The 115,343-nt window shown below is 72.9% G+C and carries 80 protein-coding genes and 3 pseudogenes (2 of these 83 cut by a window edge); 52 read left to right on the top strand and 31 right to left on the bottom strand.

The features are described 5' to 3' along the window. The 6 genes from ACGFRB_RS21930 to ACGFRB_RS21905 all read left to right on the top strand — a co-directional run. A protein-coding gene (locus tag ACGFRB_RS21930) for a protoporphyrinogen/coproporphyrinogen oxidase (protein WP_393245125.1) crosses the window boundary here: on the top strand, positions 1-229 show its final stretch. It extends 1,187 nt beyond the left edge of the window; 229 of the gene's 1,416 nt are visible here — the last part of the coding sequence; its start codon lies off the left edge, out of view; it ends in the stop codon at positions 227-229. After that, the gene (locus tag ACGFRB_RS21925) at positions 216-1,802 is read left to right on the top strand and encodes a class I adenylate-forming enzyme family protein (RefSeq protein WP_393245123.1); all 1,587 of its coding nucleotides are present in this window, start codon (positions 216-218) and stop codon (positions 1,800-1,802) included. The genes ACGFRB_RS21930 and ACGFRB_RS21925 overlap by 14 nt, the downstream gene beginning before the upstream one ends. A 98-nt stretch (positions 1,803-1,900) precedes the next feature. Further along, positions 1,901-2,812, top strand: a complete 912-nt coding sequence (locus ACGFRB_RS21920; protein WP_393245121.1) for a class I SAM-dependent methyltransferase — start codon at positions 1,901-1,903, stop codon at positions 2,810-2,812. Next, the gene (locus ACGFRB_RS21915) at positions 2,809-4,623 is read left to right on the top strand and encodes a CoA transferase (protein WP_393245119.1); all 1,815 of its coding nucleotides are present in this window, start codon (positions 2,809-2,811) and stop codon (positions 4,621-4,623) included. Before ACGFRB_RS21920 ends, ACGFRB_RS21915 begins: the two co-directional genes overlap by 4 nt. Next, positions 4,620-6,290, top strand: coding sequence for a class I adenylate-forming enzyme family protein (locus ACGFRB_RS21910; protein WP_393245118.1), 1,671 nt, complete (start codon positions 4,620-4,622; stop codon positions 6,288-6,290). Before ACGFRB_RS21915 ends, ACGFRB_RS21910 begins: the two co-directional genes overlap by 4 nt. A 187-nt stretch (positions 6,291-6,477) precedes the next feature. Next, positions 6,478-7,665 (top strand): cytochrome P450, encoded by a 1,188-nt coding sequence (locus ACGFRB_RS21905; RefSeq protein ID WP_393245116.1) that lies wholly within the window; start codon positions 6,478-6,480, stop codon positions 7,663-7,665. A gap of 64 nt (positions 7,666-7,729) precedes the next feature. Here ACGFRB_RS21905 and ACGFRB_RS21900 read toward each other — a convergent pair whose 3' ends face one another. Next, entirely contained in the window at positions 7,730-8,734 is a 1,005-nt protein-coding gene (locus tag ACGFRB_RS21900) for a Gfo/Idh/MocA family oxidoreductase (RefSeq protein ID WP_393245114.1), read from the bottom strand. Positions 8,735-9,369: 635 nt separating this feature from the next. On the opposite strand from ACGFRB_RS21900, the gene ACGFRB_RS21895 reads away from it, so the two are divergent. The 5 genes from ACGFRB_RS21895 to ACGFRB_RS21875 all read left to right on the top strand — a co-directional run bounded on the left by ACGFRB_RS21895 (position 9,370) and on the right by ACGFRB_RS21875 (position 14,160). Further along, a complete protein-coding gene (locus ACGFRB_RS21895) occupies positions 9,370-10,389 on the top strand; it encodes a sugar ABC transporter substrate-binding protein (protein WP_363006029.1) in 1,020 nt (339 codons plus the stop codon). Beyond that, positions 10,386-11,444 (top strand): ABC transporter permease, encoded by a 1,059-nt coding sequence (locus tag ACGFRB_RS21890; protein ID WP_393245112.1) that lies wholly within the window; start codon positions 10,386-10,388, stop codon positions 11,442-11,444. Before ACGFRB_RS21895 ends, ACGFRB_RS21890 begins: the two co-directional genes overlap by 4 nt. Further along, the gene (locus ACGFRB_RS21885; RefSeq protein WP_393245110.1) at positions 11,441-12,280 is read left to right on the top strand and encodes an ATP-binding cassette domain-containing protein; all 840 of its coding nucleotides are present in this window, start codon (positions 11,441-11,443) and stop codon (positions 12,278-12,280) included. Before ACGFRB_RS21890 ends, ACGFRB_RS21885 begins: the two co-directional genes overlap by 4 nt. Before the next feature lie 36 nt (positions 12,281-12,316). After that, the gene (locus tag ACGFRB_RS21880) at positions 12,317-13,489 is read left to right on the top strand and encodes an ROK family glucokinase (protein WP_363006033.1); all 1,173 of its coding nucleotides are present in this window, start codon (positions 12,317-12,319) and stop codon (positions 13,487-13,489) included. A 161-nt stretch (positions 13,490-13,650) separates the two neighbouring features. Then, on the top strand, positions 13,651-14,160 hold the full coding sequence (locus ACGFRB_RS21875; protein ID WP_393245108.1) for a hypothetical protein: 510 nt from the start codon (positions 13,651-13,653) through the stop codon (positions 14,158-14,160). A 37-nt stretch (positions 14,161-14,197) separates the two neighbouring features. Here ACGFRB_RS21875 and ACGFRB_RS21870 read toward each other — a convergent pair whose 3' ends face one another. Then, a complete protein-coding gene (locus tag ACGFRB_RS21870; RefSeq protein WP_393245106.1) occupies positions 14,198-14,905 on the bottom strand; it encodes a TetR/AcrR family transcriptional regulator in 708 nt (235 codons plus the stop codon). Between the two features lie 145 nt (positions 14,906-15,050). Here ACGFRB_RS21870 and ACGFRB_RS21865 point away from each other — a divergent pair, with 145 nt between their 5' ends. After that, entirely contained in the window at positions 15,051-15,884 is an 834-nt protein-coding gene (locus tag ACGFRB_RS21865; RefSeq protein WP_393245104.1) for an SDR family NAD(P)-dependent oxidoreductase, read from the top strand. A 146-nt stretch (positions 15,885-16,030) separates the two neighbouring features. Here ACGFRB_RS21865 and ACGFRB_RS21860 read toward each other — a convergent pair whose 3' ends face one another. The 10 genes from ACGFRB_RS21860 to ACGFRB_RS21815 form a co-directional block, all read right to left on the bottom strand. Beyond that, positions 16,031-16,897: a class I SAM-dependent methyltransferase gene (locus ACGFRB_RS21860; RefSeq protein WP_393245102.1), complete on the bottom strand. Its 867-nt coding sequence runs from the start codon at positions 16,895-16,897 to the stop codon at positions 16,031-16,033. Then, a complete protein-coding gene (locus ACGFRB_RS21855; RefSeq protein ID WP_393245100.1) occupies positions 16,885-17,760 on the bottom strand; it encodes an alpha/beta fold hydrolase in 876 nt (291 codons plus the stop codon). The genes ACGFRB_RS21860 and ACGFRB_RS21855 overlap by 13 nt, the downstream gene beginning before the upstream one ends. Next, complete coding sequence (locus ACGFRB_RS21850) at positions 17,757-18,416, bottom strand: LysR substrate-binding domain-containing protein (protein WP_393245098.1); 660 nt, start codon at positions 18,414-18,416, stop codon at positions 17,757-17,759. The genes ACGFRB_RS21855 and ACGFRB_RS21850 overlap by 4 nt, the downstream gene beginning before the upstream one ends. Positions 18,417-18,422: 6 nt before the next feature. After that, positions 18,423-19,205: a DUF6182 family protein gene (locus ACGFRB_RS21845; RefSeq protein WP_393245096.1), complete on the bottom strand. Its 783-nt coding sequence runs from the start codon at positions 19,203-19,205 to the stop codon at positions 18,423-18,425. Beyond that, complete coding sequence (locus tag ACGFRB_RS21840; RefSeq protein ID WP_393245094.1) at positions 19,202-20,347, bottom strand: hypothetical protein; 1,146 nt, start codon at positions 20,345-20,347, stop codon at positions 19,202-19,204. The genes ACGFRB_RS21845 and ACGFRB_RS21840 overlap by 4 nt, the downstream gene beginning before the upstream one ends. Before the next feature lie 3 nt (positions 20,348-20,350). After that, the gene (locus ACGFRB_RS21835; protein WP_393245092.1) at positions 20,351-21,874 is read right to left on the bottom strand and encodes an NAD(P)/FAD-dependent oxidoreductase; all 1,524 of its coding nucleotides are present in this window, start codon (positions 21,872-21,874) and stop codon (positions 20,351-20,353) included. Then, the gene (locus ACGFRB_RS21830; protein ID WP_393245090.1) at positions 21,871-22,749 is read right to left on the bottom strand and encodes an SAM-dependent methyltransferase; all 879 of its coding nucleotides are present in this window, start codon (positions 22,747-22,749) and stop codon (positions 21,871-21,873) included. The genes ACGFRB_RS21835 and ACGFRB_RS21830 overlap by 4 nt, the downstream gene beginning before the upstream one ends. A gap of 134 nt (positions 22,750-22,883) precedes the next feature. After that, complete coding sequence (locus ACGFRB_RS21825; protein WP_393245088.1) at positions 22,884-24,641, bottom strand: GH3 auxin-responsive promoter family protein; 1,758 nt, start codon at positions 24,639-24,641, stop codon at positions 22,884-22,886. Continuing rightward, complete coding sequence (locus ACGFRB_RS21820) at positions 24,638-25,279, bottom strand: hypothetical protein (protein ID WP_363006057.1); 642 nt, start codon at positions 25,277-25,279, stop codon at positions 24,638-24,640. Before ACGFRB_RS21820 ends, ACGFRB_RS21825 begins: the two co-directional genes overlap by 4 nt. Then, positions 25,276-25,560: a hypothetical protein gene (locus tag ACGFRB_RS21815; RefSeq protein WP_393245086.1), complete on the bottom strand. Its 285-nt coding sequence runs from the start codon at positions 25,558-25,560 to the stop codon at positions 25,276-25,278. Before ACGFRB_RS21815 ends, ACGFRB_RS21820 begins: the two co-directional genes overlap by 4 nt. Positions 25,561-26,107: 547 nt before the next feature. Between ACGFRB_RS21815 and ACGFRB_RS21810 the strand changes: the two genes are divergently transcribed. The 9 genes from ACGFRB_RS21810 (at position 26,108) to ACGFRB_RS21770 (ending at position 34,233) form a co-directional block, all read left to right on the top strand. Next, positions 26,108-27,430, top strand: a complete 1,323-nt coding sequence (locus ACGFRB_RS21810; protein ID WP_393245084.1) for an alpha/beta fold hydrolase — start codon at positions 26,108-26,110, stop codon at positions 27,428-27,430. Between the two features lie 9 nt (positions 27,431-27,439). Then, positions 27,440-28,072 carry an MBL fold metallo-hydrolase gene (locus ACGFRB_RS21805; protein WP_393245082.1) on the top strand — a complete coding sequence of 211 codons (633 nt, stop codon included), beginning with the start codon at positions 27,440-27,442 and terminating at the stop codon, positions 28,070-28,072. Between the two features lie 103 nt (positions 28,073-28,175). Then, positions 28,176-28,955 carry an exodeoxyribonuclease III gene (locus ACGFRB_RS21800; RefSeq protein WP_363006063.1) on the top strand — a complete coding sequence of 260 codons (780 nt, stop codon included), beginning with the start codon at positions 28,176-28,178 and terminating at the stop codon, positions 28,953-28,955. Between the two features lie 203 nt (positions 28,956-29,158). Further along, on the top strand, positions 29,159-29,596 hold the full coding sequence (locus tag ACGFRB_RS21795) for a DUF6278 family protein (RefSeq protein ID WP_363006065.1): 438 nt from the start codon (positions 29,159-29,161) through the stop codon (positions 29,594-29,596). 323 nt (positions 29,597-29,919) lie between these two features. Then, positions 29,920-30,666, top strand: coding sequence for an amino acid ABC transporter ATP-binding protein (locus tag ACGFRB_RS21790; RefSeq protein ID WP_361235717.1), 747 nt, complete (start codon positions 29,920-29,922; stop codon positions 30,664-30,666). A gap of 14 nt (positions 30,667-30,680) precedes the next feature. After that, positions 30,681-31,598, top strand: coding sequence for a glutamate ABC transporter substrate-binding protein (locus tag ACGFRB_RS21785; protein ID WP_393245079.1), 918 nt, complete (start codon positions 30,681-30,683; stop codon positions 31,596-31,598). A 19-nt stretch (positions 31,599-31,617) separates the two neighbouring features. Continuing rightward, a complete protein-coding gene (locus ACGFRB_RS21780; protein ID WP_363006069.1) occupies positions 31,618-32,262 on the top strand; it encodes an amino acid ABC transporter permease in 645 nt (214 codons plus the stop codon). Further along, the gene (locus ACGFRB_RS21775) at positions 32,259-33,119 is read left to right on the top strand and encodes an amino acid ABC transporter permease (protein ID WP_363006071.1); all 861 of its coding nucleotides are present in this window, start codon (positions 32,259-32,261) and stop codon (positions 33,117-33,119) included. Before ACGFRB_RS21780 ends, ACGFRB_RS21775 begins: the two co-directional genes overlap by 4 nt. A 550-nt stretch (positions 33,120-33,669) precedes the next feature. Continuing rightward, positions 33,670-34,233: a GNAT family N-acetyltransferase gene (locus ACGFRB_RS21770; protein ID WP_363006073.1), complete on the top strand. Its 564-nt coding sequence runs from the start codon at positions 33,670-33,672 to the stop codon at positions 34,231-34,233. A 98-nt stretch (positions 34,234-34,331) separates the two neighbouring features. Here ACGFRB_RS21770 and ACGFRB_RS21765 read toward each other — a convergent pair whose 3' ends face one another. Beyond that, positions 34,332-35,072, bottom strand: a complete 741-nt coding sequence (locus ACGFRB_RS21765) for a translation initiation factor IF-2 (protein ID WP_393245077.1) — start codon at positions 35,070-35,072, stop codon at positions 34,332-34,334. A gap of 270 nt (positions 35,073-35,342) precedes the next feature. Between ACGFRB_RS21765 and ACGFRB_RS21760 the strand changes: the two genes are divergently transcribed. Next, positions 35,343-36,617: a cytochrome P450 gene (locus tag ACGFRB_RS21760; RefSeq protein ID WP_393245290.1), complete on the top strand. Its 1,275-nt coding sequence runs from the start codon at positions 35,343-35,345 to the stop codon at positions 36,615-36,617. 201 nt (positions 36,618-36,818) lie between these two features. Next, the gene (locus ACGFRB_RS21755; protein WP_393245075.1) at positions 36,819-37,529 is read left to right on the top strand and encodes an HAD family hydrolase; all 711 of its coding nucleotides are present in this window, start codon (positions 36,819-36,821) and stop codon (positions 37,527-37,529) included. A gap of 46 nt (positions 37,530-37,575) precedes the next feature. Here the strand turns inward: ACGFRB_RS21755 and ACGFRB_RS21750 are convergent, their stop codons facing one another. Next, the gene (locus ACGFRB_RS21750) at positions 37,576-38,337 is read right to left on the bottom strand and encodes a hypothetical protein (RefSeq protein ID WP_393245074.1); all 762 of its coding nucleotides are present in this window, start codon (positions 38,335-38,337) and stop codon (positions 37,576-37,578) included. A gap of 184 nt (positions 38,338-38,521) precedes the next feature. Here ACGFRB_RS21750 and ggt point away from each other — a divergent pair, with 184 nt between their 5' ends. Further along, positions 38,522-40,369, top strand: a complete 1,848-nt coding sequence (gene ggt / locus ACGFRB_RS21745) for a gamma-glutamyltransferase (protein ID WP_393245072.1) — start codon at positions 38,522-38,524, stop codon at positions 40,367-40,369. A gap of 113 nt (positions 40,370-40,482) precedes the next feature. Here the strand turns inward: ggt and map are convergent, their stop codons facing one another. Then, positions 40,483-41,250: a type I methionyl aminopeptidase gene (gene map / locus ACGFRB_RS21740; RefSeq protein WP_393245070.1), complete on the bottom strand. Its 768-nt coding sequence runs from the start codon at positions 41,248-41,250 to the stop codon at positions 40,483-40,485. A gap of 33 nt (positions 41,251-41,283) precedes the next feature. On the opposite strand from map, the gene ACGFRB_RS21735 reads away from it, so the two are divergent. Further along, positions 41,284-41,565: a helix-turn-helix transcriptional regulator gene (locus ACGFRB_RS21735; RefSeq protein WP_361235747.1), complete on the top strand. Its 282-nt coding sequence runs from the start codon at positions 41,284-41,286 to the stop codon at positions 41,563-41,565. Between the two features lie 179 nt (positions 41,566-41,744). After that, on the top strand, positions 41,745-42,350 hold the full coding sequence (locus tag ACGFRB_RS21730; RefSeq protein WP_393245068.1) for a hypothetical protein: 606 nt from the start codon (positions 41,745-41,747) through the stop codon (positions 42,348-42,350). Between the two features lie 89 nt (positions 42,351-42,439). Here the strand turns inward: ACGFRB_RS21730 and ACGFRB_RS21725 are convergent, their stop codons facing one another. Continuing rightward, complete coding sequence (locus tag ACGFRB_RS21725) at positions 42,440-43,117, bottom strand: NAD(P)-dependent oxidoreductase (RefSeq protein WP_393245066.1); 678 nt, start codon at positions 43,115-43,117, stop codon at positions 42,440-42,442. A 68-nt stretch (positions 43,118-43,185) separates the two neighbouring features. Here ACGFRB_RS21725 and ACGFRB_RS21720 point away from each other — a divergent pair, with 68 nt between their 5' ends. From ACGFRB_RS21720 to ACGFRB_RS21675, 10 genes and pseudogenes are all read left to right on the top strand, one after another. Further along, complete coding sequence (locus ACGFRB_RS21720; protein WP_363006091.1) at positions 43,186-43,590, top strand: helix-turn-helix domain-containing protein; 405 nt, start codon at positions 43,186-43,188, stop codon at positions 43,588-43,590. A gap of 295 nt (positions 43,591-43,885) precedes the next feature. Then, positions 43,886-44,029, top strand: a complete 144-nt coding sequence (locus tag ACGFRB_RS21715; protein ID WP_393245064.1) for a hypothetical protein — start codon at positions 43,886-43,888, stop codon at positions 44,027-44,029. Positions 44,030-44,088: 59 nt separating this feature from the next. After that, positions 44,089-46,632 (top strand): class IV lanthionine synthetase LanL, encoded by a 2,544-nt coding sequence (gene lanL, locus ACGFRB_RS21710; RefSeq protein ID WP_393245062.1) that lies wholly within the window; start codon positions 44,089-44,091, stop codon positions 46,630-46,632. 180 nt (positions 46,633-46,812) lie between these two features. Then, positions 46,813-48,057: an alginate lyase family protein gene (locus ACGFRB_RS21705; protein WP_393245060.1), complete on the top strand. Its 1,245-nt coding sequence runs from the start codon at positions 46,813-46,815 to the stop codon at positions 48,055-48,057. Between the two features lie 308 nt (positions 48,058-48,365). Beyond that, entirely contained in the window at positions 48,366-49,208 is an 843-nt protein-coding gene (locus ACGFRB_RS21700; protein ID WP_393245058.1) for a nitrilase-related carbon-nitrogen hydrolase, read from the top strand. After that, complete coding sequence (locus ACGFRB_RS21695) at positions 49,205-50,485, top strand: aspartate aminotransferase family protein (protein WP_393245056.1); 1,281 nt, start codon at positions 49,205-49,207, stop codon at positions 50,483-50,485. Before ACGFRB_RS21700 ends, ACGFRB_RS21695 begins: the two co-directional genes overlap by 4 nt. A gap of 202 nt (positions 50,486-50,687) precedes the next feature. After that, positions 50,688-52,076, top strand: coding sequence for a dihydropyrimidinase (gene hydA / locus ACGFRB_RS21690; protein ID WP_393245054.1), 1,389 nt, complete (start codon positions 50,688-50,690; stop codon positions 52,074-52,076). 124 nt (positions 52,077-52,200) lie between these two features. Beyond that, positions 52,201-52,776, top strand: coding sequence for a DUF6461 domain-containing protein (locus ACGFRB_RS21685; protein WP_393245052.1), 576 nt, complete (start codon positions 52,201-52,203; stop codon positions 52,774-52,776). 511 nt (positions 52,777-53,287) lie between these two features. Then, positions 53,288-53,434, top strand: a pseudogene (locus ACGFRB_RS21680) (dihydropyrimidinase); the annotation flags it as partial. Between the two features lie 10 nt (positions 53,435-53,444). After that, positions 53,445-54,449, top strand: a pseudogene (locus ACGFRB_RS21675) (TIGR03842 family LLM class F420-dependent oxidoreductase); the annotation flags it as partial. Between the two features lie 9 nt (positions 54,450-54,458). On the opposite strand, the gene ACGFRB_RS21670 reads toward ACGFRB_RS21675, so the two are convergent. The 3 genes from ACGFRB_RS21670 to ACGFRB_RS21660 form a co-directional block, all read right to left on the bottom strand. Beyond that, positions 54,459-55,985, bottom strand: coding sequence for an RICIN domain-containing protein (locus ACGFRB_RS21670; protein WP_393245050.1), 1,527 nt, complete (start codon positions 55,983-55,985; stop codon positions 54,459-54,461). Positions 55,986-56,015: 30 nt separating this feature from the next. After that, complete coding sequence (locus ACGFRB_RS21665; protein WP_393245048.1) at positions 56,016-56,525, bottom strand: hypothetical protein; 510 nt, start codon at positions 56,523-56,525, stop codon at positions 56,016-56,018. A 64-nt stretch (positions 56,526-56,589) separates the two neighbouring features. Continuing rightward, positions 56,590-57,690 (bottom strand): hypothetical protein, encoded by a 1,101-nt coding sequence (locus ACGFRB_RS21660; protein WP_393245047.1) that lies wholly within the window; start codon positions 57,688-57,690, stop codon positions 56,590-56,592. Positions 57,691-58,138: 448 nt separating this feature from the next. On the opposite strand from ACGFRB_RS21660, the gene ACGFRB_RS21655 reads away from it, so the two are divergent. The 3 genes from ACGFRB_RS21655 to ACGFRB_RS21645 all read left to right on the top strand — a co-directional run bounded on the left by ACGFRB_RS21655 (position 58,139) and on the right by ACGFRB_RS21645 (position 62,519). Beyond that, the gene (locus ACGFRB_RS21655; protein WP_363006112.1) at positions 58,139-58,858 is read left to right on the top strand and encodes a hypothetical protein; all 720 of its coding nucleotides are present in this window, start codon (positions 58,139-58,141) and stop codon (positions 58,856-58,858) included. A gap of 88 nt (positions 58,859-58,946) precedes the next feature. Then, a complete protein-coding gene (locus ACGFRB_RS21650) occupies positions 58,947-60,821 on the top strand; it encodes an FG-GAP-like repeat-containing protein (protein ID WP_393245045.1) in 1,875 nt (624 codons plus the stop codon). A gap of 1,053 nt (positions 60,822-61,874) precedes the next feature. Then, positions 61,875-62,519, top strand: a complete 645-nt coding sequence (locus tag ACGFRB_RS21645) for a PAS domain-containing protein (protein ID WP_393245043.1) — start codon at positions 61,875-61,877, stop codon at positions 62,517-62,519. A 254-nt stretch (positions 62,520-62,773) separates the two neighbouring features. Here ACGFRB_RS21645 and ACGFRB_RS21640 read toward each other — a convergent pair whose 3' ends face one another. Together ACGFRB_RS21640 and ACGFRB_RS21635 are read right to left on the bottom strand one after the other, a co-directional pair. After that, the gene (locus ACGFRB_RS21640; RefSeq protein WP_361232148.1) at positions 62,774-63,292 is read right to left on the bottom strand and encodes an RNA polymerase sigma factor; all 519 of its coding nucleotides are present in this window, start codon (positions 63,290-63,292) and stop codon (positions 62,774-62,776) included. Positions 63,293-63,338: 46 nt separating this feature from the next. Further along, entirely contained in the window at positions 63,339-64,643 is a 1,305-nt protein-coding gene (locus tag ACGFRB_RS21635; RefSeq protein ID WP_393245041.1) for a condensation domain-containing protein, read from the bottom strand. A 424-nt stretch (positions 64,644-65,067) separates the two neighbouring features. Here ACGFRB_RS21635 and ACGFRB_RS21630 point away from each other — a divergent pair, with 424 nt between their 5' ends. Both ACGFRB_RS21630 and ACGFRB_RS21625 read left to right on the top strand, forming a co-directional pair. Continuing rightward, the gene (locus ACGFRB_RS21630) at positions 65,068-73,770 is read left to right on the top strand and encodes an amino acid adenylation domain-containing protein (RefSeq protein WP_393245039.1); all 8,703 of its coding nucleotides are present in this window, start codon (positions 65,068-65,070) and stop codon (positions 73,768-73,770) included. Then, entirely contained in the window at positions 73,763-77,653 is a 3,891-nt protein-coding gene (locus ACGFRB_RS21625) for a type I polyketide synthase (protein WP_393245037.1), read from the top strand. Before ACGFRB_RS21630 ends, ACGFRB_RS21625 begins: the two co-directional genes overlap by 8 nt. A gap of 212 nt (positions 77,654-77,865) precedes the next feature. Here ACGFRB_RS21625 and ACGFRB_RS21620 read toward each other — a convergent pair whose 3' ends face one another. Genes ACGFRB_RS21620 through ACGFRB_RS21610 form a run of 3 tightly spaced genes read right to left on the bottom strand, consistent with a single transcriptional unit; the run spans position 77,866 to position 80,299 of the window. Continuing rightward, a complete protein-coding gene (locus ACGFRB_RS21620; protein ID WP_393245035.1) occupies positions 77,866-78,561 on the bottom strand; it encodes an enterobactin synthetase in 696 nt (231 codons plus the stop codon). 5 nt (positions 78,562-78,566) lie between these two features. After that, the gene (locus ACGFRB_RS21615) at positions 78,567-80,045 is read right to left on the bottom strand and encodes a class I adenylate-forming enzyme family protein (protein WP_393245033.1); all 1,479 of its coding nucleotides are present in this window, start codon (positions 80,043-80,045) and stop codon (positions 78,567-78,569) included. Continuing rightward, a complete protein-coding gene (locus ACGFRB_RS21610) occupies positions 80,045-80,299 on the bottom strand; it encodes an acyl carrier protein (protein ID WP_363006128.1) in 255 nt (84 codons plus the stop codon). The genes ACGFRB_RS21615 and ACGFRB_RS21610 overlap by 1 nt, the downstream gene beginning before the upstream one ends. 417 nt (positions 80,300-80,716) lie before the next feature. Between ACGFRB_RS21610 and paaA the strand changes: the two genes are divergently transcribed. From paaA to ACGFRB_RS21565, 9 genes are all read left to right on the top strand, one after another. After that, on the top strand, positions 80,717-81,805 hold the full coding sequence (paaA, locus tag ACGFRB_RS21605) for a 1,2-phenylacetyl-CoA epoxidase subunit PaaA (protein WP_393245288.1): 1,089 nt from the start codon (positions 80,717-80,719) through the stop codon (positions 81,803-81,805). Then, positions 81,802-82,119, top strand: a complete 318-nt coding sequence (locus ACGFRB_RS21600) for a 1,2-phenylacetyl-CoA epoxidase subunit B (protein ID WP_363006130.1) — start codon at positions 81,802-81,804, stop codon at positions 82,117-82,119. The genes paaA and ACGFRB_RS21600 overlap by 4 nt, the downstream gene beginning before the upstream one ends. Continuing rightward, on the top strand, positions 82,109-82,906 hold the full coding sequence (gene paaC / locus ACGFRB_RS21595) for a 1,2-phenylacetyl-CoA epoxidase subunit PaaC (RefSeq protein ID WP_393245031.1): 798 nt from the start codon (positions 82,109-82,111) through the stop codon (positions 82,904-82,906). The genes ACGFRB_RS21600 and paaC overlap by 11 nt, the downstream gene beginning before the upstream one ends. Continuing rightward, entirely contained in the window at positions 82,903-83,403 is a 501-nt protein-coding gene (paaD, locus tag ACGFRB_RS21590; protein ID WP_393245029.1) for a 1,2-phenylacetyl-CoA epoxidase subunit PaaD, read from the top strand. The genes paaC and paaD overlap by 4 nt, the downstream gene beginning before the upstream one ends. Before the next feature lie 8 nt (positions 83,404-83,411). Further along, entirely contained in the window at positions 83,412-84,518 is a 1,107-nt protein-coding gene (locus tag ACGFRB_RS21585; protein WP_393245027.1) for a 2Fe-2S iron-sulfur cluster-binding protein, read from the top strand. A 94-nt stretch (positions 84,519-84,612) separates the two neighbouring features. Beyond that, positions 84,613-85,389 (top strand): SDR family oxidoreductase, encoded by a 777-nt coding sequence (locus tag ACGFRB_RS21580; RefSeq protein ID WP_393245025.1) that lies wholly within the window; start codon positions 84,613-84,615, stop codon positions 85,387-85,389. Positions 85,390-85,444: 55 nt separating this feature from the next. Continuing rightward, on the top strand, positions 85,445-86,293 hold the full coding sequence (locus ACGFRB_RS21575; RefSeq protein ID WP_393245286.1) for a tryptophan 2,3-dioxygenase: 849 nt from the start codon (positions 85,445-85,447) through the stop codon (positions 86,291-86,293). Continuing rightward, the gene (locus ACGFRB_RS21570; RefSeq protein ID WP_393245023.1) at positions 86,283-87,194 is read left to right on the top strand and encodes an alpha/beta hydrolase family protein; all 912 of its coding nucleotides are present in this window, start codon (positions 86,283-86,285) and stop codon (positions 87,192-87,194) included. Before ACGFRB_RS21575 ends, ACGFRB_RS21570 begins: the two co-directional genes overlap by 11 nt. Positions 87,195-88,142: 948 nt before the next feature. Beyond that, on the top strand, positions 88,143-89,651 hold the full coding sequence (locus ACGFRB_RS21565) for a SulP family inorganic anion transporter (RefSeq protein WP_393245022.1): 1,509 nt from the start codon (positions 88,143-88,145) through the stop codon (positions 89,649-89,651). 291 nt (positions 89,652-89,942) lie between these two features. On the opposite strand, the gene ACGFRB_RS21560 is transcribed toward ACGFRB_RS21565, so the two are convergent. Continuing rightward, entirely contained in the window at positions 89,943-98,306 is an 8,364-nt protein-coding gene (locus ACGFRB_RS21560; RefSeq protein ID WP_393245020.1) for a type I polyketide synthase, read from the bottom strand. A gap of 243 nt (positions 98,307-98,549) precedes the next feature. Between ACGFRB_RS21560 and ACGFRB_RS21555 the strand changes: the two genes are divergently transcribed. Then, a complete protein-coding gene (locus tag ACGFRB_RS21555; RefSeq protein WP_363006148.1) occupies positions 98,550-99,134 on the top strand; it encodes an SUKH-4 family immunity protein in 585 nt (194 codons plus the stop codon). Between the two features lie 154 nt (positions 99,135-99,288). Here ACGFRB_RS21555 and rbsD read toward each other — a convergent pair whose 3' ends face one another. The 6 genes and pseudogenes from rbsD to ACGFRB_RS21525 form a co-directional block, all read right to left on the bottom strand. After that, on the bottom strand, positions 99,289-99,678 hold the full coding sequence (gene rbsD / locus ACGFRB_RS21550; protein ID WP_363006150.1) for a D-ribose pyranase: 390 nt from the start codon (positions 99,676-99,678) through the stop codon (positions 99,289-99,291). Then, positions 99,675-100,586 carry a ribokinase gene (locus ACGFRB_RS21545; RefSeq protein WP_393245018.1) on the bottom strand — a complete coding sequence of 304 codons (912 nt, stop codon included), beginning with the start codon at positions 100,584-100,586 and terminating at the stop codon, positions 99,675-99,677. Before ACGFRB_RS21545 ends, rbsD begins: the two co-directional genes overlap by 4 nt. Before the next feature lie 162 nt (positions 100,587-100,748). Next, a pseudogene (locus ACGFRB_RS21540) lies at positions 100,749-102,817 on the bottom strand (substrate-binding domain-containing protein). Continuing rightward, on the bottom strand, positions 102,807-104,345 hold the full coding sequence (locus ACGFRB_RS21535; protein WP_393245016.1) for a sugar ABC transporter ATP-binding protein: 1,539 nt from the start codon (positions 104,343-104,345) through the stop codon (positions 102,807-102,809). Before ACGFRB_RS21535 ends, ACGFRB_RS21540 begins: the two are co-directional and overlap by 11 nt. Beyond that, positions 104,342-105,400, bottom strand: coding sequence for a LacI family DNA-binding transcriptional regulator (locus tag ACGFRB_RS21530; protein WP_393245014.1), 1,059 nt, complete (start codon positions 105,398-105,400; stop codon positions 104,342-104,344). The genes ACGFRB_RS21535 and ACGFRB_RS21530 overlap by 4 nt, the downstream gene beginning before the upstream one ends. A gap of 280 nt (positions 105,401-105,680) precedes the next feature. Further along, positions 105,681-107,294, bottom strand: a complete 1,614-nt coding sequence (locus ACGFRB_RS21525; protein ID WP_393245013.1) for an amidase family protein — start codon at positions 107,292-107,294, stop codon at positions 105,681-105,683. Between the two features lie 411 nt (positions 107,295-107,705). Here ACGFRB_RS21525 and ACGFRB_RS21520 point away from each other — a divergent pair, with 411 nt between their 5' ends. After that, positions 107,706-115,343 carry the 5' portion of a hypothetical protein gene (locus tag ACGFRB_RS21520; protein WP_393245011.1) on the top strand. The gene runs 1,968 nt beyond the window's last position, so the window shows 7,638 of its 9,606 coding nt (coding positions 1-7,638); the start codon lies at positions 107,706-107,708; its stop codon lies beyond the right edge, outside the window.

Genomic DNA, 115,343 nt, shown 5'->3' with positions numbered 1-115,343 from the left:
CCGCCACGGCCTGCCCGAGGCGACCCCTAAGGCGCTGCGCACCCGCGCCCCCTTCCTCGCGCGCCCGGTACGCGCCGTCGAGTACGCCGGTGACTGGGTGATGCTGCGACCCGCCTCCGAAGGCGCCGTGCGCTCCGGCGCGCTGGCCGCCGCCCGCGTCCTCGCCCGGCTGGCCGATCGCGGCACGCCCGCCCCCCACCCGACGGAGGAGATCCGTGCGACCGCATGACATGGGCACCCTGTTCGACGAGGCGGCGGCCCACGGCGCCCCCACCGTCGTCCACCTGGACCGCCCCTTCGACATCGCCCCCGACGCCGGCGCGCTCTGGACCGTCCCGGAACTCGCCGCCCTGGTCCGGGCCACCGCCGCCCGCCTCGCCGACGCGGGCGTCGGCCCCGGCGACCGGGTGGCGATCGTCAAGGACAACCACTGGGACTACGACCTGCTCGCCTGCGCCGCGATCCGGCTCGGGGCCGTCCCCGCGCAACTGTCCGCCGCGCTCGACGCCGAGGACCTGACGACCCTGCTCGACCGGCTGCGGCCCGCCGCGCTGGTGACCACGGCGGGGATCCTGGCCCGGCTCGGCCGGGACCCGGAGATCCCGATCCGTGTCACCGTGGACGCCCCCGCCCCCGGAACGGCCGTTCACCTCGCCGAACTGGACCCGGCCGGACCGTGCCCGCCGGTACGGCGCCACGACGACGAACCCCTCGTCGTCCACCACACCTCCGGCACCACCGGCGTCCCCAAACTGGTGGTGCACTCCACCCGCACCCTCGTCCACGAACTGGCCCGCTTCGAGGCGGTGCGCTACCCGGTCATCGGCGTCCGCGCCGACGACGTCCTCGCCAACGCCAGCGCTTACGCCCACGGGCGTACCTTCTGCTGGACGGCGGTCGTGATGTCCGCCGCGCCCGCCCGGATCACGGTGCTGACCGGCGACGCCCCGGACACGGCCGACCCGCTGCTGCGCGCCCACCCGCCGACCGTCGTCGAGGCGACGCCCGCCGGCTTCGTACGGCTGCGGCCCCTCACCACCCGCCTGGACAACCCGTTCCGCCGGGTCCGGCTCTACATCAGCACGTACGACGCCGTGCACCCGCCCGTCCTGCGCTCCTATCTGACGGCCAGCCGGCACTCCCGGCCGCTGTGGATGCAGGGCTGGGGACAGACCGAGACCGGGCCGCTGACCTTCCGCTTCCACACCCGGCGGTCCGCGCTCCTCCCGGAGGCCAGGACCGACGCCCGGCTCCTCGGCCGCCCGGTGCCGGGCCGGACCGGGCTGCGCGTGGTGCACCCCGACACCCTGCGCCCGGTGCCCCGGGGCCGCACCGGCCTGCTTCTCGTCCGCACGAAGGCGCTCGCGCTCGGATACGTGGGGGAGCGGCCGCGCTGGGACGCCAAGCGCATCGGCGACTGGTGGGCCACCGGCGACCTGGGCATCCACCACCGCGACGGAAGCGTCAGCGTCCTGGACCGCGAGGCCGACAGCCTGCCCGGACTGCCCGACGTGAGCTGTCTGCGCACCGAGGACGTCCTGGAGGCGCGGCTGCCCGAGGCCCTGGAGTGCGTCGTCGTCGGCGCCCCGGACGGCGCCCCGCGGCCCTTCGTGGTCACCGCCGACGGCCGTCTCGACCCGGACGCGTGGGCCCGGGCCGTGCGCGGGCTGCCCTCGCTCGGCGAACCCGTCGTCGTCACCTGGGACGAGGTGCCCCGCACCGGTACGGGCAAGGTCCGGCGCGCGGTGCTGGCCGAGCGGCTCATCGGCAAGGCGGTCACCGGCACGGGACGCTGGACCTGAGCGCCGGTGGTCCGCCCGCCCCGGGCGGCCTTCCCCCGGCATGCATACGTGTCACGAGCAGCGAGCAGAGAGAGTCGTACGTGTCCCAGCCGTCCCCCGTGCCTGTCGTAGCCGCCGTAGCCGAGTGGCCCGGCGCACCTGTTCAGCCCGGTGTGCCCGGCGCGCCTGGCGTATCCGCCGCCGTCCCCGCTCCCCGGCGGGTCTTCGGCAACGGCACCGCGCACAGCCGTGACCAGCAGCGCTGTCTGGCCGCCGCCTACGACCCGGTGACCCTGCCCCGGCTGGCCGCCGCCGGGGCGGGGCCGGGCTGGCACTGTCTGGAGATCGGGGCGGGCGGCGGCGGGATCGCGCGGTGGCTGGCGGAGCGGGTGACGCCGGGCGGCGGCTCGGTGCTCGCCACGGACATCGACCCGCGTGACCTGGCGCCCGGGCCCGGGCTGCGGGTCGCCGCCCTCGACGTGGCCCGCGATCCGCTGCCGGACTCGGCCTACGACCTGGTGGTGGGCCGGCTGGTGCTCCAGCATGTGCCGAGCCGTGACGCCGTGCTGCGCAAGCTGGTACGGGCCCTCAAGCCGGGCGGGCTGCTCCAGATCGACGAGATCGACGCCTCGTACGAGCCGCCGCTGCTGACCCCGGACCCGGCGGCGGAGGAGTTGTACGTGCGGTTCCTGGCGGCCAAGACGGCGGCGATGCGGGCGGCGGGCGGCGACCCGCACTGGGGACGGCGGGTGCCGGCGGCGATGCGGGCGGCCGGGCTGACCGGGATCGACGTCCATCTCGCCATCGGGGTCCGGCACGCCGAAGACCCGGGCCTGGGGCTCCAGTTGAACCACACCCGCAATCTCCGGGGCCGGCTGGTGGCGCAGGGGATGACCGAGGAAGAACTGGAGCGGGTGGGAGAGCTGATGCGGGATCCGTCCTTCCGCGCCGCCTCCAGCGTCTTCTACTCGGTGCAGGGGCGCCGGCCGGACCGTGAGGGGGGCCGGCCGGACCGTGAGGGGGGCCGGTGACCGTGACGACCGGGCGACCGGGCCGAGGGGAGCGGCGGGACGGAGGCGAGGGGCCGGGCGGAGAAGAGCCGCCCGCGGTCGCCGCCAAAATCGCCGAACTCCTGCTGCGGCACGCGGCGGAGGCGCTGCCGAAGGGCACTTCCCAGGGAACCTTCCGTATCGACTGGGCGGGACCGGTGGACACGGAGCTGCCGGACGAGCGCGCCGTCCAGGCCGCCTGTGGACTCCAGCACGTCCATGGCCGGGCCACCGGCGGACCCGTTCCGCTCGCCGTCGACTACGCGTCGGTCGTGGCCGGGGTGCTCGCCGCCCTGGGCGCCACTGCCGTGGGCGTCGGGCGGGCGCGGGGACTGCGACTGCGCGAGGCGCGGACATCGGTGGCCCAGGGTGCGCTGCTCGCGATCAGTCAGTATCTCGCGGCGGCAACGGCCCGCGAGGGTGGGGAAGTCGAGCCTCCTGTCCCGGAAGTCGGGGATTCCGGCGGCTACTTGGGTCTGGCGACCCTGGTCTCCTTAGACGGTCACCGCATTGAGATCGAGACCCTCGACCCGGAGGCGTGGCGGGAGTTCTGGACCCGGCTCGCGGTGCCACCCGCGCTCTCCGGCCGAGGCTGGCTGCCCTTCCAGCAGCGGTTCGCCACCGCCGTCTGCCCGCTCCCCGAGGTGTTGCGGCAGGCCGCGCGCCGCCACGCGCTCGCGGAGTTGCGGGAAGCCGCGTACGACACCGGCGTCAGTCTCCTCGTGGTGTCCTCCGACCCGCTCTCGACCGTGAACCCGGCGCCCTGGCGGCTCACCCCAGGGCCGGGACAGGGGCAGGACACGGCGACAGGCGTGGAGCCGTGGGGCTTCGGCCCCCCGGCGGCCCGCCCACCGGGCGAACCCCTCCTGCCGCTCGCCGGGCTGCGCGTCGTGGAGTCGACCCGCCGGGTGCAGGGGCCGCTCGCCGGGCACGTGCTCGGGATGCTGGGCGCCGAGGTCGTCCGGATCGAGCCGCCGGGCGGCGACCCGATGCGCTGGCTCCCGCCGCTGGCGGGGGACTGCTCGGCCCGGTTCCTGGCGCTCAACGCCGGCAAGCGGGTCGTGGAGGCCGACCTCACCACGGCGCGGGGCCGGGCCGCCGCGCGCGAACTGGCCTGCGACGCCGATGTGTTCCTGCACAACTGGGCGCCGGGGAAGGCCGCCCGCCACGGTCTGGACGCCGCCGATCTGCTGCCCGCGCGCCCCGCTCTCGTACACGCCTGGGCCTCCGGCTTCGGCGACACCTTCGGCGACCGGCCCACCCCCGTGGGAACCGACTACCTCGCGCAGGTGTACACCGGTCTCGCCGCAGCCGTACGCCCGGCCGGCGAACCCCCGGCCCCCTCCCTGATGACCCTCACCGACATGCTCGGCGGACTGGTCAGCGCCCAGGCCGTGGTGACCGCCCTGGCCCGGCGCGCGGCGACCGGGCGCGGCAGCGGTGTCGAGTCCTCCCTGGTATCGGCGGGCGCGCTGATCCCGCGCCCGGCGCGGCGGGTCGAATGGGCCGCGCTGGACCGGCCGTTGCCCACCGCGGACGGCCATCTGTCCCTCGGTCCGCGCGCCCGCCGGAACCCCGAGGCGGTGCACCGGGTTCTGGCGGGCGGCGGTGACACACGGAGCCGTACCACCGAGGACTGGCGGGAGCGGCTGGCCGGGGCCGGACTGACCGCGACCCCCGTCCTGACCGACCTGGCCGGACTGGCCCGCGACCCGGCGTTCAAGGCGGCCGTCGCGCCACCGGACCCGGCCGCCCCGTACGCCCGCCCTCACTCTCCCTGGACGTTCGCATGACCCTCACCACCACCGCCACCGTCGCCCCGCCCGCGCTCGGCCAGAGGGTGTGGACCTCGCGTGCCGGAGTGCCCTTTCCCGACCTCGTCCCGCGAGAGCTGCGCCGGTCCTGGGTGGCGCGGGGCCTGTGCCCGGACGCCGACCTGTACACCCTCTTCGCCGCCCGGGTCGCCGAACACCCGGACCGCCAGGCACTGGTGGACGCCGGGGGAGTGCTCACGTACGCAGAACTCGACGCCGAAGTGCGGCGTACCGCCGCCGAGTTCGAGCGGGTGGGACTGGCGGCGGGCGATGTGATCGCGCTGCGGCTGCCCAACGGCCGCGACGCGGTCGCCGCCGAACTCGCCGTGTACGCCCTGGGGGCGGTGGCCCTCCCGCTTCCGCCCGGCGACGACCGCGACCTGCGGGCCCTGCTCGCCCGGTCCCGGGCGCGCGGCGTCGTCCTGCGCACGGCCCGGGAAGCGGACCCCGCCCTGGGCCTGCCCCACCTGCGCACCGTGTGCGTCCCCGAGCCGGGACCGCGCTCCCCGGCGCCGTACGGCACCGGGCAGCCGCCCCGGCGGCCGGTCGACCCGTACGGCCCCGCCCGCATCCTGGTCTCCTCCGGCTCCGAGGCCGAACCGAAGATGGTCGCCTACAGCCATCACGCCATGGCGGGCGGCCGGGCCCGCTACGTCCGCGCGCTCCAACAGGACCCGGACCGTGCCGGGTCGCCGCCCCGGCATCTGGTGCTCGTACCGCTGGCGTCCTCCTTCGGCTCCCTCGGCACGCCCGTCACCCTCGCCGTGCTCGGAGGCACACTGATCACCCAGCCGGCGTTCGACGCCGAGGACGCCCTGCGGCTGATCGCCGTCCACCGCCCCACCCACCTCTTCGCGGTACCGACGATGCTGCGCCGCCTCACGGACCTCCCGCGCCGCAGCGACGAGGACACCTCGTCGCTGCGGACGGTCGTCTCCAGCGGCGCGGCGCTGCCCGAGGCGGTCGCCCAGGCCTGCCGGGAGCGGTTCGACCGGCCTGTGGTGACCGTCTACGGCTCCTCGGACGGCGTCAACTGCCATACGGCGGGCGAGATCAGGCCGACGGGACCCAGTGTCGGCACCCCGGACCCGACGGTCGCCCGGATCCGGCTCACCGGCCCCGAGGGCCAGATCGAGGCGCGGGGCCCCATGACTCCGATGTGCTACGTCAACGCGCCCGAACTGGACGCCCGTTACCGCACCCCCGACGGCGGCTGGGTGCGGACCGGCGACTTCGGCCGGCTGGACGAGCACGGCCGGCTGCACGTCCTCGGGCGCCTCAAGCGGATCGTGGTGCGCGGCGGTCTCAACATCAGTCTCGCCGAGGTGGAGAACGAACTCGCCACCCATCCCGCCGTGGCCGAGGCGGCCTGCGTCCCCGTCCCCGACCCGGACCTGGGCGAGCGCCTGTGCGCCTGCCTCCGCCCGGCGCCCGGCGCGCGGACGCCCACACTGCCCGAGCTCGCCGCCCATCTCCTCGGCCGGGGCCTGTCCCGCCGCAAACTCCCCGAACTTCTGCTTCCTGTCGAAGAGATGCCCCTCGGCCCGACGGGAAAGATCTGCCACCGCACCCTGACGGAGGCGGCGGTGGCGATGGCGGCGCCCTCGGCCGGGGGCCGCGATCAGGAGGGCAGCGGACAGGCGTAGGAGCGCTTCCGGCCGATGGTCGTCGTCCCCGGGTGAGCGCCGACCGCCGTCCGGCCCACTGCGCGGCGGCGCGGCCCCTTCGCTCCGGGCGCACGCCTGCGGATCGCCGCCTGTCCGGAACTCGCCATATTCGCCTGCCTCCAGGCAATTCCGAAGACAGTCAAGGCCCTTGAAATAGAGTGGAGCCATGCCGATCAAGCCGATCATCGATCTGCGGGAGTACGGCCAGGAGTTCACCGCGAACCCGCACCCTTACTACACCGCGCTCCGAGAATCCGGTCCGGTCCACCAGGTCGTCAGCCCCGAAGGAATGCCCGGCTGGCTGATCGTCGGTTACGAGGAGGCCCGAGCCGCCCTCGCCGATCAGCGGTTCGTCAAGGACGGCAGCGCCGCCGGCTTCGTCCCGCCGAGAGTCGAGATCGTCGGGCCCAGCCTGCTCGGCGTCGACCCGCCCGACCACTCCCGGCTGCGCAAGCTCGTCGCGAGAGAGTTCACCGCCCGCCGCGTCGAGGCGCTGCGGCCGCGCGTCCAGCGGCTGACCGACGCCTTCCTCGACGCGATGGCCCCCGCCGGGCGGGCCGATCTCGTCGACGCCTTCTCGTTCCCGCTGCCCATCACCGTCATCTGCGAACTCCTCGGCGTGCCCGCCGAGGACCGCGACTCGTTTCGCGTGTGGTCGAACGAACTCGTCGCCCCCAGTGGGGCCATGACCGAGGAGGAGGCCGCCGAGGGTTTCGCCGCCTACTTCGACGCGCTCATCGAGGACAAGCGGGCCGCGGGCCCGGGCGAGGACCTGATGTCCGCGCTCGTCGCCACCCGCGCCGAGGACGGCGACCGGCTCTCGATTCCCGAACTGCGCGGGCTCGCGCAGCTGCTGATCATCGCGGGACACGAGACCACCGTCAATCTCATCACCAACACGGTGCGGCTGCTGCTCACCCACCCCGGGCAACTGAAAGCGGTGCGCGAGGACTTCACACTGATCCCCGGTGTCCTGGAGGAAGTCCTGCGCCACGACGGCCCGGTGGAGACGGCCACGTACCGTTTCTCCGCCGAGGACGTCGAGATCGGCGGAACGGTCGTGCCCGCCCACTCCCTCGTCATCGTCGGCCTCGCCGCGGCCGACCGGGACCCCGGCCGCTTCCCCGACCCCGCGGCCTTCGACATCCACCGCGACACCCAGGGGCACCTCGGGTTCGGCCACGGTATCCACTTCTGTCTGGGCGCCCCGCTCGCCCGGCTGGAGGGCGAGATCGCCGTCCGGTCGCTGCTGGAGCGCTTCCCCAAACTGGCGCTCGACCCCGAGTCGCCCCCGCTGGACTGGATGCCGGGGATCCTGATCCGCGGCCCCCGTCACCTGCCCGTCGTCTGGTGATCCCACCCCGGCCGCCACGGCTCCCACCGCGGCGGCCGGGCCGGGGACGGCCCGAAGGCGAGGCTCAGCCCGCCGGGATCTCCGCGACCCGCACCGGGCGGCGCTCCCGGTGTGAGAGCACGCACGCCTCCGCGATCCGCAGCGCCACCAGCGCCTCGCCCCCGTCGCACGGGTTGCCCCGCTCCCCGCGCACCAGGGCGACGAACGCGTCCAGCTCCGCCTCGTAGGCCGGGCCGAACCGCTCCAGGAACCCGGGCCACGGCTTCCCGGGCGCCGCCGGCCCCGCCTGCTCCAGCGACTCCAGCGGGGTCCGCTCGTCAAGCCCCACCGCCAGTGAGGTCCGCTCGCCGGCCAGCTCCATCCGTACGTCGTATCCCGCGCCGTTCGACCGGGTCGCCGTCGCCGACACCAGCGTGCCGTCGTCCAGGGTGAGCAGCGCCGCCGCCGTGTCCACGTCACCGGCCTCGCGGAACATCGCGGGGCCCGCGTCCGACCCCGTCGCGTACACCTCCACGACCTCCCGGCCGGTCACCCAGCGCACGATGTCGAAGTCGTGCACCATGCAGTCCCGGAACAGCCCGCCCGACAGGGGCAGGTACGCGGCCGGTGGCGGCGCCGGATCGGAGGTCACCGCCCGTACGGTGTGCAGCCGGCCGAGCCGCCCCGCCGCGACGGCCTCGTGTGCCGCCCGGTATCCGGCGTCGAAGCGCCGCATGAAGCCCAGCTGCAGCTCGGTTCCGGCTGCTGCCACCGCCTTCAGCGCGTCGAGCGTCCGGGGTACGTCGAGCGCGATCGGTTTCTCGCAGAACGCGGGCAGCCCGGCCGCCGCGGCCCGCCCGATCAGCTCCGCGTGCGCCGCCGTCGCCGACGTGATCACCACCGCGTCCAGCGGATGCCCGAACAGCGCGTCGACCGACGGCGCCGCCTCGGCCCCGAGCGCGCCCGCCACCCCGGCGGCCCGCTTTGGATCGGCGTCCGCGAGGACCAGTGCTCCGACCCGCGGATGCCGCGCCAGCGCCGCGGCGTGGAAGGCGCCGATCCGTCCCGTTCCGATCAGTCCGATCCGCATGGCCCCAAGGTGGTGTGGATCACCCCGGGTGTCAAGGAAATGCCCGGGCATATGGCAGGACAGCGGGTCGAAGAGGGGTGAATCGCTCCTCCGGTCGCCCGCTCCCGGTCCGCTCCCGGCCGTCCTGTGCGCCCCCAAACCGCCCGTCATGTCCGACACCCGTCCGGCCCAGGACCGGGGCATGCGGGCCCCGCGTCTTCCCGTACTCCGCCCCCGGGGCTAACCTTCCCGACCGTGTCCCCGCCAGGCCCGCATCCGCCGCCCGGGCCGCCCGGTCCGTGCGAGGACCCCGGCGGTCCGCCCTCGTGGCGGCTCCCGCGTACTGCCGGGTACTCCGTTCGCCGTGGCGCGTGTCACACCGGGCCCGGTGTCCCTGTCCGCCGTATCCGGGCGGCCGGTGCTCCACCCGTACGTGCCGTGCCCGCCGTCCCCTGGGGTACGTCCCCGGTTTTCCCCCGGCATTCCCGGCGGCGTCCCCGGGAACGGCTCGCCATGGGCGACCCTGGATGAGCGCCGCCCCGGCACGGCCGAAGGGGGTCGCCCGGGACACCCGCAGGGCCCCGCTGAAGATCAGCGCGACCCCCATGACCGATACTTCAATGCACGCAGAAGGACACAAAGGAGGGCACGGCTTCGTGACCAGGGTTCGTACAGGAGGGGTACGCGCGGCCGTCGGCGCCGTGCTCGCGGTGGCGCTGACCGCCGCGCTCGCAGGCTGCAGCAGCACCGGCGGCAAGCGAGCGGAGGACGCCCGCAAGGCGGCCGCGGCCCAGGGGCGGGCGGCCGTGAACACCCCCCGGTGGACCTTCGCCATGGTCACCCACTCGGGCGATGGCGACACCTTCTGGGACATCGTCCAGAACGGCGCCAAGCAGGCCGCCGTCAAGGACAACATCAACTTCCTCTACGCGCATAGCGACGAGGCCCAGCAGCAGGCCCAGCTCATCGACTCGTACGTGGCCAAGAAGGTCGACGGCCTCATCGTCACCCTCGCCAAGCCCGACGCGATGAAGACCGCCGTGGAGAAGGCCGTCAAGGCCGGCATCCCGGTGATCACGGTGAACTCCGGAGCCGAGGCGTCCAAGGCGTTCGGCGCGCTCACCCACATCGGCCAGGACGAGACCGTGGCCGGCGAGGCCGTCGGCGAGGAGCTGGACAAGCGGGGCCGCAAGAAGGCCCTGTGCGTCCTGCACGAGCAGGGCAACGTCGGCCACGAGCAGCGCTGCGCCGGTGCCGCGAAGACCTTCGACGGCCGGATGCAGAACCTGTACGTCGACGGCACCAACATGCCCGACGTCCAGGCCTCCATCCTCGCCAAGCTCCAGTCCGACCCGTCCATCGACGCCGTCGTGACGCTCGGCGCGCCGTTCGCCGACGCCGCCGTCCAGGCGAAGAAGACCGCCGGCAGCAAGGCCGAGGTCGACACCTTCGACCTCAACGCCAAGGTCGCCGCCGCCCTCGAATCCGGCACCCTCGGCTTCGCCGTCGACCAGCAGCCCTACCTCCAGGGCTACGAGGCCGTCGACCTGCTGTGGCTGTACAAGTACAACGCCAACGTCCTCGGCGGCGGCAAGCCGGTCCTCACCGGCCCGCAGATCATCACCAAGGAGCAGGCCCCGGCGCTCATGGACTACACCCAGCGGGGTACCCGATGAACGCCGCCGCGCCACCCGAGCCCGCCGGAGCCGACCACGTCGACGAGCGGCTGCTGCGCACCTCGCCCCTGAAGAAGCTGCTGGCCCGCCCCGAGCTGGGCTCGGTCGTCGGCGCGATCGCCGTCTTCGTCTTCTTCTCGGTGGTCGCCGACAGCTTCCTGCGCGCCACCAGCCTCGGCACCGTGCTGTACGCGGCGTCCACCATCGGCATCATGGCCGTCCCGGTGGCGCTGCTGATGATCGGCGGCGAGTTCGACCTGTCGGCCGGTGTCCTCGTGACCACCTCGGCGCTGGTCTCCTCGATGTTCAGCTACCAGATGACCGCGAACGTCTGGGTGGGCATCGGCGTCTCGCTGCTCGTCACCCTCGCCATCGGCGCGTTCAACGGCTTCATGCTGACCCGTACGAAGCTGCCGAGCTTCATCATCACGCTCGGCACCTTCCTCATGCTGACCGGACTGAACCTCGGCCTCACCAAGCTGATCAGCGGCACCGTCTCCACCAAGTCGATCGCCGACATGGAGGGCTTCTCCTCCGCGAGCAAGGTCTTCGCCTCCCACGTCACGGTCGGCGGCGTCGAGCTGCGCGTCACCATCCTGTGGTGGTTCGTCCTGGTCGCGCTCGCCACCTGGATCCTGCTGCGCACCCGCTTCGGCAACTGGATCTTCGCGGTCGGCGGCGGCGCCGACGCCGCCCGCGCGGTCGGCGTCCCGGTCTTCAAGACCAAGATCGGCCTCTACATGGGCGTGGCCTTCTGCGCCTGGATCTCCGGCCAACACCTGCTGATGTCGTTCGACGTCGTCCAGTCCGGCGAGGGCGTCGGAAACGAGCTGATCTACATCATCGCGGCCGTCATCGGCGGCTGTCTGATCACCGGCGGCTACGGCTCCGCGATCGGCTCCGCCGTCGGCGCGTTCATCTTCGGCATGACCAGCAAGGGCATCGTGTACGCGGAGTGGAACCCGGACTGGTTCAAGTTCTTCCTCGGCGCCATGCTGCTGCTCGCGACCCTGCTCAATGCCTGGATCCGCAAGCGCGTGGAGGCCACCAAGTGACGACGACCCCGACTCCCGAGGCGCCCGGCGGGGCCGGGGCCACCGGCGCCCCGCTCGTCGAGCTCGACTCGGTCAGCAAGTACTACGGCAACATCCGCGCCCTCGAAGGGGTGTCCCTGGAGGTGAACGCGGGGGAGATCTCCTGCGTCCTCGGCGACAACGGCGCCGGCAAGTCCACCCTGATCAAGATCGTCGCCGGGCTGCACCGGCACGACGCCGGGACCTTCCGCATCGAGGGCGAGGAGGTCACCCTCGTCAACCCGCGCGACGCCCTCGACCGGGGGATCGCCACGGTCTACCAGGACCTCGCCGTCGTCCCGCTGATGCCGGTCTGGCGCAACTTCTTCCTCGGCTCCGAGCCCACCCGGGGCGCGGGCCCCTTCAAGCGACTCGACGTGGCGCTGATGCGCGAGACCACCCGTACCGCCCTGCTGCGCATGGGCATCGACCTGCGGGACGTCGACCAGCCCATCGGCACCCTCTCCGGCGGCGAACGCCAGTGCGTGGCCATCGCCCGGGCCGTCCACTTCGGCGCCAAGGTCCTCGTCCTCGACGAGCCGACCGCCGCGCTCGGTGTGAAGCAGTCCGGTGTGGTCCTGAAGTATGTGGCCGCCGCACGTGACCAGGGTCTCGGCGTGGTCCTGATCACCCACAACCCGCACCACGCCTACCTCGTCGGCGACCGGTTCGTCCTGCTCAAGCGCGGCGCCATGGCGGGCAGCCACACCAAGGGCTCCATCACCCTGGACGAGTTGACCCGCCAGATGGCGGGCGGCACCGAGCTGGAGGACCTGCGGCACGAACTGGAGCGGCCGTCCGGCCCTTCCGGATCCTGACGCGAGCCGACCACCCCACCTGGCAGAATCGACCCGATGAGTACCTACCGTGACCTCACCCACCGGGGCACCGCCCGCGGCACCGTCCTGCGGACCGTGGGCACCCGGGAACGGCGCTCTCATCTGACGGCGCCCCGGGTGCCGACCGTCGGCATCGACATCGGCGGTACGAAGGTGATGGCCGGCGTCGTCGACGCGGACGGCAACATCCTGGAGAAGCTCCGCACCGAGACGCCGGACAAGTCCAAGAGCCCCAAGGTCGTCGAGGACACCATCGTCGAGCTGGTCCTGGACCTCTCCGACCGGCACGACGTGCACGCCGTCGGCATCGGCGCGGCCGGCTGGGTCGACGCCGAGCGCTCCACGGTGCTGTTCGCCCCGCACCTCGCCTGGCGCAACGAACCGCTGCGCGACGCCCTCCAGGACCGGCTCGCCGTCCCCGTCATGGTGGACAACGACGCCAACACCGCCGCCTGGGCCGAGTGGCGCTTCGGCGCCGGGCGCGGCGAGGACCACCTCGTCATGATCACGCTCGGCACCGGCATCGGCGGCGCGATCCTGGAGGACGGCCAGGTCAAGCGCGGCAAGTACGGAGTCGCCGGCGAATTCGGGCATATGCAGGTCGTCCCCGGCGGCCACCGCTGCCCCTGCGGCAACCGAGGCTGCTGGGAGCAGTACAGCTCCGGCAACGCCCTGGTCCGCGAGGCCCGCGAGCTCGCCGCCGCCGACTCCCCGGTCGCGCACGAGATCATCGAACGGGTCAAGGGCCACGTCCCCGACATCACCGGCCCGCTCATCACCGAGCTGGCCCGCGAGGGCGACGCCATGTGCGTCGAACTGCTCCAGGACATCGGCCAGTGGCTCGGCGTCGGCCTCGCCAACCTCGCCGCCGCCCTCGACCCGTCCTGCTTCGTCATCGGCGGCGGTGTCTCGGCCGCCGACGACCTGCTCATCGCCCCCGCCCGGGACGCCTTCCGCCGCCATCTCACCGGCCGCGGCTACCGCCCCGAGGCCCGGATCGCCCGTGCCCAGCTCGGCCCCGAGGCGGGCATGGTCGGCGCCGCCGACCTCGCCCGGCTGGTCGCCCGCCGCTTCCGCCGCGCCAACCGGCGCCGGGTGGAGCGCTACGAGCGGTACGGGCGCTACACCCAGGCCCTGCGCGGCGGCCCGGCCGCCGACCGCGCCACCACCGAGGACCCGCGTTCATGACCGCCGCCCGGCAGTCCCCGGGGTCCCGGCAGCGGACCACCGTGCCCCACCAGGCGTCGTCCTCGTCGCCGCCCCGGACCCCGGCCTCCGCGCCGGCGGTCCGGCCCCCGGCGAACGGACGGCTTCCGGAGGATGGACGGCTTCCGGAGGACCGGCGGCATATGCTCCGCCGCCGCTTCCTCACCCTGCTCACCATCGTCCTGCTCATCGGCATCCCGGCCGGGTATCTGGTGATCTCGGCGAACCAGAGCCGCGACAGCGGCATCGACAAGGAACGCGAGTCCTCGCCGGTCGGCCTCCAGGACAACTGGCCCTCCCAGATGAAGCGCCGTGTCTTCGAGGTCCCGATCCCGTCGGAGGCCTGGAGCGTCGCCTACTACGAGACCAGCAACTGGAAGACCAGCCGGCTGTACGTCCAGTTCACGACCACGGCGGGCGGCCTGGACACCTATCTGGCCGACAGCGGCGGCAGCCGCGCCGGGCTCAAGCCCGGCCGGGTCAGCGTGAGCGGACGGGACTCGGACATCGTCGGCTGGAACTTCGTACCGACCCAGCGCTGGGCCGGTGCCTCGATCGCCAATGAGGGGCCCCGCCCCACCCGCGACATCACGGTGGACCTCACGGACCCGGCGTTCCCGCGCGTCTACGTGGTCTCGACGACCTCGCCCTGACCGGCGGAGCGCCGCTCGCGGGGCGAGCGTCGGCGGGTCAGCCGGACTCCGAAGGCCCCCAAGCCCCCGAAACCTCCGAAGTCTCCGGAAGGGCGGACGCCGGTGCGGCGGGCGCCCGCGGGCCGTCGACGGGGTCCGTGGACCCGAGGAGCAGGGCCGCCACCTGGTCGAAGTAGGGCGTGATGTCCTCGACGCAGGACCGGGACAGCGCCGGGGTGTGGGCGATGGACCGGCTCACGTTGATCCCCACCAGCAGCGCGGTCAGCAGCTCGGCGCGCAGTTCGCGGTCGGGCGCGTCGACCAGCTGTTCCAGATGGCGCGCGTACGTCTCGCTCAGCTGCTCGTTGAGCCGCTCCCGGCACTCAGGGCGGCCCGAGGACACGAGCAGGGTGGTGAGCGGATGACCGGCGCCCGCGCCCGGCTCGGCCTGCCGCATGGCGGCGTGCAACAGCCGGGTCGGTACGTCCTTCGGGGTGGGCTCGGCCCCGGCGTCGGGCGTCTCGGTCTCCAGGCGCGAGGCTTCCTCGAAGAGCCGTTCCTTGGAGCCGAAGTAGCGGAAGATCAGCGTCGCGTCGACGCCCGCGTCCCGCGCGATGTCCCGCACGCTCGTGGCGTCGTAGCCCGCGAGGGCGAACCGGGCGCGGGCGGCCGCGAGCAGGGCGGCGCGAGTGGCGGCCCGGTCGCGCTTGCGCGGCTGGACGGGCTGAGTCACCGTCACCTCCGAGTTGTCATCGATCGTTGACATCCTAGCCCGGGACTCCTAGCGTCAGCCATGTCATCAACCGATGACTTGCCGTGGGCACGATGGACGCACGCGTGCGCCCACGGCTTCCCCGGTTTCCCCTGCTCCCAGGGGAAACCGGACGAGGACGAGAGCGAGGACCAGGACCATGGCCAAGATCGTGGTGATCACGGGCGGCACCGACGGAATCGGGCGAGGGCTCGCCCTCGACCGGCTGGAGCGCGGAGACCGGGTGGTCGTGCTCGGCCGCGGCGAGGAGAAGGGGCGCGCGTTACTCCGGGAGGCAGCCGATCGCGGCGCCGGCGACCGGGCCCGATTCCTCCGTGCCGATCTCGGCCTGGTCTCCGAGAACCGCAGGGTGATCGAGGAGATCACCGCCGCGCACCCCGCCGTCGACGCGCTCGTGCTGTGCGCCCGCTACTTCCGCTCCGAACGCCACGAGACGGCCGAGGGGTACGAGAACACCTTCGCGCTCGAATATCTGAGCCGCTATCTGCTCGGCCACGGGCTGAGCGACGCCCTGGAGAAGGCCGAGGCGCCCGTCATCGTCAACGTGGCCGGGCCCGGCGTCCAGAAGCCCGGCATCGCCTGGCACGACCTGCACGCCCGCCGGGACTACAGCGGGATCACCGTCCAGATGCGGGCCGGGACCGCCAACGACCTGCTCGCCGTCGACTACGCGGCCCGTCGCGGGGCCACCGGCCGGACTCGCTACGCCCTGGTCAATCCCGGTCTCACCGCCACCGGCTTCGCCGGCGCGTACGACCCGGCCACCCGGCGGCAGGTCGAGGCCATGAAGCGGGCGGGCAAGCCGGTCGCCCGGGCCGTCGCCCCGATCAGCGCCCTGCTCGACGCGCCGCCCGCCGAGGCGCTCAGCGCCTTCGCCGAGGGCAGTCGTATCCCGGTCGACCATCCCGTCCTCTTCAACAGGGCGGACGCGACCCGGCTCGCGCGGGTCACCGAGGAACTCCTCGGCGCCTGAGCCGCCCGGCTACGGGCGGACGGCCCCGGCGGACGGACCCGCCTCGCCGGTCACCCGGCGGCCGCCCCGCCCGCCTGGCCGGTCACCCGGCGGCCGCCCCGCCCGCCTGGCCGGTCACCCGGCGGCCGCCCCGCCCGCCTCGCCGGTCACCCGGCGGCCGGACCGCCCGGCACCACGCCGACGGCGACGGTGTTCCCCTCGCTGACGTATCCGCGCGGATCGAGCAGCGGATGCCCCGGGGCCTCCGGGTCGAGCAGCAAGGACCAGTCGCCGTCCATGCCGAGTTCGACCGCCTGCCCGGCGAGCCGGGCGCAGGCCTCCCCGTAGAAGCGGCGGACCGCGGGCGTCATCGGCGCGCGGTGCTCGATCAGGATCGTCCGGTCGCGTACGTCGGTCAGACCGGCGTCGGCCAGCCGGCCGGGTAGGTCGCGGGCGCGCAGCAACTGCCGTGCGTAACCGGGGGAGAGCGCGGCCCGCCGGAAGAAGTCCGTGAGCAGGAACGGATCGCCGGGGCGTACGGAGGTCAGGGAGGCGTCCAGATCCTTGACCGCCACCAGGCCGCCCGGCCGGACCACCCGCCGCAACTCCGCCAGAGCCGCGTCCAGTTGTCCGTCGTCCAGGTACTGAGTGGTGTTGGAACACCAGACGGCGTCGAACGAGTCGTCGGGATAGGGGAGTTCGAGAAGGTCGCCTTGGCGCACGTCGACCTGGGCGGCCGTCTCCGACTCCGCCGCGCGCCGCCGCGCCACTTCGACGTTCTCCGCCGCCAGATCGATCGCCGAGACCTGTCCCCGGTCGCCGACGAGCTCGGCGAGCCAGGGCAGGAACGCGCCGGTGCCGCATCCCGCGTCCAGCACCCGCCACCCCGGCCGCACGCCGACTTCCTCCAGGGCCTGGCGGTACTGCGGGGCGCAGGCGGCGAAGTGGGCGTCGACGATCTCCTCGTGTGTGAAGCCGAGTCCCGTGGACGTGGTGTACCCCCACGCCTGGTGCTGCTCCTTCAGCATGCCCATGCCCCTTCCTCGGACCGGCCCCGCGAGGCGGTCCGGCCGGTCTCCGTGATGTCCTCGTACATCTGGTGCGCCCCGGCCGTGTCCGGCCCGGGGGCCGGCACCGCCCCGTCGACGCGGTCGATCAGTGCGGCGATCAACTCCGCGGCGGCCTCCGGTCGTTCCAGCGGCAGCAGATGTCCCGCGTCCGCCACCACCACCGGGTCCCCGGCGCCGAGGGCCGCCGCGGTCTCCCGCGATTCCGCGAGGTCGACCAGGCCGTCCTCCGCGCCCGCGACGACCACCGCCGGCACGCCGACCGGGGCCGCCGGCCGCTCGTCGGGCCGCGCCGCGATCGCGCGCTGCGCCCACGCCACGGCGGCCGGATCCGCCCCGCGGACCGTGTCGAGGAGCGAGGCCACGAGCCCGGGGCGGGTGGCGCGCGTGGTCGCACCCACCAGCAGGGGGGTGGTGGCGGCGATCAGGCTCTCGCGCAGGTCCGCACGGACGATCCGCTCGGCGAACGCGAGACGGCCCGCGGCGGTCTCCGGTGAGTCGGCGGCCGCGCGCGTGTTGAACAGGGCCAGGGCGCTCACCCGGTGCGGGTGACGGCGCAGCGCCGCCAGTGCCACGTACCCGCCCATCGAGCAACCGGCCAGCACGGCCCGTTCGATGCCCTCGCGGTCCAGGGTGCGTACGACGTCGTCCGCCACGGTGTCGAGGGAGGGCGGCTCCTCGCCCAGCGGGGTTCCGCCGAAGCCGCGCTGGTCGAACGGGAGGACCCGCCGGCCGCGCGCGGTGAGCGCGGCGGCGCACTCCCGCCACATGCCGGAGTCGAGCGCCAGCGCGTGCAGCAGGACCACGGCCGTGCCGTCGGGGCGGCTCATGCGGCGACCTCCCGCTCCACGCGGTCGAGGAACTCCCGCAGAGCAGGGGCTTGTTCCGCCCGGCGCAGCCAGGCAAGCCGGACCGGGGCGGGCGCCAGGTCGTGCACCGGGACGACCTCGATCCCGGGCAGCCCGGCCGCCGCGAGGGATTGGAACGAGAGATGGACGGCGTCGCCGCCGCGCAGGATCCGGGCCATCTCCTCCGGCGTCGTCATCGGGTGCACCCGTCGGATCGGCCGTCCGGCGGGAGTCGTCCGGGGCACGACCTCGTCCCATACGGAGGCGGGGAACGCGCCGGGGCGTGCGAAGCCGTCGTACGCGGCGACCTCCTCGACCGACACCGATTCCCGTCCGGCGAGCGGATGGCCCGAGCGGACGATCACCGCGCGCCCGTCCTCGGCCACCGGAGCGCTGAACTCCAGGTCGTCGGGCTCGCTGGGGACGTACTTCACCAGCATCACGTCGATCTCGCCCGCACGCAGTCCGGTGAACGGCTCGCGTACGTCGTACGGAATGAAGACGGTGCCGGCGGGATCCAGCCGGGCGGCGGCGAGCAGCTCCGCGGCGAGCTGGTAGGAGCCGTGCACACCGAAGCGCAGCGGCGCCGCCACGGAAGCGGAAGCAGTAGGGGGAGCGGGAGCGGGGGAAGGGGGCATGGGGGGTCAGCACTCCTCGGTGAGTCCGGCGAACGCCTGAAGCTCGTCCGGCCGGTGGACATCGGTGTCGACGCGCAACGCCGCGAAGCGCTCGCGCAGCCCCGAGAGGCGGGGCACAGGACGCAGGGTGAGCCGGTCGCCGGGCCCGATCAGCCCGTCGAGGACGGCCTCGGCGACCAGGTGGTGGAGCTGGACGACGGCGGCCTGGAGGGTGACGCCGGCGGTCGCGAGGTACAGCTCCCGGTGGACCGGGCGGCGCGCCGTGTGCCCGTCGCCCGGGACCGTGACGCTCGCCCCGCAGGCGGCGGCCGGCGGGCGGGAACCCTCGAAGCCGCGCAACAGCAGCCGCAGACCCGTGAGTTCGGACGCGGGTGCGGGGCCGAGCCACGCGGTGGACCCGTCGGCGGCCGCGTGGTCGAAGCGGAACCGCCCGGCCAGGTTGGCCGGACTGCCGGCCAGATGGAGGGTGCGGGTGAACGTCCGGCGCCAGGCGTCCCGGCGTTCGTCATTCACCGTCAGCGCGAAGGCACATGTTTCCCGCAGCCAGTCGGGCAGGGAGAAGCGGTTGATCACGCAGACCGCGGCCACCGGGTCCGGGTCCTCGTGGGCGGTCAGCAGCTCCCGGGCCCGGACCAGCCCGGCGGGCGAGGTCAGATCGGCGCGCGCGGCGAGGTCCGGCCGGAACGCCGCGAACCGGTGGGCCGCCGACTCCAGCAGCAGGTCCGGCGACAGTACGTCCGGCGACAGTACGTCCGGCGACCGTACGTCCGCCGGCCGTCGGCCGGTCACAGGTACACCGCCGTGAGCAGCTTCGGATCGGGAGCCGGCCGGCCGCGCCCCAGCAGGGAGGAGGTCAGCCGGTAAGGATCCACGTAGAGGTGGTCGCGCCGGTGCCGGCCGACGGCCTCCGCCAGTGGCCCGGCGGAGCCGCCGTCCCGCGCCGCCGCCCCGTCCAGGAGACGCTCGGCGCGTCCCATGGCGTGGTGCAGCAGGTCCTTGCGGAACGACTGTTTCTCGCCGGGGCCGAGACCGGCGATGAAGTAGAGCCGCATCCCGAGCCGCAGCGCGGACGGCGAGTGACCGGGCTCGGCGGCGTCGAGCAGCGCGCCGGCGGTGTGCCCCTGCCAGCCGCCGTGGCGCGCGGAGAGGATCCGGCCGTCCACCGGCACCCGGCCGATCGGGACCCGTCGCACCGCCGTCCCGCCGGCCGTGAACACCCGCTCCAGGAGCCGGTAGTCGGGATCCAGCTCACGGTCGTACAACAACACCACCTCGTCGAAGTCCGGTGCCAGCGGCAGCAGTTCACGAAGCGCGCAGGCCAGGTAGTTGGGCCGTCCGTCGGAGGTGACGATCCGGCGCAGCGGCAGCCCGTACCGGGTAGCGTCCAGATAGACCGGACCTCCGGCGCTGCGCTGGTCGATGCCGAGCCCGGCGGCGCACAGCCGCTCCACCATCTCGTCGAGTCCGAACCGGGGAGGCTGATGGCGCTCCAGCCCCGGATCGCGCAGACCCAGTCGCGCGTACTCCTCGGCCCACAGGGCGAGCACCCGGGCGGAGGCGGGATGGACCCAGCCCTGCTCGACCGCGTCCGCGTACGGACGCAGGGCCTCGGCCGAGGGCCGCTCGCCGGCCGCGCGGTAGCCGACGTACAGCTCCCCGACCTGTTCGGCCGACAACTCGGCGTAGTCCGTGTCGCCTTGGGTGCGGTCGACGAACTCCCAGAAGCCGAGCGTCTGTTCCGTGCGATGGTAGGACGTCGGGCTGTAGCGGAAGGTGACGTCGGCCACCGCGGCGGTGGCGCGGGACATCGCGTCCGCCCACAGCAGGCCCTTGAGGTGACTGGGGGTCAGCGGCTTGGACGGGGTGATGGTGACGGGTGCCACCAGGACCCGCCGACGTCCCGTCGTGTGCTGCTCCGGATCGAGTGCCATGGCCTAGGCCACCTTCGTCTCGGACACGGCCGCCAGCAGCCGGGCGCGGCTCGGCGGGGCCGGCGCCGCCGGGGGAGCGGACGGCGGGGGAGCGGTACGGACCCGGTCGCGGAGGTCCGGGGTGTCGAACAGGACGTCGGGGGTGTCCAGGCCCATCAGCATCCGCTGGAGCCCGCGCCATACCCTGCCGTCCACCAGCGCGGCGGCCGCCACCTGTTCGATCGAGGGCCGGCCCGGGGGCGTGGCCGGGACCGGAGCGGTGCCGGTGGGCGCGGTGCGGGCAGGCGTGGCCCGGCCGGGCGTGGATCGCTGCCCGTCGAAGGTGTCCGACGCGGCGGCCCGCCAGTGGGCGATCCGTGCCGGCGCGTCGGCGGCGGCGTACTCGTACCAGGGCCGCAGCAGCCGGTCCGCCAGGGCCCGGGCCGCTCCGCTCCCCGACTCGCCCGGCCGGGGCCCGGCGTCGAGGAGGTCGGCGAGGGCGAAGGCGTGCGCGAGCGCCAGCGACAGCCCCCGGCCGAAGATCGGGTCCGTGACACAGGCCGCGTCGCCCACCGGGAACAGGCCGGCCGGGCCGGAGCCCGGGGTGCCGTCCGGCAGTCCGCGCAGGATGTTCGGGGGATGGGCCATCGTGCGGACCGGGCCGAGGTGGGTGGCCACGCCAGGCTCCATCCAGGGCCCCAGATACGGCGAGATCCGCGCCGCCGCCGCGAAGCCGCGGCCGTGCCGCAGGCCCGCCGTCGGCCGGTCGCCGGTGGGCACGCCGAGCGAGACGGAGAAGATCCCGCCGTCCGCCGGATGCAGGACGGCCGCGTAGTGCGGCCAGATGCCGCCCGCCGCGTTGCCCCGGTTCAGGAAGCCGGGAAGCCCGGACACATCGGTGGGCGCGGGCCCGCGCAGCCGGAAGAAGCGGCTGAACACCCGGATCCCGCTCGGCTCGACGAGGTCGGGGGCGAGCGGGAACCCGGCCGCCGCGAGCCAGTTCCGGTGCGCGGCACGGCGGCCCGTCGCGTCCACGACGGTCTCGGCGGCGATCCGCTCCCCGTCGGCCGTCACCACCCCGGCCACCGCCCGTCCGCCGGGGGCGAGGACGAGCTCTTGGACCTTGACCCCGTACCGCAGGCGGACGTGGGGCAGGGCGCGCACGGCACGTTGCAACACGAGTTCGAGGGTGGTGCGGCGCACACCGAGCGCGCGCAGCTCCGGGTCCGCCGCCGCCCCGGCCGAGCGCACCAGCGTCGGCGGGGCCGCGGCGGCCAGCCGCAGCGGCAGCGCGCCCTCGGCCCGGACCTCGTCGAGGAGCCGGGGGGCCCGCCGGGCCAGCACCCGCACGCCGAGCGAGTTGAGGATGTGGGGCTGGCGGAGCTGGGGGACGAGCGGCTGCCGCCAGTCGTCGGCGGCCTTGCCGGGCGGCCCCTCGGGCGGCGGCGGGCCCGGCTCCAGGACGATCACCCGGTGGCCCCGCTCGCCCAGCGCGAGGGCGGCGGCGAGACCGGCGAACCCGCCTCCCGCGATGACGGCCGTGGTCATGACTGGCCGGCCCCGGTGGCGCGGCGGCCCGTCACGAAGAAGACCCGGCGCACATCCTTGATCTCCCGGTCCAAAACGGCATCGGGCCACCGTCCGAAGTCCGCCTCGGGCTCGCCCGGTTGTACGGCGCGGACGTCGAAGCCGTGCCCGGCGAAGAGCTGCTCCGGCTCGTCGTCGCCGTATACCCAGGGGCAGCCCCAGCCCTCGAACACATCGAGCAGACCGCGCATATGAGGAAGCGTCAGGGCGGCCGAGTTGACGATGTCGGCGGCGATCCGGCTGCCGGGCGCCATCAGGGCCGCCACCCGGTCCAGCATGCGGTGGGTGTCCGCTTCGGGTATGTAGTAGAGGAGCCCCTCAAGGAGCCAGGTGGAGGGCAGCGAGGGGTCGTACCCCGCCGCGATCAGACGCTGTTCCCAGTCTGCGGCGGTGAGGTCGACGGCGACCGTGCGGTGGTCCACCCGGGGACTCACCCCCTCCAGCCGCTCGGACTTGAAGGCGAGGACGGCGGGCCGGTCCACCTCGAAGTAGCGGATGTGCTCCGGCCACGGCAGACGGTACGCGCGCGAGTCCATGCCCGCGGGCGCGAGGACGATCTGGGTCATCTGCCCGTCGGCGGCGGCCCGTTGCAGATAGTCGTCGAAGAACCGGGTGCGGATCGCGTTGTAGTCGGGCGTGCTCGGCAGGCTGCGCGGCCGGTCCGCCGGGAAGGTGGCCGCGCGGACCTCGGCGAGCAGCTTCGGTCCGATGTCGCCGACCAGGCGCTCGGCGTACGGGTCGGAGTAGAGCCGGTCCTCGCGCAGGGTCTCGGCGGACCGGAGCGCTGCGGTGAGCAGGGCCGTACGTTCCACCGGGTTCAACGAGGTGGTGGTCATCGGGGGTTCTCCTGTTCGGGGGAGGGGTGGGGCAGGGCTGCCGAGTCGGTGGCGGGGCCGGCCGGGCCGAGCGGACCGAGCGGACCGAGCGGACCGAGCGGCCGGGCCAGGCGGAGTGGTCGGTACGCCCGGGGTCAGCCGGCCGGTCCGGTCAGCCGGCGCCAGAGCGCCTCGTCCTGCCGGAAGAGCCGGTCCTTCACCTGGGTCGGCCGGATGCCCGAGGCCACCGCGGTGTGCCAGTCCCGGTCGAACGCGCCGGGGTCGAGCAGTTGGGTGACGAGCGGTCCGAGACGACGCTCGGCGCGAGCCGACCGGTAGCCCGCGGACTCCCGCGTCAGGGCCTCGTCGAGCCGCGCGGAGAACCGGTCCAGTTCACCGGGCAGCCAGGCGGCGCGGGGAGCGATGGCGAAGCGGTAGCGGAGCGTCCCTTCCGGATCCTCCTCGACGCGGCAGGCCGCGTTGCGCAGCGCGAGACCGCCGGCGGTCAGCGCCGCTTCGAGGGCGCGGATCACCTGCGCGTCGCGCAGCCGCTCGCCGGCCGCGTCCGAGCGGGTGCCCCGGCCCGCGTAGGCGACCCGGGGGACCCCGCCGACCGAGTCGACCACCCGCACCACGTCGCCCACGGTGTACCGGTAGAAGCCGCCGACGTGGCTGAAGACGACGTGGTAGTCCGCTCCCGCCTCCAACTCCTCGGGCAACAGGGTGCGCACGTCCGGGGTCAGGTCCTCGTCGGCCGGGACGAATTCGTACACCGAAGCCGTCGGCACCAGACTGCCCGCCGAGCCGTGCCGGTCCAGGGCCACGGCGACCGGTCCCTCGGAGGCGGCGACCGGCGCCGGAAGGGCCTGTACACCCACCCCGAACTCCTCGCGCAGGCCCGGCAGATAGAGCCGCGCCATGCCGGTCGTCCAGGCGAACAGCGCCTCGATCCGGGGCCACACATGGGCCGGTCGGATGGTCCCGAAGTAGTCGGCGATCCTTTCCAGTTCGGCCGCCCGCGCCGGATCGGGCGAACCGAACCGCCGCCCGCCGACCGTACCGTCCCCGATCTCCTTGACGATCCGAGGCCACCAGAGGCCGAGCTGGTGCGGCACCGCCGCGACCATCGCCGGGTTGATGCCGACCAGCGCGCGCAGATCGCTCTGCACGGCCATGCGCAGCCGCAGATACATCTTCTCGGTGTGATCGCCGGGCGCCACCTCGACCGGCAGCGTCGCCCAGGGGGCGCCACTGCCCACCTCCGCCGCCAGCGGCTCGCCGAACCGGGTGCCGAAGTCGACCTGGCTCGCCCCCACATGGGGACTGCCGTCGGCGGTCAGCGGCGGCGCGGACAGCGGATCGTGCTTGAGGTTGAGTACGGCGTCGGGCCGCCGCAGCACCTCCGGCACCTGCTCGACCAGACCGGCCCACGCGGCGAAGTAGAAGGGCAGGAAGGTGGTCCGCATGAAGCGGGCCGTCACCGGGATCTTCTTGTGGTCCCCGGTGCTGCCACTGCTGGTGAAGTAGACGAGGGGCGCGTCGGCGGTGAGCAGGTTCGGCTCGCCCGCGGCCGTCCGCTCGATCAGTGGCCGGTGGGCCGCGTAGTCCTGGACGGGCACCGCGGACCGGAAGTCGGCGAGGGTGCGGATCCGTCCGAAGCCGTGCTCGCGGCCGAACACGGTGCCGGAGTTGAAGTCGAGCAGATCGGCGAGGACCCGGTCCTGGTGCCGGCGGAAGCCCGCGAGCGAGGCGGTCAGCCGGGCGTGCTCGGCCAGGACCCGGGCGCGGTAGCGCGCTCCGTGCCCGGGGTCGGCCCAGCCGCCGGGCGAGGGCGCGGACGTGGACGCGGGCTCAGCTGTGGGCGCCGACGCGGCCGTGGGGTCGGGCGCTGTCGCGGCCGATGCGGGGGTCATCGGGACACCGCCTGGAGGACGGCGGCCGCCGCCCGGTCGGGCGAGGAGGGCTGGTCGATCAAGGTCACCGGCACGTGACGCACCTCTTCGAGGAGTAGTTTCCGCAGGGTGTGGTGGTAGCTCTCGAAGGAGAACCACTCGGGCTCGTCGCCCGGGTACTCGAACGGGTTGAGCAGCCGTCCGCCGCGACTGCGCCGCCACGCCGTCGCGGGCGCGACGTCGAGGAAGACCACTCCGGCGGGCTGGGGGAAGGAACGCCACCAGGTGAACAGGGGGTGGTCGTCGCCCCCGAAGATCCGGCACTTGGCCAGGGTCTTGTAGTAGTAGGAGTCGACCAGGACCGGAACTCCCGGCGGCTGCGCGGCGATCAGGTCCCGCAGGTGCACCACGGCCGTCTGGAGCACGCTGGTCAGGAAGTCGCGCGAGTACGCCCCGGCGCCGAGCCCCGGCAGCACCTCGCGCACCACGCCGCGGCGCAACTCCGAGACGAACGCGTGCTCCGCGCCGGTGAACCGGCTGTCCGTGGACAACAGACGCCATTCGGGACGCAGTTCGGCGACCCGCTTCATGGCGGTGGACTTGCCCGCCCCGTCGGGGCCGAGCAGGACGTGGAACCTCGGCCCGGGTGCGCCCGTCATGACGCACCGTCCGGTGTCGCCGGCGGTTCTCCCGCGCCGGGGGAGGAGGCGGGAGTGGGACCGGACGGTCCGGGTACGGAGTGGGTCCCGAGGCCGTAGCGGCGCCGGCCGCCGGGGCGGCGCGCGGCCGGCTTCACCACGGTGCGGTGGAGGAGCCAGGCCAGGCCGAGCACCGAACCCGGGTGGCGGGTGTCGGAGCCGAGCCGCGGATCGCGCAGCGCCGCGAGGACGTCGGTCGGCCGGACGGCCGCCCGGAGGCGGTCGGCGCCCTGCGGGGTCATGCGGATGACGGGTCCGACCGGTGGCCGTGACCCCGCGGTGGGCGGCGGCGGCCCCGGGGGCCGGGAAGCTGCGGATAAGGGGGGAACAGGAGCTTCTGATTCGGTGGCTGACATCAGGATGGACCTCCGGACGTAGGGCCTGATCCCAAAGGCAGGCCCTAGCGGCACACACAGCCGTTCGCGATCTGCTGTGTCACGAACGGTTCGTGACGCTAACCGGGAGTCACCGGCCGGGGCGAGCGAAGTTGACGCCGCTTGGTCGACTTCGCCAACTTTCGACAATTCGTTTTCTTTACGCAGCGCAATCCGTTTCGAACGGTTCGCTGGGCGGTACGCGGAAGCCCGGGGGAGGCCGCAGGGGAGGCCGAGCGGAGGGAGAGCGGAGGAAAGGCTGAGCGCTTCCCCAAGTGCCCGACCCGGGCACCCTGTAGATGAGAGGTGAAGCCGCTGCGCGGATCCTTCACGAACTCACCACAACTTCGGACGGCTCGCACAGGGCTCCCCCTGGGGCATGTAGGAAACCGTGAGATGTGAGACCGTGCAGGGCGTGAGCGAGACACCGACGAACACCCTGCAATACCGTGTCGACGGGCGAGAGGACGCACCGGTCCTCGTCCTGGGGCCCTCCCTCGGCACCACCTGGCACATGTGGGACCGCCAGATCCCGGAACTCACCCGCGACTGGCGGGTCGTCCGGTTCGACCTGCCCGGCCACGGCGGCGCACCCGCCCAGCCCGCTAGCTCCGTCGCGGAACTCGGCGACCGGCTGCTCGCGACCCTCGACGAACTGGGCGTCCAGCGCTTCGGCTACGCCGGCTGCTCGCTCGGCGGCGCCATCGGCATCGACCTCGCGCTGCGCGCCCCGCACCGGGTCGCCTCCCTCGTGCTGGTCGCGGCCTCGCCCCGGTTCGGCAGCGCCGACGAGTTCCGCCAGCGCGCCGTGATGATCCGGGCCAACGGACTGGAGCCGATGGCCCGTACCGCGCCCGAGCAGTGGTTCACCCCGGCCTTCGCCGCCGGGCAGCCCGCCATCGTCGACTGGGCCGTGCAGATGGTCCGTACCACCGACCCCGGCTGTTACATCGCCGCCTGCGAGGCGCTCGCCGTCTTCGACGTCCGCGACGCCCTGGGCCGGATCGGGATCCCCGCCCTCGTCCTGGTCGGCTCCGAGGACGCGATCACCGGCCCCGCCGAGGCCCGCACCCTCGTCGCCGGCATACAGGACGCCCGTCTCGCCGTGGTCCCCGGCGCGTCCCATCTGGCCCCTGTCGAGCAGCCTTCCGCCGTCACCGAACTGCTCACCGGCCACTTCGCCCCGCTCGGCGGCCAGGACCCGTTCGGCGGCCCGGCCGCGGCGCCCGGCCCGCTCGCCGCCCAGGGCCCGCAGGACCCGCAGAACCCGCCGGTCCCGCAGGTGCCGCAGACGTCCGCACCCGTCGTACCGGTCGGCGAGATCGCCCCGGCGACCCTGGCCGAGGGCGACCCGGCGGCTCGTCCCGACGCCTACGAGCGCGGGCTCAAACTGCGCCGCGAGGTGCTCGGTGACGCCCATGTCGACGAGACCCTCGCCGACCCCTTCGCCGCCGACTTCCAGACCCTGGCGACCCGCTACGCCTGGGGCGAGGTGTGGAGCCGCGACGGGCTCGACCGCCGTACCCGCAGCGCCGTGACCCTCGCCGCGCTGATCGCCGGCGGACACCACGACTCCCTCGCCGACCACACCCGGGCCGCCCTGCGCAGCGGGCTGACGGCCGGTGAGCTGCGCGAGATCCTGCTCCAGACCGCCGTCTACTGCGGGCTGCCCGCCGCCGAGAGCGCGCTGCGTGTCGTCGGCCGGGTGATCGAGGAGGACACCACACCGCACGCGTAGGCTGCGGCCGTGAAACTGACGAAGAACACGCACGCCTGCGTCCGCCTGGAGAAGGACGGGCGGGCGCTCGTCATCGACCCGGGGATGTTCACCGAGGAGGACGCCGCGCTCGGCGCCGACGCCCTCCTCGTCACCCACGAGCACCCGGACCACTTCGACGAGGGGCGGCTGCGGGCGGCCCTGGAGGCCAACCCGGCCGCCGAGGTGTGGACGCTGCGCAGCGTCGCGGAGCAGCTCACGGCCGCCTTCCCCGGCCGGGTGCACACCGTCGGCCACGGCGACGCCTTCACGGTCGCCGGCTTCGACGTCCAGGTGCACGGCGAACTGCACGCCGTGATCCATCCGGACCTCCCCCGGGTCACGAATGTCGGCTTCCTCGTCGACGGCTCCGTTTTCCACCCCGGCGACGCGCTCACGGTGCCGGACCGGCCGGTGGAGACCCTGTTCCTGCCGGTCATGGCCCCGTGGAACAAGATCTCCGAGGTGATCGACTACGTCCGGGAGGTACGGCCCACGCGCGCGTACGACGTCCACGACGCGCTGCTGACGGACCTGGCCCGCCCGATCTACGACCACCAGATCGGCGCCCTCGGGGGCACCGACCACCAGCGCCTCGCCCCGGGCGAGTCGGCGCGGATCTGAGTCCTGGGTCCGGGGAGGGCGTACGCCAGAGGACACGGCCCGGGGACACGGTCCGGGGCCGCGAGGCACCGGACTGTCGGACCCCCGAAGTAGGGTGGCGGACATGCGCATCGCCACCTGGAACGTCAACTCGATCACCGCGCGGCTGCCCCGGCTGCTGGCCTGGCTGGAGAGCAGCGGCACCGACGTGCTGTGCGTCCAGGAGACCAAGTGCACCGCCGAGCAGTTCCCCGCCGAGGAGCTGCGGCAGCTGGGCTACGAGTCCGTGGTCAACGCCACCGGCCGGTGGAACGGGGTCGCCCTGGTCTCCCGGGTCGGCCTCGCGGACGTGGTCACCGGTCTGCCCGGCGGTCCCGACTACGGCGGCGTGCAGGAGCCCCGGGCCATCTCCGCGACCTGCGGTCCGGTCCGCTTGTGGTCGGTGTACGTGCCGAACGGCCGCGAGGTGGCCCACGAGCACTACGCGTACAAGCTGCGGTGGCTCCAGGCTCTGAAGGACGCCGTCGCGGACGACGCGGCCGGGGAGCGCCCCTTCGCGGTGCTCGGGGACTACAACATCGCGCCGGCCGACGACGACGTCTGGGATCTCGCCGCCTTCGACGGTGCCACCCATGTCACGGAGCCCGAGCGGGCCGCGCTCGCCGCGCTGCGCGAGACCGGTCTGGGCGACGTGGTGCCGCGCCCGCTGAAGTACGACCACCCGTACACGTACTGGGACTACCGCCAGCTGTGCTTCCCGAAGAACAAGGGCATGCGCATCGACCTGGTCTACGGCAACAAGCCGTTCGCGGACGCCGTCAAGGACAGCTACGTCGACCGCGAGGAGCGCAAGGGCAAGGGCGCCTCGGACCACGCCCCGGTGGTCGTCGACCTCGACATGTGACGGGTCCGGCCGCGACCGGGCGCGGCCGGTCGGTTCCGCGGCGCTCGCACGGGGCTCGCACGGGGCTGATGGGCGGTGGGCGGCGTACCCACCCGGCGCCCGGCCTCGGCGCCCTGGCGCCTGCCACCCGGCCCCGGGGTCGCGTGCCAGGAGCTCGCGCGCGCCGGGTGGTGCCCGGCCGGAGGCGGTGGGACGCTGCGCGGATGAACATCCCCTTCCTGGACAAGTGGCGCGCCCGTCACCAGGCCGAACGGTCCCCGCTCGGCACGTTCTTCGACCGGGATCCGAAGGGGGCGGCCGAGCTGCTGGCCGAGTGCGAGCTGCTGCGCGCCCGCGCGGAGACGGCCGGGGTACGGCTCGACGACACGCCCCGCTCGCTGGGCGCGCTCGACCAGCTTCCGCCGCGCTGGCGCGACGACCCCGAGGAGCTGCCCTGGATCGGCAACGACGCGGGCCTCTACCTCGGCACCGTCCTCGTCCGCACCGTCCCCGGCGCGGCCTGGCGGTTGCGCCCGGACGGCCAGCCGGTGGTCCGGCTCGCCTCGGGCCGGGAGTGCGACGTGGTCGCGGCCGGGCTCGACTGGGCCACGACCGGAACCCCGGAGCTGTTCCAGGTGTACGCCGAGGCCGCCGAGCGCTGAGGAGCCGGCGCCCGGCCCGGGGCGCCCCGGCTCACCCCGCCCCGGCTCCGACCCGCGTACCGGACGGCCGCACCCGCCCCGCGGCCCCGTCGCGCCCGGAACCCCGCCGAGGGCGCAGCCCCGAGCCGGCCCCGCCCCGCCCCACGCCTGCCTCGGCTCCGCCCTGATGCGGCCCGGCCGGGCCCCGGCAGTAAGCCTCAGCACCCTTTTGGGTAAATACGGCTTATGGACCTTTCGTGCGTGTCGCCTGTGAAGTCCTATTTCGTCCCGGATAGCTTGCGCTGACTCGAGAGCAGCTGGAACTCACAGGGGCAGGGCACCACATGGCCGTCGTCGATCCGCTGATCGAACTGCGGGGCGTCAACAAACACTTCGGTACGTTGCACGTTCTGCAGGACATCAATCTCACCGTCGGCCGGGGCGAGGTGGTCGTCGTCATCGGCCCCTCGGGTTCCGGCAAATCGACGCTCTGCCGGGCGATGAACCGCCTGGAGTCCGTGGAATCGGGCGAGATCCTCATCGACGGTGAGCCGCTCCCCGAGGAAGGCAGGGAACTCGCCCGGCTGCGCGCCGAGGTCGGCATGGTCTTCCAGTCGTTCAACCTCTTCGCGCACAAGACCGTCCTCGCCAATGTCTCCCTCGCGCAGACCAAGGTCCGGGGGCGCAAGAAGGACGAGGCCGACCGGCGCTCCCGGGAGCTTCTCGAACGGGTCGGGCTCGCCGCCCACGCCGAGAAGTACCCGGCCCAGCTGTCCGGCGGCCAGCAGCAGCGCGTGGCCATCGCCCGCGCCCTCGCGATGGACCCCAAGGCACTCCTCTTCGACGAGCCGACCTCCGCTCTCGACCCCGAGATGATCAACGAGGTCCTGGAGGTCATGCGGCAGCTCGCCCGCGACGGCATGACCATGGTCGTCGTCACGCACGAGATGGGCTTCGCCCGTTCCGCCGCCAACCGGGTCGTCTTCATGGCCGACGGCCGGATCATCGAGGACCGCACGCCCGAGGAGTTCTTCACCGCGCCCAACAGCGAGCGGGCCCGGGACTTCCTCTCCAAGATCCTCAAGCACTGACCGGAGCGGGAGCCATGCTGCGTACGACACGAACCCTGGCCGCGCTCGCCCTCCTGCTGGCCGCGGCGCTCGCCGCCGGCGGCTGCGGCCGGGAGGGCAGCCCGCCCGTCAAGGGCCCCGCGCCCGGCCAGCTGCCCGTCTACCACGTGCAGACGAACTTCAGCCTGCCCGACTCGCCGACCTGGAACCGGGCCAAGCGCCGCGGACACCTGATCGTCGGCGCCAAGGAGGACCAGCCCTACCTGGGCGAGAAGGACCCGGCGACGGGGGTCTACTCCGGCTTCGACATCGAGATCGCCCGGATGATGTCCGCCTCCCTCGGCTTCGACCCGGCCGGCATCGACTTCCGCACCATCGCCTCCGCCAACCGGGAGACGGCCCTGCAGAACGGTCAGATCGACTACTACGTCGGCACCTACACGATCAACGCCAACCGCAAGAAGCTCGTCGGCTTCGCCGGGCCCTACTTCATGGCCGGCCAGTCACTGCTCGTACGCACCGACGAGAACGACATCCACGGGCCCGAGGGCCTCGCCGGCCGCCGCGTCTGCTCGGCCACCGGGTCCACCCCGTACCAGCGGATCAAGGCCGACTATCCGAAGGCCCAACTCGTGGGCTACGACACCTACTCCATCTGTGTCGACAACCTGCTGACCTACCAGGTCGCCGTCGTCACCACCGACGACGCCATCCTCATGGGCTTCGCCGCCAAGGCGCCCGACGAGCTCAAGCTCGTCGGCAAGCCGTTCTCCAAGGAGCCGTACGGCATCGGCGTCCCGCGCCCGGACAACGCGCTGCGGTTCGCCCTCGACGACGCCATCGTCGCCCACCAGAAGAACGGCGACTGGAAGAAGGCGTTCGAGGCGACCCTGGGGCTGTCCGGGGTGCCCGCACCGACGCCGCCGCCCGTCGACCGCTACCCGGCGACCTGAGGAAGGAGCACCCCCTCCCATGGACGTCCTGACCAACAACTTCTCGACCTTCGCCGAAGGCTTCCTCGGAACGGTCGAACTCACCGTCTACGCCGGTCTGCTGGCCCTGGTCCTCGGCTTCCTCATGGCGGGATTCCGGGTCGCCCCGGTCGGCGCCCTGCGGACCTGCGGCACCGTCTGGGTCAACGTGCTGCGCAATACCCCGCTCACCCTGCTCTTCTTCGCGGTGGTGCTCGGCCTGCCCCGCTTCGGAGTCGTGCTGCCCTTCACCCTGTTCGCGGTCCTCGCGCTCGGCTGCTACACCTCCGCGTTCATCTGCGAGGCGCTGCGCTCCGGCATCAACACCGTGCCGCTCGGCCAGGGCGAGGCCGCCCGCAGCCTCGGCATGACCTTCACCCAGACCCTCGGCACCGTCGTGCTGCCGCAGGCGTTTCGCAGCGTCATCCCGCCGATCGGATCCAACCTGATCGCCCTCGCCAAGAACTCCGCCATCGCCGGGGCGTTCAGCGTCACCGAACTCCTCGGCACCTACAAGACCCTGAGCGAGCTGGGCTACAACATCGTCTGGACCTTCGTCTGGATCGCCGTCGGCTACCTCATCATCACCCTCGCCATCAGCGCGCTCTTCCACTTCCTGGAGAAGCGCTATGGAGTCGCCCGATGACCACCGCCTCCTCCGCGCTCTACGACATCCCGGGGCCGCGCACCCGTCGCAGGCACCGCGCCATCGGGGTGGTCGCGACTGTCGTGATCCTCGCCCTGATCGGCTGGATCATCTATCTGCTGTTCGACACCGGACAGTTCACCACCACCAAGTGGACTCCCTTCATCTACAAGGGAATTCAGGAACTGTTGCTGCGGGGGCTCGGGAACACGCTGAAGGCGTTCGCGTACGCCTCGGTGCTCTCGCTCCTGCTCGGCGGCATCCTCGGCGTCGGGCGGCTGTCCGAGCACCGGGCCTTTCGGTGGATCAGCACCCTGTTCGTCGAGTTCTTCCGGGCCATGCCCGTCCTTGTGATGATCTTCTTCATCTTCGTGGCGCTCAAGGTCCAGCCGCTGCCCGCCCTCGTCGCCGGACTGACCCTCTACAACGGGTCCGTGCTCGCCGAGGTGTTCCGCACCGGCATCGGCGCGGTGGCCCGCGGCCAGGGAGAGGCGGCGTACGCGCTCGGCATGCGCAAGACGCAGGTGATGACCCATGTCCTGGCGCCACAGGCGATCCGGGCCATGATGCCCGCCATCATCAGCCAGCTGGTGGTGGCGCTCAAGGACACCTCGCTCGGCTTCCTCATCACCTACGAGGAGTTCCTGCACGCGGGCAAGCTGATCGCCTCCAACCTCGACTACGACCTGCCGTTCATTCCCGTCGTGATGGTGATCGCGCCGATCTACATCGGCATGTGCATGCTGCTGTCCTGGCTCGCCACCTGGGTGGCCAAGCGGGAACGCCGCAGCCCCCGGACCCGGGACGCCGACATCGCCCCCGCGGCCCCGCCCCTGCTGATCGAACAGCGCGACTAGCCCGACCGGCCGACCGGCCCGACCCGTGCGACCGGCCCGCCCGGTCGCACCGGTGCGGCCGGCTCGGCAGGCGCGTCCCGGCACGCGAATCCGGTACGCGATTCCTCCGGGAGTCCGTACGGCCGCGCGAAGCCCCGCACGGGCCCTGCCCGCCCGGCAGCAGCCGATGACCACTCCGCCCCCGGCGGTCCGATACCAGCCGGTCGGCCGCCAGGGAGGAGAAGGTCAGCTGCGCGCCGGTCGGGTTGTGCCCGCCTCACGGCGGGTCGGCGGGTGGCCAGCCACTCGCCGGCCCGCCGTGAGGCCCGACCCGCCGTGAGGCCCGGCCCGCCGTGAGGCCCGGCCCGCCGTGAGGCCCGACCCGCCGTGAGGCCCGACCCGCCGTGAGGCCCGTCCGCCGTGAGGCGGCCCGTCCGTCCGGGGCGGGAAACCCGGTTGTGCGGCCGGTGGTGAGCGGCCTAGAACGGGGCGACCGCCCACGACGAATCGCGGGGTGCTCCGCTCTGGTCGGCTCGCCCGGTTCGGTGGGGCGCCTCGGGGAAGACCACGAATGACGATCGCGCTCTCGCTGCCCCTCGGTACCGAACGGCTCCAGCTGCGCCGCTTCACCCCGGACGACTTCGACGACCTGTACGCCTATCAGTCTCTCCCCGATGGCGCCCGCTTCCTCTACCGGCCACCGCTCACCCCCGAGCAGTGCGTGAGCGGCCTGGCGCGGCGCGTGGCCGGATCGGCGTGGACCGAGGACGGCGACGACCTCGTGTTCGCCGTCTGTCCGTCCGGCGGGACGAAGGTCGTCGGGGAGATCGTCCTGAAGCTCGCGAGCGCTCGGTCGCGCCAGGTGGAGATCGGCTGGATGGTCCACCCGGAATACGGCGGCCGGGGGTACGCCACCGAGGCGGCCCGTACGGTCGCCGGCCTGGCCTTCGCCGAGCTGGGCGCCCACCGGCTCTTCGCCCGCCTCGACGCGCTCAACACCGCTTCGGTCCGGGTGTGCGAGCGCCTCGGCATGCGCCGGGAGGCGCACCTGGTCGAGAACGACCTGGACGGCGAGCGCTGGGGGAGCGAGTACGTGTACGCGATGCTCGCCCGCGAGTGGAAGCCGCAGGCGTAGGCATCCTTCGACGCCCGGTCGGTGCGATGGCGGGTCGGTACGGCTGAGGGCCCGTGCGACGCCGGGTCGGTACGGCTGCGGGGCGGTGCGACGCCCGGTCAGTGCGGCGGCGGCGCCGGGTGCAGGGCGCTATGGGCCGAGCAGCCGCCCTCGCCGTACATCCGCTGGATACGGGCCGGCACCCACACCTCGGTGGTGCCGGGGGCGACCCGGGCGAGCACGCACTCCTGCGGGTCGTAGTGGTTGCCGTCGACCGACAAGTCGACGCCGACCTGGCCGTTCTCCTCCGCCACTTCGGTGTGGACCGCCGGATCCAGGTGCAAGGTGGCGAGCGCGCGGCGCACCTCGGCCTCGTCGGCCCGGCCGTCCTTCGGCACGCGGGGGAGCGCGGCCTCGAGCTCCTGGTCATCCGGCAGCCGGGGCGGCGCGGGGGGCGGGGCGAAGGCCAGGGGAGGACCGTCCGGGCAGTCGACGCCGCGCGGAACCTCGCCCCACTCCGTCTTCGGCGACACTCGCACCGCGAAACAGCGCCGCAGGGTCACCTGCTCGGGCTGGCTCCACTCGTCGTTCGCGGTGCCGGAGGTACGCAGGATCACCTCGACGCCGTCCGTGTCCCGCGTCGAGGTGCCCGACACCCGGAGGACCTCCACCCCGTCCATGCCGGAAGCGGAGCGTCCGACCTCCTCCGCCGTGCGCGGACGCGGGCCGTAGAGCTCCTTGCCCGCCGCCACGGCCACGTCCCGCGCCGCGTCCGCCGCCTTGTCCTCGGCGGACGGGAACACGGCCCCGCAGCCGACGGTGAGCAGCAAGAGCGGCGCGCACACGAGGAGTCGGCGCATGGTCCATCCTTCCGAAACCGGGCAGGCGGGCGGGCGCTCGCCTGCCCCAACCGGGGTGGTGATCTTACTCAGCCGCTGCCGACGGGCACCCGGGGCACCTGGTGAGGCCGCCGGGTGGCCGCCTTGATCCCGATCCTCATCGGGGGGTCATGGGCGGGTCAAGATCGACGGGTTACGCACGGGTAGTGATTGCCTCGGGGGAGTCCGGGTACCAGCCTGTCTTCCGTGGAGCACACCGCCGACCGGCATCGCAGCACCGAACCCAGCCGCATTCCCACCGCCCCGGACACCCCCGGATTCCCCGGGGTTCCCGATGTCTTCGACCCTCGGATCTACGCCGGGGGAATCCCGCACGACCGCTTCCGCGCCCTGCGCGACCACTACCCGGTCGCCCGGCAGAGCGAGCGCGAGGTCCTCGGCTGGCCCGCCGGGCCGGGCTTCTGGGCCGTGACCCGGCACGCCGACGTCGTCCGGGTCCTGAAGGACGCGGCCGACTTCTCCTCATACCTCGGCGCGACCCAGATCCGTGACCCCGATCCGGCCGATCTGCCGTTCATCCGCCGGATGATGCTCAACCAGGACCCGCCGCACCACGGCCGGCTCCGCAGACTCGTCAGCCGCGCCTTCACCCCCGCGCGGATCGACCGCTTCGCCGTGACCGCACGGCAGCGCGCCCGTGAACTGCTGCTCCAGGCACGGGAATCGGGAGGGGAGCAAGGCCGCGAGTTCGATGTCGTCCGCGCCGTCACCGACGACTACGCGCTGCTCAACCTCACCGATCTGCTCGGCGTGCCCGCGAGCGACCGGGGCCTGCTCCTCGCCTGGACCGAGCGGGTCATCGCCTACCAGGACCCGGACGAGCCGCCCGTGCTCGACGCCGAAGGCCGGCCGGTGAACCCGAGATCGCCCGCCATGCTCGCCGAGATGTTCGACTACGCGCGCGAACTCGCCGCCCACAAGCGGGCCCACCCCGCCGACGACATCATCAGCGCCCTCGCCGCCTCCGAACTGCGCGACGCCGAACTGGAGATGTTCTTCTTCCTGCTCACCGTCGCCGGAAACGACACCGTGCGCAGCGCCGCCCCCGGCGGACTGCTCGCCCTCGCCGGGCACCCCGCCGAGGCCCGTGCCTGGTGGGGCGGGGAGATCGAACCGAACCCGGCCGTCGACGAACTGCTGCGCTTCCACCCGCCCGTGCTGTCCTTCCGGCGGACCGCGACCCGGGACACCGAGCTGTCCGGGGTGCCGATCTCCGCCGGGGACAAGGTCGTCGTCTTCCACGCCTCCGCCAACTATGACGAGCGGGCCTTCCACGACCCCCACCGGCTCGACCTCACCCGCACGCCCAATCCGCACGTCTCCTTCGGTGACGGCCCGCATGTGTGCCTTGGCGCACACTTCGCACGGCTCCAACTCGGGGTGCTGCACGAGGAGATGAGGCGGTCATGGAGCGGCCTGGAGCTCGCCGGACCGCCCCGGCGTCTGGTGTCCAACTTCATCAACGGTGTGAAGTCCCTGCCGGTGCGGGTGGCGTGGCGGGAGTGACGGCGTGCCGCGGGGGCGGGGCCGGTGGGGCGTGAGCACTGCCGGGCCGTTCGTGGGGTGGCGAGTTCGATGGCGCCGGGCCCGTGCTTCTCGGCATACCGGTGGCCCGGTGGCTGGGCATGCGGCAGCGGTGGGGATGCACTGCGTACGCTCTCGGAGTTCTCACCCCGGTCCGTATCTCCCACGCGAAGGAACGACCCCATGGCTTCCGCAGTCCTCTCGCCGCACACCGTGCTCCTCGACTTCGACGGCGTCCTCAGCATGAACGCCTCCGGGCTGTTGCTGCGGGCCCTGCACGAAGGGATCAACCGCCACACGGAACTCCCGGTGGAGGCGACCGCCCTGCAGTTCAAGGCCATCAGTGCCTTTCCCCAGCACGACAGTCTGCGGGCGCTGTTCAGGGGGATCGGCATCGAGCGGCATCTCGACGAGGAGATCGGGATACTGAGATCCAGCCTCACGGTCGACGGCGTCGAAATGGCGCTGAGCGAGGGCGTGGAGGAGTTCTGCGCCGGGCAACGGGCGCGGGGGGTGCGGCTGCGCGTCTTCTCGACGATGGACGCGCGGACCGCGCGCCGAAGCCTTCTGGACGGACTGTTCGATCCCCGGGACTACGTCCCCCTCGGGCACACCTCCAAGGCCGCCCCGGGCACCTACACGGCCCTGCTGGCCACCGAGAACGAGAGCCGGCCGCACCGGTGGACGCTCGTGGACGACTCGCCGCTGGCGCTGCGCGCCGCCAAGATCGCCGGCCTGCGGACGGTCCTGATGCGCGGTGACGTCTTCACCGACGACGACGTACGTCCATTCACCTCGTACATCGACGAAGAGGTCTCGTCATTCGGCGAGTTGGGTGCCCTTCTGGGGACGGGGGAGGTGCCGGGCGACCTCGTTCCGGCGGTGGGCGCCTGACCGCCGGCCCGCGCTCGCCGCGGCCCCCGTCCACGGCCTGGCGGCGTCACGTTCCCGCAGGCGCGGTCGACGTCCCGGACGCGGCGGGGGAGCCGGGCGCGGGAGGCGTGAGCGCCTGCCGGGTCACGTCCGCGACCAACTCGACCACATCGGGCCCGTACGCCTGCGAGTTGACCACCTTCAGCAGCAGCACGAAGCTGCCGTCGCGGTGTCGGCGGGTCAACCGCTCGTGGTGCCGGGCCAGATAGCGCGTGGCGGCCTGATTGTCGATGGCCCGCTGCCCGCAGAAGAGGAAGACCGGTCGTGCGCCCTCTCCGGCCCGGAGCCGGGCCAGCAGCACGTACTCGGTGACGCCCCGCTCCATCCGGTAGAGATCCGTTCCGATGTGTATCTCGCCCCGCCTGTCCGCGGGTTCGGCGGACGTACGCATCGTCAGGCCCGGCATCAGTGAGCCGAGATGCGCGGCCATCCGGCGGTTGGAGCCGGGACCGCCGACGCAGAACTCCGTGCGGTCCCCGAAGCCCATCTGGGCCAGATCGTGCTGCACGATCCGCGCGTGCGCCCCGCATTCCTTGACGAGCGCGGCGAGTTCGAGCAGCGCCGACACGTCGTACCGGTGCACCGCCCCCTCGCTGCCCGCCTCCCGGTTGACCACGAGAAGGCACTCGGAATGGCTCGGGAGCCCGAAGAAGGCCTGTTTGCGGCCCAGTCGGCGGCGCTGGAGAAACATCCGGGCGAGCCAGCCGATCGAGCCACTGACGCCAGTGGCCAGAACCCCGAGCACGACATTGCGCAGGTCTTCGTTCATGGGCGGCATGCTAGGGGCTGTCAGGCCGGCCTTGGTCAGGGGCGTGACCCATCGGACAACCCTCGGTCCGTGTCACACGGGTGCGGCCAGGCGGGTGACACACGAGACCGGGCGGCGGCGGTCCTGACGGCGGGCCGGAACGGAAGTACGCTGCGCGGACGGTCGTCGACTGGAGGTACACACGATGTCCCGGAAGCGCCGATCCACCGCCCGTTCCGTATCACTCCTCGCCGTCGCCGCGACGGTCCTCTCCGTGGCGGCAGCCGCCCCGTCCGCCCTGGTCGCACCGGCCACGGCGGCGCCCCCGTCCGCCCCGGCGCCCGCCGGCCCACCCGCCAAGGTCCCCGTCGCCACCGGCTGGGGCGGAGCCGTCGCCAGCGTCGACGCGGACGCCTCCGCCGCCGGCGTCGAGGTGCTGCGCAAAGGCGGCAACGCCGTCGACGCCGCCGTCGCCGTGGCCGCCGCCCTCGGTGTGACCGAGCCGTACTCGGCCGGTATCGGAGGCGGTGGCTACTTCGTCTACTACGACGCCAAGTCCCGTACAGTGCACACCATCGACGGCCGCGAGACCGCACCCGCCTCCGCCGACGCGAACCTCTTCGTGGAGAACGGCAAGGCCATCCCCTTCGATGAGGGCATGACCAGCGGGCGCAGCGTCGGCACCCCCGGCACCCCGGCCACCTGGCGGACAGCGCTGGACAGTTGGGGCAGCAAGCCGCTGCGCAAGCTCCTCGAACCGGCCGAGCGGCTCGCCCGCGACGGCTTCACCGTCGACGACACCTTCCGCTCCCAGACCGCCGGCAACGAGGGACGCTTCCGTGACTTCCCGGCCACCGCCGAACTCTTCCTGCCCGGCGGGAAGTTGCCGGTCGTGGGCAGCACCTTCAAGAACCCCGACCTGGCCCGTACGTACGACAAGCTCGGCCGCGAAGGCGTCGGCGCGCTCTACAAGGGCCCGCTCGCCCGCGACATCGTGAACACCGTCCAGCACCCGCCCGTCCGCCCCGGCGCCACCCGGGTCGTCCGCTCCGGCGACCTGACCGAGAAGGACCTCGCCGGATACGGGACGATCCGCCGGAAGCCCACCAAGGTCTCCTATCGGGGCCTCGACGTCTACGGCATGGCCCCGTCCTCCTCCGGCGGCACCAGCGTCGGCGAAGCCCTCAACATCCTTGGGACGACCGACCTTTCACGCGCCTCCGACGTCCGGTACCTGCACCGCTTCATCGAGGCCAGCCGGATCGCCTTCGCCGACCGGGGCCGCTGGGTCGGCGACCCGGCCTTCGAGGACGTACCCGTCCAGGGCCTGCTGTCGCGGCGGTTCGCCGACGCGCGCGCCTGTCTGATCCGTGACGACGCCGTGCTCACCAGCCCGCTCGCTCCCGGCGACCCGCGCCACCCGGCCCCCTGCGCCACCGGCGGGAAGGCCGCGCCCACCACGTACGAGGGCGAGAACACCACCCACCTCACGGTCGCCGACAAGTGGGGCGACATCGTCTCCTACACCCTCACCATCGAGTCCACCGGCGGCAGCGCCCTCACCGTCCCCGGGCGCGGCTTCCTGCTCAACAACGAGCTGACCGACTTCTCCTTCACCCCGGCCGACCCCGCCGTCCACGACCCCAACCTGCCCGGCCCCGGCAAGCGCCCGCGCTCCTCGATCTCCCCGACGATCGTGCTCGACAAGAGCGGACGGCCGGTGCTCGCGCTCGGCTCCCCGGGCGGCGCCACCATCATCACCACCGTCCTGCAGACCCTCACCGGCGTTCTCGACCGGGGGCTTCCCCTCGTCGACGCCATCGCCGCACCGCGTGCCAGCCAGCGCAACCAGACCACCACGGAACTCGAACCGGCCCTGTGGAACAGCCCGTTGCGCGCCGAACTCGAAGCGCTCGGGCACGGCTTCCGGCAGAACCCGGAGATCGGCGCCGCGACCGGCGTCCAGCGGCTGCCCGACGGACGCTGGCTGGCCGCGGCCGAGACGGTGCGGCGGGGCGGCGGCTCGGCGATGGTCGTCCACCCGGCGCCCTGACGGGAGCCCCGCGAGGTGCCCCGAAGGGCGATCGGAAGAGCGACGCGAAGAGCGACCCGAAGAGCGACCCCAAGCGATCCGAACGGCGATCCGAAGCGATCCGAACGGCGCGATCAGAGTGCGGTGAGGACGCGCGGGCCGTCGTCCGTGATCGCCACGGTGTGCTCGACATGCGCCGCGCGCGAACCGTCGATCGTCCGGATGGTCCAGCCGTCGCGCCCCGTGTAGTGGTGGTCGTGGCCGCCGCCGGTCAGCATCGGCTCGATCGCGATCACCATCCCGTGCCGCAGCGGCACGCCCCGGCCCGGACGTCCCTCGTTGGGGACGTCCGGGCCCTCGTGCATCGTGCGGCCGACCCCGTGGCCGCCGAGCCCGTCCGGCAGGCCGTAACCGGCCCGCCGGCAGACCCGGCCGACCGCGTGCCCGATGTCGCCGATCCGGTTGCCGACCACGGCCGCCGCGATACCGGCCTCCAGCGCCTCGTACGCCGTGTCGATCAGCCGGGTGTCCTCGGTCCGGGCCTGGCCGACGGTGAAGCTCACCGCCGCGTCCCCGACCCAGCCGTCCAGCGACGCGCCGCAGTCCACGCTCAGCAGATCGCCGTCGGCGAGCCGGGCGTCGTCCGGTACGCCGTGCACGATCGCGTCGTTCACCGACAGGCAGGCCGCGGCGGGGTAGGGCACCGGTGCCCAGGCCGGCCGGTAGTTCAAGAACGGCGAGGTCGCCCCCGCCTCGGTCAGTATCCGCCGTACCACGCCGTCGAGTTCGATGAGCGGAACGCCGGGCGCCGCCTCGGCCCGTACGGCCTCCAGGACGCGGGCGACCACCCGGCCGGCCTCGCGCATCGCCTTCAGATTCGCGTCGGTCTTGATCTCCATCATGCCAATTACTATACCGGTATTAGAATGGGTGGCATGGTGCGTACCCCCCTGACCCCCGAAGAGCGCGAACGCGGCGAGCGGCTCGGCCTGCTGCTGCGCGTGGCACGCGGCCGTCGCTCGATGGCCGAGATCGCCGCCGCGGCGGGACTCTCCGCCGAGACCCTCCGCAAGATCGAGACCGGCCGGGCCCCGACCCCGGCCTTCTTCACCGTCGCGGCTCTCGCCGGCGTCCTCGATCTGTCCTTGGACGTGCTGGTGGAGCACTGCGTCCTCCCGGCGGAGGGCGCGGAGGGACCGGAGGCCGCCGCGGCCTGACGGCGGCGGGGAGGCGGGGCGGCCGGGCGGTGACGGCCGGGCAGCCATCTCGGGCCACCCGCCGCCTGGGCCCACCCGCCACCCGCCAACCGGGCCAGGCTTCCGGTCGGTCCGGCATGGCGCCGGTCCGACGGTACGGCGTGCCCGGATGCTGGGAGCCGGACCAGGCAGGAGGCACCGTGGACGACCGCCGCAGTCAGCGACCCCCGGCACCGGCATCCGCCCCCGCGAGCACCCAGGCAGTGGCCGGTCAGCCCGGAGTCATCGGGATCGCCCTCGCCGCCGTGCTCTCGGCCTCGCTCGCGCAGGGATCCTGGCAGTGGTTCGCCCTGTACATCGGGGTGACACTGCTCGCGATCGTCGTCGCCTTCTTCCGGCTGCCGGTCTGGGCGCCCGGCCTGCGCTCCGGGTACGTCGTGAACCTGGTGGCGTTCTCGCTGGTCGTCGGCCTGTGCGTGGCGCTCGCCCTCGCGCCCATGATGCAGCGCTGGGCCTGGCTGTTCCCGATGCCCGGCACCCGTGACCGGTGCGAGGCGGTCGGCGCCTACGCACGGCTGGAGGCCGAGGCGGCGCTGGGGAGCCTGGCGCACGGCGCCGGTGGTGCCCTGGCCTACGCCCAGGAGACCCAGGCGCATGCGGCCGTCGCGGACTGTCTGTCCGCCACGACGACCTTGTGGCTGCCGGTGTACGCGGCCGGGGCCGCCCTCCTGGTGGGACTGACCCTGTGGGCCCTGGGGTGGGCCCGGTCCCGTAGCCGAGGGGCCGCGAACCCTCGTCCGAGCTGAGGCCCGTCCGCTCTGAGGCGGGCTCGCTCCGAAGCCGGCGTCCACTCCGAAGCCGCCCCGGCAGCACCGGCACCGGCACCGCCCCGGCCTCAGTCCCGGGACGCCACCGCCAGCTGCACCCGGTGGTGACGCGCCCCGACGGCCTCGTCCACGATCGCGCGGGCCAGATCGGCGTGGGCGATGCGCCCCGCGCCGTCGAGAACCGTGCCCACCGCCGACCAGTAGCCGCCCGTCACCGGCGCCCCGGGGTTCAGATCCATCGGCGGCACCACCATCAGCCAGTCCAGCTCCGGTCCGGCCTCGGCCGCCAGCAGCTCGAACTCCGCCACGTGCCCCTGCGAGAACGCCCGGTACTCCTCAGGGAATTCGGGCACGTCCATCACCCGTACCCCCGGCGCGGTCTCCAGCGTGGTGGCGATGCCCACGACCACCAGCCGGCCGACCCCGCCCTTCGGCAGGCCCGCGACCAGCGCCCGCGCCGCCGCCGTGTAGTGACCGACCGAGGAGACGTCGAGCCGGACGGTCGCGTTCACCGCCGCCGTGTGACCGGGGGCGAGGGCGGCCACCGCGTCGGGATCGGTCACGTCGCCCTGGACCAGCCGGACCGAATTCCCTTGCAGATCCCGGTACTTCGCCGGGTCGCGGACCACCGCCGTCACCCCGAGGCCGCGGGCCGTCGCCTCCGCGACCACGGCCCGCCCGACCCGTCCGCCGGCGCCGAAGACAAGAAGGGAACCAGCCGTGTCGTTCTTCGTGTTCGTCGTCATGCCGGGACAGTAGGACGGAGGGGCACGGTTACTTCAACGATACCGAGCCAGGCCCTACGCTCGAAGGCGTGACCGAGTCCGACATCCGCGGTGCGAGCCCGCTGCCGAGCGATCTGTTCCACGACCCCGCCTGCTCCGGGGTCGCCCGTCCGGTCGTGATCGGGGGCAAGTGGACCGCCGTCGTGCTGCGTTGCCTCGAGGACGGCCGGTCGCGCCGCTTCACCGAGCTGCGCGTCCCGCTGCACTGGATCACCCCGAAGGTCCTCACGGAGACCCTGCGCGCCATGGAGCGTGACGGATTCGTCTCCCGGACCGTCCACGACGAGCACCCGCCCCGGGTCGAGTACGCACTCACCGGGCTCGGCCGCTCCCTGCTCGACCCCCTCGACGCCGCCTGCTCCTGGGCCCGCGCGCACGGGAACGCGATCACCGAGGCGCGCGACAGCTACGACACGGCGGCCGACGCCCACTAGCGGTGCCCGGCGGATCACGGCAGCCGGGTCCGTGACGCCCGGCACGGCGCCTGGCCGCGCTGCCGAATTGTCTGAATGGCTCCGCTATGAAGACACTCCGGCGCCTTGCCGTCCGCCGTGGCGGCGGTCTGGCTTCGGCTTCGTCGGCGAACCGTCGGACGATGCCTGAGCGAACTCGAAATCGAAGATCGAACACCCATTGCCGAGAGGACTCCCATCTGGTTTTCTTGGTGGCTACCTGGCCTCCCGTCGGGGAGTGTTTCAGTAACTCACTGTCAAGAAGAAAGGATTCTTCATGTCCACGCTTCTTCTGGAGATGACCCCGCGCGTTGCCGGTTCCACCGAGGTGGAGCCGGCCGTCGAGTTCGAGAGCCGCTGGGAGAGCGACTCGGCCGACTGCCCGGTGACGACCAACCTGAGCTACTCCTACACCTGCTGATTCTCCAGGTCGGCGCGGCATAGGCGGACCGCGGTCCACTCGGATCCGGAGAGGCGGGAATGGAAAAGTCAGGTTCTTCGGACTGGGTGAATCGGGTCGTCAGGAAGTATGTGGGCGCCGACTGTTCGGTGACACAGGGCTCCGTCTGGCTGGCCGTCCGGCCAGACGGAGTGGTGTTGCCGGAACACGGATGGAAGCTGCACGTGTCCTCGCGCGCGGCCGATTTTCCCGAGCTGGTGGAAAGGCTGCTTCCGCTTTTGGCGGCCGAAGGCTGTTCATTCAAGCTGGCGTGCTCGCAGCGGGCGCTCCACGCGTTGAATGACGGTCACACGGCTCCGGCGAGTGTGGGGAAAGCTTTTACCATCTATCCCGATCCGCGACGGGTTCGTGAGTTCGGGTTGCGGCTCGCCGAGGAACTGCGGGGGCATCAAGGGCCGCGAATCCTCAGCGATCGAAGAGTGCTGGCGAAGTCCCCGGTCTATTACCGGTACGGGTCTTTCACCGCCCGGCGCGGTTCGCACGCGTCCGGTGCCCCGGCGACGAAGATCATCGGACCCGCCGGCGAGGAGTTCGACACGCTCGCCGGGCTCAGCTACCAACAGCCGTCGTGGGTCGAGGACCCGTTCTCCGACGCGGGCGCGGACGCCGGTCGTGACAGGGACGCCACCCTGCTCGACGGACGCTACCGTCTGGTCGTCGGGATTCGCGAGGCCGCCCAGGGCAACACCTACCGTGCGATCGACGAACGCCGGGGCGGCCGTCGTGTGGTCGTCAAGCAGGCGCGTGCCCTGGTCGCCGAGGCCGCCGGCCACAACGACAGCCGCGTACGGCTGCGCAACGAGCGTCGCGTCCTTGGGGTTCTCGACGGAGTCGCGGGTGTGCCGCGGTTCATCGACCACTTCCAGTACGGTGACGACGAGTTCCTCATCACCAGCGACTGCGGCCCCCTCACCCTTGCCGAAGACGTACGGCGCAACGGCCCGTACATGCCGGGCACGGGCACACAAGGCCGCGGTCTTGAGCGGTTGGCGAAGGAACTGGCTCGTATTCTCGTCGCGGTGCACGAGCGCGGTGTCGTCATGCGGGATCTGTCCTCCACCAACGTTGTGATCGGCGACGACGGTGGCGCCGGCATCATCGACTTCGGTCTTTCCTTCCATGAAGGACTGCACCTGCCCGGGTGGACGCCGGGTTACGCGCCCGCGCGGCAGCGGCGTGACGAGCCGCCACGCGACACCGACGATCTCTTCGCCCTCGGCATGACCTTGCTGTTCGCGGCGAGTAATCTGCAGCCGGTCAGTGTGGGTGATGATCCGGAGCTGCCGCGTTTGCGCGCGCTTCAGACGATTTCCCGGTACCACGCGCCGTCCGGGACCATGTCCGCCATCGCGGACCTGCTCGGTGACGAGGAGCGGGCCCGCGCCGCGGTACGGCGGATCGCCTCGGGCGACAGTGGTCGGCCGGCACTCCTGTCGCTGCCGTCGGCACCCGTGGTCACCGCGGAACTGGCCGCCGAGGTGACGGACAACCTGGTGGGTGATCTGCTCGGTCAGCTGGACAAGGTGCTGCAGGCCGCGAAGGACACGCAGGCCGCCCACGACGTGAGCGTCTACACCGGCAGTGCGGGCATCGGCCTGGAGCTGCTGCGCCATCGCCAGCGGCCGGCCGTGGAGTCGACGGTGCGGGAGCTGGCGGCTTTCACCGCGCGCGTCGCCTCGCGGATGAGCCTGCGACCCGCTCTGTTCTCCGGTGTGACCGGAGTGGACATGTTTCTCACCGAAGCGGCCGGGAGCGGCATGAGCGTCGCGGGGTGGCATGGCCGGAGTCTGCCGCCGCCGGAGTGGAGCGGTGAGACGTTCGACCTGAACGACGGGACCGCGGGTGTCGGCATGGGGCATCTGTACTTCCACCGTGTTCACGGCGATCCGGCGGATCTGGAGGTGGCGCGGAGCTGCGCGCGGGCGGTGTTGTCGCAGCAGCCGCTCGGCCCCCTTCCCCTGCCGGGCGAGGCCGATGTCACGGCCGGGCGCGCGCACGGTCTGGCCGGGGTGGTGGAGCTGCTGGTGAGCCTGGCCGGGGAAACCGGCGACGCGTGGGCCCGTGAAGCCGCCGCGGACCGTGTGCGCGCTCTCGCGGAACGCACCCGCAACCTCATCGATCAGGCCAAGGACCCGTCGGCTGAACCGCTGATCGTGTCCTGGTGCCGCGGTCTGCCCGGGCTCGGGCAGACGCTGCTGCACGCGGGTATGGTGCTGGACGACGAGTCCCTTGTCGGCCTCGCCCGTGAGGCGGCCGACGCCTGCGTCGCCCGCATACCGCTGCTGAGCTCGCTCGGCCAATGCTGCGGCGCGGCCGGTGTCGGCGACTACCTGCTGAACCTGGCCGCTGTGGAGCAGTCCGAGCGCTATCGGGACGCGGCCTTCGACCTGGCCACGCATGTACTGCTGCGGAGCGGCGGGCCGCTGTCGCACCCTCGTTGGTTCGCCCCCACCGACACTGCCGACCGCTCGCTTTCCTGGGCGAAGGGACTCGCCGGCATCCTGGCGTTCTTCCGCAGGCTGTCGGACGGTGGCCCCGGGTGCCTCCCGGTCTTCAGGCATTGACCGGCGCCCGGGGCGTGTCTCCAGACGCCCTGGAACAAGGACAACCTCCCTTTGAGGCCTGATCCGCCGGACAGGTCCCAGGGGCCCCGGCAGGGGCCGCCCCGGGCGGCGCCCCCGTACGCCGAACCGGGTGGCCTAGCAGCGGATGCGGGCCCGGGGGCCCGGCGCCACCGTGGACGGGTGAAACCTCGTCGGAAGAACCACCGGCCGTCCCGGCCCGCCCGCCGGATCGCGGCCCTCGCCGCCGTGCTGCTGTCCGCCGCCCTCGCGGGCGGCTGCGGTTTTGGTGCCGGGACGCCGCGGGGCGACGCCCCGCCCGGGACGGCCCCCCAGCACTTCCGGCACCCGGGCGTGGTGGTCGGCGGGGCCCAGCTGGCCGCCGTACGCAAGCACGTCGCCGCCGGTCAGGAGCCGTGGAAGTCGGCGTACGAGAAGATGAGCGCCAGCAAGTACGCGGCGCGCGACTACACCCCGCACCCCGCGAAGGTCGTCGCCTGCGCCTCCAACGCCGGCACCGACGCCTGCGTCGCCGAACGCGAGGACGCCATCGCCGCGTACACCCAGGCCCTCATGTGGTCGGTCTCCGGCGACACCGCGTACGCGCGCGGAGCCGTCGCCATCATGGACGCCTGGTCGGAGCAGGTGAAGGAGCACACACGCGACGACGCCGACCTCCAGACCGCCTGGTCGGGCTCCACCTGGGCGCGCGCCGCCGAGATCGTGCACGCCGGATACCCGGCGTGGCCGGGCCCCCTGGTGCAGCGCTTCAAGTGGATGCTGCGCAAGGCGTATCTGCCCGATGTCACCGCCAAGGTCCCCGACTACAACGGCAATTGGGAACTGGCGATGACCGACGCCACCATGAGCATGGCCGTGTTCCTGGAGGACCGGACGCTCTACGAGGACGCGGTACGGCGCTACCGCGCCCGGGTGCCCGCGTACTTCTACCTGGCCTCCGACGGGGCGCTGCCCAAGCCGCCGCCCGGCGGGAGCGTCAAGTCGGCCGACCAGCTGGCCGCGTACTGGTTCGGGCAGCGCACCTACCGGGACGGGCTCGGGCAGGAGACCTGCCGCAACTTCATGCACATCGGCTACTCGCTGGCCGCCACCGCCCACATCGCCGAGACCGCCTGGCACCAGGGCCTCGACCTCTACCGGGAGGAGGCCGACCGGCTGACGGCCGCCCTGGAGTTCCACGCCCGCTACCAGCTCGGGGCCGCCGCCCCGCGCTGGCTGTGCGGCGGCGCGGTCAAGCGCACCATGGGCCCGGACGTCGAGGTCGCCCTCAATCACTTCCGGGGGCGGATGCACCGCTCCCTGCCGGAGACCGAGAAGCTGGCGGAGCGTCTGCGGCCGGGCGGCACCGACGATCTCTTCGTGGCCTGGGAGACCCTGACGCACGCGGACAACCCGACCCCGGCGTAGCCCCGAGCCCCGAGCCCCGAGCCCCAGCCCTGAGAGTCGAGAGCCCCGGGGGCCGGGCTCCCGGGGTCCGCGAGCCGAGGGGTGAGGTGCGGCGGGAGGGGTGGCGGACGGGCGGGCCGAGCGTGATCGGGATACACCGGACGTGTCGTTACGTGTCCGGCGTGGACCACTCGGGTATGAAACATGATCGACTCCGCTGCTTCTCGGTGGTGGTCTTGCTCCGGGCTGTGACGGGGCTTACGTTCTCCTCCTACGCATCGCGTCTACGTGCGTAGAGGCTCTCTGACGCCGTGCCGAAGGAGCAGCTCATGACCGACGTCGTACGCGCCGCGCTCGTCCAGGCGACCTGGACCGGCGACACCGAATCCATGATCGCCAAGCATGAGGAACACGCCCGCGAGGCGGCCCGGCAGGGGGCGAAGGTCATCGGGTTCCAGGAGGTGTTCAACGCCCCGTACTTCTGCCAGGTGCAGGAACCCGAGCACTACCGCTGGGCCGAGCCCGTGCCCGACGGCCCCACGGTGCGCCGGATGAGCGACCTCGCCCGGGAGACCGGGATGGTGATCGTCGTCCCCGTCTTCGAGATCGAGGACTCCGGCTTCTACTACAACACCGCCGCCGTCATCGACGCCGACGGCAGCTACCTCGGCAAGTACCGCAAGCACCACATCCCGCAGGTCAAGGGATTCTGGGAGAAGTACTACTTCCGCCCCGGAAACGCCGGCTGGCCCGTCTTCGACACCGCCGTCGGCAAGGTCGGCGTCTATATCTGCTACGACCGGCACTTCCCGGAGGGCTGGCGGCAACTCGGCCTGCAAGGAGCCCAGTTGGTCTACAACCCGTCCGCCACCTCGCGCGGTCTGTCCAGCTACCTCTGGCAGCTCGAACAGCCCGCCGCCGCCGTCGCCAACGAGTACTTCGTCGCCGCCATCAACCGGGTCGGCCAGGAGGAGTACGGCGACAACGACTTCTACGGCAGCAGCTACTTCGTCGACCCCCGCGGTCAGTTCGTCGGCGACGTCGCCTCCGACAAGGAGGAGGAACTCGTCGTCCGCGACCTCGACTTCGGCCTCATCGACCAGGTCCGGCAGCAGTGGGCCTTCTACCGGGACCGCCGCCCCGACGCGTACGACGGGCTGGTGAAGCCGTGAGCAGTCTGTACGACCGGCACCGCGCCGTCCTGCCCGAGTGGCTCGCCCTCTACTACCGCGAGCCCATCGAGATCACCCACGGCGAGGGCCGCCACGTCTGGGACGCCGACGGCAACCGCTACCTCGACTTCTTCGGCGGCATCCTCACCACCATGACCGCCCACGCCCTCCCCGAGGTCACCAAGGCCGTCGCCGAACAGGCCGGGCGGATCATCCACTCCTCCACCCTCTACCTCAACCGCCCCATGGTGGAACTGGCCGAACGGATCGCCACCCTCTCCGGCATCCCCGACGCCCGGGTCTTCTTCACCACCTCCGGCACCGAGGCCAACGACACCGCCCTGCTCCTGGCCACCGCGTACCGAGGCTCCAGCCAGCTCCTGGCGATGCGCAACAGCTACCACGGCCGCTCCTTCTCCACCGTGGGCATCACCGGCAACCGCTCCTGGTCGCCCACCGGCCTCTCCCCGCTGCACACCCTGTACGTGCACGGCGGGGTCCGCACCCGGGGCCCGTACGCCCAGTACAGCGACGAGCGGTTCATCGAGGCGTGCGTCGCCGACCTGGAAGACCTGCTCGGCCACACCCGCGACGTCGCCGCGCTCATCGCCGAACCCATCCAGGGCGTCGGCGGGTTCACCTCCCCGCCCGACGGCCTGTACGCCGCCTTCCGTCAAGTCCTGGACCGGCACGGCATCCTGTGGATCTCCGACGAGGTGCAGACCGGCTGGGGCCGCACCGGTGAGAACTTCTGGGGCTGGCAGGCTCACGGTCAGGCCGGGCCGCCCGACATGCTCACCTTCGCCAAGGGCATCGGCAACGGCATGTCCATCGGCGGCGTCGTCGCCCGCGAAGAGATCATGAATTCTCTCGACGCCAACTCCATCTCCACCTTCGGCGGTTCGCCCGTCACCATGGCCGCCGGCCTCGCCAACCTCGGCTACCTCCTCGACCACGACCTCCAGGGCAACGCCCGCCGCGTCGGCGGTCTGCTCATCGAACGCGTCCGGGCCGCGGCGGCGGGCGTCGAGGCCGTACGGGAAGTACGCGGGCGCGGGCTGATGATCGGCGTCGAACTCACCCGGCCGGGCACCGATCTCGCCCACCCCGAGGCCGCCTCCGCCGTCCTGGAGGCCGCCCGCGAGAGCGGGCTCCTCATCGGCAAGGGCGGCGGTCACAACACCAGCACCCTGCGCATCGCGCCGCCGCTCTCGCTCACCGTCGCCGAAGCGGAGGAGGGCGCGGCCATCCTCGAACAGGCCCTGCACGCGCTCTAGTTCGCTGGAAGGGGCGGATCAGGGCCCGGAGCGGCCCTGATCCACTCGCGGCAACGCCCGCCCGCGCCCCGGTCCGAGTCCGGGTACGGGTCCGGGTACGCGGCGGGTCCACGGCAGGTCCGTACCCGCACCCGAAGACGGGGCGCCGGCGCCCGCCGCTCCACGAACGACAACCCGTATCCGACGCGAACGGAGTCATGCTGTGGCACGCACCCTGATCACCGGCGGCCTGGTCGTCACCGCCTCCGACGAAATGCATGTCGACGTCCTGATCGACCAGGGCAAGGTCGTCGCGCTCGCCACTCCTGACAGCCACGGATGGACCGCCGACAGGGTCCTGGACGCCACGGGTATGTACGTGATCCCGGGCGGCGTGGACGCTCACACTCACATGGAGATGCCTTTCGGAGGCACGACGGCCTCCGACTCGTTCGAGACGGGCACCAGGGCCGCGGCGTGGGGCGGAACGACGACCATCATCGACTTCGCCATTCAGTCGAGGGGCGGGTCGCTGCGCGAAGGATTCGACAGCTGGCTGCACAAGGCCGACGGACAGTGCGCCGTCGACTACGCCTTCCACATGATCATGTCCGACGTGAACGAGTCCTCGCTCAAGGAGATGGACACCCTCATCGAGGGCGGTGTGAGCTCGTTCAAGCTCTTCACCGCGTATCCGGGAGTCTTTCTCTCCGATGACGGTCAGATCCTCCGGGCCATGCAACGCGCCGCCGACAACGGCGGCTTGATCATGACCCACGCCGAAAACGGTCTGGCCATCGATGTCCTGGTGGAGCAGGCACTGGCTCGTGGCGAGCGGGATCCTCGCTATCACGGCGAAGTGCGCAAGGCGCTTTTGGAGGCCGAAGCCACCCACCGGGTCATCCGGCTGAGCCAGGTCGCCGGCGCCCCGGTCTATGTCGTCCACGTATCCGCCCAGGAGGCGGTCGCCGAACTGGCGCGTGCGCGGGACGAGGGCCTCCCGGTCTTCGGTGAGACATGCCCGCAGTACCTGTTTTTGTCGACCGACAATCTGGCGGAGCCGGACTTCGAGGGGGCCAAGTACGTCTGCTCGACGCCGTTGCGTCCGAAGGAGCACCAAGCGGCCTTGTGGAGAGGGCTGCGGACGAACGACCTCCAGGTGGTGTCCACGGACCATTGCCCGTTCTGCTTCAAGGGGCAGAAGGACATGGGGATCGGCGACTTCTCCAGGATTCCCAATGGAATGCCCGGCGTGGAGAACCGCATGGACCTCCTCCATCAGGCGGTGGTCGACGGACATGTCTCCCGGACCCGCTGGATCGACATCGCCTGCGCGGCTCCGGCGAAGATGTTCGGCCTGTATCCGCAGAAGGGGACCATCGCACCGGGCGCGGACGCGGACATCGTGATCTACGACCCGGAGGCGGAGCAGGTGATGTCCGCGAAGACGCATCACATGAACGTCGACTACTCGGCGTACGAAGGAAAGCCGGTGAAGGGCAGGGTCCGGACCGTCCTCTCGCGGGGAGTTCCGGTGATCGAAGCCGGCCGGTACGTGGGTCATGCTGGGCACGGGACGTATCTCCCGCGAGGGCTCTCGCAGTTCCTGTGACCGGTCAGGAGCGCGGTCGCCGGGCCGGTCGGCCTCGGGGACGTCATTTCGCGCACGTGTGCGTGCGGTTGTCCGGTAGGGTCACGGCGCACGTGCACGGGTGACCCCAGGGCGGAGATGGCGGATGACCGACGACGGAATGCAGTGGATCCCGGACGCGTTCGAGACGTACTGCCTGATGCTCGTACGGGAACTCACGGTCCCCGAGCTGGTGCGGCGCCTTGGGGCGGACCCCGTCGGCGTGAAGCCGGGCGTGACCGGCCCGGAGGCCTTCTCGCTGGCGATGAACGAGGGGCCGGTCTCCCTCCTCGGCACGAGTCGGGGATGGGCCTTTTCCCTGGAGCACTGGAGCGACCAGGGAGCCGAAGCCGACGTGCTGGCCGAGGTGTCCAGGGGCACCGAGGCGGTCGTGCTGGTCAACAGCGGTATCGGGATGACGCGTTTCCTGCACGCCGTGGACGGTCTGGTGGTGGCCGACTTCGAGCCGGGCGTGCCCGCCACGGACGTGGATTTCTCCAGGGCCGAGCGGCTGGCGCCCTTCGCGGGTGACGCGGACTTCTTCGAGGCGGACGGCTCGCCCGTCCTGGGGGAGGCGGGCGAAGAGCTGTGGATGCTCCGGTTCGCGGAGCGCGTCTTCGAACTGTCCCTGCCCCGCGCGGAATTGGAGCACGGCGCGCTCGCCGCTGTGCTCCTCCCGTGACGGCCGGCCGTACAGGGCAGCGGGGCGGAGCAGTCGATCCGCTCCACCCCGCCTCATTCAGTCCCGGGCCGTACTAACTACGGGTGCGAACCCAGCAGATCTTGGTGAGATCCGTGCACTCTTCGAACCCCGGCGTGCTGCGGGAGTTTCGCCGGACCGAGAGGTCCTGGCCGCTCCGGGCCCGTCTTCGACTCGACGGCCTTCGGTGGAGGGGAAGCGAGACTTTCTCGGCCTATTCAGCCTTCTCAGCCTTCTCGGCCTTCTCGGTTTTCTCGGTATCGAGGTCCGAGTCGCGAGCACGGCGACGGGTTCTGTGCGAAGTGCCGGTGCCCGTTCGAGACCCGGTTCGAGAGGAGCGGACGGCCCACTCCCCTCCCACTCACCGGTACGCAAGGGAAGAAGATCGAGGCGCTCTTCCCAATCCCGGAGAAGAAGTCCAGGATTGTGCCCCCGCGACTCGCGTTCGAGGCGTCGTTGTACGAGGTTCGGCATGGCCGCATGTGGAAAGCTCTACTCGGCGTACGAGGGGAAGACGGCCACCGGCCGGGTGGAGACCGTCCTCTCGCGCGGCGACCCCGTCATCGAGCAGCGGACGTACGCGGGCCGGCCCGGCCACGGCGGTCTCGTCCCCCGCTCCACCCGCCAGTACCTCGACTAGGAGCCGCCCCGTGGACTTCGGACTCGTCCTGCAGACCGACCCGCCCGCCTCGCAGGTCGTCGGCCTGATGCGCCGCGCGGAACGCAACGGCTTCCGCTACGGCTGGACCTTCGACTCCGCCGTGCTGTGGCAGGAACCGTTCGTCATCTACAGCCGGATCCTGGAGCACACCACCAAGCTCCACGTCGGCCCCATGGTGACCAACCCGGGCACCCGTACCTGGGAGGTCACCGCCTCCACCTTCGCCACGCTCAACGACATGTTCGGCAACCGGACCGTCTGCGGCATCGGCCGCGGCGACTCCGCGATGCGCGTCGCCGGCCGCAAGCCGAACACCCTGGCCCGGCTCGGCGAGGCCATGGACGTCATCCGCGACCTCGCCGAGGGGCGGGAGGCGGAGGTGGACGGCAACCCGATCCGCCTGCCGTGGGTCAAGGACGGCAAGCTGCCGATGTGGATGGCGGCGTACGGGCCGAAGGCGCTCGCGCTCGCCGGACAGAAGGCCGACGGGTTCATCCTCCAGCTCGCTGACCCGTTCCTGACCGAGTGGATGGTCAAGGCGGTCCGGCAGGCGGCCGCCGACGCCGGCCGCGACCCGGCCTCGGTCGCCATCTGCGTGGCCGCCCCGGCGTACGTCACCCCCGACGACTCGCCCGAGGCCCTGGCCCACGCCCGCGAGCAGTGCCGCTGGTTCGGCGGCATGGTCGGCAACCACGTCGCCGACCTGGTCGCCCGGTACGGCGAGCACTCCGGTATGGTCCCGGACGAGCTGACCGAGTACATCAAGAACCGTCACGGCTACGACTACAGCCACCACGGCCGCACCGGAAACCCCGACACCGAGTTCGTCCCGGACGAGATCGTCGACCGCTTCTGCCTCCTCGGCCCGGTGGGCGCACACGTCGAGAAGCTGCGGCAACTGCGCGAGCTCGGCGTGGACCAGTTCGCCCTCTACGCCATGCACGACGACCGCGAGGGGACGATCGACGCCTACGGGACGGAGGTCATCCCGGCCTTCCCCGCGTCATTCGGAGAGCAGTTGCCACTGCCGGTCCCGGTGGTCTCCCTCCGCCCGGTGCTGGGTGATCGTCGTGCGGGCGTTGGTGTCGACGCGCAGGAGCAGCCCGCTGTTCCGGTTCACGATCTCGTACACCGGCGGGGAAGCGGTCGCGGAGCTCACCGGGATCAGCCTCCAGTGCTGGTGGTGCGCGTCGTCGCCCGCGTAGGAGCGCTGTGCCACCACCGCCCCGGCCGTCTCGTGCGCGTCGGTGACCTCCAGGACCTTGCCGCTGCGTACGTTCTCGATCGTGTACAGGGTGTCGCCGCCGTCCTCGCCCGCCACGACCAGCCGCCACCGCTGGTGACCCCGCGGGGTGGCGAGCGACTGGTGGATCTCGGCCCCGTCCTTGGTGGACTCGCGCCGCACCGCCATCCGCAGCAGGCTGCGCACATTGGTCCAGGAGACGACCGTGCCCGAGTCGGGCAGTCCGGCCCGCTTCGGCAGTGCGATCCTGCGGACCCGGTGGTTGGCGTGGTCGGCGATGTAGAGGGCGCCGGCGCGGTCGACGGCGATTCCGATCGGCTTGTTCAACTGGGCGGCGGTGGCGGGGCTTTCGTCTCCGCCGAAGCCCGCGGATCCCGTGCCGGCGATGGTGTCGATCTTCCCGTCGGCGGTGATCCGCCGGATCCGGTGGTTGCCGAACTCGGCGATGTAGAGGGTGCCGGCGCTGTCCACCGTCACTCCGAACGGGCCGTCCAACTGGGCGGCGGTGGCGGGGCCGCCGTCGCCGCTGAAGCCCTTGGTGCCGGTACCGGCGACCGTGTCGATCCTCCCGTCGGCGGTGATCCTGCGGACGCGGTGGCTGCCCTCGTCGGCGATGTAGAGGTCGCCCGCGCGGCCCACCTCCAGCCCCCTCGGGGTGCGCAGTTGGGCCGAGACGGCCGGTCCGCCGTCTCCGGCTGAGCCTGCGGTACCGGTCCCCGCGATCGTGCTGATCCTTCCGTCGGGCGTGACTTTGCGGATCCGGCGGTTGTTGTGGTCGGCGATGTAGAGGGTGCCCCGGCCGTCCACGGCCACTCCGTACGGGCCGTCCAGCTGGGCGGCGGTGGCGGGGCCGCCGTCGCCGCTGAAGCCCTTGGTGCCGGTACCGGCGACGGTGCAGATCCGCCCGTCGGTGGTGACCTTGCGGACCTGGTGGTTCTCGGAGTCGGCGATGTAGACGGTGCCCATGCCGTCCACCGCCACCCCGCGGGGCACGTTCAACTGGGCCGAGAGGGCCGGGCCGCAGTCGCCGCTGAAGCCCTTGGTGCCCGTTCCGGCGATGGTGGCGATCTTTCCGTCGGGGGTGATCCGCCGGATCCGGTGGTTGTTGAACTCGGAGACGTAGAGGGTTCCGGTGGCGTCCACCGCGACCTCGTACGGGTTGCGCAACTGAGCCGCGACGGCGGGCCCGTTGTCGCCGCTGAAGCCCGCGACTCCGGTTCCCGCGAAGGTGTTGATCGGAGGGGCGGGGTCCGCGTTCCCCGTGGTCGCCTCGTGGTCGGTGCTCATCGTCGTCCCTTCACCATTGCCGGCTGGCTGCTAGCGGTTGTCGTCGGAGGCGGTCGGCTTGTCGGCGGCCGGCTTCTCGGCGGTGGGCTTCTCCGCGGTCGGCTTGGGCGCCTCGGGGGCCTTGGAGAAGTCGCTCTTCTTCGGCCTGCTCTCCAGGTCCTCGTCCTTCTGGAGACCGTCGTGCTCCGTCACCGTCGAACTCGACTCCCGCATACCGGCGGAGGCCGCCTGGGACACCGAGCCGGGATTGCCCGCGTACTGGGCCTGCGCGCCGGCCGACGTCTGGGTGGCCTGGATGAAGGAGCCGAGGAAGCCCAGGACGGCCCGCGCCTCGGGCGACTGCTCCTGGACGACCTTCGCGCGCGAATTGGCCCCGTGGATCGAGCTGTTGAACAGACTCGCGCTCGTGTCGTCGTACGTGTCGTCGTCGGCGTCCTCGAAGTCGACGCCGGCACCCGGCTGCGGCTTGGTGCCGTCGGTGGTCACCGAGAAGAGCCCCGCGCCCTTGCCCGCGAAGCCGAAGATGTTGTCGAACACCATGGTCGTTTCCCTGCTCGTGGTCGTCGTGGTCGTCGTGGTCGTCGTGACGGTGCCGGCCGCCCGGTCACGGCTTCTTGTGCAGCTCCCGTTCGCTGCCGGTGAGGCCCTCGCCGTCGAACATCGTGTGATGGACCTCCAATGCGGAGACGACCTCGGCCAGCCCCTTCATACGGAAGCCGTTGCCGCCTGCCAGGTCGATGTCGCCGAGGGGCCGGGCGACCACATGGTCGAGGCCGGGGTAGTCGCCCGGCTGCGGGGGAGAGAGCACCGCCACCGGGACGTCGTACTGCACCGCGAGCAGCCCGGAGAAGGTCACCGGGATCTCGTACGAGTACTGCTTGCGGGTGCGTCGCTGCGTGACGATGGTCTCCACCCGGGAACCCGGCGGCACCGTGCCGGAGATCTCGGACTTCGAGGCCCAGCTGGTGGTCAGGGACCCGCCGACGGAGGCCGTGATGCCCAGCATCAACTGGGCGTTGAGCTCCGCGCTGCCGGTGGCGCTGCCCGTGGTCGTGAACGCCCCCGAGGTCGTCACCGAGTTCGACGCGGAGTTCGCCACCGAGTTGGTCACTGCGTTCTCGGCGCCGTTCACGGTGTCCGAGCCGATGTCGTCCTTGCTGTTCTCGTTGCTGACGGAGTTCTGGACCTTGTTCTCCATTCCGTTCTGGAGCTGCGTCCCGAACTGCGTCTGGAGGTCCAGCTGGAGCTGGTTTTGGAGCTGGAGCTGGAGCTCCGCGCTGATGCTGCCGCCGAAGGTGAGCTGGGCCTCCCCCTGGAGCGTCCAGCTGACCTCGTTCGACACGGTGAACTCGACCGCGTCGGTGAAGTTCATCGTGGACGCCTCGCTGCGGTTGGCGTAGGTGCGCGAGGAGAAGGTGTCCGGCGGGGGCTGGTCGACGTTGCGCCGCTCCTCGATCAGCGGCTCCCCGAGGTTCATGTAGGCGAGCCAGCCCAGTTTGAACGCGGATCCCGGGAAGGCGCCGAAACTCGACTTGTTCAAGGAGAACCCGACGGGCTTGTGCCGCACGCCGTAGTCGTCGACGTAGACCAGGTTGGGGTGGTCCAGGATGGACTGCCAATTCTGGTCGATATTGAGTTCTCGTAGATTCCTTTTCGTCAGCGGCTGGCGCTTGGCCCGTTCCAGGTTGTACGCGTTGGAAGGCATTCCCCGTCCTCGACTGATTTCGGCCGAATCGCGCTCGGTGAAGTGGAAGATGAAGCGGAAAGGAGAAGTGGAAAGGTGAAGCGGAAACGGAAGTCCGCGCACGTTCCGACGACCGAAGCTAGCAGTGGCCTCATTGCTCGGGGGGACGACTTCGGGAATCTTGCTCAATCGAGTGAACCGGGTGCCCTGGCCATCCTCAACTCGCGGCGATCCACGCTAGGTTCAGTTGCTGCCAGTCGGCGGTCGGCCGCTGTCCGGCCCTCCTTGCCCGCAGGTGCCGTGAAGTCGAGCGCGACCGCGGGCGAGGACACTCGTCCGTTCGCTCGCCCGTTTCCTGGACCGATGAGGTCAAGGGTGAATCGGCCTGTGATGGCGCTGCGCGAGGGGCCGGTGATTCGAGCGGCCGGCGTGTTGTTCTCCCTATCCAGAAGCAGGTGAGGTTTCCGCGATGTACACCCAGGAACGCACGGCGATGGCGAATTTGGTGGTCGGCGGCCCGGTGGCGGTGAACAGCTACGACAACGCCATCGTGGCGGCGTTGGTCGAGAACCGGCCGGTCATGCTCGTCCACGCCTTCAACGGTGGCTATCTGCGGCCCGCCGATCTGAAGGAGGAGAGCCACGACAAGGGGGTCGAGCTGGCCACCGCGCTCGACCCGGCCACCAAGGAGGCGCAGGGTCACCTCTGGTACATCACCCCCGGCGGCTTCTTCGGGCAGCGACCGCTGTACTTCCTGGAGAGCGCCGCCGGCCAGGTGACCCCCAAGCCCGCCGAGCCGGGAGAAGTCGAGGCCGGCCGCGGCGACGACGGCCTGCCGAAGCCGCGGCGCAGGCGCGTCACGGCCCATCAGGAGGCCCCGAAGAGCACCGCCGACACCGTCCAGGTGGGCCTGCCCGACAAGGTCGGCGACCTGTGGCGCGGGAAGAACGGCTCCCCCGAGGACACCCAGCTCTGGGTCGTCACGGTGACGCCGTGGGGCGGGATCACCTTCGTGCCGATCACCCACCCCGACGCCATCCTCGGGTTCAAGGACCACGCCGTGACGGGCGACAGCGAAGTGCGCCTCACCCACAACTGGGGCGGGGACTTCACCGGGACGGTCATCAACACCTTCTACCCGCGGCTGCCCAACGAGTGGAACGTGCCGTACCACCACGTCTTCACGTGAGCCGCGCCCGGCGCCGCGCCCCGCGTCGCGCCGACCCGGCCCCGAGCATCCCGAGCCCACGCCCGCACCGCCTGGAAGAGGCACCACCATGCCCGTGCCCACGGAAGAACTGAAACTGGAGATCGTCAACGCCGCCACGGGAAAGACGCTCGGCGCCCAGGCGCCACCGGGCGAGGACGGGGCGCTCGTGGTCCGGGACTTCCCCGACGACGGTCCGGCCCCGCAGCAGTGGCGGCTCCTGCCCGTGCCGGGCGGTGAGGAGCCGGACCATCCGGCGTACGTGATCCGTGACGCGGTCGGCGGAACGGCGCTCCACGACCCCGGCGCCGCGGACCGCGGTGTCCACCAGGGGGAGGCCGCCGACGGCGATCCGAGCCGGCAGTGGTTCGTCGTGCCCGTCGAGGGCGAAGCCGGCCTCTTCTTCATCGAGAGCGCGACCGACGGCACCGTTCTCGACCTCGGGGCCGACCCCGGCCCTGACGGCCCCGGCGGGCGCCGCGAGCCCGGCGTGGACGGCACCCGGGTCGTCCTGCGCGAGCACGACGACAGCGCGGAGAGCCAGCGGTGGCGGCTCGTCCCGGCCGAGCCCGAGCGCATCAGCGACCCCGTACTGCGCTGGGCGCCCCTGAGTCACTGGAACGGCCGCCGGTCCTGGCGGCTGGTCCACTCCCCGGCGGTGCGGCCGGCGCCCGGGGCGACGCCCTCGTTCAGCGACATGCTGCTGGTCCTCGAACAGTTCGGAAGCGACGAGCGGGCCGGCGCCTGGCAGGCCGGAGAGGCGACCCCCGGCCCCGGCGGGCAGCCGGGCTGGTGGGCCGGCCCCGGAGCCCGGTTCCTCGCCGACACCACGGGAGACGGGCAGGCGGACATTGTCGGGATCGAGCAGGCGAAGGGAGCCGTGACGTCGCCCAGCAGGGGGGACGGCACCTTCGACGACGAAGAGAGCGTCCTGCACCCGCCCGTACCGTCCGCCGGCCTCGAAGACCTGTGGACCCTCGTGGACACCACCGGCGACGGCAAGCCCGATGTCGTCGTGCTCGCCGCCGACGGTGTCCGGGTGTCCCCCCGGGGGGAGGACGGGACCTTCGCGCCCTCGGGCGCGGAACCGATCCTCAAGGCCTTCGGGCACGGCGCGCAGGGCGGCGCGTGGCAGGCCGCAAAGCATCCCCGTTTTCTCGCCGACCTCACGGGTGACGGCCGGCTCGACGTCGTCGGCTGTCACGACGACGGCGTGTGGGTGTCGCTCCAGGACGAGGGCGGAACGTTCGCGCCGCTCACGGACGAACCGGCGCTCCGGGCGTTCGGCCACGCCGAGAAGGCGGGCGGCTGGCGCGTCGGCACGCACCCGCGCTTCCTCGCCGACACCACGGGTGACGGCCGGCTGGACCTCGTCGGCTGTCACGACGACGGTGTCTGGGTGTCGCTCCAGGACGAGGAAGGAGCGTTCGCGGACCCGCTGTACGTCCTCGACGAGTTCGGGGTCGACCAGGGCTGGACCTCGGCCGGGGAACACCCCCGGTTCCTGCTGGGGACCACGGCCGGCGGAACATCGGACCTCGTCGGCTTCGGCCCCCAGGGTGTCGTCGTCGCACGCGGACGCGGCGACGGCAGGTTCGAGCCCGCGAAGCTCGTCCTGAACGACTTCGGGACCGCCCAGGGGTGGGCCGGCGAGAAGCACCTCCGCTTCCTCGCCGACGTCACCGGTGACGGCAACGTGGACATCATCGGCTTCGGCGACGAGGGCGTCTGGGTGTCCCACAGCCTCGGCGACGGCCGCTTCGAGCAAGCCCGGCTGGTGTGCCGCGGGTTCGGGTACGGCCGGGACGCGGGCAGCTGGCGCGTCGGGCGTCATCCCCGCTTCCTCGCCGACGTCACCGGTGACGGCCGGCTCGACCTCGTCGGCTTCGGCGGCCCGGGCGTGTACGTGGCCCGTAACCTCTTCCGCCGCTTCAGGACCCGATAAGCCCGCGGAGGATCTCCACCGCCACGTCCGCGGAGCACCTCCTCAACGGCGTGGTGAAATGCGGTGGTTACACCCGAACGTACGGCCTGATGTGCGCCCTCCGTCAGGCCGTGCAGGGGCGGGCCGGTAGCGGTCGCCGAGCAACGGCCGCCGCGCGAGAGGGCTTTCCGCGCCCGGCGTCACCTTGAGGGCAGGCCGCCGCATCGGCGCGACGCGCCGCCCGCCGGGCCGTCCCCTCGCCCGGCGGTTCGCGACGTCTCCGGGGCGGAACTCTCAGGCCCGCTTTCGGCGTGAGGCCGATGTGCGCCAGTGGCGCGTTATCAGCTCCGAGGGCAGACAACCGGCGATTCGAGTCAACTCGCCCAAACCGGCGGGTCGGTATGGCCGGATCCGGAAGCATCCCGATCCCGGTCGATGTCGCGACCAAGACGCGGCGGTGTCTCCACGCCGTGTCGCGGTCGCGACGACGGCCCGCTGATGGAGCGGCCGGCGGGGTCGGCGCACGCCGGACTCCAGGCGGTAGAAAGCCAGTTGGGAAGTCGGATCCTGTGGTCCCCGCGGTCCGGTGCGGGTTCCGCTCCCGCCCGTGTCGCCACGGTCGTCCGTCCGTAGGGGAGCGACCGCTCGGACGGTTCGCCCGGTCTGTCGTGGACGTGCGAAACCGTCGCGTGCCCCTGGCCCCGAGGCGGCGCGCGGAACGCGTTCACACCCGGGGTGGCTTGGCAAGGGGCTCCATGGGCATGTCGGCGAGATTTCGTCCTCCATTTGCCGCGCACTCTCCCCGAGGTGACTTTAGGTATGGCCCGGTGCCGGGAACGTGATTGGCCGAAATCGTGCGTTGGTAAAAAGGGTTTGAATACGCCCGGAAAGTGTGACCTTGCCAGGCGGGTTGTCCGGCCTTAGCCTCCGAGGTGCCGACCTGCCGCGATATCGCCCTGGTCGACGGATGGCCACGGGAACGCGGAGGACACGACACCAATGTCCCGAGGCCGTCCGCCGGACTCGGTGCGGTGTGTCGCGACCCTCCACGTACAAAGGGAAAACGGTATTTCCGTGGTGACCACAAGTCTCACCGCCTCATCCACCGCCGGTGTCACGGCTGACGTCGGCGCGACCCGCCGGCGCACCTACACGGCTCACGCGTGTACCAAGGACATGACCATCACCGCGGCGGAAGCCGATTTCGCGGCACGATTCGGCCTGAGCCCGGGGCAGATCTACGGGCGCGCGCTGAGCGACCTGCTCCAGGCGGGCACGCCCGCGCGTCTGCGGCACCGGTTCACCGAACTCTCCGAAGGCCGGGCGGGCTGGTTCACGGAGCGGGTGACCGGTCGGCACGCCGCCGGACGCGTCTTCGCCGCGGACCTGACGGCCATAGCGGTCACCGGCCCCGCCGGGACGGCCGGGCTGGTCCTCCTGCTGCGTCCGTTGGGTGAGGCGGACGTACCCGGCCCACGCGGCCTGACCCTCAGCGCGCTCGACGCGCGCGTGCTGGAGGGGGTGGCGGCCGGAGCGTCGACCGTACAGCTGGCCGGCCGGCTGTATCTGAGCCGCCAGGGCGTCGAGTACCGCGTCGGCCTGCTGCTGCGCCGATTCGACGCGCCCAACCGGCCCGCCCTCGTGGCCCGCGCCCACACCTACGGCCTGTTCGTGCCCGGCCAGTGGCCCCCGCAGGTGCTGCCGGACCTCGTCGAGTAGCCCAGGCGACGGCCGTGGCCGTCGCCGCCGTGGTCGTGGCCGGACCCGGGCCGGCTCGGCCGCGGCCCGTCGGCTCGTACGGCCTCCGGCGCACCGCACCCGTTCCGGCCCGGCGTATCGCTTCTTCCGTCGGGCGCCGGTCGCCGGGCGCCGATCGCACGGCGGAGGTCGTTCTCGTACTCCCGTACGAGAACGACCTCCGGCGCCGCGCGCCCTCAGGCGAACCCTGTGCAGGGCGCCCAGCGCCCCCGGCCTCAGGCCGCCGAAGGCTGCCACGCCTCCCGGAACCGCAGCCGGGCGCGGTGCAGCCGGGACCGTATGGTGCCCACCGGCAGCGACAGGACCCGGGCCATCTCCTCCTCGTTGAGGCCGTAGGCGCGCAGGGTGAGGACCTGCCGGTGGGACGTGGACAGCCGGTCCAGGACATCGCTGATGTGCACGGCGTCCAGCGGGTTCGTCTCCTGCCCCGGCTCGACCCGCTGGTACGGCCCCTCCTCGCCGGCCCGCTTCATGGTGCGTACCGCCTCCCGGACCGTCACCGAACGGACCCAGCCGTAGAACGCGGTCGGCTCGCGCAGGGTGCGCAGACCGCGGTAGACGGCGAGCAGCGCCTCCTGCGTGGCGTCGGCGCCGTCGTCACGGGTGATGGTCCGGCACAACCGGGCGACGTACGGGATGATCCCGGTCAGCAGCTGGTTCATGGCCTGCTCGTCGCCCGCCTGGGCGCGCGGCAGCAGCGTCAGGGGCGTGGGGATGTCGCTGACGTCGTTCATGTCGGCGAAAGGCTCCTTCTGGTGGCCGGTGCGATGCGTGAGCCGCTCAGTCCGCCGGTGCGGGAGCGGGCTCGGCGGCTTCGGTGAACGTGTCGAGCACCGTGCCGACCCCGTCGCGGAAGCCTTGGACGAGCTCCGGGCTGAAGCAGGCGGTGAAGAACGGGAACTCGATGGTGAGCCGTCCGTCGACGGAGATGACGCAGGCCATCACGGGGCTGCGCCCGGCCGCCGGGAAGTAGTTCTCCCGGCCGGGCAGCAGCCGCATGCCGGTGATCTCCAGGCCCTCGGGCAGCCGGGGGCCGGGGAGGACACCCATGTTCGTGGCGATCACGGTCGCCAGCTGCAGGAAGGGGTTGCGGGGGATCTCGGGCGTGATCCGGATCTCCTGGAACGGCTCGTCGCCCGCGAGGAACTCGCCGAGCCGCGCGTGGACGGTGCGGGCCAGCTCGAACGGGTCCGCGTCCGGGGCGACGTCCAGCGTCTGGAGATGGGTGGTGACGGCGGGGATCATCATCAGGGCGGGCGCCGGGGGCGAGAGCCGCGAGCGCAGGTCGACGGGGGAGAGGCAGCCGAGGGTGCGCGGCTCGTCGCCGGGCAGCTGACGGCGCGCCGTGGCCAGCAGGGCCGCGGTGATCAGGGCGTGCACGGACACGCCGGTCGCGCGGGCGGTGCGGCGCAGCCGGTCGGTGCGCTCCGCGTCCAGGGCCAGCAGCGCCGACTCGATCCGGCCCTCGCCCCGGTCCGCGACGGCGGTCGGGTCGTCGATGTCGAAGGGAATCAGCTCCGCCGGGCGCCGGCGTACCTCGTCCGTGCGCCGCAGCAGATAGGCGGCGGTCTTCTCCGGATCGGCCGGGGGCAGCAACGCGCTGATGGACGGCGGATACGCGGTGGCCCGGTCGGCGTCGCCGAGGCGCTCGCCGTGCTCGACCAGCTTCCGGTATCGCTCCCAGACCTCGTTGAGCAGGGCCATCGCGCTGCGCCCGTCGACGATGCTGTGATCCACGGACAGGACGAAGGCGTGTTCCTCACCGTCGGGGGAGTGCACCAGGGTCGCCCGGCTCAGCGGCCCGCCGAAGGGCAGGGATGTGTTCAGCTCCGTGGGGAAGGTGTCCTCGACGGCGCCGGTCCGCACGCTCAGCCGGGGGCGCTCCGCCTCGTCCAGCAGGTGCATCGCGAAGCCCTCGCCATCCGGCACGGTACGGCTCCGCAGCGACGGATGCGCCTCGGTGACGTCGTCGAACACGGTCGACAGCGCCTCGGCGTCGAGGCGCCCGCGCAGGGTGCAGGAGAGCACCGCCCGGCTTCGCTGCCGGACGTACAGCGTCTCCACCGGGCACAACACACGGCGCATCACTCAGGACCTCTTTCCGTCCACATTCCCGAAGACCGCCCCGGCTGACGACGGGTCAATGGGGCGGGTCCGATTCCACGTCCTTTCGAGAGTGCACGGTCGGACCCGTGCGAATCCACCCGGTGCCGCCGCACCCCGGAAACTCTCGTGTTTTCCCTAAAAGTTGTCGTGGATGCCGCTATCCCGGAACCGGCGTTCTTCAGGGAAATACCTGAATTCCGTTCCGGCGGCCCGGCCGGGCTTGACCCCGTGTGACCTGCTGTTCCACCGTGAGGAACGCTGAACCGGCGGCGGGTCCCGACGAGGACCGTGCCCCGGAGTGCGGCCCGTGACGCCGGCCCCGTGGGCCGAGGCCGCTTTCCTGTCAGACCGGCCGCGCTTTCGCCGGCCGGGTCGTAACGGCTTGCCACGTGAGGGTTGTGCTATGTCACTCCGCGAGGAGTCTTTCCCCCAGGACGAACGTCGATCGACTGCCGGAGCCACGCCCGGATCCCAGTCCGGATCCCCGTCCGGAGCCGCGTCCGGATCCGCTGCGGAGTCCGGGTCCGGGGCCGTCTCCGTGCCCCTGTCCGGCGCCCAGGAGGGCCTCTGGTACGCGCAGCGGCTCGCCCCCGGCAGCGCCGCGTACAACACCGCGGAGGCGGTGGAGATCCACGGAGCCCTCGACTCCGGCCTGTTCGAGACGGCGCTGCGCCGCACGGTGGGCGAGGCCGGCACCTTCGGCCTGCGCTTCTTCGACACGGAGGACGGCCCCCGCTGCCGTACGGCAGCGGACGCCGCCGACTGGCCGCTGCACCGGGCCGACGTCAGCGACGCCGCCGACCCGGAGGCCGCCGCCTGGGAACTGATCCGCGCCGACCTCGCGACCCCGGTGGACGCCGACAAGGGACCGCTGTTCGCGCACACCCTGCTCACCCTCGCCACCGACCGGCACATCTGGCTGCTGCGGGCCCATCACATCCTGCTCGACGGCTACAGCTACAAGCTCCTCGGGCGGCGGCTCGCCGAGGTCTACAACGCGCTGGCCGAGGGGCGCGAGCCCGCACCCGGCACCTTCGCCCCGGCCGACCGGCTGCGGACGGAGGAGGCGGCCTACCTCGCCTCCGAGCGGCACGGCCGCGACCGCGACCACTGGAGCCGGCGCATGGCCGGCCTGCCCGAACCGGCCCGCCTCACCCGTCGTACGGCCCCGCCCGGCGTGCCGTTCCTGCGCCGCACCGCCGAGTTGGACGCACCGGACGCCGAGGCGCTGTCCGCCGCGGCCACCCGGCTGGAGGTCACCCGCACCGACCTGGTCACGGCCGCGGTCGCCGCCTATCTGCACCGGATGACCGGCGCGGACGACCTGGTCCTCGGCATGGCCACCATGAGCCGGCTCGGCAGCGCGGCCCTGCGCACCCCCGGCACCGCCTCCGACGTGCTGCCCCTGCGGGTCGCGGCCCAACCCGGCGTCTCCCTCGCGGATTTCGCGCGTGCCGTGGCCGCCGAGCTGGCGGCCCTGCGCCGCCACCAGCAGTACCGGGGCGAGTCCATCCGCCGCGACCTCGGCCTGCTCGGCACCGGACGCCGGCTGTACGGCCCGGTGCTGAACATCGTGCCCTTCACCGAGGAACTGGACTTCCAGGGCGCCACGGCCATCTGGCACCACCTGTCCGGCGGCGCCGTCGACGATCTCCAGATCAGCGTCCGGCCCGGCACCCGCCCCGGCGCGCTCTGGTTCGCCTTCGACGCCAACCCCGGCCTGTACGACGAGGAAGAACTCGCCCTCCACCGCGACCGGTTCATCGAACTGCTGCGGCGGCTGACGCGGGCCGAACCCGCCACCGCGCTCGCCGACCTCGATCTGCTGCTGCCCGGCGAGCACCCGCGCGATCTTCCGGTCCGCGCGTTCCCCGTCACGGACACGCTCACCCGGCTCTTCGAGCGACAGGCGCACGACGGGCCCGCGCGCGTCGCCGTGACGCACGAGGACACCCACCTGACCTACAGTCAACTCAACGAGGAAGCCAACCGGTTGGCCCGCCTGCTCGTGGAGCGCGGCGCCGGACCGGGCCGCGTGGTGGCCCTGGCGCTGCCCCGGGGCCCCCGGCTGCTGCCCGCCCTGCTGGCGGTCCTCAAGACCGGCGCCGCCTACCTCCCGCTGGACCCTGGACACCCGGCCGAGCGACTGCGGCTGGTGACGGCGGACGCGGCACCCGTCCTCGTGGTGACGGAGAGCGGCGCCGTCGGGGACCTCGGCGGCACGGCCCCCGCCGTCCTGCTGGACGACCCCGCCACCGCCGCCGACCTCGCGGCACGCCCGGCCGGCGACCTGACCGACACCGAGCGCGGCGGGCCGACCGGTCCGGCCGACATCGCGTACATCATCCACACCTCCGGCTCCACCGGCCGCCCCAAGGGCGTGCCCGTCCCGCACGCCAACGTGGTCCGGCTGTTCGCCGCCGCCGCGGGCGATGGCGACGGCTTCGACTTCGGCGCCGACGACGTGTGGACCCTCTTCCACTCGTACGCCTTCGACTTCTCCGTGTGGGAGATCTGGGGCGCCCTGCTGCACGGCGGCCGGCTCGTCGTCGTGCCGTACGCCGTCAGCCGCTCCCCGCGGGACTTCCTGCGGCTGCTGGGCGACGAGGGGGTCACCGTCCTCAACCAGACGCCGTCCGCCTTCGAGCAGCTCGTGGACGCCGACGAGGGGACCGGCGCCGGCGCGCTGCGGTACGTCGTGTTCGGCGGGGAGGCGCTGCGCCCCGAGCGGCTGCGCCCGTGGACCGCCCGGTACGGCTTCGACCGGCCGGCCCTGGTGAACATGTACGGCATCACCGAGACCACCGTGCACGTCACCCACCACCGCCTCACCCCGGCCGATCTGGCGGATCCGCGCCGCGGCGCCGTCATCGGCACCCCACTCGCCGACCTGCGGGTCCACCTCCTGGACGCGGCGGGCCGGCCGGTTCCGCCCGGCGCCGTGGGCGAGATGTACGTCGCCGGCGCCGGCGTCGCCGCCGGATACCTGAACCGCTCCGACCTGACCGCCGAGCGGTTCCTGGACGACCCCTACGGGCCCGCCGGCGGCCGGATGTACCGCTCCGGCGACCTGGCCCGCAGGCGCGCCGACGGGAGCCTCGACTACCTCGGCCGCGCCGATCAGCAGGTGCAGCTGCGCGGCTTCCGGATCGAGCCCGGAGAGATCGAGGCCGTCCTCGCCCGGCACCCCGGCGTCTCCCGGGCCGCCGTCGTCGTGCGCCAGGTCCAGGGCGGGGCCCGGCAGCTCGTCGCCTATCTGGTCGCCGACGGTGAACAGGTGCCCACGACCGCCGAGTTGCGCGCGCACGCCGCCGCCCATCTGCCCGACTACATGGTCCCCGCGGCCTGTGTCCCCATGGACACGCTGCCGCTGACCGCCAACGGCAAGCTGGACACCGACGCCCTGCCCCTGCCGGACTTCACCGGGACGGCGGCCGGCGTCAAGCCGACGAGCCCCGAACAGACCCTTGTCTGCGGCCTGTTCGAGGAAGTGCTGAAGCTGCCCCAGGGTGCCGTGGGCATCGACGCCAACTTCTTCGAGCTGGGCGGCGATTCACTGCTCGCCACCCGGCTGCTGGCCCGGCTGCGCCGCGCGTCCGGGGCCGACGTACCCATCACCACCCTGTTCGCGACCCCGACCCCCGCCGCCCTCGCCGGACTCCTCGAAAGCGGCGCCGGCGCCGCGCCCGCCCGGCCCGTCCCGGGCACCCTGCCGCGTCCCGCGCGCGTCCCGCTGTCGTACGCCCAGGAACGCATGTGGTTCCTGAACCGGCTCGACGACTCGGCCGCCACGTACAACATCCCCCTCGTGGTGCCCCTCGGCTCCGCCGTCGACACCGAGGCGCTGCGCGCCGCCCTCGGCGACCTCGCCGACCGGCACGAGAGCCTGCGCACGGTCCTCGCCGACCACGACGGCACGCCGTACCAGCGGATCCGGCCGGCCGGGGAAGCGCGGCCGTCGCTGCGCGTCGTCGACTGCCCCGCCGAGGAGATCGCCGCGAGCCTGGCGACCGCCTCCCGGCACCGCTTCGACCTTGCGGCCGAAAGCCCCCTGGCCGCCTGGCTGTTCACGGCCGGCGAGGAGCGGACCCTGCTGCTCGTCCTGCACCACAGTGCCGCCGACGGCTGGTCCCTGCGCCCGCTGGCCGACGACCTGAACACGGCGTACGCGGCCCGCCGCGCGGGCACCGACCCGGGCTGGGACGCGCTCCCGGTCCAGTACGCCGACTACGCACTCTGGCAGCGCGCCCTGCTCGCCCCCGAACCGGACGGCACCGGTGAGGCCGAACGGCTCACCGCGCACTGGCGGCAGGCACTGGCCGGTGCGCCCGAGGAGTGCACCCTGCCCGGCGACCGCCCCCGCCCGGCGACGGCGCGCGACGGTGCCCATGTCACCGAGCACGTGCCCGCCCCGCTGCACCGGGACCTGACCGGCCTCGCCGAACGCGAGGGCGCCAGCCTGTTCATGGTGCTGCACGCCGCCGTCAGCGCCCTGCTCAGCCGCGCCGGCGCCGGCGAGGACATCGTGCTGGGCGTCCCCGTGGCCGGCCGCCTCGAATCCGGCCTGGACGATCTGATCGGCCTGATCACCAACACGCTGGTGCTGCGCGCCGACACCTCCGGCGACCCCGCCTTCCGCGAGCTGCTGGCCCGCGTCCGGCCGGGCGACCTGGCCGCGCTCGACCACCAGGAACTGCCCTTCGACCGGCTCGTGGACGAACTCAACCCGCCCCGTACGCCCGGCCGGCACCCGCTGTTCCAGGTCATGCTCGCCCTGCAGAACAACGAACCCGCGCTGCTCCGCCTCGACAACACCCCCGTGCCGCTGCGGCCCACCGCCACCGGCACCGCGAAGTTCGACCTGTTCGTCGACGTCCTGGAGCGGCACACCGCCGACGGCACCCCCGACGGCCTGGACCTGCACGTCGAGTACGCCACCGATCTCTACGACCGGTCCACCGCCGAAGAGTTCGCCCGCGCCCTGGGCCGGCTGCTCGCGGCCGTGACCGCGGACCCGGACACCCGGCTCGGACTGCTCCCCGCGCCCGCGCCGCGCCCCTCGGCCGAGGAGCGCCCGTTCGCCGGTGCCGCCCCGGCCGAAGCGGCCCTGATCGAGGCGGCTCTGTCCGTGCCCGGTGTACGGGACGCCGCCGTCCTGCCCCAGGCCGACGGGGGCACGCCCCGGCTGTTCGTGGTGCCGGGCCGCGCGGAGGCCACCGAGGCCGTCGAACGGCTGCTGGAGCGCACCGGCACCACGTCCGTCCGCGTCACCGCCGTCAGCACCCTGGCCCGCACCGGCGACGGCACCCTCGACACGGCCGCCCTCGCCGCCCTGCCGGTGGTCGACCGCACCGCCGCCGCGGACTGGCAGCGGTACCTCGCCCGCGCGGGCGGTGTCTCCTTGGCCGAGGTCACGGTGGAGAACACCCCGGAGGAACTGGACCGCCGGCACGCCGGGACCCAGCGCCGCACCGCGGAGGCGGCGCCCGGGACGGCCGTCCCCCAGGCCGTCTCCCGCCGCCCCGCGCTCAGCGAGGGCCCGGAACTGCCCGAACCCTCCGTCGCCGGCTGGAGCGAAGCCCTCGTCCGGGCCGCCGAACGCGGCCACGGCGAGGTCGTCCACGTCCGCGCCGATGGCAGCGAGACCCGCCGCGACTACGCCTCCCTGATCCCCGAGGCCTCCCGGGTCCTCGCCGGTCTCAGGCGGGCCGGACTGCGCCCCGGCGACCAGGTGATCGTCCAGTGCGACGACAGCGAGGACTTCCTCGCCGTGCTGTGGGGCTGCATCCTCGGCGGCATCGTCGCCGTCCCGCTCACGGTCCCCGCCTCCTACACGACCTCCTCGGCCGCCCTCACCAAGCTGGAGGGCATCTGGCGGATGCTCGGCCGGCCCTGGATCGTCTGCTCGCCCGCGCTGGAGGCGGGCCTGCGCGGCGTCGCCGACCGGCAGAACTGGCCCGGCCTGCGGCTGACCACCGCCGAAGAGCTCCGGGACGCGCCCGAGGACCGCGACTGGTACGCCGCCGAGCCGGACGACCTCATCCTGATGCTGATGACCTCCGGCAGCACCGGCCTTCCGAAGGCCGTCCGGCTGACCCACCGGGGCGTGCTCACCCGGTCCGCCGCCACCGAGGCCATGAACGGACTCGGCGCCGACGACGTCACCCTGAACTGGATCCCGCTCGACCACGTCACCGGCGTCGTCATGTTCCACCTGCGGGACCTCTACCTCGGCTGCCGGCAGATCCACGCGCCGACGTCCTGGATCCTCGCGGACCCGACCCGCTGGATGGAACTCGCCCACCGGCACCGGGTCTCGGTCACCTGGGCGCCCAACTTCGCCTTCGGCCTGCTCGCCGAGGACACCGACCGCTTCCAGGACCGCGACTGGGACCTGAGCCCGATGCGGCTGGTGATGAACGCCGGCGAGGTCGTGGTGGCCGCCGCGGCCCGCGGCTTCCTCCACGCGATGCGGCCCTTCGGGATGCCCCAGGACGTGATGCACCCCGGCTGGGGCATGTCCGAGACCTGCTCCGTGGTCACCGACTCGGTGCTGCCCGCCGAACCGCCGGGCACCGACGAGACGTTCGTCAGCTGCGGCCTGCCCTACCCCGGCTTCGCCATGCGCATCCTGGGCGAGGACGGCACCCTGCTCGCCGAGGGCGACGTCGGCCGGCTCCAGGTCCGGGGCACCTCCGTGACCCGCGGCTACCACGACAACCCGGCCGCCAACGCCGAGGCGTTCACCGACGACGGCTGGTTCGACACCGGCGACCTGGCCTTCCTGCGCGACGGGGAACTGTTCATCACCGGCCGCGCCAAGGACGTCATCATCGTCAACGGCGTCAACCACTACAGCCACGAGATCGAGTCCTGCGTCGAGGAACTGCCCTTTGTCGTCCGCAGCTTCACCGCGGCCTGCGCGGTCCGCTCCGACCCGGCCGCCACCACCGACGAACTCGCCCTGTTCGTCCACCTCGCCGCCGTACCCGACCGCGCCGCCGCACTGCGGGAGATCGCCGGCAAGGTCACCCGCGAGATCGGCGTCAGCCCCGCCTTCCTCGTACCGATCGGCCCCGCCGACATCCCCAAGACCGAGATCGGCAAGATCCAGCGGACCAAGCTGCGCAAGAGCTTCGAGGCGGGCGACTTCGAAGAAGCCGTCCGCGAGGCCCAGTTGCTCATGGGCACCGCCGCCACCCTGCCGGACTGGTTCCTGCGGCCCGAATGGCAGCAGGTCGCGCCACACCGACCGCGCACCCTGCCGGCCGGCCGGCACACGCTCGTCCTGGCCGGCGCCGACACCGGGGCCCACGACCTCGCCGACCGACTGGCCCGGGCTCTGCGCGCCCAGGGCGCCCGCTGCACCGTGGTCACGGACGGCACGTCGTACGCCCGTCTCGACGCCGCCCGCTACGAGATCCGGCCCGCCGACGACGCCGACCACACGGCGCTGCTGCGGGACTTGGACGCCGACGGCCGGCCCGTCGACGCCGTCGTCCACCTCGCCGCGCCCGCCGCCGACGGCGCCGCCCCGGACGACACGAGCGCCCGCACCCTGCTCGCCGCGGCCCGTGCCCTCGGCGCCCGGCCGGCGGACCTGCTGCATGTGACGGCGGGCGCCCAGGCGGTCACCGGCGACGAGTCGCCCTCGCCCGCCGAGGCCATGGCCGGCGCGGTCCTCAAGTCCCTGCGGGAGGAGAGCGCGGGACTGGCTTGCGTCCACCTGGACACCGAGCCGGGCACCGACCCCGTACCGCTCGTCCTGGCGGAAGCCGGACAGCCCCTGGTGGACACCGAGGTGGCCTACCGCGCCGGACGCCGCCATGTGCGCCGACTGGCCGCGCTGCACCGGGATCCGGCCCGCGTGGAGCCGCCCGCCGCCGAGGGCTTCCACCTGATCAGCGGCGGACTGGGCGGCGTCGGCACCGAACTCGCCACCCATCTGCTGCGCACCCCCGGCACCCGGCTGCTGCTCCTCGGCCGCAGCGAACCGGCCTCCGGCGGCCCGCTGCCCGAGACGGACAACGTACGCCGGGTACGCGCCGAGGTGACCGACGAGCAGCAGGTACGCGCGGCCGTCGACGCCGCCACCGAGGCCTGGGGCGTCCCCCTGACCTCGGTCTGGCACCTGGCCGGGACGCTCGTCGAGCGCCCGGCCGCCGATCTGGACGCCGACACCTGGCGGACGGCGCTGGCCGCCAAGGCCCTCGGCGCCTGGACCCTGCACCGGGTCGCCGCCGATCACCCGGTGACCTCGTTCGTCCTGTTCTCCTCGGTCAACGGCTGGTTCGGCGGCGCCATGAACACCGCCTACTCCGCCGCCAACGCCTACCTGGACGGGCTCGCCCGGTACCGCCATGCGCAGGGGCTGCCCGCCCAGAGCCTGGCCTGGAGCATGTGGCGGGAACGCGGCATGAGCAGCGGCTACCAGCTCACCGCCCTCACCGAGGCGCGCGGCTACCGGGTGCTGGACGCCACCGCCGCGCTCCGCTCCCTCGACCTCGCCCGCACCCTGCCCGAACCCCACCTGCTGATCGGTGCCGACCGCACCGCCCCGTGGGTTCGCAGCCACCTCGCCGAACCCGCCCGGGGCGTACGACGGCTGGCCGGCCGCGTCGCCCTGACGGAGGGCGCCGACCTCGGCGCCCTGCACCGCGCGGCGGCCGACGCCGCGGGTGGCACCCCCTGGGTGCTGCGCGCCGCCGGCAGCGCCGAACGGCCGCCCGCCGGCGAGGACCGGCAGCACGACCTGGAGCAGCGGATCGCCGAACTGTGGTGCGGCGTCCTCGGCCGCGACCGGGTCGGCCGCGAGGACAACTTCTTCGACCTGGGCGGCAATTCGCTCCTGCTGGTCAGCGCGCAGAACGCCGTCAACCGGGCGTTCGGCGGCGACGTGACCGTGGTCGACCTGTTCGCCCACCCCACCGTGCGCGATCTGGCCGGCCACCTCGCCGCCCGGATCCCCGCACCGGGGACGGCGGACGACAGCGCGCCCCAGGACCCGCCGAGCGGTCTCGACCGGGCCAAGGAACAAGCGGAACGGCAGCGCGCGGCCCGTGCCCGCCGCTCCCCGCGCAACGGAAAGGGCCGAGGCCATGCGTGAGCACCACGACACACCGGACATCCCCGAGGAGGAGGCACCGGCCGTCGCCGTCATCGGCATGGCCGGGCGGTTCCCCGGCGCCGACGACCTCGACGCCTTCTGGGACAACCTGGCCGCCGGACGTACGTCCGTACGGCCCGTCACCGACGAGGAGTTCCTGGCCGCCGGGGGCGACCCGGGCGACCTGGACGACCCCTCGCTGGTCCGGATGGCCTCCGTCGTCGAGGGCATCGACCGCTTCGACTCCGGCTTCTTCGGCTACACCCCCGCCGAGGCCGCGGTCGTCGACCCCCAGCAGCGCCTGCTCCTGGAGACGGCCTACCAGGCCCTGGAGGACGGCGGCTGCCTCGCGCCCGGCACCGACAACGGCACCTTCGGCGTCTACGCGGGCAGCGGCGACAGCCGCTACTACCCCACCCACATCCACCCCCGGTACACCGGACGGCCCGGGTCCGTCGAGCTGGTGCACGCCGCCACCGCCAACTCGCTGGGCACGCTGGCCACTCGGCTCTCCTACGAACTGGGCTTGACCGGCCCGAGCCTGTCCCTCCAGACGGCCTGCTCCACCGCGCTGGTCGCGGTGCACACCGCCTGTCAGGACCTGCTCGACTACCGTTGCGACACCGCCCTCGCCGGCGCCGTCTCCCTCAACCCCTCGGCGCTGCTCGGCTATCGCCACGTCCCCGGCGGGCCCTTCTCGCCGGACGGCTACTGCCGGGCGTTCTCCGCGGACGCCGCCGGCACCTCCTCCGGGGACGGCGTCGGCGCGCTCGTCCTCAAGCGGCTGGAGGACGCACTGGCCGACGGCGACCGGATCCGGGCCGTCATCCGGGGAAGCGCCGTCAACAACGACGGCCGCCGCAAAGTCGGTTTCAGCGCGCCCAGCGCCGCCGGGCAGACCGAGGTCGTCCTCGCCGCGCAGGCCCAGGCGATGGTCGACGCCGGCACCATCGGCCTCGTCGAGGCGCACGGCACCGCGACCCGCCTCGGCGACCCCATCGAAGTGGCCGCGCTCACCGAGGCGTTCCGGGAATCCACCGACCGGCGCGGCTACTGCGCGCTGGGCTCGGTGAAGACCAACATCGGCCATCTGGGCGCGGCGGCCGGCATCGCCGGGATCATCAAGGCCGTCCTCGCCCTGGAACACCGGCAGATCCCGCCGAACCTGCACTTCGAACGCCCCAACCCGCTCATCGACTTCGCGGCCGGACCCTTCCGCCTCCCCACCCGGCTGGAGGACTGGACGGCCGCCGGCCACCCCCGGCGCGCCGCGGTCAGCGCCTTCGGGATCGGCGGCACCAACGCCCACGTCGTCCTGGAGGAGGCACCCGCCTTTGCCCAGGCCGCCGTTCGGGCGCGTCCCGGCGCCGCCGAGGACACCGGCCGGCTGGTGCTGCCGCTGTCCGCGCGTACCGCCGGAGCCCTGCGCGGCCAGGCCGAGGCCCTGGCCCGGCATCTCGAACGCCGGCCGGAGCTGCGCCTGGACGAGGTGGCCCAGGCGCTGCGCACGAGCCGCCCCGCCCTGCGCCACCGGACGACCGTCACCGCGCTCTCCCGGGACGAGGCCCTGTCGGCGCTGCGCGCCGTCGCCCCCGCCACCCCCGCGGTGCCGGACGAGCCCGTGCGGGTGGCGTTCCTGCTGCCCGGCGGCGGCACCCAGTACCCCGGCATGGGCACGGAGCTGTACCGCGACCAGGCCGTCTACCGCGACACCGTGGACGAGTGCGCCCGTATCCTGCGCCCCGAACTCGGCGTCGACGTCCGCACCACCCTGTTCGAGGGCGCGCCCGCCGATCACACCGCCGACCTCCTCGGTCTGGTCGTCACCGAATACGCCCTCGCCCGCACCCTGATGGCCGCCGGCGTCCGGCCGGACGCGCTGATCGGCCACTCCCTGGGCGAGTACACGGCGGCCTGCCTGGCCGGGGTCGTCGACCTCGCCGACATGCTGCCCCTGGTCGCCACCCGGATGCGGCTGATCAGCGAGGCGGGCGGGGCCACCGTCGGTGTCGCCGCCCCCGTCGAGGACGTACTGCCGCTGCTCGACGACGAGTTGTCGCTGGCGGCGGTGAACGGTCCCGCCGCGTGCACCGTCGCCGGGCACGAGGAGGCCGTCGCCCGCTTCGAGCGCGAACTCACCCGCCGGGACATGCCGTTCCGGCGGCTGCGGATCCCGCTCGCGGCGCACTCGCACGTCCTGGACCCGGTCCTCGCGATCTACGAGAAGCACCTGCGCGGCGTCACCCTGCGCCCGCCCCGCATTCCGTTCGTCACCAACGTCACCGGCACTTGGATCACCGACGAGCAGGCGACGTCCGTCGAGCACTGGCTCGCCCACACCCGCGGCACCGTGCGCTTCGCCGACGGCATCGCCGCCCTGTGGGAACGCGAGCGTCCGGTGCTGGTGGAGGCGGGGCCGGCGGACACCCTCACCAAGCTGGCCGCCGCTCGACTGGCGCCGGACACACCGGTGACCGTCACCAGCATGCGGCACGCCCGGGCCGAAGCCTCGGACGGCTTCGTCTTCGCCGAGGCGCTGGGCCGGCTGTGGAGCGCGGGCGTCGACAGCGTGCTGGTGCCGGTGCCCGGCACGCCCCGGACGGCCCCGCTGCCGCCGTACGCCTTCGAACGGCACCGGCACTGGATCGACGCTCCCGGGGCCCGCGCGACCGGCTCCGGCACCCCGGACCCGGCCGGGGCCGGGCCGGCCACCCTCGCGCCCCGGCCGAGGCTCACCACCGAGCACGTACCGCCCCGCACCGACCGCGAGCGGACGGTCGCCCGGTACTGGGAGGAGATCCTCGGCATCGGCGGAATCGGCGTGCGGGACAACTTCTTCGACCTCGGCGGCGACTCCATGCGTGCCGTCCTGCTGACGGGCCGGCTCCGCCAGGCCGGGGTACTCGACCTGACGGCCGCCACCCTGCTGGCCGCCCCGACCATCGCCGGAGTCCTCACGGCCGCCGACGCGGCCACGGGCGACGGTGGCGACGGCGGGACCGGTGGCGGCGGGGTGTCGAGCGCTCCGAGTGCTCCGAGCGCTCTCGCGCCGCTGCTGCCGCTGCGTGCCGAGGGCGGTGCCACCCCGCTGTTCTGTGTGCACCCCGGCGCCGGTGTCTCCTGGCGCTACACCGGACTGCTGCCCCACCTCGGCGGCGACCAGCCGGTGTACGGCATCCAGGCTGCTGGGCTCGACGGCACCCGGCCGCCCGTGTCCGGCGCCGCGGAGATGGTCGCCTTCTACACCGGCCTGGTCCGTGAGGTGCAGCCGAGCGGTCCCTACCGGCTCCTTGGCTGGTCCTACGGAGGCTTCGTCGCCCACGCGATGGCCCGCGCCCTCCAGGAACAGGGGGAGCGGGTGGAGCTGCTGGCCATGCTGGACGCTCCGCAGCCGTACGGCGACTGGTACGACGACGCGGCAGCCGAACGCCAGGTGGCGGCCCTGCTGATGAGGGTGGCCGGACTGCCGGTGGACGCGCACGCCGAACCGCCCGCCGTGGCCGAGGTCCTGGACCGGATCGACAGCAAGATCGAGGCGGATCCGGACGGTTCGCCCGTCACCCGGGCGCAGGCCGCCGCGATCGCCGACGTCATGCGCAACAACCTGCGGATCGCCCCGCAGTTCGAGCCGGGCCGGTTCGACGGCGACGTGCTGTTCTTCAGCGCGGAGGAAGAGACGGTCGAGGGCGGATCCGGCGACTTCGCGGTCCGGTCCGGCAAGGCGGATGCCTGGCGGCCTCACGTCGGAGGGACGCTGCGCGAACTCGCCGTGCCCTGCGGGCACTACGAGATGACCGAACCCGAGCCGATCGCCCTGATCGGCAAAGTCGTGGCCGAGGCCCTGCGCGGCACCGCGGACACGGGGCGGACCGGAGCCGTATAGCCGGTCGGGGGTGCCCCGACGGTTCAGGGGCACCCGCATGACCAAGCCCGGTCCGCGGAACTTCTGCGGACCGGGCTTGGTCATGCTTGAACTCGGCTGTGTGGGTCAGGAAATGGAGGACTCGCTCCTCCATCGGGAGCGCCGCCGCGCCGGAGCCGGCCGTCTTCCGATCCGGCAGGTCTCTCGGTCTCGCGGTCGGCGTCAGACGCCCGTCAGTCCGTGTCCGGGCCGAGTACCACGCTGAACACCCCTGGTCCGGCGGCGCGTACACGGACCCGCACCGTACGCGGCGTGGCCTCGCGGGCCGAGATCCGCAGCCACCCCGCACCGCCCGCCCCGCCCGCGCCGTCGGCCCACGCCGCACCGTCCGCTCCTGCCCGCAGATCGCGCAGCGTGCTCCCGGGGATCTCGCCCGCCAGGGTCTTCCATGCCGCCTCCTTGGCGGAGAAGAGGGCCGTTACCGGCCAGGCGCGCAGCAGGTGTTCCTCGTCTTCGCGCAGGAACAGCCGGGCCGCTCCGAACGGCAGCGGGCGGAGTTCCAGATCGCAGCCGAGCGGGGTGTCGTGGCCGGGGGCGCGGGCCACCGCGACCGCGACCCCGGCGCTGTGGGAGATCGATGCCGCCCGGCCGGGCGGGAAACACGGCAGCCGGCCCGCGCGGGGAATGTCCCCGCAGTCGAGCCCGACCGCGCGCAGCGCGCGGCGTGCGGCGAGCCGGCCCGCGAGGAACTCGGACCGGCGCCGGCCGGGCATCGGTACGATCGCCGCCGCCTCACCGGGTCCGGCGGGGGCCAGTCGGGGCTCGGTGGCGAGGGCGACGCCCAGACCGAGCCCCACCCCCTCCAACTCCTCCCGCCACACGGCCAGTCGGTCCTCGTCGAAGAGGTGGCCGGTACCCGGTGGGCGCATGACCCTCAGGCCCGCAGCAGCTTCTTGACGATCTTGCCGGCCGGGTTGCGGGGGACGAGCTCGATGAACTCCACCCGACGGGGGCGCTTGTACGGGGCCAGCAACCGCGAGACGTGCCCGAGGAGTTCGAGGGCCTCGGTACCCGGCTCGGCCACCACGTAGGCGAGGGGCACCTCCCCGTAGTCCTCGTCCGGAATCCCGACCACCGCCGCGTCCCGCACCGCCGGGTGGCCGAGCAGGGCGCGCTCGATCTCCGAGGGGTAGACGTTCTGTCCGGCCCGGATGATGAGGTCCTTGGTGCGGTCCACGAGATGGATCCGCCCCGCCTCGTCCAGGAACCCCAGGTCGCCCGTTCTGACCCAGCCGTTCAGGCCGATCTCGCGGGTGGCCTCCGGGTCGTTCCAGTACCCCCGCATCAGGCCGGGCCCGCGCACCACGATCTCGCCGGTCTCGCCGGTCGGCAGCTCCGTGCCGTCCGAGCCCACCGCGCGGGCGGACATCCCGGGGATCACCCGGCCGCAGGGGATGCGCGCCGTGACGTCCCCGGGCTCCGGGTGCTCGTCGGGGCCGAGGGTGACGAACGGGCCGCCGACCTCCGTCATGCCGTACACCTGCCGGAAGCCGCAGCCGAGGCGCCGTACGGCCTCCTCGTACACGTCGAGAGGCATGGGCGCGGCGCCGTAGAGGATCTCCCGGAGCGTGGACGGATCGAGCCGGTCCGCGCCCTTGGACTGGAGCATGAAGCGCAGCATCTGCGGGACCAGCCACATATGGGTCGCCCGGTGTCGTTCCACCGCGGCCAGCGCCCGCTGCGGGGTGAAGCCCGGCATGAGCACGATGGTCGCGCCCGCGGCCATGTAGGTGAGCGACACCACCATGCTGCCGTGGTACAGCGGGCAGCAGTTGACCATCACGATGTCGTCGGTGGGCCGGGCCGACACCAGCCAGCCCAGCGCGATGGCACGGAAGGAGGCACTGTCGACCGTGACGCCCTTGGCCTGCCCGGTGGTCGCCGAGGTGTGCAGCACGGCCACGGGGTCGATGTCGGCCACGACGGGCATGTCCCGCTCGGACGCCATCGTGCCCAGCGTCTCGAAGGCCGGCTTGTCCAGCGCGACCCGGAGTCGCACCGATGGCGGCAACTCCGTGTGACGATCCAGCAGTTCGGACTCGCCGAACACGGCGACCGCCCCGACCCGCGCCACGATGCCCTCGACCTCGGGCACGGTCAGACTGTGGTTCAGCGGCACGAACATCGCGCCGAGCCGGGCGAGCGCGAAGTAGGTCTCCAGGACCTCGATCCGGTCCTTGGAGAGCACGGCGACCCGGTCACCGCGCTCGATTCCCAGCTCCGCCATGCCCAGGGCGAGTTCGAGCGTGCGATCGTGGAACTGCTCCCAGGTGACCGCGCGCCGGTCGTCGACCAGCGCCGTACGCCCGGGAAAGCATTGCCGGTTGCGTTCCAGCAGCTGGGTCGTCCACATCAGACGCCGCCACTCGCACCGGCCGTGGAGCGCTCGGCGACGAACCGCTCGTAGTCGGCGATCGAGTGCAGCCGCTCCATGTCGTCGGCGGTGATCTCCACCCCGGCCCGCTGCTCGACCAGCAGCACGAGCCGGACGAGGTCACCCGAGTCGATGCCGCTCGCGGCGAGGTCGGTGTCGTCGGCGACCCGCTGGACGTCCGCGTACTCCTCCATGCCGGTCAGCTCGACCAGCAGCTCCCTGACGGTGATCATCTGTCGCTCCCTTTCGTTTTGGCGGACCCGCCGCCGGGCGAGGCGCCCGGCCGGTCGCCGGGTCCCCGCGTCCCACGTCTGTCACCCGAACAAGAGGCGCCCGCGCCGGACCGCAATCCCCCCGGCTCCGCGTGACGTTTGTCACGCGCCCATGCCGTGGCCTCGGGGATTGCGGGCCCGCCGCCGTGACTCTTTCCCAGTCACAGGCCGCGCCCGGGATGCCGGGCACGGCGGGCGCCGCACGCGCCCGAGACATGCCGAAGGAGTGATGCCAGTGTCCAGGCGAGGGGTCCGGCCGAAGGACGCGTACGTTCCGGGGCCGGCGGGGACCGGCCGGGGAGGCGCGGCGTGAGCGCGACAGAGTCCCCCGGCCCTACGACCGGCATCGCGACCGGGATCAGGGCAGCGACGGGAACGGTGGCCGGAACCGGAACCGAGACCGGGACCGAGGCCGATCCGCTGGAGCGGTTCGAGGCCTGGGTCGGCGCCGGCGAGGCCGTCGAACCGGGCGACTGGATGCCCGACGGCTACCGCCGCCTGATCCTCCGGCAGCTCGCCCAGCACGCCCACTCCGAGATCATCGGCATGCAGCCGGAGGGCGCCTGGCTCACCCGGGCACCCTCCCTGTACCGCAAGTCCCTGCTGATCGCGAAGGTCCAGGACGAGGCCGGCCACGGCCTGTATCTGTACTCCGCCGCCGAGACCCTGGGCGTGGACCGCGAGGACCTGCTGGACGCGCTGCACACGGGCCGCCAGCGCTTCGCGGCCACGTTCAACCACCCCGCGCTGACCTGGGCGGACACCGGCACCATCGCCTGGCTGACCGACGGCGCCGCCGTCGTCAACCAGGCCCCGATGTGCCGTATCTCGTACGGGCCCTACGCGCGGGCCATGCGGCGCGTCTGCCAGGAGGAGGCCTTCCACGTACGGCAGGGCTTCGACCTGATGCGCGCCCTGTGCGAGGGGACGCCGGAGCAGCGGGAGATGGCCCAGGACGCGGTGAACCGCTGGTGGGTACCGGCCGTCGTGCTGATGTTCGGGCCGCCCGACACCGAGGCGGGCGGCGCCGGCGGGCGGGCCGCGGAGGTCGGCGCCGCGATCTCACGCCGGGCCATGGCCTGGGGTATCAAGCGGCACACCAACGACGAACTGCGCCAGCGCTTCGTCGACGCTTGCGCCCCGCAGGCCGAACGCCTCGGCCTGACCCTGCCGGACCCCGCGATCCGCTGGAACGAGGAGCGCGGCCACTACGACTTCACCCCGGTCGATCGGGACGGCTACCAGCGAGCGCTCGGCGAGAACACCCACTGGGCCCGGCAGCGGGTCGCCCACCGGCGCACCGCGCACGAGGACGGCGCCTGGGTACGGGAGGCCGCCGCCGCGTACGCCGCCCGCACCGAGGACACCGCCGCCGACCGGGACACCACCACCCGGGGCACCGCCCGGACCGAGGGCGCCGGCGAGACCGGCACCCAGGAGAACGACCGCACGGAGGTACACGCATGAGCGGCCCGCAGCCACAGGGCGCCCCGGCGTCCTGGGAGGTCTTCCTGCGCCCCCGGCGCGGCCTGGCCCACCAGCACGTGGGCTCGGTACGCGCCTACGACCCGGACACCGCGCTGCTGCGCGCCCGCGATCTGTTCACCCGCCGCGACGAGCCGCTGTCGCTGTGGGTGGTCCGCTCCGACGGCGTGCACACCGCGTCCCCGGAGGACCGCGACCCGTACTTCGCCAACGCCCGCCACAAGCCGTACCGGTACGCGGAGCACTTCGCGCCGCTCACCACCGAGAAGGGCCCCGAAGGTGACCATGACGAGTGAGCCGGCGGACGTCCGGCTCGACCCCGACCTCGGCCTCGACCCCGATCTCGCCGTCCATCTGCTGCGCCTCGGCGACGACGCCCTCGTCCTCGGACAGCGGCTGTGCCAGTGGATCACCCGGGCCCCCACCATCGAGGAGGACCTGGCGCTGTCCAACATCGCCCTGGACCTCATCGGCCAGGCCCGGCTGCTGCTCACCCACGCCGGACGCCTCGACGGCACCGGTCGCGACGAGGACGCCCTCGCGTACACCCGTACCGGCCGGGAGTTCACCAACACCCTGCTCACCGAGCTGCCCAACGGCGATTTCGCGACCACCATCGCCCGCCAACTCGCCTACACCCACTACGCCGTCGCGTACTACGAGGCCCTGGGCGGCTCCTCGGATCCCGAGCTGGCCGCGTTCGGGCAGCGGGCCGCGAAGGAGGTCGCGTTCCACCGGCTGCACGCCGACACCTGGACCGAACGGCTCGGTCTCGGAACCCCCGAGAGCACCCGCCGGATGCGGCAGGGGCTGGAGGCGGTGTGGCCGTACACGGCGGAACTCTTCGACGAGGACGACGTGACGCGCCGTCTGGCCGCCGCCGGTGCGGCCCCCTCGCCCGCGCTGCTGCGTCCGCGATGGGAGGAGAGCACCGCCCGGGTGATCGCCCGGGCCGGACTCGACGTCCCGGCCCCGCGATGGCAGGGCCGAGGCGGCCGAACGGGCCTGCACACCGAGGAGTTCGCGTCCCTGGTGGCCGAACTCCAGTCGGTGCACCGGCAGTTCCCCGGAGGATCCTGGTGAGCGGCGCGACGGCCCTGGCGGTGGCGGAGGTACGGACGCGGGTGGCGGCCGTACCGGACCCCGAACTGCCCTTCCTCACCCTCGGCGACCTCGGCGTGATCGGCTCCGTCGCCCCCGGCGGCGACGGGCGTATCGAGGTGGAGCTCATGCCCACGTACGTGGGCTGCCCGGCCCTCGCCGCCATGGCGGCCGCGATCCAGGACGTCCTCGCGGACTGCGGCCACCCCGACGGCCGAGTCCGGCAGGTGCTGTCACCGGCGTGGTCCACAGACCGCATCACAGCCGCCGGCCGGGCCGCGCTCGCCGCCCACGGCATCGCCCCGCCGACGCCCGCACGCGGGGACGGACCGGTGCTCGTCCAGCTCGGCGAGGTCCCCTGCCCGCACTGTGGGTCCCGGGCCACCCGGCCGCACAGCGCGTTCGGCCCCTCCCGCTGTCAGTCGATGCTGCGCTGCACCGGCTGCGACGAGCTGTTCCCCCATCTGACCGCGCTGTGAGGACCCGCGTGAACTCCGCCATCTCGACCACCGTCCGCCGGCGCACCGGCTGGCACCGGCTCCCGGTCACCGCCGTCCGGCGCCTCGCCAAGGAAGCCGTCGCCGTCACCCTCGGCATCCCGGACACCCTCCGCGAGACCTTCGCGCACGAGCCCGGCGACCACGTCGTCGTCCGGCACCGCCGCGGCGGCGAGGAACTGCGCCGCAGCTACTCCGTGTGTCCCCCGCTCGAAGACCCCGGCACGCTGCGGCTGGTGATCAAGCAGGGCTCCCCGGACGGCTTCGGCGCGTACGCCCTGACCGGCCTGGCGCCCGGCGACCACCTCGAACTGGCCCCGCCCACCGGCGCCTTCCGGCTTCCCGAGCGGCCCGGTGCCCACCATGTCCTGATCGCGGGCGGCTCCGGCATCGCCCCGCTCTTCGCCATGGCCACGCACGCGCTGCGGACGGACCCGGTCTGCCGGGTCTCCCTCGTCCACTCCGTGCCCACGGCCGAGGACGCCCTGCTCGCCGACGAACTCGCCGTACTCAAGGACGAGTTCGCCGACCGGATCGCCGTGCTGCACGTCCTCACCCGGGAGGACCGCCCGCCCCTGGGCGGCCGGATCGACGCCACCGGCCTGCCGCGGCTGCTCGCCGCCCTGGACGCCCGGCCCGGCCCGGACACCACCTTCGCCCTGTGCGGACCGGCCGGCCTGACCGACCTCGCCCGCACGGTCCTGACGGGCGCGGGGGCCGACCCGGAGCTGGTCCGCTCCGAACTGTTCACCCTGGGCCGGGACGGGAGCGACACCCCGGCGGTCCGGCCCGCGCCCGAGGCGCCACCCGCCGCCGACGGCACCCGGATCACCGCCCTGTACGACGGCCGGCGCCGGGTCGTCACCGCCCGGCCCGAGGACCCGGCCCTGCTCGACACGCTGCTGCGCGACCACCCCGACGTGCCCTACGCCTGCCGCGAGGGGATCTGCGGCAGCTGCCGCGCCAAGGTCCTCGACGGCGAGGTGGCGACCGGCCCCCAGTACGCCCTGGACGCCGGACAACTGGCCGACGGCTACACGCTCGTCTGCCGCGCCACTCCGCTCGGCGCCGAGGTCACCGTCGACTTCGACGCCTGACGGCGTCCGCCGCGCCCGGTACCCACCCCGCGCCCACCCGCCCGGCAGTCACCCGCCCGGCACCCATCCCCACCCCGGAAACAAGGAGAACGTGATGACCACCCCCCTGCGCCACACGGGCAGGACCGCCCTGGTCACCGGCGGAAGCCGCGGTATCGGACGGGCCATCAGCCGTCGGCTGGCCCGCGAGGGTGCTCTGGTGGCCGTCCACTACGGACACGACGCGGAAGCGGCCGAACGCACCGTCAAGGAGGTCGAGTCCGAGGGCGGCCAGGCTTTCCCGGTCCACGCCGAACTGGGCGTGACCGGCGATGCCGACGCCCTCTGGGCCGCCTTCGACCGGGCCCTCGCCGAGCGGGGCACCGAACCCGGCCTGGACATCCTCGTCAACAACGCCGGCATCACCGTCCCCCGCCGGATCGCGGAGGTCACCGAGGCCGACTACGACCGGGTGTTCGCCATCAACACGAAGGCGCCGTTCTTCATCGTCCAGCGCGGCTTGGACCGGCTGCGCGACGGCGGCCGGATCGTGAACATCTCCTCGGTCGCCACCCGCGTCGCCTTCCCGGGGATCGTCTCCTACGCCATGACCAAGGCGGCCTTGGACTACCTCACCCTGACCCTCGCCCAGGAGCTGGGCCCGCGCGGCATCACCGTCAACAGCGTCGCCCCCGGCTACACCGAGACGGAGATCAACCCCACCCTCGCGATCCCGGAAATCCGCGAACGCTACTCGTCGGCCTCGGTGTTCGGCCGGCTGGGCGCTCCCGCGGACATCGCCGACGTCGTGTCCTTCGTGGCGAGCGACGAGGCCCGCTGGGTGACCGGCCAGTGGATCGACACCTCCGGTGGCGTCCACCTCGGCCCGTGAGTCCCGTGCCCGCCCCACCCTGTCGCACCGCCCGTCATCCCAGGAGATCCTCACCATGGACAACGGCACGTCCACACCGCTCCAGCAGGCCCCGGCCGATCTGCCGGCCGGGCCCTGCGGCGGCGCCGGCCCGTACGACGCCTACGTACGCGCCTCCGTCCTCAACAACCTTCAGCGGCCCCTCACCGACGCGCCCGACGAGATGGGATTCCTCGTCAGCACCCAGGTGATGGAGCTGTGGCTCACCCTGATCGTCCACGAGTGGCGCGCCGCGGCCTCGGCCTTCGCCAAGGACGACATCGACTCCGCCGGCGACGCCCTCGTCCGCAGCCGCCGTGCCCTGACCTCTCTCAACTCCACCTGGACCCCGCTGGCTTCTCTCACGCCCGCTCAGTTCAACGGCTTCCGGGCCGCGTTCGGCGCGGCCTCGGGATACCAGTCCGCGATGTACCGGCACTTGGAGTTCCTCCTCGGCGACAAGTCCGAGTCGCTGCTCCGCCTGCACCAGGGCGACCCCGCCGTGCACGAGACGCTCGTCGAGGCATACCACCGGCCGTCCCTGTACGACGAGGTGCTCGGCTACCTGTACCGCAGGGGCCTGCCCGTGCCGGAGCACGTACGGGACCGGGACATGACGGCGCCCTACACGGCCGACCCGGGCGTCGTGGACGTGTGGCGGCGGATCTACGCCGGTCCCCAGCGCGATCCGCTGCTGGCCCTCGGCGAACAGCTCACCGACCTGGCCGAACTGGTCCTGCGCTGGCGCTACGACCACATCATGGTGGTCCGCCGGGCCATGGGCGCCAAGGCGGGCAGCGCCGGTTCTCCCGGCCTCGTCTGGCTCGAACAGCGGGCCACGAAGGCGGTGTTCCCGGAGCTGTGGGAGGTGCGCGGTGGCCTCTAGGGAGATCTCCGACTTCGCGGCGGAGGAGGAGAGGCGGGTCCTGAGCCTGAAGCCGGCCCTCGCGCCGAAGCGCGGCCGCTACGGCGACCACCCGAACCACTCCTACGACCTCTGGCCCGCCGAGTCCGCCGAGTCCGCCGAGTCTGCCGAGTTTGCCGAGTTTGCCGAGTTTGCAGGGCCCGTCGACACCCCCGGTGCCCCGCTGGTGATCCTGCTGCACGGCGGCTACTGGCGCTATGACCGCATGCACCTCACCCCCTTCGCGGCCTACCTCGCCCAGCAGGGCTTCGACGTGCTGCTGCCCGGATTCCGCCGCTCCGGCGGGGCCGGCGGCTACCCGGAGACCTTCGACGACATCGCGCGGATCGTGGACACCCTGCCCGAAGGGCGGCCCTACCTGCTCGCCGGGCACTGCTCCGGCGGCCATCTGGCGCTGTGGTGCGCGGCCCGCGGCCTGCTGCCCGAGGACTCTGTCTGGCACACCCGCACCCTCCCGACGGGTGTGCTGGCGCTCGCCCCGATCACGGACCTCGAAGCGACCCGCCGCGACGACCTCAGTGACGGTGCCGCCGTACAACTTCTGGGTGGCATCGAGGAGTTCGAGCAGCGGATGGCCGAGGTCGACCCCCTCACCCTGCTGCGCGGGGCGGGCACCACGGGCGTACCGACGGTGCTGCTGCACGGCGCCGTGGACGAGGAGGTCCCGCTCACCCAGTTCGCCGACTACGCGGCCGTGCATCAGGACATGAGGACCGTCACGCTGCCTGGCATCGGCCACTACACGCTCATCGAGCCCGGCGCCCCCGGCGCCCGCGCGGTCGCCGACACCCTCTGGGAGATGGCCGCCGCCTTCGGCGCACACCGTCCCGGTGCCGGCGCGGGGACGATCGCGCACGGATGACCGCTTATAGGTGACCGCGTAGAGATGACCGCCACGGCCCGGGAGGGCCGGGCCGCCCGTGTCGATGCCGGGTGCGCCCGTCCTCCCGGGCCGGGTGCGTCACGCTCCTGGGGAGCCCGCGGAATTCAGGGAACTGGGCAGGGACAGCTCAAGGCCAGGGGGGGGCGCGTTCAGGCGCGCGTCGGCGCGTGAGGGTTGCACCGTGCGGCGCGCAGACAGACGCCGCGCGCTGTTTTCGGTGGTGATCGCGTCATCCTGCGGCCGTATCCGGTCGTAAACCACCCCTCCTGATGAATCGCGGCAAGCGAGGGCACGCGATGCTGTTTACTTTGCGATGACCTTCCCTTGACCTCTCGTTTGGGAAGGGTGAGGACAGTGCCTCTCCGGGGGCGCATGCGCTCACCAAGCCGACCGACCGATCGACCGACCTTCCCTCCGCATCGGCTCGCCGAGGATCCCTCTCGGTCCGTCGCCGAAGGCGCCCGCTCGTGTGCGGACGGGGCGCCTCGCCGCCGGATCCGCTTCCCGCCCACCCCGTGCCACGCCGACTCCGGGTCCCGACGACGTGACCCGAAGCGCGCCCCGGCCTGTCGAGGACGCGCGACCCGACCGCCCCACGAGGTGCGTCCCGGGTCCGCCCGGCCTTGCGTACGGCAGCCCCACACCCTGACCAGGGCCGCCGCTCCAGCACCTCCCACCCCACCGGCCGCCGGCCGCCGCCGGCCGTCCCGCGCGGCGATCCACGACGCCCGGACCCGGCACCGCGACGAACCCTCCGCGCACGCGGCGGGCGAGGTCACGTCGCCGGCCAGGCGTCCGAGGCGTACACGCTCCATCGCGCCGGCCGGACGTGCCGCCGTGCACGCGTTCGCTCCCTTCCGCACCGCTCCGACGTCCGGAAGCGGGCCCACGGCCCCGCTTCCGTCGAGACCCTCTGGGGGGACACCCATGTCCTTTTCCCGATCTCCTTTCTCCCGCCAGGACATACGGCAGGACTTCGCCGCCTCGCTCGTCGTCTTCCTCGTCGCCCTCCCGCTCTGCGTCGGGGTGGCCGTCGCCTCCGGCGTGCCCGCCGAACTCGGTCTGATCACCGGCATCGTGGGCGGCCTCGTCACCGGCATGATGCGCGGCAGCAGTCTTCAGGTCTCCGGCCCGGCCGCCGGTCTCACCGTGCTGGTCGCGGAGGCCGTCCGGACCTTCGGACTGCCCGTCCTCGGTGCGATCGTGCTGCTGGCCGGGCTCCTGCAGATCGGCATGGGCCTGCTGCGCTGGGGGCGCTGGTTCCGGGCGATCTCCCTCTCCGTCGTCGAGGGGATGCTCGCCGGGATCGGCCTCGTGATCATCGCGGGCCAGCTCTACGCGGCGGCCGGACTGACCGCGCCCCACTCGGGGCTCGCCAAACTGGTGGAACTGCCCGGCGCCCTGGCCGGCGCGCCGGCGGACACCGTGCCCCTGACCTCCCTCGCCGTCGCCGCCGGAACCGTCGCCGTGGTCGTGCTGTGGCGAAGGCTGCCGCGCCGGGTGCGGGCGGTGCCGGGGGCGCTGGTGGCGGTCCTGCTGGCCGCCGGGGTGACCGCGGCGGCCGGTCTGCCGGTCGCCACGGTGCGGGTGGGCGGGGTGGTGGACGCCGTACGGCTGCCCGGCGCCGACGCCTTCACGGGCCTCGCCGACCCGGCACTGCTCGGCACGGTGCTGGCCTTCGCGCTGATCGCCTCCGCGGAGTCGCTGTTCAGCGCGGCGGCCGTCGACCGGCTGCACACCGGGCCGCGTACGGAGTACGACAAGGAACTCGTCGCCCAAGGAGTGGGCAACACCGTGTGCGGACTGCTCGGCGCCCTGCCGCTGACGGCGGTCATCGTGCGCAGCTCGGCCAACGTCGAGGCCGGCGCCCGGACCAAGGCGTCCCGGGTGCTGCACGGGGTGTGGCTGCTGCTCTTCGCGGCCGCGCTGCCCGCCGTCCTCGCGTACATCCCGCTCGCGGCCCTCGCCGGGATCCTTGTCCACGCGGGCTGGAAGCTGATCCCGTTCCGGGGGCTCGCGGCGCTCTGGCGCACCCATCGCGGCGAGGCGTTCGTGCTCGTCGCGACGGCGGTGGCGATCGTCGCGGCCGGCATGTTCGAAGGCGTGCTGATCGGGCTCGTCCTGTCGGTGGCGAAGGCCGCCTGGGAGGCGTCCCATCTGCGGGTGGAACACCACGACGACGGCCACGACGGGATACGGGTCCGCGTCGTCGGGACGGTGAACTTCCTGCGCCTGCCCCAGGTGCTCGACAGCCTGGAGAGCCTGCCCGGCGACCGCCGGATCGTCCTGGACCTCTCCGGCGTCCACCACCTCGACCACGCGTGCCGCGCCGCTCTGCACGCCTGGGCCGACCGGCACAACGCCCTCGGCTCCGCGTCCGTGCGGCTGCACGCCCTCCCGGAACTCTCACGCGAGGAGCGGGCCGGGGCGGGGTGAACCCGCAGGCGCCCGCCCGCCGCTGACGCCCCTTCTCCATCGGCTCGCGAGGACGGACGGCCGGGACACCCCGGCCGTCGCCTCAAGCCGTACCGCCCCCGGATCGAGAGGGTGGTGGATCCCGCTCGGCTTCTGATCGTCGCGGGTGGAAACCCGCTCACCGGGGCCCTCCCGCGCCTGATCCGTCCCTTGATCCGGCGAGGCGGGGCGAGCCGCGCCGGGTCGGGGAGGGGGCCGGGCAAGAAGCGCGGATGACGGAGCGGGCTGACGCGCGCACCCGAAGGCGGGGGTTCACGGCTTGGCCGTCCCAAGTGCCGTATCCCGCTCACCGAGCCACCGGTGGACGGCGAGCGCGGTGGTACGGGCATGCTCCTCCAGCAGGGTGAAGTGGTCCCCGGGCGCGGTGAGCGCGGTGTGGGGGAGGCTCCACTCCGGGGCGGGTACGGTGTCGGGCAGCGGGTCCCGGGCACGTACGTACAGGGTGGGGCAGGCGAGCGGCGCGGGCCGCCAGTCGTCGAAGAGCTCGAAGTAGCCGGCCATGGCGGTGAGCCGGTCCGGTTCGGCGGAGGCGAACTCCGCCGCCCGGCGCAGCATGTCCGTCGTCATCGCGGAGAGCGCCCGGTCCCGGTCGTCGTGACCCGGGGGATAGGTGTCCACCAGGACGACGGCCGCCGGAGCGAACCCCTCCGCCGCCAGCCGCTCCGCCACGGCATGGGCCACCCAGCCGCCCGCCGACCTGCCCAGCAGGACCGGGGGGCCGTCGGACGAGGCCTTGCGGACCGCGGCGGCGTGCGCGGTGACGAGCGCGTCCAGGGTGGCGGGCAGGGTCTCTCCGGGCTCGAATCCCGGGTGCCGCAGCGCGGCTGCCGGCCGCAGGCCCCGCAGCCCGGCGCCGAGGCGCGCGTACTCCTGCGGTCCGGAGAGCGCGCTGAGCGCGGGGCAGCAGAGCAGTCGAGTGCCCGCGCCGCCCGTCGCGAGGGGGACGGGCGCGCGTGCCGCTTCCGCCGCCCCGGAGCCGTCGAAGACCGGGCGCAGGCGCGCCGCCATGGTGAGGAGCGCCATGCCGTCCCAGCTCCGTCCCTGGGCGCACGCGGTACGGAAGAGCGTGCCGAGGGAGTCGGACGTGGCGTCGGGGACTCGTGATGGGGCGCCCACGGCCGGACCCGCCTGACCCGCCGGGGGAGCCGGCTCCCGGCGGGCTGCTTCCGGTTTGTCCGCCCCCGGCCCGTCCCCGCCGTCCTCGGCGGTGGCGGCGTACCGCTGATCCAGCTCCGTGGCGAGGGCGCGCGGGGTCGGGAAGTCGAACAGAAGGGTGGACGGCAGGGGCAGCCCCGTGGCCGCGGCGAGCGCGTTGCGCAGTTCGACCGCCGCCAGGGAGTCGAGCCCCAGGTCCGCGAGCAGGGTGTCCGCATCGATCTCGTCCGCCTCCTCCCCGTGGCCCAGGGCGCGGGCCGCCAGGGCCTGGACCGTCGCGAGCAGCACCCCGGGCCGCTCACCGGGGGACGCCGCCGTGAGCGCCCGGCGAGGACTCCCGCCGCCCTCGCGTTCGTCGCCTCCGCCGTTTCCCGAAGGGGCGGCGGGCCGGGGCGTGGACGGGACGAGCCGGGCCGCCACCACTACGGGTTCGTCGCCGGCCATCGCAGCGTCGAAGAGGGCCAGGCCCTCCTCCGGTCCGAGCGGGGCGAACCCGGAGCGGGCCATCCGGCGCAGATCCGTATCGCCCAGATGCGCCATCATGCCGTCGTCCTGGCGCCAAGGCCCCCAGACGATCGACGTACCCGGCAGTCCCAGCCGCCGCCGGTGGTGGGCGAGGGCGTCCAACGCGCAGTTGGCGGCGGCGTAGTTGGCCTGACCGGCGGAGCCGAAGGTGCCCGCGATCGAGGAGAACAAAGCGAAGAGTCGCAACTCGGGCATATCGCGGGTCAGTTCGTGCAGCGCGAGAGCGGCGTCCGCCTTGGGGCGCAGCACCCGGCTCAGCCGCTCGCCGGTGAGCGCCTGGACGACACCGTCGTCCAGGACCCCCGCGGTGTGGACGACCCCGGTCAGCGGGTGGGCCGCCGGCACCGCGCGGAGCAGCGCGGCGAGCGCGGTCCGGTCCGCGACGTCGCAGGCGCGCACGGTCACCCGGGCTCCCGCCGCCCGAAGTTCCGCGGCAAGCTCCCGCGCCCCCGGGGCATCGGCCCCTCGCCGCCCGGCGAGCAGCAGATGCCGGACCCCGTGGGCGACGACCAGATGCCGCGCCACCAGCGCGCCCAGGGAACCGGTGCCGCCGGTGACCAGAACGGTGCCGTCCGGGTCGAGCGTTCGGCGGGTACGGACTTCCGGCGTGATGGGCAGCGGTGTCAACTGCGGTACGTACACCGTGCCTTGGCGTAGCACTGCCTCCGGCACCGAGGCTGCCGCGAGCGAGGGCAGCGCACGCCAGGATGCCGGAGCCCCGTCCACATCGATCAGCGCGAAGCGGTCCGGGTTCTCCCGCAAGGCCGAGCGGAGCAGCCCCCACGTCGGCGCGTGCGAGGACATCGATGCCTCTGCCTCGTCGGCCCGGCCCGTGTGCGCAGCGCCGGAGGTGACGAGGACGAGCCGGGAGCCCGCCAACTCCGTTCGTTTCAGCCACTCTTGCGTGAGCCTCAGCGCCCACTCGGTCACCCGAAGCAGCTCGGCGGCCCGGTCGCCGGGCTCGTCGCCGTCGGAGGCACCGGACGGCGGGCACACCGCCACCACGAAGACCGCCGATCCATCGCACTCCGACAGGTCGCTGTACACCGGAACACCCGATCCCGGTGGCGCGAGCGTGTTCATCGGCCCGCTGTCCGCCGTGCGCAGCACCCCCCAGCGCGGCGTCTCCGCGGGTGACGTGGGCAATGCCGTCGGGCGAGGGTTCCACTCGTACCGATGGAGTACGGCGGGGGCGGCGGCGCCCGCCCCCGTCGAGCCGTCACGCGGCAGGGGCCGGAGCGCCAGCGAGCGGATCGTGGCCACCGGTGCTCCCGCCGCGTCGGTCAGCTCCACTGCGGCCTGCCCGTCGGGCCCGGGAGACACCCGTACGCGGACGTGCCGGACGCCGCGTGCGTGGACGCGTACCCCGCTGAACGCGAACGGCAGGGCCACCCCGTCGGCCTCCGGCCCCGTCGCTTCGGGAGCAGAGCCGGTCACGTGGTCCAGGGCCAGGGCGTGCAACGCCGCGTCGAGCAAAGCCGGATGCAGGACGAACCGCGATCCCTCCGCCCCGGAGAGCGGATCTTGGACCGCTTCCTCGGGCAGGGCGGCCTCGGCGTACAACTCCGCCCCGTGCCGCCAGACGGCCCGCAGCCCCTGGAAAGCGGGTCCGTACCGCAGGCCGCCTTCGGCCAGCCGCTCGTACGGTCCCGCTCCGGCCCCCTCCCCATCGGCGAACAGCGCGACCGCCCCCTCGGGCGGCCAGGATCCGCCGTCTGCCGTCTTCTCGGCCACGGCGGCCGGTTGCGCCGGTGACAGGGTTCCGGTGGCGTTGCGGACCCAGGGCCCGTCGGCCGCCGAGGCGTCCGGTCGAGAATGGAAGAGCACGGTCCGCCGGCCCGTGCCGTCCGGCCCGGTCACCTTCACCTGCACGGCGACGGCCCCGTCCACGGGCAGGACCAGCGGTGCGGTCAGAACCAGTTCGTCCAGGGCGGCCGCGCCCACCGAGGCACCGGCGTGCAGAGCCATGTCGACGAAGGCCGCGCCTGGCAGCAGGATCTCCCCGGCCACCTCGTGGTCGGCGAGCCACGGTTGGTCGCGCACCGCGAGCACCCCGCTCAGCAGCAGCCCGTCGTCGTCGGCGGTGCGGGTGGCCGACCGGAGGAACGGATGCGGCGGACGGCCGGTCCCGGCGGCCCCGGCCGACGGCTCCGGACCGGGGGCCGGGGCGGGCACCGGGTCGGGGTCCAGCCAGTACCGGCGGCGCTGGAAGGCGTACGTGGGCAGGGGGACGCGCCGCCCGCCGCGTCCGGCGAACACGGCCCGCCAGTCGACGGGTGTCCCGTGGGCGTGCAGCGCGGCCAGCGTGTCGAGCAGGGCCTCCGGCTCCGGACGAGACCGGCGCAAGGTCGGCAGGACGAGCGGCACCGGGGACACGCCGGACACGCCGGACGCGCCGAACGCGGCGAGACAGTCGCGCACCGGACCGGTGAGCGCCCCATCGGGCCCCAACTCGACGTAATGCGTGGCACCTTGTTCGGCCAGCCGCGCGATCGAATCGGCAAACCGCACCGGACGGCGGACATGGTCCACCCAGAACTCGGGGCGGCGCAGCTCCTCCTCGGTGGCCGCCCGGCCGCCCTCCAGCGCCGTCACCAGCGGCAACCGGGGCGCGGCGAAGGCCAGATGACGCAGCACGTCCGCGAAGTCCGCGAGCATCGGCTCCATCCGGGCGGAGTGGAAGGCGTGGCTTACCCGGAGCGGTGTCACCGCGCGTCCCCGCTCCCGGAAGAACGCGGTGACCTCCCGCACCGCGGCCTCGTCGCCGGAGAGAGTCACCGCTGTGGGCCCGTTGATCGCGGCGATCTCCACCAAGGACCCGGCCCCGGTCCCGGCCCCTGGCCCATACCTGGCTGTGGCGAGGTGGGCCGCCACCTCGTCCGCGCCCGCGGCCACCGCGACCATCGCGCCCCCCTCGGGCAGGGTGTCCATCAGCCGGCCCCGGGCCGCGATCAGCGCGCACGCGTCCGCGAGGGACAGCACCCCGGCGACGTGCGCCGCCGTCACCTCGCCCACCGAGTGGCCGGCCACCAGTCCGGGGCGTACCCCCCACGCCTCGAACTGCCGGAACAGGGCTGTCTCCAGGGTGAAGAGTGCCGGCTGCGCGTACCGGGTGGAGTCCAGCAGCGCCGCCTCCTGCGTACCGGGCTCGGCGAAGACGACATCCCGCAGCGGCACGGGAAGCAGTGGATCGAGCAGGGCACAGCACGCGTCCCACGCCTCGGCGAAGGCCGGATGAAGATCACGCGCCGCGTGCAACTCGCGGCCCATGCCCAGGCGTTGGCTGCCCTGGCCGGTGAACAGTACGGCGACCGGACCGTGCCGGCGTGAGGTGCCCGTGTGTACCCCGGGGGCGGTGCCGCCCTCCGCCACGGCCCGCAGGCAGCCGAGCAGCCCGGCCCGGTCGCGGGCCACCACCACGGCCCGGTGCTCGAAGGCCGTGCGGGTGGTGGCGAGCGCGTACCCGAGGTCCGCCGGCGTCGCGCCGGCATCGGCCGCCACCCGGTCGTACAGCCGTCGCGCCTGCTCCCGCAGCGCCGGCGCGCTCCTGGCCGACACCGGGCAGGCCACCGCGGTGTCCGGTCCGCCGCGCGGCCCCCGCTCTTCCGCCGCCTTGCCGTCCTTTCCTCGCGGCGCCTCTTCCAGCACCACATGGGCGTTGGTGCCGCTGATACCGAACGAGGACACTCCCGCCCGGCGTGGCCGGTCCGAGGCGGGCCACTCCACCGCCTCGGTCAGCAGCCGGAGGGGCGCCGACGACCAGTCGACCCGGGGGGTCGGCTCGGCGGCGTGCAGCGTGCGCGGCAGGGTGCCGTGTCGCATCGCCTGCACCATCTTGATCACCCCGGCCACCCCGGCGGCGGCCTGCGTGTGGCCGATGTTCGACTTCACCGACCCCAGCCGCAGGGGGAGTTGCCCCGTCTGCCGCCCGTACGTCGCGAAGAACGCCTCCGCCTCGATGACATCTCCCAGCCGGGTGCCGGTGCCATGGGCCTCCACCGCGTCGATGTCCCCGGGCGTCAGCCCCGCGTCCGCGAGGGCCTGCCGGATCACCCGCTGCTGCGCCGGACCGTGCGGTGCGGTCAGCCCGTTGCTCGCCCCGTCCTGGTTCACCGCCGAGCCGCGCACCACGGCCAGCACCGGAAGTCCCGCGCGGAGCGCCTCGGACCGCCGGCTCAGCAGCAGCATCCCGGCGCCCTCGGCCCACCCCGTGCCGTCGGCGCCCGCGCCGAACGCCTTGCAGCGGCCGTCCGGGGCCAGCGCCCCCTGGCGGCTGAACTCCACGAACGACGAGGGCCCCGACATCACCGTGGCGCCGCCGGCCAGCGCGTACGCGCACTCGCCCCGGCGCAGCGCCTGGGCCGCCAGATGCAGGGCGACCAGGGAGGAGGAGCAGGCCGTGTCCACGGTGAGGGCCGGGCCTTCGAGGCCGAGGGTGTAGGCGATCCGGCCGGAGGCGACGCTTCCGGCGTTGCCGAGGCCGAGGTACCCCTCGGCCCGCTCGGGCGTCGTCGCCAGCCGGCGGGCGTAGTCGCTGTACATCAGCCCGACGTACACCCCGGTCGCCGAGCCGCGCAGGGCGCCGGGGACGAGACCGGCGTGCTCGAAGGCCTCCCAGGCCACTTCGAGCAGCAGCCGGTGCTGCGGGTCCATCGCCAGGGCTTCGCGGGGCGAGATGCCGAAGAAGCCGGGGTCGAAGCGGTCCGCGCCGGTCAGGAAGCCCCCCTCGCGTACGTATGTCCGGCCCGGCCGGGTGGGATCCGGGTCGTACAGTGCCTCGGTGTCCCAGCCCCGGTCGGTGGGAAAGGGGCCGATGGCGTCCCGGCCACCGGCCACCAGCTGCCACAGCTCCTCGGGGGAGGCCACGTCCCCGGGGTAGCGGCAGGCCATTCCCACGATCACCACGGGGTCGTCGCCCGGCCGCACCGTGCTCCGGGCGGCGGCGGGCCCGTCGGGAGCCGGTCCGGTGGCGCTCCGCTCGGCGAGGCGGGAAGCGAGATGGGCGGTGAGCGCGGCGGCCGTGGGGAAGTCGAAGGCCACGGCCTCGGAGAGGGGCAGACCGGTGGCCGCCGAAAGCCGCTCGCGCAGCACCGTCGCGGTCAGCGAGTCCATGCCCAAGTCCCGCAGCGCGACGGTCGGTTCCACCGACTCGGGCGCGCGGCCCAGTACGGCGGCGACCTCGCCCCGTACCAGGGCCAGGAGGTCCGCCGTCGCCGACCCGGCGGCCCGGGCGTCGAGCGGTCCCGCGGCCCGTGCGTCGAGCGGCCGGGCGGGCAGGCCGGGGAGCTCCCGCCGGACGATCTTCCCGGAGGCGGTACGGGGCAGCTCGTTCACCTCGAACAGCTCGACCGGCACCTTGGCGGCGGACAGCTCCGCACGGCAGGCGGCGAGGATCCGCCCCCGGTCCGGCAGGACGCCACCGGGCCCGGGAACCAGATAGGCGACCGGCACCTCGCCGAAGGCGGGATGCGGGCGGCCCGCCACGGCGGCGTCCGCCACCCCGGGAATCCGGCGCAGCACGGCCTCGATCTCGGCGGGATGGACGTTCACCCCGCCTCGGATGATCAGCTCGCTCACCCGGCCGGTGAGGGTGAGGGCGCCGGCGGCCCCGATCCTGGCCAGGTCGCCGGTACGGAACCAGCCCTCGCGCAGCACCTCCGCCGTGGCCTTGGGCCGGCCGTGGTAACCCGCCATGATTCCGGGCCCGTTGACCCACAACTCGCCCTCGCCGGTGTCCCGGCCGTCGGGTCCCCCGCCGACCCGGACCCGGGTGCCGGGAATCACCCGGCCGCACCCGCCGTCCGCCTCGTCCGCCGCCGCCCTCGCCGCGCGGCCCGGGGCCGGCATGGTGACCGGGCCCGCCTCCGTGCTGCCGTAGTGCTCCAGATAGGGGACACGGCAGATCGCCTCGAAGGACTCCCGGAAGCCGGGCCCGGCCGCCGCGCCGCCGCTGACGCATCCGCGCAGCGTGGCAGAGCCGAGACCGCCGCCACGGCCGCCCGCGCCGTGCTCCTCGTCCTCCTCCCGGACCACTTCGAGCAGTGCCGCGAACGTGGTCGGCACTCCGCCGAGCAGGGTGAACGAAGCATCCTCGCACCGCAGTTCATCGAGGACGCCCGCCACCGTGAACCGGGGAAGGAGCCATGCGCTCGCCCCCACCGAGATCACCCCGAGGAAGCACACCACCTGGCTCATCGCGTGATGGAGGGGCAACGGCCAGAGCACCCGGTCCCGTTCGGACAGGCCCAGGACGCCGACGAGGCCCGCGGCGACCGGTGCGAGGCGGTTGCGCTGGGTGGACAGCACGCCCTTGGGGGTGCCGGAGGATCCCGACGTGTAGAGCAGCCAGGCCACTTCGTCCAGGCCGAGATCGTCCCGGGCCGGTGTCCGGGGCGGTGTGCCCGCCAACTCCTCGTACCGCAGGACACCTTGAGGGCGCCGGCCCGGGTGCGGCTCCGGGCGCGAGACGCCGGAAGCCCCACCCCCGGGCTCGTCCCCGGATCCGCCCCCGGTTTCCTCCTCGGCGCCGCCCTCGGCCGCCACCACGGTCAGCCCGCCGCGCCGCACCAGCGACGGCCGACGCGCCAGACAGGCGCCGTCGGTGACGAGCGCCCGCGCCCCGCAGTCGTCCAGCAGCCGGGCCAGTTCCTCCTCGGAGCTTCCCGGGTCCAGAGGCACGCCCACGCCGCTCGCCCGGGTGACGGCGAGCAGACTCTCGACCGCCTCGACCCGGTTGCCGAGCAGCACGGCCACGCGGTCGCCACGCGCCACGCCGAGGTCCGCCAGATGACCGGCCAGCCGCCCGGTCCGCCCCTCCAGCTCCCGGTAGGTCACCCGGCGGAGCCGGTCCTCGAAGCAGACCTTGTCGCCGAGACGCCGGGCATGCTCACCGAGCAGCTGTGGCAGTGGCCGGACGACGCCGGCGTGCGTATCCACCGCATGACCTCCTAGAGACGTACCCGCCGTGCAGAACGAGGGTGCGGAGGGCCGGGTTCCTGCCGGAGAAGGGTGAATCGCCGCGCCGGGCGGGCCGCGTGGACGCCGCCCCGGGCGATCGGCGCGCGTCCGGGTCCCGTAGGGTGCGCGCCGGGTGTCCGGCCGTACGGCCGCGCCGCCCGGCCGTACGGGAGAAGATCGCCCGGCGGTGCGGACACGACTTTCGAACACGGGGACCGCGCAGTGAAGAAGAACGACGTTCCGTCGGTACCGGACGCCGCCTGGCTGGAGGAACGGCTGGGCGAGGGCTCGCTCTGGCGACCGGACGAGGCCGCCCTGCCGGCTGAACTGACCGACGCCGAGTCGCGGGAATTCCTCCTGACGGTCGGCTTCCCCGCGGTCCACCTCGAAGCGGTGGGCATCGACACGACGTTCCTGCGGGACGAGGACGCGCCGGCCCCGCTCGACGCCGACGAGATCTACGGGAAGCGGTACCCCGACGACGACTCCCCGCCGGTCAACTTCGCCCTCACCGTGGCCACTTGGTACGACCAGCACCTGATGCTCGACGCGGCGCTCGGCGGCATCACCCACTACGACCCCAACGGCTGGGACCACGGCGAGGGTTGGCAGGGTCCGGCCGCCGACTCCCTGCCCGGCCTGGCCGTCCTCCTCGCTCTCGTCGCGGAGGCGGGCCCCGCGCTGGAGTCGGACGACGACACCGAGCGGACGGCCGCCGTCGCCGCGCTGCGTGCCCGCATGAGCGAGTGTGACGGGTCCGTGGCCGACTCGGGTTTCTGGGAAGGGGTCTTCGAGGACTTCGCCTGATCCCGGACCCGTACCCCGCGGCCTGGGAAGGCCCCCGGAACCGCGAGCACCCCCGCAAAGCCCCCGTAAAAGCCCGAAAGCCCGTGGCCCGGTCCAAAAGACCGGGCCACGGGCTTGGGCGAGGGCTCGGGTGACAGACCCTGGCCGCGACCCGTCAGAAGAAGACGCCGCAGCGCAGCAGCACGTTCGCGTACGGCCGGGCCTCGCCCGTACGCACCACCAGGCGGGCGCCCGCCGTCATTTCCTTCAGCCGCTCGTGCGAGACCAGAGTGAGGTCAGGGAAGCGGCCGTCGAGAAGCGCGGACGCCTCGGGGTTCGCCTCGCGGATCTCCTCCGCGGCGGTCGCGCCTTCCACGGCCAGCTCGCCGAGAAGCCCGTCGAGAACCTCGGCGAACGACGGCACTCCGGCGAGGAACGCCAGGTCCACCACGCGCGGGCCCGCCGGGATCGGCATCCCGGCGTCGCACACCAGGACGCCGTCGCCGTGCCCCAGCTCGGCGAGCGCGCCCGCGAGATGGCGATTGAGTATTCCGGTCTTCTTCACAGCGCCGCGACCTCCTCGGCGGTCGGGTAGGACTCCTGGGCGCCGGGCCGCGTCACGGCCGCCGCGCCCACCCGGGCCGCGTACGCCGCCGCCTCGGCAAGCGACGAGCCCGTACCCAGCTTCCAGCCCAGCGCCGCGGTGAACGCGTCGCCCGCGCCGGTCGTGTCGACCGCGTCGACCTTCACCGACGGCACCCGGGCCGTCTCGACGCGGTCCTGGCCGCCGGTGGCGACGAGCGCGCCGCGCTCGCCCAGGGTCACCACGACCGAACGCGGGCCGAGGGCGAGGAGGGCCTTCGCCCAGTCCTCGGGCGAGCCGTCCAGTTCGCCGCCGGTGAGGACCCGCGCCTCGTGCTCGTTGACGATCAGCGGGTCGCACGCCGCGAGGATCTCGGCGGACAGCGGGACGGGCGGCGAGGGGTTCAGTACGAAGCGGGTGCCGTCCGGCAGGTTCCGTACGATCTCCGCGACCGTCTCCAGCGGGATCTCCAGCTGCGTGGAGACCACCCGGGAGGCGCGCAGCAGACCGGCCGCGCCCCGGACGTCCTCGGGGGTCAGCCGGCCGTTGGCGCCCGGTGACACCACGATGCTGTTGTCCCCGGAGGGGTCCACGGTGATCAGCGCGACGCCGGTGGGCGCACCGCCGACCAGGACTCCCGTGCTGTCGACGCCGGCCTTCGCCTGCGTGTCCAGCAGCATGCGGCCGTGCGCGTCGTCGCCGACCCGCGCCAGCAGCGCCGTACGGGCCCCGAGGCGCGCGGCGGCCACGGCCTGGTTCGCGCCCTTGCCGCCCGGGTGGACGACCAGGTCGGAGCCGAGCACGGTCTCCCCGGCGGCGGGCCGTCGCTCCACCCCGATCACCAGGTCGGCGTTGGCCGATCCCACGACCAGGAGGTCGTAGTCGTACATGAACTGTCTCCCTACGGATGCCTGTGGATCCCCGCGGACCGCGCGACTTCCGCGCGTCCCGCCGATTCCCTCAGCGGTGTCGAACCGGTGCCACGGCCGCGGGCGGACGCGTCGCGTGTGACGTGTCCACCCGCGGCCGTGACGAGCCGGTCAGATATCGGATCAGCCGTTGAACTCGGCCAGGTTCTCCTTGGTGACGACCTTGACCGGGACCTTCACCGTGGCGTCGATCTTCTCGCCCTTGGCGGCCTTGACGGCGTTCTCGACGGCCAGCTTGCCGAGCAGCTTCGGCTGCTGCGCGATGGAGGCGAGCAGCGTGCCGTCCTCGACCGCGACCAGACCATCCGGGGTGCCGTCGAAGCCGACGACCGTGACGGACTTGCCGGCCTTCTTGCCCAGGGCCTTGATCGCGCCGAGCGCCATCTCGTCGTTCTGCGCGAAGATGCCCTTCACGTCCGGGTGGGCCTGGAGCAGGTTGGTGGTGACGTCCAGACCCTTGGTGCGGTCGAAGTCGGCCGGCTGCGAGGCGACGACCTTGATACCCGGGTAGGCCTTCAGACCCTCGGTGAAGCCCTTGCCGCGCTCGTTGGCGGCGGAGGTGCCGGTGACGCCCTGGAGGACCAGGATGGTGCCCTTGCCGCCGAGGGACTCGGCGAGCGTCTTGGCGGCGAGCATGCCGCCCTCGACGTTGTCGGAGGCGACGGTGGTGGCGACCGAGGCCTTGTTGACGGTGCGGTCCGCGGCGATGACCGGGATCTTCGCCTTGTTGGCCGCCTTGACAGACGGGCCCGCGGCGTCGGAGTCCACCGGGTTGACGATGATCGACTTCACGTTCTGGCTGGTGAAGTTCTGGATCTGGTTGGCCTGCTGCGAGGCGTCGTTCTGGGCGTCGGTGACGGTGAGGGAGACGCCCTCCTTCTTCGCCTCGGCCTCGGCGCCTTCCTGCAGCTGCACGAAGAACGGGTTGTTCAGGGTGGAGACCGACAGGCCCACCTTCATGGCGTCGGAGTCGGAGCCGGAGTTGCAGGCCGTGGTCGTCAGGGCCAGCGTGGCGACGGCGGCGACGGCGATCGAGAGGTGCTTGGTACGCATGGTTCTCTCCTTGCGGGTGGGGTGCGGCTGGTTTTCCGCGGTGGGACGTGACGAGGGAAGAAGAAGGGGGCCGGGGGCTGTGACGGCGGATCAGGACCGGACAGCCCCCGGCGTCGGACGCGGCCGGGCATCACACGCGGCCAGGCGTCGGACGGGGCCTGGCGTCAGGCGCGGCGGCGCAGCGTGTCCACGAGGACGGCGAGCGCGATGACGACACCGATGACGACCTGCTGCCAGAAGGCCGAGACCGAGAGCAGGTTGAGGCCGTTGCGCAGCACCGCGAGGATCAGCGCGCCGATGAGCGTGCCCGACGCCTTGCCGACGCCGCCGGAGAGGCTGGCGCCGCCGATCACGACCGCGGCGATGGCGTCCAGCTCGTAGCCGTACGCGGCCTGCGGCTGCGCCGAGGAGAGCCGGGAGGCGAGGACGATGCCCGCGATGGCGGCGAATCCGCCGGCCAGGGCGTAGATGATGATCTTCTGGCGCTTGACGCGGATACCGGAGAGGCGGGCCGCCTCCTCGTTGCCGCCGATCGCGTACATGGTGCGGCCGATGTACGTACGGTTCAGCACCACGGCGGTGATCACGCCCATGGCGATCATCACCAGGACCGGCACCGGCAGCCAGCCGCCGAGGGTGGCGCCCAGCTGGGAGACCGAGTCGGGGAAGGCGATCGGGCTGCCCTGCGAGATGACCAGGGCGAGACCGCGGCCGATCGACAGCATGGCGAGGGTCGCGATGAACGGGGGCAGCTTGCCGAACGAGATCAGCGCGCCGCTGACCAGACCACAGCCGATGCCGGTGGCGATGGCGAGCAGGACCGAGATCCAGACCGGCAGGCCCATGGTGGTGGCCGTGTAGGCGAGGACGGTGGCCGAGAGCGCGGCGACCGAACCGACCGACAGGTCGATGCCGGCCGAGACGATCACGAAGGTGACACCGAAGGCCAGGATCGCGGTGACGGCCGCCTGGACGCCGACGTTCAGCAGGTTCTGGGTGGAGAGGAAGTCCCCCGACAGGAACGACATGGCCACGGCCAGGACGATCAGGGCGGTGAGAGCTCCGTTGTCGAGGAGCAGCCGGCGCAGGGCGGTCGCCTTGCCCGTGGCCTTGCTGGTGTTGAGCGTGTCAGTGGCCACGGGAGCCCTCCACATCCTTTACTGCGGTGTTCGTTGTAGCGGGGGCGCTGACGGCCAGCGCCATGACGGAGTCCTGCGTCGCGTCCCGCGCGGCGAGTTCGCCCGCGATCCGGCCCTGGGACATGACCAGGACGCGGTCGCTCATTCCCAGGACCTCGGGGAGGTCGCTGGAGATCATCAAAACGGCGTGACCGGAGGCGGTCAGCTCGTTGATCAGCTGGTAGATCTCGACCTTGGCGCCGACGTCGATGCCTCGGGTCGGCTCGTCGAGAATCAGCACCTTGGTCTCGGCGAGCAGCCACTTGCCGATGACGACCTTCTGCTGGTTGCCGCCGGACAGGGTGCCGACGTGCTGGTGCAGTCCGGCCATCCGGACCTTCAGCTGCCGGGCGATCTTGTCGGCGGCCCGGCGCTGGCCGGCCCGGTCGACGAAACCGGCGCGGCTCGCGCGGCCCAGCGTGACCAGGCCGAGGTTCTCCTGCACGGTCGCGTCGAGCACCAGGCCCTGGCCCTTGCGGTCCTCGGGCACGAGGCCGATCCCGGCGTCCACGGCGGCGTTGACGTCGTACGGACGCAGCGGACGGCCCTGCACCTCGACGGTGCCGGAGTCGTAGGGGTCGGCGCCGAACAGCGCGCGGACCACCTCGGTGCGGCCGGCGCCGACGAGCCCGGCGAGGCCGACGACCTCGCCCGCCCGTACCTCGAAGCCGATGTCGTGGAAGGTCCCGGACCGGGTGAGGCCCTCGACCTTGAGGAGCGGCTTCCCGGCGTCCCCGCGCTCGCGCGGGTACTGCTGCTCGATGCTGCGGCCGACCATGAGCCGTACCAGCTCGCCCTCGGGGGTGCTCGCCGGCACCTGGTCGATGCTGCGGCCGTCGCGCAGGACGGTGACACGGTCGCCGAGGGCGGCGATCTCCTCCAGGTGGTGCGTGATGAAGACGATGCCGACGCCGTCCTCACGCAGCTTGCGCACGATCCGGAAGAGCTTTTCGACCTCTTCGGTGGTCAGGACGGCGGTGGGCTCGTCCATGATCAGCACCCGGGCGTCCAGGCTGAGCGCCTTGGCGATCTCGACCATCTGGAGCCGGGCGATACCCAGTTCGCGTACGAGGGTGCGCGGATCGACGTCCACACCGACCCGGGCGAGCAGCTCGGCGGCCTCGGTGTTCATCTTCTTGCGGTCGATGAAGCCGAAACGGCGGGGCTGGCGGCCCAGGAAGATGTTCTCGGCGACGGTCAGGTCGGGAACGAGGTTGAACTCCTGGTAGATCGTCGCGATCCCGAGGCGCTCGGAGTCCTGCGCACCCTGGATGCGCACCTCCTCGCCTCCGACCGTGATCCGCCCGGAGTCGGGGCGGTAGGCGCCGGAGAGCATCTTGATGAGCGTGCTCTTGCCCGCGCCGTTCTCACCGAGCAGCACGTGTACCTCGCCGCGGCGCAGGTCGAAGTCGACGCTGTCGAGCGCCACCACGCCGGGAAAGGTCTTGCGTATTCCTTCGATGCGCAGCAACTCGTCCGGGTTGCTCACGACATGCTCCTTTGCGGGGGGAAGGGCTGCGCGGTGGGGGTCTGCGCAGCGGTGGACGGCTCACCGGACTCGCCGCACGAGCGGCGTACGACGAGACGGGCGGGGAGGGTGACGGACCGGGCGGCCCGTCCTTCGACGCGGTCGACGAGCGCGCGGACGGCGGCCCGCCCGAGCTCGGCGGTCGGCTGGGAGATCACGGTGATCGCCGGATCGGTGTGTACGAACCAGGGGATGTCGTCGAACGCGGCGAGCGCGATGTCGTCGGGGATCCGCAGGCCGCGCGCGCGGATGGCGTCCAGCGCGCCGAGTGCCATCAGGTTGTCGGCGGCGAACACCACCTCGGGCGGCTCGGCCAGGTCGAGGAAGCGCTCGGTGGCCCGGCGCCCGCTCTCGGCCTGGAAGTCGCCCTGTCCGATGTACGCGTCGGGCAGCGGCAGTCCGTACTCGCTCATCGCCGCGCGGAAGGACTCCACGCGCTCGCTGCCGGTGGTGGTCGCCGCCGGGCCCGCGATGATCGCGAGGCGCCGGTGGCCGAGACCGTGCAGATGGGCGACGAGGTCGTGGATGGCGGCGCGGCCGTCGGCGCGTACGACGGGGACGTCGACGCCGGCGATCCAGCGGTCGACGAAGACCATGGGGGTGCCGGTGGCGGCGGCGTTCAGCATGAGCGGGGAGCCGCCGTCGGTGGGGGAGACGAGCAGGCCGTCGATCCGCCGGTCCAGCAGGGTGCGTACGTGGTGGTCCTGGAGGTCGGGCTTCTCGTCGGCGTTGCCGATGATCACGCTGTAGCCCAGCTCGCGGGCCTCTTCCTCGACCGACCGGGCCAGGTGCGCGAAGTACGGGTTCACCACATCGCTGATCACCAGGCCGAGCGTGCGGGTCTCGTGGGTGCGCAGGGAACGGGCGACGACGTTCGGCCGGTAGCCCAGCGTCTCGACCGCGGCCCGCACCCGGGTGCGCGCGTCGACGCTGACCGACGGGTGGTCGTTCAGGACACGCGACACCGTGGCGACGGATACGCCCGCCGCGGCGGCGACGTCCTTGATGCTCGCCATCGCCGGAAACACCTCCTTGTGAGTCCGTTCGCACGTATCGGTCGTGGAATCGTTTCCATGACCGACATGAAGGATTGGAATCGATTACATGGAGGTGAGGCAAGGGGAAACGGATGGTCGAGATCCGATTGTGACCTGATGTGAGTGGCGCCGCTCAGATGAGCGTGAGCGGGGTGCCGGCCCGCCGCCGCCCCCTCCCGGGACGGGGAGGGGGCGGCGCGAGGAGTCAGGGAAGGGGCTCAGGGCCGGCGGGGCCCGTCTCGCCGGGGGGCGTCGGCGATCACTGCCCGATCGTGGGCAGATAGCGCGGGGCGCGCCACGCGCCCAGTCGCCGCTCCACCGCCGCGCCCAGCGACAGCAGGGCGCCGTCCTCCCGGTCGCCCGCCATCAGCAGCAGACCCACCGGCAGCTCGCCCACGAACCCGGCGGGCACCGACAGCGAGGGGTACCCGGCGACGGCGGCCGGGGTGGAGGACGGGATCACGTCGTTGTCGCCCCGCGCGCAGTCGGTCGTCCAGGCGGGCGGGTTCGCCGGGGCCGCGATGGCGTCCAGGTGGTGGGCGGCCATGGTCTCGTCGATGGAGCGCCGCGACAGATCCTTCAGCTCGGCGCGCATCGCCCGGTAGCCCGGGTCCGTGGTCGGCGGCGCGGCCAGGGCCTGTTCGAACAGCTCCTGACCGGCGAAGCAGGTCCGCTCGGCCGGATGCGTACGGTTGAACTCGATCAGCCCGGCGAGATCGCGCGGCCGGTCTCGGGGGCCGGCGCGCCGCGCCAGATACGCGTCGATGTCCCGGTGGAACTCACTCAGCAGAGCCGGGAATTCCAGCTCGTCCAGCCGCTCCTGATACGGCGGCGTCACCTCGACGACCTCGGCGCCGGCGGCCCGCAGCCGCTCCGCCGTCCGGAGCATCAAAGCGTCCACCTCCGCGCCGAGCGAGGGCAGCCGCCACAGACCGATCCGCTTGTCCCGCAGACCGCCGGGGCGCGCCGCCGCGTCCGCGAGGCCCGCGCCGTCGCCGGCGCCCGCGAGGTCCCGGCCGCTGAGCACCGAGAGGGTGAGCGCCGCGTCGACGACGTTGCGCGCCATCGGCCCGGCCGTGTCCTGCTCGGCGGAGATCGGGACGACGCCGTCCCCGCTCACCAGGCCCAGGCTCGGCTTGTGCCCGACGACCCCCGTCATCCCGGCCGGGCACACGATGGACCCGTCCGTCTCCGTGCCGATCGCCACCTGCGCCAGCGACGCGGCGAGCGCCGCAGCCGAACCGGCGGACGATCCACACGGGTTACGGTCCAGGACGTACGGGTTGTTCGTCTGCCCACCCACCGCCGACCATCCGGAAGTCGGCTTCTCCGCACGGAAGTTGGCCCACTCGGACAGATTGGTCTTGCCGAGGATCACCGCGCCCGCCGCGCGCAGCCTCGCGGCCAGTTCGGCGTCTTTCTTCGGCGGAGTGCCCGCCAGCGCCAGCGATCCGGCCGCCGTCGGCATGTCATGGGTGTCGATGTTGTCCTTCAGCAGGACCGGGATGCCGTCGAGGGGGCCGCGGGCCTTGCCGAGCCGGTGCCGGGCGTCACTGGCGGCGGCCTGGTCCAGGGCGGTCGGACTGACCCGCAGCACCGCGCCGATGGCCGGGTCGACGGCCTCGATGCGCCGCAGATACGCCCGTGTCAGCTCCGACGAGGTCAGGGAGCCGCGCTCCATGTGCCGTTGCAGTTCGGGGATGGTGACCGTGTCCAGGTCCACCCCGCGCACCCGCGCCGGCCCGGCCCGGTTCGCGAGACCGCCCGGGGTGCCGGCGGCCGAGGCGCGCTGAGCGGAGGCCCCCGCGCCGGCTGCCGCCAGGGGAGATACGGCGAGGGCCGCGGTCAGCGCCGCGATGCTTGTCTTCTTCATGGGCACAGCCCACTGCAGGGTGCCGCCGGGCGCAAGAGGATATCCCCGCTCGTCCCTGCCGTGGAACAGCCCCCAAGGAGCAGGGCAAGTCACCTTGATACGTGCTCCGTTGATGGCGGATGAAGTCGTACGGGAAGCGTCCCGGCCCCGGCTGACGGCCCGTCCGGAGGGCGAGCCGGCCGAGCAGGGCGGCCGGGTGTCGTGACAGCGCCGGACAGGGGGACCGGGAAGTGGGCGAGCGCGCCGGGCGTCGATGGCCCGTTCGAAGGAATGCGGCGGGGCGTTCGCGGTACACCCCGTCGTGTCCGCCGGAATCCCCGCTCCGCTGGTGCACCGTTGCCGGTACTCAAGCCGCGAGCAGACCAGCACACCAGTACACGAGCGCACGAGAGCACGAGAGGAACAGCCCGGATGACGCGAAGTCAGGGGACGTCCGGCGGCGGGGCCGGACGGCGTCGGCGGTTCCGGCTGTGGGCGGCGGTGCTGGGACTCGTGGCCACGGTGCTGGTCGGCTCGGGGGCGCCGACGGCGGCGCAGGAGGACTGGGACTGCCTCGGCGGCCCGGAGACCCGGATCGGCTACCTCTTCCAGGAAGGAGGGGCGAGCGCGGCGCCGTTCGACATCACGCAGATCGACTACACCACCGGCGCCGGGACCGTCGTGGCGGGCACCCCGATCGCCGTGGACGCCGTCGGCTTCAACACCCTTGACGGCTACTACTACGGCGTGGCCTCCAGCAACCTGCTCGTCCGGATCGACAGCTCCGGCAACACCACCCAGGTCGGCACCGTCGCCGGCAGCGGCTACAGCAGCGGTGACTTCGACGCCAACGGCCACCTGTGGATCCTCGGCAACATCCTCCCCGGCGCCTGGGCCGAGATCGACCTGGCACCGGGATCCCCCACCTACGGGCAGACCCTGGCCACCGGATCGGTCACCTACCCGGGCAACCAGTACCGCGCCCTCGGCGACTGGACCTATATGACCGGGCCGGCCGGAACCGGTCTCTACGGCATCGCGGACATGGTGGGGCAGCGTCTTCCCAACCTGCTGTTCTTCAACACCGTCACGCGAGTCTTCACCGTCCTCGGCGAGGTCGCCGGGATGCCCGTCGGGATCGGCGGTGTCGACACCCGCGGCAGCTTCACCGACGGCGTCAACCTGTACGTGTACACCTACACCTCCGGCGCGATCTACCGCGTCCCGCTGACCACCCGCGTCTCCGTACAGCTCCCGCAGAGCCCCGGGGCGACCATCTTCGGCGACGGTGCCCAGTGTGCGGCGGCGCCGACGAGCACCATCAACGTCGTCAAAGAGATCGACGGCCGCAACGCGCCCGTCGACCAGTTCCGGGCGAGCCTGCGCAACGCCCAGGGCATCGAGGTCGGCGCCGTGACCACCAGCGGCACCGAGACCCGTGCCGAGAGCGGCCCGCTGGACGTCGCCTCGGCCCAGACATACGAGCTGACCGACCGTCCGGCCGGCGGCAGCATGCCACCAGGCAACGGTCTGTACGACACCTCCGCGCACTGCGTCAACGACGAGACGGGCGCCGAACTACCGCTGACCGGCGGCGGTGGTTCCTGGTCCCTCACCCTGTCCCGGCTGAGCGCCTCCTATACCTGCACGGTGACCAACAGAGCTCGCGGCACGGCCAACCTTCAACTGGTCAAACACGCGAGCCCGACGGTGGCCACCCAGGTCGGCCAGACCGTCACGTACACCCTGACCGTGCGCAACACCGGTGACACCTCGATCCAGAACCTCGACCTGACCGACTCGCAGCAGACCGGAACGACCGCCTGCGACCTGCCGGCCGGCGGACTGCTGCCAGGGCAGGAGGCCACCTGCGCGACGCTGACCCACACGGTGACCCAACAGGACCTGGAAGACGGGCTCATCACGAACAACGCCCAGGTCGAAGGCGCCGACAACCTGGGCCACCCGGTCAGCGCGACCGCCTCGGCACGTGTGTACACCGTGCAGCCGTCGCCCGACATCGAGATGACGAAGTCCGTCGCCCCCGACACCGTCACGGCGGCCGGGCAGAGCGTGACGTACACGTACCACGTCACCAACAGCGGCCCCACGGAGCTGCACGGGGTGAACATCACCGAGCACGGCTTCTCCGGGACCGGCACACCCCCGCTGAGCACCTGTGGCCAGACCACACTGGACCCCGGTGCGTCCACCGACTGCACCGCCACCTATACGGTGACCCAGGCCGACGTCGACGCGGGCGGCGTCGACAACACGGCCACCGCGCGAGGACTCGACCCCCTCGGCACGGAAGCGGTCTCGCAGCCGTCCTCGGCCCATGTCACCGCCACCCGCACCCCGGCGATCACGCTCACCAAGGCCGCCGACCCGAGCACCGTGAACAGCGCCGGAACGCAGGTGACCTACAAGTTCACCCTGACCAACACCGGCAACACCACGGTGACCAACGCGGACATCGTGGACACGGCCTTCACCGGCCACGGCCAGCTCGGCATCCTCGACTGCCCGGGCGGCTCGGACCGCACAATCGGCCCGGGCGAGCATCTGAACTGCTCCGCCACCTACACCGTGACCCAGCCCGACATCGACCAGGGCGGCTTCGACAACACCGCCCACGCCGTCGCCTGGAGCAACGGCACCGAGGTGACCAGCGCGGACGTCCAGGCACACGTCACCACGACCCGGACCGCGCAGCTCAGTCTGATCAAGGAGGCGAGCCCGGACGACAGCGCCAGCTTCACCGTGGGCCGTCAGGTCACGTACAGCTTCCTGGTACGCAACACCGGCAACGTCAGCGTGAGCGGCCTCGGCATCGTCGAGACCGCCTTCACCGGGCACGGCGCCCCGCCCGAGATCGTCTGCCCCGCGGAGCCCACCCTCCTGCAGCCCGACCGGGTCATCGTGTGCCAGGCGACCTACACCCTCACCCAGGCCGACATCGACCAGGGCACCGTGACCAACACCGCGCACGCGGCGGCAACGGCCGTGGGCGGTGAGACGGTGGACTCCAACGAGGCATCCCAGACGCTGGTCGGCGCCCCCGGTTCCGCGCTCGAACTGCACAAGTCGGCGGACCCCACCTCGGTCGACACCGCCGGCCAGACGGTGACGTACGCCTTCCACGTCACCAACACCGGGGAGACCACCCTCAACTCCCTGACGGTCATCGAGACCCACTTCACCGGCACCGGAACGGCCCCGCAGATCAACTGCCCCGTGACCTCGCTGGCGCCCGGCGCCTCCACGGACTGCACGGGCACCTATCAGGTGACGCAGACCGATCTCGACGCGGGCGGCATCACCAACAGCGCCGTCGCCTCGGCCGACACCCCGGCCGGCGAGCACACCCACTCCGAGATCAGCACCGTCACCGTCGACGCCCATGCCCTCGGCTCGCTCAGCGTCCAGAAGACGGTGGACCCGGACGTGGTCACCGGCGCCGGCGACACGGTCACCTACCACTACACGGTGCGCAACACGGGTGGCGTCACGCTGAACTCGGTCACCGTCCAGGACACCGCGTTCAGCGGCAGCGGCACCCCGCCGGGCGTGACCTGCCCCGTCGAGGCGCTCGCGCCCGGGTACGAGAAGGAGTGCACGGCGGCGTACACCGTGACCCCGGCCGACGTGACGGCGGGCACGATCACCAACACCGCGACCGCCACCGGCGCGCGGGCGGACACCGCGGAGACAGTCACCTCGAACGAGGACCACGCGAGCGTCAGGATCGCCACCTCGTCGCTGGGTCTGACGAAGTCGGTGTCGCCGGACAGCGCGACGGTCGGTGACCAGGTCACCTATACGTACACGGTGACCAACACGGGCGAGACGGCGCTGACGGACCTCGTGGTGACGGACACCGAGTTCTCCGGCACCGGATCCCCGCCGGCCGTGTACTGCCCGCAGAACACCCTCGACGCGGGCCAGTCGGTGACCTGCGAGGCCACCTACACCGTGACCGCCGCCGACACACAGCCGGGCCACGTCACCAACACGGCGACGGCCACCGCGCGGAACTCGGCCGGTACGGAGGTGACTTCGGCGGCCGCGAGCGCCTCCCTCACCACCCACGGCTCCTCGCTCGGGCTGACGAAGTCGGTGTCGCCGACCTCGGCGACGGTCGGTGACCAGGTCACGTACACGTACACGGTGACCAACACGGGTGAGACGGACCTGACCGATCTGACGGTCGCGGACACGGAGTTCAGCGGCTCCGGCACCCCGCCGGACGTGGTCTGCCCGGTGACCCACCTCGCCCCGGGCGTGGCGGTGGCCTGTGAGGCGACGTATGTCGTCACCGCGGCGGACGTGGCGGCGGGCCAGGTCACCAACACGGCGACGGCCACCGCCCTGACCGGCACCGGAACCCCGATCGAGTCGGGTTCCGCGAGCGCGGCCTTCACGACCCACGAGCCGCCCCCCTCGTCGCTCGCCCTGACGAAGAGCGTGTCCCCGGACACGGCGCACGAGGGCGACCAGGTCACGTATACGTATGTGGCGACGAACACCGGTGAGACCGCGCTGTCGAGCCTGGTGGTCGCCGATACCGCGTTCTCCGGCACCGGGACCCCGCCCTCGGTGGACTGCCCCGGGACCACACTGAACCCGGGTGCGTCCGTGACGTGTACGGCGACGTACACGGTCACCGCGGCGGACGTGACGGCGGGCCAGGTCACCAACACGGCGACCGCCACCGCCCAGAACCCGTCGGGTGCGGAGGTGGCCTCGGAGCCCGCGACCGCCCTCCTCGTCACCCCGGCCTCGTCGCTCGGTCTGACGAAGACGGTGTCGCCGTCCACCGCCACCACGGACGACCAGGTCACCTACTTGTACGAGGTGACGAACACCGGGGAGACCACCCTGACGGGTGTCTCGGTCGCCGACACCGCGTTCTCCGGCACCGGCATCCCGCCCACCGTCACCTGCCCGGCAACCACGCTGGACGCGGGCGCGTCCATGACGTGCACGGCGACGTACACCGTCACCGACGCCGACGCCCAGGCCGGCCAGGTCACCAACACGGCGGTGGCGACGGCGCAGAACCCGTCGGGTACCGCAGTCGAATCGGAGCCGGCGGACGCGACGCTCACGACGCATCTTCCCCCGGTGTCCTCGCTCGCCCTGGAGAAGAGCGTGTCTCCCGACACGGCCACCACCGGGGACCACGTCACGTACACGTACACGGTGACCAACACCGGAGAGACGACGCTGACAGGTGTCTCGGTCGCCGACACCGCCTTCAGCGGCACCGGCATCCCGCCGTCCGTGTCCTGCCCCAGCGGACCGCTCGCGCCGGGCGCCTCGGTGACCTGCACGGCCGTGTACGTCGTCACCGCGGCCGACGCGCAGGCGGGCCAGGTCACCAACACGGCGGCGGCCACGGCCCAGAGCCCGGCGGGCGCGGAGGTCACCTCGGAGCCCGCGACCGCGACCCTGACCACGCATCTGCCGCCGGTCTCCTCGCTCGGTCTGACGAAGACCGTGGCACCGGCCACGGCGACGGTCGGCGACCAGGTCACGTACACCTACGTGGTCACGAACACGGGCGAGACGGACCTGACGAACCTGCTGGTCAGGGATGTCGAATTCACCGGCACCGGCACCCCGCCGAACGTGATCTGCCCGGCGACCTCGCTCGCGCCCGGCGCGTCGGTGACCTGTGAGGCCACCTACGTCGTCAGCGCGACCGACGTGACGGCGGGCCAGGTCACCAACACGGCGCGAGCGACCGCCGACAACCCCACGGGAGCCGAGGTCGAGTCGCCCGCCGCGACCGCGTCCTTCACGACGCACGAGCCACCGGTCTCCTCGCTCGGTCTGACGAAGTCGGTGTCGCCGCAGTCGGCGACGGTGGGTGATCAGGTCACGTACACGTATGTGGCCACGAACACCGGCGAGACCGCGCTGTCGGCGCTGTCGGTGGCGGACACCGCGTTCTCCGGGAGCGGTACCGCGCCGGTGGTGGTCTGTCCGGCGACGACCCTGGAGCCTGGGGCGTCTGTGACCTGCGAGGCGACGTATGTCGTCACGGAGGCGGATGTGACGGCGGGCCAGGTGACCAACACGGCGGTGGCGACGGCGCAGAACCCGTCGGGAACGGTGGTGACGTCGGCCGAGGCGGACGCGGTCTTCACGACCCACACGCCGCCGGCCTCCTCGCTCGGTCTGACGAAGTCGGTGTCGCCGACCTCGGCCACGGTCGGTGACCAGGTCACGTACACGTATGTGGCCACGAACACCGGGGAGACGGCCCTGTCGAGCCTGGCGGTGGCGGACACCGCGTTCTCGGGCACCGGCACCCCGTCGGTGATCGATTGCCCGGCTACCTCGCTCGCCCCGGGCGCGTCGGTGACGTGTACGTCCACCTACGCGGTGACCGAGGCGGATGTGACGGCCGGCCAGGTCACCAACACGGCGGTGGCGACGGCGCAGAACCCGTCGGGAACGGTGGTGACGTCGGCCGGGGCGGACGCGGTCTTCACGACGCACGAGCCGCCCACGTCGTCGCTGGGTCTGACGAAGTCGGTGTCGCCGGGCACGGCGACGGTGGGTGATCAGGTCACGTACACGTATGTGGCGACCAACACGGGTGAGACGGCTCTGTCGAGCCTGGTCGTCGCCGACACGGAGTTCTCCGGCACGGGAACCGCGCCGGTGGTGATCTGTCCGGCGACGACGCTGGCTCCGGGCGCTTCGGTCACGTGCGAGGCGACGTACGTCGTCACGGAGGCCGATGTGACGGCGGGCGAGGTGACCAACACCGCCCACGCCACCGCGCAGAACCCCTCCGGCGCCGCGGTCGAGTCGGAGCCCGCGACCGCGTCCTTCACGACGCACGCGCCGCCGACGTCCTCGCTCGCCTTGACGAAGTCCGTATCACCGCAGTCGGCGACCGTCGGTGATCAGGTCACGTACACCTATGTGGCGACGAACACAGGCGAGACCGCGCTGTCGGCGCTGTCGGTGACGGACACGGAGTTCTCCGGCACCGGCACCGCGCCGGTGATCGATTGCCCGGGGACGACGCTCGCCCCGGACGCGTCGGTCACCTGCACGGCCACCTATGTGGTGACCGAGGCGGATGTGACGGCAGGGGAGGTGACGAACACCGCGCAGGCGACCGCGCAGAACCCCTCCGGCGCGGCGGTGAACTCGGCCCCCGCGACCGCCCTCCTCACCACGCACGCGCCGCCCACCTCGTCGCTCGCTCTGACGAAGTCGGTGTCGCCGCAGTCGGTGACGGTCGGCGATCAGGTCACCTACACCTATGTGGCGACCAACACGGGTGAGACGGCTCTGTCGAGCCTGGTCGTCGCCGACACGGAGTTCTCCGGCACGGGAACCGCGCCGGTGGTGATCTGCCCGGAGACCACACTGGCCCCGGGTGCGTCGGTGACCTGCGAGGCGACGTACGTCGTCACGGAGGCCGATGTGACGGCGGGCGAGGTGACCAACACCGCGAGGGCGACCGCGCAGAACCCCTCCGGCGCCGCAGTCGAGTCGGCGCCCGCGACCGCGTCCTTCACGACGCACGCGCCGCCGGCCTCCTCGCTCGCCTTGACGAAGTCGGTGTCGCCGGGCACGGCGACGGTGGGTGATCAGGTCACGTACACGTATGTGGCGACGAACACGGGTGAGACGGCCCTGTCGGCGCTGTCGGTGACGGACACGGAGTTCTCCGGTTCCGGTACGGCGCCGGTGATCGAGTGCCCAGGGACGACCCTGGCGCCGGGAGCTTCGGTGACGTGCACGGCGACGTACGTGGTCACGGAGGCCGATGTGACGGCGGGCGAGGTGACCAACACCGCGCAGGCGACGGCCGAGAACCCGTCCGGCGCGGCGGTGAACTCGGCCCCCGCGACCGCGCTCCTCACGACGCACGCGCCGCCCACCTCGTCGCTCGCTCTGACGAAGTCGGTGTCGCCGGAGACGGCGACGGTCGGTGATCAGGTCACCTACACGTATGTGGCGACGAACACGGGTGAGACGGCTCTGTCGAGCCTGGTCGTCGCCGACACCGAATTCTCGGGTACGGGAACCGCGCCCGTG

The sequence above is a fragment of the Streptomyces sp. NPDC048718 genome (genome assembly GCF_043198875.1).
Lineage (GTDB): Bacteria > Actinomycetota > Actinomycetes > Streptomycetales > Streptomycetaceae > Streptomyces.
This window is presented reverse-complemented; position numbering and strand designations above follow the sequence as displayed.

Excerpts from the sequence above, each read along its gene's own strand:
- ACGFRB_RS21910 (WP_393245118.1), top strand. The coding sequence starts at position 4,620 with ATGACCCTCACCACCACCGCCACCGTCGCCCCGCCCGCGCTCGGCCAG.
- ACGFRB_RS21905 (WP_393245116.1), top strand. The coding sequence starts at position 6,478 with ATGCCGATCAAGCCGATCATCGATCTGCGGGAGTACGGCCAGGAGTTC.
- ACGFRB_RS21900 (WP_393245114.1), bottom strand. The coding sequence starts at position 8,734 with ATGCGGATCGGACTGATCGGAACGGGACGGATCGGCGCCTTCCACGCC.
- ACGFRB_RS21890 (WP_393245112.1), top strand. The coding sequence starts at position 10,386 with ATGAACGCCGCCGCGCCACCCGAGCCCGCCGGAGCCGACCACGTCGAC.
- ACGFRB_RS21880 (WP_363006033.1), top strand. The coding sequence starts at position 12,317 with ATGAGTACCTACCGTGACCTCACCCACCGGGGCACCGCCCGCGGCACC.
- ACGFRB_RS21875 (WP_393245108.1), top strand. The coding sequence starts at position 13,651 with ATGCTCCGCCGCCGCTTCCTCACCCTGCTCACCATCGTCCTGCTCATC.
- ACGFRB_RS21870 (WP_393245106.1), bottom strand. The coding sequence starts at position 14,905 with ATGTCAACGATCGATGACAACTCGGAGGTGACGGTGACTCAGCCCGTC.
- ACGFRB_RS21865 (WP_393245104.1), top strand. The coding sequence starts at position 15,051 with ATGGCCAAGATCGTGGTGATCACGGGCGGCACCGACGGAATCGGGCGA.
- ACGFRB_RS21860 (WP_393245102.1), bottom strand. The coding sequence starts at position 16,897 with ATGGGCATGCTGAAGGAGCAGCACCAGGCGTGGGGGTACACCACGTCC.
- ACGFRB_RS21855 (WP_393245100.1), bottom strand. The coding sequence starts at position 17,760 with ATGAGCCGCCCCGACGGCACGGCCGTGGTCCTGCTGCACGCGCTGGCG.
- ACGFRB_RS21850 (WP_393245098.1), bottom strand. The coding sequence starts at position 18,416 with ATGCCCCCTTCCCCCGCTCCCGCTCCCCCTACTGCTTCCGCTTCCGTG.
- ACGFRB_RS21840 (WP_393245094.1), bottom strand. The coding sequence starts at position 20,347 with ATGGCACTCGATCCGGAGCAGCACACGACGGGACGTCGGCGGGTCCTG.
- ACGFRB_RS21835 (WP_393245092.1), bottom strand. The coding sequence starts at position 21,874 with ATGACCACGGCCGTCATCGCGGGAGGCGGGTTCGCCGGTCTCGCCGCC.
- ACGFRB_RS21830 (WP_393245090.1), bottom strand. The coding sequence starts at position 22,749 with ATGACCACCACCTCGTTGAACCCGGTGGAACGTACGGCCCTGCTCACC.
- ACGFRB_RS21825 (WP_393245088.1), bottom strand. The coding sequence starts at position 24,641 with ATGACCCCCGCATCGGCCGCGACAGCGCCCGACCCCACGGCCGCGTCG.
- ACGFRB_RS21820 (WP_363006057.1), bottom strand. The coding sequence starts at position 25,279 with ATGACGGGCGCACCCGGGCCGAGGTTCCACGTCCTGCTCGGCCCCGAC.
- ACGFRB_RS21815 (WP_393245086.1), bottom strand. The coding sequence starts at position 25,560 with ATGACCCCGCAGGGCGCCGACCGCCTCCGGGCGGCCGTCCGGCCGACC.
- ACGFRB_RS21800 (WP_363006063.1), top strand. The coding sequence starts at position 28,176 with ATGCGCATCGCCACCTGGAACGTCAACTCGATCACCGCGCGGCTGCCC.
- ACGFRB_RS21795 (WP_363006065.1), top strand. The coding sequence starts at position 29,159 with ATGAACATCCCCTTCCTGGACAAGTGGCGCGCCCGTCACCAGGCCGAA.
- ACGFRB_RS21790 (WP_361235717.1), top strand. The coding sequence starts at position 29,920 with ATGGCCGTCGTCGATCCGCTGATCGAACTGCGGGGCGTCAACAAACAC.
- ACGFRB_RS21785 (WP_393245079.1), top strand. The coding sequence starts at position 30,681 with ATGCTGCGTACGACACGAACCCTGGCCGCGCTCGCCCTCCTGCTGGCC.
- ACGFRB_RS21780 (WP_363006069.1), top strand. The coding sequence starts at position 31,618 with ATGGACGTCCTGACCAACAACTTCTCGACCTTCGCCGAAGGCTTCCTC.
- ACGFRB_RS21775 (WP_363006071.1), top strand. The coding sequence starts at position 32,259 with ATGACCACCGCCTCCTCCGCGCTCTACGACATCCCGGGGCCGCGCACC.
- ACGFRB_RS21770 (WP_363006073.1), top strand. The coding sequence starts at position 33,670 with ATGACGATCGCGCTCTCGCTGCCCCTCGGTACCGAACGGCTCCAGCTG.
- ACGFRB_RS21765 (WP_393245077.1), bottom strand. The coding sequence starts at position 35,072 with ATGCGCCGACTCCTCGTGTGCGCGCCGCTCTTGCTGCTCACCGTCGGC.
- ACGFRB_RS21755 (WP_393245075.1), top strand. The coding sequence starts at position 36,819 with ATGGCTTCCGCAGTCCTCTCGCCGCACACCGTGCTCCTCGACTTCGAC.
- ACGFRB_RS21750 (WP_393245074.1), bottom strand. The coding sequence starts at position 38,337 with ATGAACGAAGACCTGCGCAATGTCGTGCTCGGGGTTCTGGCCACTGGC.
- ggt (WP_393245072.1), top strand. The coding sequence starts at position 38,522 with ATGTCCCGGAAGCGCCGATCCACCGCCCGTTCCGTATCACTCCTCGCC.
- map (WP_393245070.1), bottom strand. The coding sequence starts at position 41,250 with ATGATGGAGATCAAGACCGACGCGAATCTGAAGGCGATGCGCGAGGCC.
- ACGFRB_RS21735 (WP_361235747.1), top strand. The coding sequence starts at position 41,284 with ATGGTGCGTACCCCCCTGACCCCCGAAGAGCGCGAACGCGGCGAGCGG.
- ACGFRB_RS21725 (WP_393245066.1), bottom strand. The coding sequence starts at position 43,117 with ATGACGACGAACACGAAGAACGACACGGCTGGTTCCCTTCTTGTCTTC.
- ACGFRB_RS21715 (WP_393245064.1), top strand. The coding sequence starts at position 43,886 with ATGTCCACGCTTCTTCTGGAGATGACCCCGCGCGTTGCCGGTTCCACC.
- lanL (WP_393245062.1), top strand. The coding sequence starts at position 44,089 with ATGGAAAAGTCAGGTTCTTCGGACTGGGTGAATCGGGTCGTCAGGAAG.
- ACGFRB_RS21700 (WP_393245058.1), top strand. The coding sequence starts at position 48,366 with ATGACCGACGTCGTACGCGCCGCGCTCGTCCAGGCGACCTGGACCGGC.
- ACGFRB_RS21685 (WP_393245052.1), top strand. The coding sequence starts at position 52,201 with ATGACCGACGACGGAATGCAGTGGATCCCGGACGCGTTCGAGACGTAC.
- ACGFRB_RS21670 (WP_393245050.1), bottom strand. The coding sequence starts at position 55,985 with ATGAGCACCGACCACGAGGCGACCACGGGGAACGCGGACCCCGCCCCT.
- ACGFRB_RS21665 (WP_393245048.1), bottom strand. The coding sequence starts at position 56,525 with ATGGTGTTCGACAACATCTTCGGCTTCGCGGGCAAGGGCGCGGGGCTC.
- ACGFRB_RS21660 (WP_393245047.1), bottom strand. The coding sequence starts at position 57,690 with ATGCCTTCCAACGCGTACAACCTGGAACGGGCCAAGCGCCAGCCGCTG.
- ACGFRB_RS21655 (WP_363006112.1), top strand. The coding sequence starts at position 58,139 with ATGTACACCCAGGAACGCACGGCGATGGCGAATTTGGTGGTCGGCGGC.
- ACGFRB_RS21650 (WP_393245045.1), top strand. The coding sequence starts at position 58,947 with ATGCCCGTGCCCACGGAAGAACTGAAACTGGAGATCGTCAACGCCGCC.
- ACGFRB_RS21640 (WP_361232148.1), bottom strand. The coding sequence starts at position 63,292 with ATGAACGACGTCAGCGACATCCCCACGCCCCTGACGCTGCTGCCGCGC.
- ACGFRB_RS21635 (WP_393245041.1), bottom strand. The coding sequence starts at position 64,643 with ATGCGCCGTGTGTTGTGCCCGGTGGAGACGCTGTACGTCCGGCAGCGA.
- ACGFRB_RS21630 (WP_393245039.1), top strand. The coding sequence starts at position 65,068 with ATGTCACTCCGCGAGGAGTCTTTCCCCCAGGACGAACGTCGATCGACT.
- ACGFRB_RS21625 (WP_393245037.1), top strand. The coding sequence starts at position 73,763 with ATGCGTGAGCACCACGACACACCGGACATCCCCGAGGAGGAGGCACCG.
- ACGFRB_RS21620 (WP_393245035.1), bottom strand. The coding sequence starts at position 78,561 with ATGCGCCCACCGGGTACCGGCCACCTCTTCGACGAGGACCGACTGGCC.
- ACGFRB_RS21615 (WP_393245033.1), bottom strand. The coding sequence starts at position 80,045 with ATGTGGACGACCCAGCTGCTGGAACGCAACCGGCAATGCTTTCCCGGG.
- ACGFRB_RS21610 (WP_363006128.1), bottom strand. The coding sequence starts at position 80,299 with ATGATCACCGTCAGGGAGCTGCTGGTCGAGCTGACCGGCATGGAGGAG.
- ACGFRB_RS21600 (WP_363006130.1), top strand. The coding sequence starts at position 81,802 with ATGAGCGGCCCGCAGCCACAGGGCGCCCCGGCGTCCTGGGAGGTCTTC.
- paaC (WP_393245031.1), top strand. The coding sequence starts at position 82,109 with ATGACGAGTGAGCCGGCGGACGTCCGGCTCGACCCCGACCTCGGCCTC.
- ACGFRB_RS21580 (WP_393245025.1), top strand. The coding sequence starts at position 84,613 with ATGACCACCCCCCTGCGCCACACGGGCAGGACCGCCCTGGTCACCGGC.
- ACGFRB_RS21575 (WP_393245286.1), top strand. The coding sequence starts at position 85,445 with ATGGACAACGGCACGTCCACACCGCTCCAGCAGGCCCCGGCCGATCTG.
- ACGFRB_RS21565 (WP_393245022.1), top strand. The coding sequence starts at position 88,143 with ATGTCCTTTTCCCGATCTCCTTTCTCCCGCCAGGACATACGGCAGGAC.
- ACGFRB_RS21545 (WP_393245018.1), bottom strand. The coding sequence starts at position 100,586 with ATGTACGACTACGACCTCCTGGTCGTGGGATCGGCCAACGCCGACCTG.
- ACGFRB_RS21530 (WP_393245014.1), bottom strand. The coding sequence starts at position 105,400 with ATGGCGAGCATCAAGGACGTCGCCGCCGCGGCGGGCGTATCCGTCGCC.
- ACGFRB_RS21525 (WP_393245013.1), bottom strand. The coding sequence starts at position 107,294 with ATGAAGAAGACAAGCATCGCGGCGCTGACCGCGGCCCTCGCCGTATCT.